The following is a 115343-nucleotide window of genomic DNA, read 5'->3' on the forward strand; positions in this document are numbered from 1 at the left end:
CTCCGCCCTCGTCGTCGTCGAGGACGCGGACATCGACGCCGCGGCGGATGCCGTGGTGCGGGGCGGCTACTACGCCTCCGGCCAGGCCTGCATCTCGGTGCAGCGCGTCGTCGTGGTCGAGCGGGTGCGCGACGCCTTCCTCGGCGCCTTGGGGCGGCGCCTCGCCGAGATCGTCGTGGGGGATCCCCGGTCTCCCGAGACCCGGGTCTCGGCGCTGATCGACGACCCGACGACAGCGCGGGTTCGTGGCTGGGTGGAGTCGGCCGTCTCGGCCGGCGCGACCCTCGTCCAGGGCGGTGAGGTGCGCGACGGGGTGCTGCAGCCGACCGTGCTGCTCGACGTCCCGGTGGGCGAGCCGGCGTGGGCCGAGGAGGTGTTCGGGCCCGTGGTCGCGGTGCGGTCGGTGCCGTCGGTGGACGACGCCCTCGACCTCGTCAACGAGTCGCGCTACGGGCTGCACGCGAGCGTCTTCACCACGTCTCTCGAGACCGCCTTCCGGGCCATCGAGCGAATCGAGACCGGGGGCGTCGTCGTCAACGAGGTCCCGGGCTTCCGGTCCGACGTCATGCCCTACGGCGGAGTCAAGGACTCGGGAGCGGGCCGGGAGGGCCCGCGCTTCGCCATCGAGGAGCTGACGGTGACCCGGATGGCGATCATCCGCCCGAGCACGCGGACCCGGCCATGAGCATGCCGCCGTCGTCCGAGGTCCCGGTGGGCACGGACTACAGCCGCCTCTTCCGGCTCGACGGGAGACGGGCGGTCGTCGTCGGCGCGGGCAGCGGGATCGGACGCGAGAGCGCCCTCGCGCTGGCGGCGTACGGTGCGCGCGTCGTCTGCGCCGACCGCGATCTGGAGGCCGCCGAGGCGACGGCCCGGCTCGGTCCCGACCTCTCGGCCTACCGCCTGGACGTCCTCGACGGTGACGCCGTCCGCCGCGCGTCGGCCGAGCTCGGCGTCGTGGACGTCCTCGTGGACTCCGCAGCAACGAACGTCCGCAAGCACCTCCTCGACTACTCGGACGACGACTTCGACCGGGTCGTCAACCTCAACCTGAGGGCGGCGTTCCAACTGCTCCGGGCCTTCGGGTCGGGCATGGCCGCTCGCGGGCGGGGCAGCATCATCGCCTTCAGCTCCATCCGCGCGGTCACCGTCGAGCCCGGCCAGGGTGTCTACGCCGCGACGAAGGCCGGACTCGTCCAGCTGTTGCGCGCCGCCGCGGCCGAGCTCGGGCCCCGCGGCGTGCGCGTCAACGCGATCGCCCCCGGGGTGGTGGCGACGCCGCTCACGGCCCCGATCCGGGCCGTGCCGGAATGGGCGGAGGCCTACGCGGCCAAGAGCGCCCTCGGTCGGTGGTCCCGCCCGGACGAGCTCGCCGGCGCGGTCGTCTACCTCGCGTCGGACGCGTCGTCGTTCGTCACCGGCACCCAGCTGTTCGTCGACGGCGGCTGGACCGCCATCGACGGTCGGTACACCCCCCCGACGTGAGCTCCACCCGCGGTCACTCGAGCCGGTCGTGGGGGTGGCTGTGCCTCTGGTGACGCGCGAGGTGAGTGGTAGGTGAGGCGCGAGGCGATGGGCACACGATGCTGACCTGCTGGCCGCCGACCCAGACCCCACCGAGATCGGCAGGAGTCGTGAGCGTCAGGGCCCGGCCCAGGGCATCCTCAGCCGAGGCCGCGTGCCGCAACCCGACGTCCAATGGATCGCCGCGTCGCGGCCGGACCCAGACCGCGTCGAACTGCTTGCCCACGCTGAGGTCTCCGACCTCGTCGCCCAGCCCCAGGGCCTCGGCGCCGGACCGGGTCGCGAGATGGAGCAGGTCCGGGGCGGTCAGGGGCAGCCCCTCGGTGCCGAGGAGGCGTTGGGTGAGGTATGCCTGCAAAGCCTCCTTGAACAGGGAGAAGCCCGTGCCTGCGCCGACGTCCGACCCGAGAGCCACGCGGACACCGTGCTCGACATGGCGCCGGAGCGGGAAGAGGCCGCTGCCGAGGGCGGCGTTGCTCGAGGGGCAGTGGGCCACGGCCGACCCCCGGGCGGACAGGAGCGTCAGCTCCGGAGTGGTGGTGTGGACGTTGTGCGCCAGTACGGTGTGTGGGCCGACGAGGCCGTGCCGGTCATAGGTGTCGACGTAGTTGTCGGCTGTCCTGAAGAGCGCGGCGACCGCGGCAACCTCGGCGTTGCTCTCGTTGACATGGGACGTGAACAAGGCCCCGTCGACGTCGGTGAGCACCGACGAGCACGCGGCGAGCAGGGCGTCGCTGGCCGAGTAGGAGAAACGCGGGGTGACGGCGTACCGGGCCAGTCCGGTGCGGTGCCAGCGGCGGGCGAGGTGGAGGGACTCCTCGTAGTACCGGTCCGGGGTGGTCAGCAGCGCCCGGGGGAGGGCACGGTCACTGGCCACCAGCCCGGCTGCGACGCGCACGCCTGCCCTCGCGGCCGCCTCGAAGAAGGCGTCCACCGCGCCCGCGAAGTGCGACCCGAAGACGAGAGCCGTCGTCGTTCCCGCAGCGACGAGCCCGTGGACGAACTCGGCGGCGACGCCACGGGCGTAGTCGACCGACTCGAGTCGGGCCTCCTCCGGCAGGGCGCACTCCTCGAGCCACTGGAGGAGCGGCATGCCGAGTGCCCCGAGCACCCGGACCTGCGGGTAGTGGACATGGGCGTCGACCAGCCCCGGAAGCACCAGTCCCTCGCGGAGGTCCACCACCTCGTGGTGCCCACCCGAGGGAAGCCCGCCCACGACGTCCGCGAAGGCGCCGCGTGCAGTCACCATGCCGCCCTCGACGAGCAGAGCGGCATCCGGCTGCGCGCGAAGCCGGACCGTGCCGACGACCTCGTCGCCGGGAGTGTCGAGGACGGTCCCTCGGAAGATGGTCACTGCGGCTCTCTCGTCGTGCGCCGCGATCGCGCGGCCACGGCGTCCTCCTCGAAGGTGCGCACGAGCCCCGTGGCGACCCCGATGGCCACGGTGGCCGGGTCCTTGCCGCGGAGCTCGGGCAGGCCGATGGGCGAACGGATGCGTGCGACCGTGCTGGGGGAGTGGCCCTCGCGGGCGAGCATCGCCTGGAAGCGACGCCACTTCGACGCAGAGCCGATGAGGCCGATCGACCCGAGGTGGCCGCACCGGAGCGCGGCGTCGCAGAGCGCCGCGTCCTCGGCGTGGTCGTGCGTCATGACGAGCACATGGGTGCCGCGGGGCACCTCGCCGAGGACGAGCTCGGGCACCGGCGCGGGGTGGAGCTGGACGGACGCCACTGCGTCGTCGAGCGGCTGGAGCCGGCCCGGCTGGAGGAGGCCGGGGCGCGAGTCGACGAGATGGAGATCGATGTCGTGACGCGCGAGGATGCGGGCCAGCTCCAGCCCGACGTTGCCCATCCCGAAGATCACCACTGATGGCACGACGTCGAGCGGCTCCAGCAGCACCGAGACCTCGCCGCCGCAGCACTGCAGACCGTGCTCGCTGGGGGCCTTGTCGCTCAGCGAGACCGCCAGGGTCTCCGGGGAGCGGCTTCCCGCGCCGATCAGCGCGCGCGCCCGGGCGACGGCAGTGGCCTCGAGGTTGCCCCCGCCGATGGTGTCCCAGACGTCGTCCTCGGCCACGACCATCTTGGCGCCCGCCTCGCGAGGAGCGTGGCCCCGCACTGCGCTCACCGTGACGAGCACGCCGGGGCGGCGGGTTGCTCGCAGGTGCTCGACGGCCCGGAGCCAGTTCATGTCCGGACCCGGCCCGTTCCGGCCGGAACTGCCGGGGGAGCCGGCGAGCCGTCGTCGGGAGGGAGCCCAGCGGCATCCGGCATGGGGGACGTCGGGACGACCCCGCGCGGCCCACTTCGCGCGAGCTCGACGGCCCAGTAGACGGCCTCCGGCGTGGCAGGGGAGGCCAGGTCGACGGCGACCCCGGGGCGGCCGAACGCCGCCGCGGCCTGTCGCAGCGCCTCGCGGACCGAGAAGGCGAGCATGAGTGGCGGCTCACCGACGGCCTTGGAGCCGTACACGACGCCGTCCTCGTGGGCGTCGCTGAGGAGCGTGACGTTGAAGACGTCCGGCATCTCCGAGAAGGACGGGAGCTTGTACGTGCTGGCCGCCTGGGTCGTGATGCGGCCGCGCGTCGGGCCGTCACCTTCGTCCCAGCGCAGGTCCTCGAGGGTGAGCCACCCGACGCCCTGGACGAACGCGCCCTCGACCTGGCCGAGGTCGACGACCGGGTTGAGGCTGTCGCCGACGTCGTGGACGATGTCGACCCGGCGGGTCCGGTAGGTGCCGGTGAAGCCGTCGACCTCGACCTCCGCCGCCGCGGCGCCGTAGGCGAAGTACTTGAACGGGGAGCCGTGCACCGTCGAGGCGTCCCACGCCAGGCCCTCGGTCCGGTAGTAGCCGGCCGCCCACAGCTGCACCCGCGCGAGGTAGGCCTTGGCCACGAGCTCCTCCCACGGGAGCTCCTGGCCACCCGCGACCAGAGCGAGGCGCGCCCGGATCTGCTCACAGGCGTCCTTGACCGCGCCGCCGTTGAGGTCAGCGCCAGAGCTCGCGGCGGTCGCCGACGTGTTGGGGACCTTGTCCGTGCGGGTCGGGGCCAGGCGCACCCGGGAGAGGGGAACGCCGAGAGCCGTCGCGGCCACCTGGATCATCTTGGTGTGCAGGCCCTGCCCCATCTCCGTCCCACCGTGGTTGATGAGCACCGAGCCGTCCTTGTAGACATGGACGAGGGCCCCGGCCTGGTTGAGCGGGGTGAAGTTGAACGAGATCCCGAACTTGACCGGCGTCACCGCCAACGCGCGCTTGCTGGTGGCGTGGGCCGCGTTGAACGTCGCGACCTCCGCCCGGCGACGGTCGAGCTCGGCGCTCGCACCGAGCGTGTCCCAGACGCGGACGAGGCGATCTGGGTGACGGACCTCCTGCCCGTACGGGGTCGTCTGGCCCGCCGTGTAGAAGTTCCGACGGCGCAGCTCGTGCGGCTCGACCCCCAGCTGCGGGGCGCAGCGACCGAGGATGTCCTCGATGATCAGCATGCCCTGCGGGCCGCCGAAACCACGAAATGCCGTCTGGGACGTCTTGTGGGTCAAGGCGATCCGGCCGTGGACGCTGACGTTCGGGATGAAGTAGGCGTTGTCGACGTGGCAGAGGGCCCGGGCCAGGACGGCCTCCGACAGGTCGAGGCTCCACCCGCCGTCCGCCGTCAGGATCGCGGCCAGTGCGGTCAGGTGGCCCTCCTCGTCGAACCCGACGCGCCAGGCGGCGTGGAAGCCGTGGCGCTTGCCCGTCATCGTCACGTCCTGGGGTCGGGTGAGCCGGACCCGGACCGGACGGCCGGTGAGGGTGGCGCCGAGCGCTGCCACGGCGGCGAAGCCGTGCGACTGCACCTCCTTGCCCCCGAAGGCACCGCCCATCCGAAGGCACTGCACCGTGACCGCGTGGTCGGGCAGGCCGAGGACGTGGGCCACGATCCCCTGCGTCTCACTCGGGTGCTGGGTGCTGCTGTGGACGAGGACCTGCCCTGCCTCGTCGACGACGGCGATCGAGGCGTGTGTCTCGAGGTAGAAGTGCTCCTGGCCGGCGACCTCGATCTCTCCGCTGAAGATGTGGGCTGCGTGCTCGAGGGCCGCGTCGACGTCGCCGCGGTGGAGGTGCCGAGCGGCGCCCTGGAAGGACCCGGCGGCGATGGCCTCGCCCAGGGTGACGATCGCCGGAAGCGGGTCGTAGTCCACGCCGTCAGCGGCGATGGCTGCAGCACCGAGCCGGGCGGCCTCGAGCGTCTCGCCCAGCACCCAGCAGACGGCGTGACCGTGGTGCATCACCTCGATGGGGAAGAGCGGCTGGTCCCCCGTGACGCCGGAGTCGTTGCGGCCGGGCATGTCCTCGGCCGTGAGCACGCGAGCGACGCCGGGCACGGCCAGGGCCACGCTGGGGTCGAGGCGCGTGACGAGGGCATGGGCGTGCGGTGCCTGGACCGGGTGGGCGTGCAGGACCCCGGGAAAGCGTCCGACCAGGTCGTCCGTGTAGAGGGCGGCCCCCGTGACGTGGAGTGCGGCCGACTCGTGCGGCACCGGGAGGCCGACCGACGCGTCGCGGGGTCGCTCCGACGGCGAGCTCATCGGGTCACCTCCGCGGCGGCGGGCTGCCCGGGGTGGGGGTGGTCGGCGTGGAGCCGCAGCAGGGACGTGCCGAGCATCGCGGTCCGGTAGGCGGCACTGGCCCGGTGGTCGTCCAGCGGAGTCCCCTCGGCACGCAGGACGGTCGCGGCGACGGCCACGGTGTCCCGCTCCCAGGGCTGCCCCTCGAGGGCGGCCTCCGTCGAGCGAGCCCGGATGCAGGTCTCGGCCACGCCGCCCAGTCCGATGCGGGCCCTGGTCACCACCCCGTCCTCGACCTCGACGGCCGCGGCGACAGCGACGCTGGAGATGTCGTCGAATCGGCGTTTGGCGATCTTCTGGAAGCCGGTGACGGTGCTGAGCGGCACCGGGATGCGGACGGCCCGGATGAGCTCACCGGGCCGCTTTGCCGTCTGTCGGTAGCCGGTGAAGAACTCGGCGAGTGGCAGCTCACGCTCGGACTCGCGGGAGATGAGGACGACCGACGCCTCGAGAGCGAGGAGCACGGGGGCGGCGTCGCCGACGGGGGAGGCCGTGGCCAGGTTTCCGCCGAGCGTCGCACTGTTGCGGATCAGTCGCGACGCGAACTGCGGGACGAGGTCCGCGAGAAGTGGCACCCGACCCGCGAGAGCGGCCTCGATCTCCGAGAACGTGAGGCCCGCTCCGAGCTCGATCATCTCGGCGCCGACCCGGAGGGTCCGCAGCTCGGGCACGCGGTCGATCCCGATGACGACGCTGGGGCGCGCCGCCCGCAGGTTGACCTCGACCCCCCAGTCGGTCCCGCCGGCGACGACCACCGCATCCTCGTGGGCCTCCAGGAGCTCCAGCGCCTCGGCGACGCTGGTCGCCCGGGCGTACGCGCCGCCCCGGCTGCCGGTGCGGGTGCGGCGGAGGGCTGGGGCCGGGCGGTCTCGCCGAGCGGCCCAGACGTCCTGCTCGGAGGGTTCGCCCAGCGCGAACGCCGCGTCGCGGATGGCGCGGTACCCCGTGCATCGGCAGAGGTTGCCCGCCAGGGCCTCCAGGTCGAAGCCGTCGGTGCTCCCCCGGTAGTACTCCGCAGCCATGCTGCACACGAAACCGGGGGTGCAGTAGCCGCACTGGGAGGCTCCCCCAAGGGCCATCACGCGCTGGACGGGATGAAGGGCGTCGGGCGTCCCGAGCCCCTCGCTCGTGAGGATCTCCTGGCCGTCCAGGGAGGCCGCCGGGACGAGGCAGGAGGTGACGGCCGTCCATTGCGAGCGGCCAGGGGCAGTGGGGTCGTTCGCAGGGAGGTCGTTGGGAGGGAGGTCGTTGGGAGGGAGGTCGTTCGCAGGGAGGTCCTTGGGAGGGAGGTCGTTCGCAGGGAGGAACTCATCGGCACGGACCAGGTCAGGCACGGGCCGGAGAACGAGCACCGCGCAGGCGCCGCACTCACCCTCGGCGCAGCCCTCCTTCGCCCCGGTCAACCCCTGCTCGCGGAGCCAGTCCAGGGCGGAGGTGTGCGCCGTCGTCCCCTCGAGCGAGACGGTCCGACCGTTCACGGTCACGGCGGCGGTCGTCGCGGTCCTCGTGGGGGTCACGGGGGTCACGGGGGTCACGGGGGTCACGGGGGTCACGGGGGTCACGGGGGTCACGGGGGTCACGGGGGTCGTGGTGTGGGCACCGACGCCCGCGGGGAGGGCCTCGTCCACGGATCCCATCGTCCCCTCCTCCAAGCGCCGCGCGCGCCGCAACCGGTCCCGGCCATGACGGTCGGCCTGTCGGCATGGTTGCGGTTGGCTCCGAACCCGCTGGTCATCCATGCAGAACCGCGGCTCGGGGTGTCTTCGATCGTACGTCGCAGAGCCGCGCTCGGAAGCGGTTTCCGGGCGCTCTGGCCCGGCCCCGCCTCGTGGTGGGTCGAGGGGCTGTGGACAAGTCGCACGCGGCTGGGTGCGGGCGGGCCATGCTGCCGTCCATGACGACAGGGGAGCCGACCGAACAGACCGCACCCAGGCGAGGGCGCCAGGCCTTCCAGAGCCTGCCGGGCGACTGGGCGCGCCGTCCGATGACCGACCCCGACCTGTTCGAGGGGGTGGTCGACCTGGCGGTGCTCGAGGCCTTCCGTGCCGTCGGTGGTCTCGCGCTGCTCCTCTGCCATGGCGACGGACGACTCATGCAGCCACTCACCCTGGAGAGCGTCAACGCGGCCTCACCTCCAGCTCGGGCCGAGTCCATCCTGCGCGAGGTCCTCCTCGACGTGGCCCGCGGCGGCGCACCGGCTGTCGTCATCGTCATCGCCCGACCGGGCTCCGCGACGCCGACCGAGCACGACCTCGCCCTGCGGCAGGCCTTCGTCGGGGCCTGTGGCGCGAGTGGGCTGGCGCTGCTCGGGGTGGCGGTCGCCGTCCCCGGGTCCGTCTCGACGCTGCCCTGCCCGTCCGAGACCGAGGCTGCCTGACCACCCACGGCGGGCAGGCCGGTACGGTCGGGTCCGACCGGGCCACGGCCCGTCGAGAGAGCTGAGGAGAACCGAATGTCCCGTCCCGCCGACCACGGCCGCCGTGTGGACCGCGACCGGACGGCAACCCGTCTCTCGACCGAGATGGGATGGGCTTGGTGGCTTGGCCTTGTGCTCGTACCACTCCTGCTGAGCGTGCTCGGCCGCGGCGCGTCGGGTGGCGTGCCCAGCGTCTTCTTCTGGGCCGTGGCGGCGTACGTGGCCGGCTCGCTGGTCGCGTTCCCCGCTGCCGACCGGGTCGGTGTCCGTGAGCCGGTGCGGCGGGCGGTTCCCGGGCCCGCGTGGCGGGCGGTGCCCCCAGCCGCGGCAGTACCGGGGGAGGCCTCACCATGCGACCCGTCGGCTCCGTCGCTTCCCGGCGACAGCCCGGCTGCGACGACCCCGGTGACCGGGCTCTCGTGAAGGCGCTCCTGCCCGCCGGTGCTGCGTTCGCTGGTTTCCTCATCACGTGGGTCACGTCGATGCGGGTCGTCCACCGGAGGGGTCCGGAGGACGCTCGCGGCCCCGCCGAGGCAGCAGTGGACGGGTCTCCTGACCGCGAATGGGTCGTCACCGTGCCCGTCCCCGCAGCGCCGGACCGAGACCTCGAGGACCCAGCCGCAAGCGGACCCCGCCGATCATGAGCGGCCAGCCCAGCGGCATACTCGATGAATTGTCCCGAAGGCCGCACCGGTGCCTCGTCACCGGTCCTGCCCACGGGCAAAGCGGGATGTTTCTTCGTTTCCTCCGTACAGCACCGGCAGGTAACCTAGCCCGCGGTCCTGCACGTACCTCCACGTGTGCAGCAGCAAGAACGTCCCGGCCCCCGGGGCGTACGAGGGAGCACCATGACACGTACTGACAGCGTCGACGTCAAGCGTTGGCGCGCGAAGTACGCGCTCATCGAGCGAGCAGCCGAGGCCGACCAGGACGCCAAGGCCCTGTTCGCCGAGATGGACGCGGAGCGCACAGCGCGCAACGACGAGCTGCGAGAGATCCTCGCGGACCTCGTCGCCTCAGGCGACCTGATGGCGTTCAAGGAGTCCCTCGGCCACTGGGCGCGCAAGGACGGCCCCTACGTCGGCTTCAGCGCAGTGGGCGGGCCGTGGGTGGCCGCCCTGGTGCGACGCAGCGAGGACGAGCACGCTGAGGTGATCGAGCTGCTCGCGAACGCTCTGCAGACGCCCGCCTCGCCCCAGGACGCGGCGGACAAGCTCCATGCCGTCGATGCCTTCCTCGCCCGCTCCGGCTCACGCGGTCAGCGCAGCCCGAGCCCGGCCCACACCGCCTACGTGCTCTCCCTCTTCTGGTCGACCGACGACGGCGGCGAGTGGCCCGTCATGTGGGAGAACGCTCCGCACATGCTCCAGCGGCTCGGCTGGCTCGAACGCGGCCTGTCCCACGCCGAGCGTTACGTCGCCTTCGCCGCCCTCTGCGCGGCGCTCCGTCCGGATGACCCCCGCTACGCATCGCGGATCCTCTGGTGGTTCAAGGAGGCACAGGCCTTCGTCGGTATCGCGCCGAAGGCCATCGACGTGTGTGTCGAGGCCGCCGAGCTGGCCGCCGAGTACCGCCCCGCCACCGGCTACGCCAGCGAGCGGCACGAGGAGCGCGCCGCCGACCTCGCCCGGCAGCTGCGCGGGGAGGCCGACCACCTCTCCGACAGCCTCATCGAGCGGCTGTCGGCGGAGACCGGGCTCTACCTCGAGGCGCCGACGCTCGCGTTGCAGCAGCACGCGGTCGACGACTCGCCCTACCGCGCCGACCTCTACGCCTCGTGGATCCTCGTCGGAGGGGCCGGCGCGCCCGGCTTCCGGCTCTGGGTCACCCCCGCGGGGGTCGGCTTCGGCCTGCACGGCGGCTGGGAGGGCGAGGGCGACGACCAGCACCGCGAGGTCGGAGCGCTGCTCCAGGGGCACCTGCCGCGCGGCATCAGCTTCCTGCGGGTCCACGACGACGGACGTGCGGCTGCCGAGGGCCTGATCGAGCCAGTCGGACGGGACTACCCCGGGGGCGAGACCTTCGTCGGGAAGTGGTGGAAGGACGGCGCCGCCCTCGGCCGCGCCGACTTCGCCGACGACATCGCTGCGACGGCTCGTGCGCTCACCCCGCTCCTGCGGTTCATCTCGTCCAGCCAGCGCGGCGGGGGCGACGACCCGAGCGTCGAGCTGACGGTGATGGCCGACCTCGAGTCCGAGGTCGAGATCTTCAAGACCGAGCGGCCCTATCCGAACGAGCGTGATGCCTGGCACCAGGAGCAGCGGCGTGTCTTCTCCACCGCCCTGTCCCGCGAAGGGCTCGAGACCTTCGACCTCCCGACGTTCAAGCGGATCGTGTCGACCCGTGGCTACGGGGACATCGGCGCCCAGTCCGTGCTGATCAGCTCGATCAACGCGCTCGACGCCGCCGGAATCGACGAGCTGCGCCTCATGGTTCGTGAGCTGCTCTGGGCTGACGGCCGGGACGAGGAGCGGATCAACTCGGTCCTCGGTACCGACGACCTGCCGGTCCAGGGGTTCAGCGAGAGCGTCGTCATGAAGCTCTTCGCCATCGCGCACCCCGAGCACTGGCTGCCGCTCTTCACCCTGGCCGGCGAGTCGGGCAAGATCGCCATGCTCGCCCGCCTCGGGGGCCCCGCCCGCTGGACCGAGGGCAAGTCCCGGGGCCGCATGCACGTGGAGACCAACGCGCTCCTCCGGCAGGTGCTCGACCCGCTGTTGGCCGACGACCCGTGGGGCCAGGCCCAGCTCGCCTACTGGCTCATGCGCCGGTCGGACAAGGCGCTCATGCCGGACCACGACGCGCTCGGCGAGGCGGCCAAGGAGCTGCTCATCGACGAGGCGTTCCTGCGTGAGATCCGCTCCCTGCTGGAGGAGAAGAAGCAGGTCATCTTCTACGGCCCGCCCGGGACGGGAAAGACCTACCTCGCCCAGCGCCTGGCGCTGGCCCTCCAGCCCGACCCCGCCAAGCGCGACATCGTCCAGTTCCACCCGAGCAGCTCCTACGAGGACTTCTTCGAGGGCTTCCGACCGCAGATCGACCACCAGGGGCAGATGGTGTACGAGCTGCGCAAGGGTCCGCTCGCCCTGCTCGCGGAAGCCGCCGAGGCCGACCCGCTCACGCCGCACATCATGATCATCGACGAGATCAACCGCGCGAACCTGCCGCGCGTGTTCGGCGAGCTGCTCTTCCTGCTGGAGTACCGGTCGCACTCCGTCAAGACGTCCTACCGCCCTGACGAGGGCTTCGAGCTGCCCCCCAACCTCTACTTCATCGGCACGATGAACACGGCTGACCGCTCGATCGCCCTCGTCGACGCCGCGCTGCGTCGCCGGTTCGACTTCGTTCCGTTCATGCCGCACGACGGGCCGATGGAGGGCCTGCTGCGTCGCTGGCTCGAGGCCCACGACGGACCGGTGTGGGTCGCGGACCTCGTCGACCGGGTCAACGAGGACCTGCGGCGCGCGCTGCGTGGCCCGCACCTGCAGATCGGCCACTCGTACTTCATGCGGCCGGGTCTCGATGGAGACGAGGCCACGCTCCGCCGGATCTGGGACTACAACGTCTACCCCTTCATCGAGGACCAGCTCTACGGCCGGGAGCACGAGCTGGCCCAGTTCCGCTGGGAGAACGTCCGGGCTCGCTACGGTCAGTTCGACCTCGCCATCCCGTCCGGCCCCCACGCGACCCCGACATCGTGACGATCGAGCTCCCCCCCATCGCGGAGCACGGTCGGTCCGGACCCGTCCGTCTCGACCGTCAGACCCGGGCCGCCCTCGTGGCGGCCGCGGGGGAACGGCTCGTCATCCACGCCACGGCCGATCCGGACGTCGTGACGATCGGCGCGACGAGCTGGGTCGGCGCGCTGGCGGTGCCCGGTCTCGTGGTGCGGGTCATGCCGCGTGTCTCGGTGTCCAACTTCTTCGCCATGTTGAGTGCCGGGGTCTCCCCGGAGCAGTTCGAGCACGAGCAGGTCACGTGGTCCGACACCGACGAGCTCGTCGACGGAGTGGCCTACTTTGCGATCCGGCTCATCGATGCAGCCACCATGCGCGGGCTGGTGCACGGCTACGTCGGGCGTGAGGAGCAGCTGCGGACGATCCGAGGGCGCCTGCTCGTGGAGGAGTTCGCCCGCCGGCCGTGGGCGGCGGCGGAGCCACGGTGCCGCTTTGACGACTTCACGGCTGACATCGCGGAGAACCAGCTGTTCCGCTGCACCCTGATGGCGATGTTGTCGTGGCCCCAGCTGGCCCCTGACGTGCGGCGCGAGGCGCTACGAGTGCTCGGCCGCTTCGACGGGGTCTGCGACACCCCGGCGACGAAGCACGCGGTCCCCGTACCGATCACCCGGCTGAACGAGCACTACGCCGACGCCATGCGGCTCTCTCGCCTCGTGCTGCAGGCCATGTCCCTGAGCCACGAGGCCGGCGACCAGCTGGCGCACAGCCTCATGGTCGACATGGACGACCTGTTCCGGCGGTGGATCGTCCAGGAGCTCGACCATCGGCTCGCCCCCGAGCTGCGGATCGACGCGGACGAGGACGTGTGGCTGGACGAGGGGCGTGCTCTGACGATGGCGCCCGACCTCATCGTCCGGCGTGGGGGACAGGTGGTGATCGTCGGGGACGCCTCCTACTCGATGGGCGCCGACGGCTACCTCGCTTCGCGCGACTACCTCAACCTCGTCGCATACACCGCGGCGATGGGCCTGCCGACCGGCCTGCTCGTGCACTGCAACACGGAGCGCGTGCCGGAGAACGAGATCGTCATCCGCAACGCGGGCACGCGCATCCTCTGCCGTCCGATCCGCCTCGACGGTTCGTACAGCGCGGTGTCGAGGTCGATGGACGCACTCGCCGATCTGGTCCGCGAGCTGGCGGAGTTCCCGGGAGAGCTCGAGGTCCCACGAATGCTTCGCACCGGCGTCCGCTGAGCGGTCTCCGCCCGGCCGGTCGCGGTCATCTCCAGCGCACCGGCCGGCAACTGACTCCTAGATCACACTGTCCGGTATTTGGGGGGTTTGAGCGCCCACTACTACACTGTGTAGTACCGACAGCAAAGGCCCTGCCGGATCACCTACACCGCGGGAGATGAGATCCATGGCCACCATCCACCACAACGAAGTCAGTCGAGTTCACGACGTCGACACCAAGCACCCAGCCGACGGCATCGTCACCTTCCAGGAGGAGATCGTCCGCTCGGCCTGGGCCCGTCGCTTCCTCGCGGTCCTCCGCCTCGTCATGGGCTGGACGTTCATCTGGGCGTTCGTCGACAAGCTCTTCGGACTCGGCTTCGCCACCCCGTCGGAGCGTTCCTGGCTCAACGGTGGCACGCCGGCCCAAGGCTTCATGAAGGGTGGCGCCGAGGGCGACAACCCATTCGGTCAGTTCTTCGCGAACATCGCCGGGCCCTGGTCCGACTGGCTGTTCATGCTCGGACTGCTCGGCATCGGTGTCGCACTCCTGGCGGGTGCCGGCCTCAAGATCGCCGCCTGGTCCGGCTCCCTCCTCCTCCTCTTCATGTACCTGGCCCAGCTGCCCTTCTACCAGGAGCGGGCCACCAACCCCATCACGGACTCCCACTGGGTCGAGGCCGTGGCCCTGATGGTCGTCGCCGCCACCTACGCGGGCGACACGTGGGGGCTCGGCAAGTGGTGGGGCCGCAAGGTCGGCAACGGCATCCTGCGGTAATCGACAGGACGTGGCCGACGGGCCAGCGCACAGCGACCGCCCTTCTCCCTGGGGGCGGTCGCTGGTTTCCATCTCCGGGACCGACCGCGGGACCGACCTCGGGACCGACCGCGGGACCGACCGCGTGACCCGGCCGGGGCCATCACCACCGACTCGAGCCACGGCGTCCGGCCTCTGTCATCGCCGAACGGCATACTCGCAGCCATGCAGCGCATCGACGGCAGACTGGTCCTCAGCCCGACGGACCTCACGAAGCACGTCGCCTGCCCCCACATCACCACGCTGGACCTGGGCGCAGTGGCTGGGCAGCATTCGGCGGCGGTGGCCGCCGACGACTCCCTCCACCTCGTCTTCACCAAGGGTCTGCAGCACGAGTATGCCTACGTGGAGCGACTCCTCGCTGAGGGTCGGACCGTCGAGGACATCGCCGCCCTGGGTCTGCGCGGGCCCGCGGCCGAGGCTGCCACGGTCGACGCGATGCGACGCGGCGTCGACGTCGTCTACCAGGCGACCTTTGACGACGGGCACTGGGTCGGCATGGCGGACTTCCTCCATCGCGTCGACCTGCCGGAGGGCCAGCAGAGCGCCCTCGGACCATGGCGGTACGACATCGCAGACACGAAGCTGGCGCGCCGGCTCAAGGTGCCCGCCTTGCTCCAGATGGCGACCTACGCGGCGCGGCTCGAGGTGCTGCAAGGGATGCCACCGCGGTGGCTGACCGTCGTGACCGGAGACTCGGCCGAGCACCACTGGCGACTCGTGGATGTCGCACCCTATGCCCGGCGGCGCCGAGAGGAGCTGCTCGATGCCGTCGAGAACCCCCGGGACACCGCGTCCGTCCGCGTCCAGCACTGTGGCCAGTGCCGCTGGAAGGAGCGTTGCGCCGCTGAGTGGCTCGAGCGCGACGACCTGAACCAGGTGGCGGGAATGCGCACCGCGCAGCGTGCGGCTCTCCTCGCGGTTGGCATCTCGACGCTCGCCGCCCTCGCGGGAGCCGACGACGAGGTCCTTTCTGGAGCGCTGTCCCGCGTGGCGCGAGCCCGACTGCGGGCCCAGGCGCGGCTCCAGCTCGCCGAGCGCGAGTCCGGCTCGGCACAGTTCGAGCTCATCGAGCCGCCGTACTCGGTGCAGGGCGACGCGGCAGGCAGCGAGCGGCGGGTCCCGCGGGGGCTCGCGCTGCTGCCCGCGCCTGACCTGGACGGCGACGTGTACCTCGACTTCGAGGGTGACCCCTGGGCAGCGGAGGGAGCCGGCCGCGAGTACCTCGCCGGTGTCTGGACGCGCCAAGGGGAGTTCGTCGAGTTCTGGGCCCACGACTTCGAGCAGGAGGGCCAGCTCACCACCGCGCTCATCGACTGGCTCTCGGCCCGCTGGGCGCAGTATCCAGCGATGCACATCTACCACTACGCCCCCTACGAGACGACCGCCCTCAAGCGGCTGGCGAGCCAGCACGCAACCCGGGAGCACGAGCTCGACCAGCTGCTGCGGGCCGAGCGGTTCGTCGACCTCTACACGGTCGTCCGCCAAGGCGTGCGGATCAGCAAGGACTCCTACTCCATCAAGAAGCTCGAGAGCTTCTACTGGGGGCAGGCGCGTTCGGCGGAAGGGCAGGTGTCCGACGGCCTGTCGTCCGTCGTCGAGTACGAGCGCTGGCTGTCCCTGGCCGAGGACGCCGCTCCCGAGGCATCAGAGGTCGACGCGTCGACCGGCCTGCACCCGATCCTCGCGGAAATCCGCAGCTACAACATCGACGATGTCCGGTCCACGCTCGCCCTGCACGAGTGGTTGGAGCAGCTCCGGGCCCAGCTCGCGAGCAGGGGGCACCGCCTCGCTCGCCCGACCAGTGACCCAGCCGAGGAGATCGGGGAGGCGGAGGCGGCCGAGATCGACCTGGCTGACCGGCTCGTGGAGCTGGGCACTCCACAGGCCGTGCTGCTCGCGGGCTGCGTCGGCTGGCACCGCCGCGAGGACCGACCTGAGTGGTGGGAGTTCTTCCGGTACGCGCGACTCGAGCAGGAGGAGCTGATCGAGTCGGGTAGCGCCATCGGTGGTCTCATGGCGCCCCTCGCCGTGGGCCAGGTCAAGCAGTCGACCATCTGGCGCTACGCCTTTCCGCCCCAGGACTCCGACCTTTCGGTGGGCGAGCGAGCCCACGACGTCGACACCCACTCGGGCGTCGGTGAGGTGGTGGGGATCGACGCCGTCGAAGGATGGGTCGACCTCAAGATCGGCAGGCGCTCCGGCGTGCCGTCGCCGCGCGGGTTGCACCCGCCCGGCCCCCTGAACAACCAAGTGATGCGAGAGAGCCTCCGGCGCACGGGCGAGGCCCTGCTGTCGGGCGACGCCCCGTTGGGGGTGCGGCTGCTGTCGAGTGTCGTCCCCAGCTCGGAGCGACTGGCCGCTCGGCCGGGCGAGAGCCCGACGGAGGTCGTGGTCCGCGTCGGCAGCACGCTCCGCGGCGAGGTTCTCGCGGTGCAGGGCCCGCCCGGGTCAGGAAAGACCTTCGCCGGGGCTGCCCTGATCCGTGGGCTCCTGGACCGGGGCCTGCGGGTGGGCGTCACCGCGCTCTCGCATGCGGTGATCCGCAACCTGCTCGACGCTGTCGGCCGCCTTGCACTTCACCGGGGCGGCGACGACCCCGACCCGCGTGTCGCGCTCACCACCGGGGAGCATGGCGGGTCCACAGCGCTCCCGCTGGTCCGACCGGCCACGAACGACCAGGTCGTCGCCGGGCTCACCTCCGGTGCGGCCAACCTCGTCGGCGGCACCGCCTGGTTGTGGTCGCGGGAGGAGCTGGCTGGGGCGGTCGACGTGCTCGTCATCGACGAGGCCGGCCAGTTCTCCCTCGCGAACGCGGTCGCAGTGGCCCAGTCGGCGGGCTCGCTCGTCCTGCTGGGTGACCCGCAGCAGCTGCAGCAGCCGACCAAGGCGGCGCATCCCTACGGGTCCGGGGCGTCGGTGCTCGAGCACCTCATCGGCGAGCACGACGTCATCCCCGCCGACCGAGGCGTCTTCCTCGACCGCACCTACCGCATGCACCAGGACGTCACGCGGTTCATCAGTGAGCTGGCTTACGAGGGGCGGCTGGTGTCCTCGCCCCGCCGTGACGGGCACGACCTCGCGAGGGTTCAGGTCCAGGCTGCGGGGAGGGTCTCCGGGACCGGGATCCGGTGGGTCCCGGTCGACCACGAGGTGCCCAGCGAGCAGACGAACGACGCCGAGGCGGCGGTGGTGCGCGGCATCGTCGACGACCTCCTGCGCGGATCGTGGACGTCGGCCCAGGGCGTGACCTCCCGTCTGCAGATCGAGGACGTGGTCGTGGTGGCACCGTACAACGCGCATGTGGCGACCCTGAGGCGAGCGTTGCCGGACGGTGCGCGAGTCGGCACCGTCGACCGCTTCCAGGGCCAGGAGGGCGTCGTCGTCATCTACGCGATGGGCAGCACCAGCGCGACCCTCGCCCCGCGCGGCGTGCAGTTCCTCTACGACGTGCACCGCCTCAACGTCGCCATTTCGAGGGCCCGGGCGCTGGCGCTCGTCGTGGCGTCGCCGATCCTCCTCGACGCGCCGGTCCACACCCCGGAGGAGCTGCGCGCGGTCAACGCGCTGTGCCGCTTCGTGGAGGAGGCTGCCCCGGTCTGACCTGGCGTCACGCGCCGTGGGCGGCGACTTCCCAGAGTCGACCCTCGGCCCGGATCCCCGGCATGGCCTGGCGGATCGACCGCTCGGCGAGCTCGGGGGCCACGCCGAGGTCGACCGCGTAGCGCAGCGCGACTGCCGGGGTTCGCCGTGTCGCGTCCCGGCAGTGGACGAGGACCCGTTTCCCCTCGGCTCGGAACTGCCGCAGCGCTGACGACACGTCGTCGAGGACGAAGTCGAGGTGCGGGTTCGAGTCGTCGGTGTCGTCCTCGTCGAGCCAGGCCTCGAGGTGGTCGCGGGACGGGATGCCCTCGGCGGGAATGTCCTCGAGCCCAACCGGACAGAGCGACACGACGGCCTGGACGCCGAGCTCTCGAGTGCGCGAGAGGTCGCTGATGGTGCCGAGGACGATGTCCGGGTCGATCGGGTGAGGCAGCCCCAGGGTGGCGATGGCGGGGTCGGCCATCGTCGCGACGGACGGCCAGGTCCCGGGAGTGCGTCCTCCCGACCACGTCGACACGGCGATCTCCACGAGGTCGTGGGCTCGGTAACCCGGCCATCCGTGGACCATGCGCCGCCACTGGGTGGGCACCCCTGAGGCCCCGTAGCGGGCGCCGAGCAGCGAGCCGGCGATCGCCGCCACGGTGTCGGTGTCGTGCCCCGCTCGGACGGCCGCCTGGAGCCCGCGCTGGAGGTGTATCGGAGACCGGTCGCCGCGGTCGGTCGTCGTGATGGCTGCCCACGCCGCCTGCAGGGCCGTGACGGTGTACCCGTTGTTGACGAAGCGCCCCGGGTCCTCACCCGTCGCCTCCTCGACCCACGAGGACCAGTCGTCCTGGTGTTCCGGGCTGACCAGGTCGAGGCCCGAGGCCAGGTCGAGGCGGCCGGCTGTCACCGCCACGCGGATGGCCTCGGACCACAGAACGGACGAGTCAGCGGCGAGCGGGTCCGCGTGGGTCAGCCTCGCAATCGACCGTGCGGCCCGAGCGGTGGCCTCCCGGTCGCCGACATTCCAGATGCCGACCACCGACGTTCGCATCAGCGCACCGTTGCCCGCCGTGAGCCCGGTCCGGTCGTGCAGGGACAGGCTCGCGGCCGTCAGCCGTTCGTGCGGTCGCCCCTCCAGCCGGGCGGCGTCCGTGAGCACGGTGCGGGTCTGGGCGCCGACGTCGGTCGCGCCGCCCACCAGCCAGCCGGTGAAGGCTTCGGCGACGGCGTCGAGGGCGTCGGCGTCGGTGAGGTCCATCCCTCGAGCGGCGACATCTGCGACGCAGAGTGTCATCTGCGTGTCGTCGCTCCACTCGCCCGGGTCGTAGGGGCCGAGGCCGCCCCCCTTCATGACGGCCTCCCCGACCGGAGGTGCCGCCATCTCGTAGGGCACCCCGAGGGCGTCGCCGCAGGCCCCGCCGAGCAGGACACCGGCGGCACGGTCGAGGGCGATCGGGCGCTGGGCGACCACGGGGCGACCTTTCGTCGAGGGACCGGACAGGCGAAAATCTACGGCGCGGCGCACGGGTTCGTGAGGTCGGGTGCCAACCCGTAGGATTCCGGCGTGCTCGCGCCCCTCACTGTGTCGCTCCTGATCGCCTCCGGGGTGCTCGGCCTGGTCGCCGTGCACCACCTGGCGCGGCGCCGCCTCGTGGACGACCCGTTGGTTCTCGTCGGCGCCGTGATCGAGCTCGGCCTCCTCGTCCAGCTCGCCTACGGGCTGTCCCAGTCCGGTGCCATCGCGGACGGTTCGGAGCGCGCCACCTTCCTCGCCTACCTCTTCACCGTCCCCGCCATCCTGCCGGTCGCGATCTTCATCGCGATCAAGGAGAAGACCCAGTGGGCCATGGCCGTCGTGCTCGGCGGGGCGGTCGTCGTGGCCATCCTGCTCGCGCGGATCCAGCAGATCTGGGGCCTCAGTGCCTGAGACGCGCTCAGTCCAGCACACCGGCCGTGGCCCGGGACGCCTCATCGTGGCGCTGTACGGCCTCCTCGCCCTGGCTGCGACCGGCCGCAGCGTCCTCCAGATCGTCGAGTACTTCGACCGGGCCCCGGTCCCGTACCTCCTGTCAGCCCTCGCCGCGCTCATCTACATCGTCGCCACGGTCGGCCTGGCCCGCGGTGACCGGGTCTGGGTGCGCATCGCCTCCGTGGCCATCGTGATCGAGCTCGTCGGCGTCCTCGTCGTGGGGGCGGTCTCCTACGCCGCGCCCGACCGTTTCCCGGACAAGACGGTGTGGTCGCACTTCGGACAGGGATACGGCTACGTCCCGTTGGTGCTGCCCGTGCTCGGCCTGCTCTGGATCCGGCGGAACCGGCAGCGCCGCACGGCCTCGGTAGGGTGACCGCCATGGACGAGGCACGCACCGCAACCAGCAACCCCGGGACGCCGTCCGGGCTCCCCGAGCCGACCGAGCCCGCTGACGCGAGCCGGCCGGCCGGCCCCTTCACGGTCCGTGCCATCACGGCGGACGAGGCACGGGCCACGGTGCTCGAGCTGGCGGGGAGCTTCCTGCAGACCCCGGCCTGGGCGCGCACCAAGCCCGATTGGACCACGGTGCACCTCGGCTGGTTCGACGCGACGGGGGCGCGTGTCGGGGCCGGGCTCGTCCTCTCGCGGAGCCTGCCCCGGGTGCGACGCTCGTTCGCCTACCTTCCTGAGGGTCCGGCTCTGCCGTGGACCGCCGTCGCGGAGGACCCGGGGGCGTGGCTGGACCCGCTGGTGGCCTGGGCCCGCACCTCCGGCGCCTTCGCGCTCCGCCTGGGGTTTCCCGTGGTGTCGAGGTCATGGCAGCCGGACGTCGTCAAGAAGCAGATCAGCGAGGGCGGGCTGATGTCCTTCACTACCCTCCCGCCCGCGGTGGACAACCCGGTTGCCCGGCGCGTGGAGACCTGGCTCGACCGTACCGGCTGGCGACCGATCGGGTGGGGGAGCACCGCGGCGGTGGGGCAGCCGCGCTACCTCTGTGTCATCGACCTCGAGGGCCGTGACACCCAGGCTGCGCTCAGGTCGATGAACCAGCAGTGGCGCCGCAACATCAAGAAGGCCGACAAGGCGGGCGTCCACGTCCGGTCGGTCGGGGTCGAGGGAGTCGAGCGGTTCCACCAGCTCTACGTCGAGACCGCCGAGCGGGACCACTTCGTGCCGAGGGCGAAGTCGTACTTCGAGCAGATGGTGCGGGCCTTCTCCGACGGCGGTGACGAGGTCACCGGTCGCATCTACGAGGCCCATGTCGACGGTGACGTGCTGGCGTCGGCCCTCATGGTCCGGGTCGGCGACACCTTCTCGTACCTCTACGGCGGCTCGACGAGCCGCAACCGCGACGCCCGCGCGAGCAATGCGCTCCAGTGGCAGGCGATCCAGGACGCGATCGACCTGGGCTGCACGTCCTACGACCTGCGGGGCTTCAACACCTCACTCGGCGCCACGTCGCCGCTCATCGGCCTGCTGCTCTTCAAGCTCGGCGCGGGCGCGGACGTCGTCGAGATGGTGGGTGAACGAGAGCTCGTGCTCAGCAGGTTCTGGCACACGGCGTTCGAGAAGGCGATGGCCCTGCGGGTTGCGATCAACAACCGTCGTGCCGGCTCCGAGGCCACCCCCGACACCGACGTGTGACGCCTGGCCGTATGCCGCTGGGCTGACACCCACCTGAGCGTGGCCGTCGGCGCTCGGCCGGGAGGTCTGCGGTCACGAGGTCTCCGGGCGCGAGGGGGGTAGCGCGCAGTCGGCCTGGCCGGGCCCCGTGGCGATGGCGACGAGCTCCTCACCGACGTAGACCCGGCACTGGATCTCGTCCTCGAGGTGCACGCCCAGGACCTGGACGAACTCGAGGCTGTCCGGCTCGTGGGTGCTCACATCGATGACGAGCGGGAGGACCGACTCGGGGATCTCGGCGTCTCCGTGGCCGCCGATGAGGTGGAGTGTGGCCGCGGGCTCACTGCCGACCACCTCGACCCGGTACGTCGTCGTTCCGGATGGGGGTTGGTGGGTGGGAAGGTCGGCCGACTGCACGCCTGCGATGTCGGCGCTGGTGGACACCGTCGTCACGGGCGGTGGGACAGCGGGCGACCCGTCTCCCCACGGCTCGACCGGACCCCATTCCACGTGGGTGTCGTTCATCGGCTCCGGCCCGAGGCTGAAGGCCACGTCACCCAGGACGGCCACGGCGAACAGGGCTCCCACCAGCCACCCTCCGGCGTGTCTGGCCCTTCGCCCGGGCCACCCGGCTGATGGGGCTGGCGGCGGCAGGGGCGGGGTCGAGGGGGGCGGCAGCCGGCGCAGGTCCCGCGCGGGCGCCCAGGCCGACGGCGGCAGGGTCGAGGTCGGCGGAGGACTGGACGTCGCCTGACCGGTCCCTGCCCCGTCCGGAAAGGCCACGTGCCGGTCGTGCTGCGGGTCCGGCGCCATGGGCCTCGTGTCCATCCCTGCCCCTCTCACAGCGCGGTTCGTGCAGCTCGGACCTCGCGCGGAGCCCGACGGTTCCATCGGAAACGAGTTCGGACCCTCGGCTCCGGACGCCTATCCTGTCGCCCATGCCCGAGGACCGTTCAGCCGCGCCGACCGCGCGCAGCGGAAGCGGTCGGCGTCGGGCCGGAGCCCCGACGGGTCAGCGCAGATCCTCGGGGGCCAGAGCTCGTGGCCGTATGCCGCTCAGCTCGGACGCGCTCGCGGCGCGCCGTGCCGCTCGGGCTGGGCTGGTCCCCGCCATCTCGTACCCGGAGCATCTTCCGGTGGTCGAGCGCCGCGACGACATCGCAGCCGCCATCCGGGACCACCAGGTCGTCGTCATCGCCGGTGAGACGGGGTCCGGCAAGACGACGCAGATCCCGAAGATCTGCCTCGAGCTCGGCCGCGGGCTGGACGGGCTCATCGGCCACACCCAGCCACGCCGCATCGCCGCCCGGGCGGTCGCGGAGCGGCTCTCCGAGGAGCTCGAGGTGGAGCTGGGCAGCACCATCGGCTACCAGGTGCGGTTCACCGACCAGTCGACCCGCCACACGCTCGTCAAGGTGATGACGGACGGCATCCTCCTCGCGGAGCTCCAGCGCGACCGGGAGCTGCGTCGCTACGACACGATCATCATCGACGAGGCGCACGAGCGCAGCCTCAACATCGACTTCATCCTGGGCTACCTCAAGCAGCTCCTGCCGCGGCGCCCCGACCTCAAGGTCATCATCACGTCGGCGACGATCGACCCCGAGCGGTTCGCCCGGCACTTCGCGGCCAGCGACGGCACCCCGGCACCGGTCATCGAGGTCTCCGGTCGGACCTACCCGGTCGAGGTTCGTTATCGGCCCCTCATCGACCCGGACCGGCCGGACGACGACGAGCGCGACATGATCACCGGCATCTGCGAGGCGGTCGAGGAGCTCTGGACCGAGCGCCACGCCGGTCCGAGCAGCGACATCCTCGTGTTCCTCTCCGGGGAGCGCGAGATCCGCGACGCGGCCGACGCGCTGAACGGGCTGCAGCTTCCCGTCACGGAGGTCGTGCCGCTCTATGCCCGACTCTCCGCAGCCGAACAGCACCGGGTCTTCCAGCCCCACACCGGACGCCGCATCATCCTCGCGACGAACGTCGCCGAGACCTCGCTCACGGTCCCGGGGATCCGCTACGTCATCGACACCGGCACGGCCCGGATCTCCCGCTACAGCCAGCGGACCAAGGTCCAGCGCCTGCCGATCGAGCCGGTCAGCCAGGCGTCGGCCAACCAGCGCTCCGGGCGGTGCGGCCGCGTCTCGGAGGGCATCGCGATCCGCCTCTACTCCGAGGACGACTACCGCTCGCGCCCGGAGTTCACCGACCCGGAGATCCTGCGGACCAACCTCGCGTCGGTCATCCTCCAGATGACCTCGCTCGGGCTCGGTGACATCGCCCGCTTCCCGTTCCTCGACCCCCCGGACAGCAGACAGATCACCGACGGCATCCGGCTCCTCGAGGAGCTGCAGGCCTTCGCCCCCGAGGAGGAGACCCAGCCGACCCCCAAGGGGCGGCGACGTCCGGGACGCAGGCTCACGGCATACGGCCGGACCATCGCCACGCTGCCGATCGACCCGCGGCACGCGCGGATGGTCATCGAGGCGGATCGCCGGGGCGTGCTCCGGGAGGTCTTGGTCATCGTCGCCGCACTGTCGATCCAGGACCCGCGCGAGCGGCCCCAGGACAAGCAGGAGCTCGCCAACGCCGCGCACAAGCGCTTCGCGGACGAGTCGAGTGACTTCCTCTCGTGGCTGAAGCTGTGGGCCCACCTCAAGGAGCAGCAGCGAGCCCTCAGCTCGAGTGCCTTCCGGCGGATGTGCAAGGCGGAGTTCCTCCACTATCTGCGGGTCCGGGAGTGGCAGGACCTCCACGCTCAGCTGAAGCAGGCCGCGAAACAGGTCGGTCTGGACGTGACCCGTGGGAGGGTGCGGACCGGGGAGGGCGAGGTGGACGCCGATGCCGTCCACCAGTCGCTCCTCGCCGGACTGCTCTCCCACGTCGGCGTGCGCGACGAACAACGACGCGAGTACCTCGGCGCCCGCGGCGCCCGCTTCGGCATCAGTCCGGGCTCTGCCCTCTTCCGCAAGCAGCCGCAGTTCGTCATGGCGGAGGAGCTCGTGGAGACGACCCGCCTGTGGGCCCGGATGAACGCGCGCATCGACCCGGTCTGGGCCGAGGAGCTGGGTGACCACATGGTCAAGCGGCAGTACTCCGAGCCACGGTGGTCGGGCCGCCGCGGCTCGGCCGTGGCCACCGAGCGGGTGACCCTCTATGGCGTGCCGCTCGTCGTCGGGCGCACCACCGGTCTCTCGAAGGTCGATCCCGAGCTGGCCCGTGACCTTTTCATCCGACATGCCCTGGTCGAGGGCGACTGGCCATCGGAGCACCGCTTCCTCCGGGAGAACGCCGCGCTGCTCGAACGGGTCGGCGAGCTCGAGGCCCGGGCGCGGCGGCGTGACATCTCGGTCGATGACAGCGTGCTGGTCGCCTTCTACGACCAGCGCGTTCCCGGTGATGTCGTGTCCGGCCGGCACTTCGATACGTGGTGGAAGCGGGCCCGGCGCGAGACGCCGGACCTGCTCACCTTCACCGAGGACCTCCTGCTGCGAGGCGGCTCGACACACCTCGAGGTGGAGGACCACCCCACGACCTGGCGACAGGGGGAGCTGGAGCTGGAGGTCACCTACCAGTTCGACCCGGGCTCGGAGCTCGACGGGGCGACGGTGCACGTCCCGGTCGAGCGCCTCAACCAAGTCAGGGCGGACGGCTTCGACTGGCAGGTCCGCGGTTTCCGCGAGGAGCTCGTCACGGCGCTCATCAGGTCCCTCCCGAAGACGACGCGTCGGCACCTCGTCCCCACCCCCGACCATGCTCGAGCCGTGCTGCCGGAGCTCGACCCCGCAGAGGGTCGCCTCGTCGACGCGCTGGCGGCTGCGCTCCGCCGCCGCGCGGGCGTCGCGGTGAGCCCGGACGACTTCGACTGGGACCGGGTGCCGGGTCATCTCAGGGTGACGTTCAGCGTCGATGCGCCGGACGGCGAGCGGGTGGCTGTCGGCAAGGACCTGGAGGCGGTCCGTGAGTCGGCGACGCCTCAGCTGCGTCGCCGGGTCCGCGCAGCCAGCGCCGGGATCGAGCGCCGCGGCCTCACCTCCTGGGACCTCGACCGGGTGCCCGAGACCTTCGAGAGCGCGGCCGGCATCCAGGGCTACCCGGCCCTTGTCGACACCGGAGCAGCGGTCGACCTGCGGGTGCTGCCGACCCGCGCCGAGGCGGACGCCGAGCACCGGCTCGGGGTCCGGAGGCTCCTGCTGCTCGGCATCTCGCCGCCCTGGAAGCAGATCCTCGCCCGGCTGACCAACGTCCAGAAGCTCGCCCTGGGTCACAACCCCCACGGCAGCGTGCCGGCCCTCCTCGCCGACTGCCTGGCAGCAGCCGTCGACTCGATCAGCGCCGAGGTCGTTGCCGGCGGTGCGCGCCCCGCGGGGCCGGTGCCCGCGGGTTCGCGTCCGAGCTCGCCCGGCGGCATCCGGACGCGTGAGGACTTCGAGTGGGCGCTGTCGGCAGTGCGGACCCACACGAGCGCCAGGGTTGTCCAGGTGGTCGGCCTCGTCGAGCCCGTCCTGGCCCGGCACCTGTCGATCACCAACCGCCTGGCCGAGCTCGACCGGTCCTCGAGCCCGGCGATCCGACCGATGCTGGCCGATGTCCGGGCCCAGGTCAGCGAGCTGATCCGGCCGGGGTTCGTGGCCGCCACCGGACTCGGCCGGCTGCGAGACCTCGACCGCTACCTGCGCGCGGTGGAGCATCGACTCGACAAGGGCCCGGCCGACCCCGCGCGGGACGCCCAGGCGCTCGACCAGGTCGACCTCGTCGAAGGTCGCTACGCGGACCTCCTCGAGGCCCTCCGCCCGAGCCAGCAGGAGTCGGCCGAGGTCCTCGAGGTCGCCTGGATGATCGAGGAGCTCCGGGTCTCGCTCTTCGCGCAGGCCCTCGGGACTGCCTACAGCGTGTCGCCGCAGCGCGTCCTCAAGGCCATCGCCCGGCTCGCCCCGTGACCCGAGCGGACGGGTGGCCGGGAATCATGGCGACTCCGGCCACGTTTGACCCTGTGTACCGCCGTGACGAAAGGGCTTCCCGTGCAAGACCCCACCGAGCTCTTCCAGTTCGAGACCGACTCCTCCCTGTCTCCGGATGACACCCACGCATCGGTGCTCGTCCTCGCACTGGGCGGCTTCGTCGACGCCGGCCACACCCAGCGGGTGCTGACCGAGCACCTCCTCGAGAACCACGAGTCCCGCGTCATCGCCTCGTTCGACGTGGACCAGCTGCTGGACTACCGCGGTCGGCGCCCGGCAATGGTCTTCGACCGGGACCACTGGGAGAGCTACGCCGATCCCAGCCTGCTGCTGCACCGGGTCGTCGACCGTGAGGGGGTGCCTTTCCTCCTCCTTGCCGGGCCCGAGCCGGACTACCAGTGGGCCCGGATGGTGGAGGCCGTGATGATCCTCATCCGCGCTCTTGACGTGGACCTGACGGTCAACGTCCACGGGATCCCGATGGCTGTCCCGCACACCCGCCCCCTCGGTTTCACGTCGCACGGCACGAACCAGAACCTCCTGCTCTCCGGCAACGAGACCCCGTTCGGCACGGTGCAGGTCCCCGGGAGCTTCGCATCGCTCCTCGAGCTGCGTCTCGGCGAGGCGGGTCGGGATGCGCTCGGCTTCGCCGTGCACGTCCCGCACTATCTGGGCCAGAGCGAGTTCGCCGATGCCGCCCTCCTCGGCCTCCAGCGGGTCATCGCCGTGACCGGGCTCGACCTCGACGCGACGGGCCTGGCCGCAGCTGCGGGTCGGGACCGGGCTGAGATCGCTCGCCAGATGGAGCAGTCCGAGGAGATCTCCGCCGTCGTCCGGGCCCTCGAGCAGCAGTACGACACCTACCTCGAGGGTCGCCAGCACCGCAGCCTCCTGGCCACGGACCTGTCCGACCTGCCGACGGCCGACGAGATCGGCGCGGAGTTCGAGGCGTTCCTCAAGGACGTCGCTGACGATGCCGGGGACGGGCCGAGCGCCTGACCCCGACGGCCCGCGCCGTCAGCCCTTCGCTTCGCTCCAGCGGGTGATGACGCCTGTGTCGGCGACGAAGCGCACGTGCTCGGTTCCGGCCCACGTGCGGGAGGCCAGGGTGAGGGCGCCCTCCACGGCCCGCCGCGCCTCCTCTGCCCGTGACCGGGGGACGTGGACGAGGATCTCGTCGTGCAGGCAGAGCACGATCTGACCGCCGAGTGGGCGGACTGCGTGGCGCACGGTCGCGGCCCACGCCTTGAACAGCTCGGCCGCCGACCCCTGGATGATCGCATTCCGCGCGAAGCGACCACGAGCGGCGTCCGCTGCTCCCCGGTCCCCATCGAGCCGTATGCCGCTGGGCTCGCCCTCCTGGTCCGCGTGACCCTCTGCGCGGGTCGGGTCCGCCGCGTCGCCAGCGCTGCCGAAGCGGATGAGTCGCCCGCCGAAGGTGCGCAGCGGACGCCGGGCCACGCCGTCGGCATAGGCGCGGTCCAGCACCCCCATCGCCACGGGGTAGGCGGCTTCGAGGTCCTTGAGGGCCTCGCCGGCGGCGCCGGACCGCTGACCGTACATCGCGGCGAGGACCGCGACCTTGGCGACGGAACGGTCGACCCCGAGCTTGTCGGCGACGGGTGCGTAGAGGTCGTCGCTCCGGGTGGCCTCGGCGAAGGCACGGTCCTCGCTCACGACGGCGAGCACGCGCGGCTCGACCTGCCCGAGATCCGCTCGGACGAAGACGTGCTGTGGCTCGGCACGGATCGCGGGGCGGAGTGGGGCCGGGAGGTTGTGCAGGCCGTTCTGGGCGGTCATCCGGCCGGCAGCGCCGTCGCAGGCGGTCCACGCGCCGCGGAGACGGTCGTCCCCACCCACGTGCTCGTCCAGCCAGCGGTAGCCGTACGTCGTGGCGATCCGCTCGTCCTTGCGCCACGACAGCAGCGCATCGACGAGTGGATGGGTGTGTCGGTAGGGCTCGAGGACCCAGGCCCGGGTGTTGGGCACGTCGACCCCGACCGACTGGAGCATGGCGCGCACGTGTGCCGGGTTGCGCAGGTCGGTTCGGTCCCCACCCCGGGCGTGTCGGAGGACGACCTGGTCCCGCAGGGCCCGGATGCGGGCGGCGTCGGCGTCGTCCCGGGGGCGAGGGCCCGCCGCGGCCGAGATGAGGTCCTCCGCGGCCAGGCGGTCGACCGGCAGGCCGTCGCGCTCGAGCTCGAGGCACAGCACCGCGGCCGCGGACTCGGACCACACGGTGCGGATGAGGCGCTCCGCCCGGCCGCCGGCGCGTTCGCGAAGCGACGCCTCCTGAACCCGTTGGATTTCCAGCGCCAGGTGCGCCAACCGCGCCAGCCGTTCCGTGGTGGTGGCCCAGCTGCCCAGGGCGTCGGCACGGAGATGGCCTGAGTCCGTGAGCACCTCGTCCACCGACCGTTCGGCGTGGTCGAACAGGTCGCCGTCGAATGCTGCATGTCGACCCGCCCGCAGTCGCGGCACCTCTGCCTGCGGCAGGCCCCGACAGCCGGCCCAGACGTGGCCCGGGGTGGCCGACCAACCGCCGTGGATCAACCGGTGCGCCTCGGCGAGATCCCAGGTCCGGGGGACCTCGACGCGTGCGGTGACGACGCCGCGGAGGGCGGCGTCGGCCGACCAGACAACCCAGCGAGGGTGGTCCGACTCGACGCGTCGAGCGACCCGGGAGGACACCTCAGCGAGCGGCCACGCCTCATCGAGACCGGGCCCAGCGGCATACGCCGCTCGAGGTCCGACGACGAGCGCGACCAACGGTGTGCCGGAAGGGTGGTCAGCCAAGGGACTCGGCCATCCGGTCAACCGCCTCGCGGAGGATCCCGGGGGACGTCGCGAAGTTGAGTCGGGCAAAGCCCGCGCCCCCGGCGCCGAAGGACGGGCCGTCGCTGAGCGCCACCCGCGCCTTCTCCCGGAAGTGAGCGGAGGGATCGTCACCCAGACCGAGGGCACGGCAGTCGAGCCAGCCGAGGTAGGTCGCCTCGGGCAGCCGGAGCCGCACGCCGGGCAGCCGGCTGCTCACGAGCTCGGCGAGGAGGCGGCGGTTCTCGTCGAGCTCCGCGACGAGGCGCGAGACCCAGTCGACCCCCTCGGTCCACGCCGCCGTGTGGGCGATCACCCCGAGGTGGCTCGCCCCGAAACCGACGAACGGGTGGAGCCGACCGACCAGCGTCCGGGCCTCGGACCCCGGGATGAGGAGGCCGGCCTTGAGGCCGGCGAGGTTCCACGCCTTCGACGCCGAGGTCACCGTGATGCCCCGCTCGCTGCCCGCGACGGTGAGGTAGGGGGTGAAGGACCCCGGCTCGTAGACGAGGGCCGCATGGATCTCGTCGGAGATGACCGTGACGTCGTGCTCGGCGGCGAGTCTGGCCAGCATCTCGAGCTCGCCTCGCGTGTGGACCACGCCGGTGGGGTTGTGCGGGTTGGCGAGCAGGTAGACGGCACTGCGGCCACCCGAGGTCACCTCCTCGAACGCCGCCGCGAGCGTGTCGGGGTCCAGACGACCCTCCCTCGTGAGCGGAGCGTCCACCGCCCCCCGGCCGACCGCGTCGATGACCGTGAAGAAGGCGTTGTAGACAGGGGAGCTGACGACCACCGACGGCCCGGGACCGGTGAGCACCTCGAGGAGCCGGGCGATCCCCGTGAGGACGTCAGCGACGACGTGCGCACTCCCGGCGTCGACCTCCCAACCCCACTGGCCGGCGGCGAACCCGGCGAAGGCGTCGGCGTAGTCGCGGGCCCAGGGATAGCCCGTGTCACCTCTGCGGACGGCCCCCGTCACGGCGGTGAGGACCGCCGGGCACGGCGCGCAGTCCATCTCCGCGACCCAGAGCGGCAGGACGTCTGAGGGGTGGAGTCGCCACTTGAGGCTGGTCCGTGACCGTCTCAGGTCCTCGACGGAGGCGGACAGGATGCGGTCGGTCATGGCCCGAGCCTAGGAGAGGACACCGACGAGACGGGGTAAGGGACCCGCGGAGGGCCACCGGCCCTCTCTGGAGCCGGGATCGCGTAACGTCAGCGACGCCCGGACAGTCTCAGGAGAGGAACCACGTGGGCATCTTCGGATGGGGTAAGGACGAGACCGCAGCGGCCGCTGACCGGACGGCCGGTCGGGTGCAGGAGGCAGCCCGGAGCGGCAACGCCGCCAGCGCGCTGGAACGCGCGAGGGCAGTGGATGAGGGCGGTCTCAGCGGAGCGGCCACCCGGCTCCTCGAGCGCCTGCTCGACGTCGGGATCGACGGCAGGGGGCCGTTCGCCTCGGCCCGAGCGGTGGCGGACCGTGCGCTTGCGGACGCCGGCGGCGACCCCGAGGAGGCGATTCGCAGCGTCCAGCGCGCCCACCGCCGGCTCGGCGCCGCCGGGGGATTCGTCACCGGGCTGGGCGGGTTCTTCACCATGCCGGTGGCCCTGCCCGCCAACGTGCTGGAGTTCTACCTGCTGGGCACCCGGATGACGGCAGCGACGGCGCGGCTCAGGGGCTACGACATCGACCAGCCGCAGGTCCGGTCCGCCGTCCTCCTGACCCTCGCCGGCGCCGACAGCGACGATCTGCTCAAGAAGGCAGGAGTCTTCGCAGCCGGTGGGCGACTCACGTCGGTGGCGCTCGAACGGCTTCCCGCGCCCGCTCTCATGGTCCTCAACAAGGCCATCGCCTTCCGCCTGCTCGGTCGGCTCGGGTCCGGCGTCATCGCCAAGCTCGGTCGGGCGGTCCCCGTGGTGGGCGGACTCGTCGGCGGCGGCGTCGACGTCTACCTGCTGGGCCGGATCGCCACGCAGGCGGTCGAGGAGTTCCCGCGCCGGACCCCGACCGACCGCGGGGGGATGGGCGGCCCCTCCGGTGCCCCTGACGTGACCGGAGGGGCGGCGGCCGGTGGCCGGTAGGGGGACGAGCGGCGCGTCGCGCCTCAAGCTCCTCGCGACGACGGCCTCCGTCGTGCGGGCCTCGACGAGACCGGGCGCGCCGAGCCTGTCCAGCCGCGTCCAAGCGGTCCCGCGCCTGGTCCGGGCGACCATCGGAGGTGAGTATGCCGGCACCACACGGGGGCGCTTGGGGATGCTCGCCGCAGCCGCGGCCTACATCGTCTCGCCCGTGGACCTCGTCCCCGAAGCCCTGCTCCCAGTCGTGGGCGCAGCTGACGACGCCGTGGTCATCGCCTGGGCGATCAGGGCCCTGCTCGAGGAGACCGACCGCTTCCTGGCCTGGGAGGCGGGGCAGGGCCGCCGCCGGGCGTCCGAGACCGTCTCGGGTGACGTCGTGGGCGCTGACGCGAGTACGTCCCACCCCCGTCGGGAGGTGGCGGCCACCGGCGCCGGGCCTCGCCTGACCGGTCAGGCCCGTGACGCGGCCACCGCGTACATCATGGAGACCGTGCGCCGCCGGCTGGAACGCTGACCACGGTCGTCCACATCCCCTGGGCCCGGCGGGTGGTCATCCACAGGCTGGCGGCGAGGGGGGACGAACGGACGGAGCCTCGACCAGTCTCGGGGCATGCAGAAGATCTCGGTCTCCGGACCCGCCGAACTCGTCACCATCGTCCCGTACCACCTCGGGTTCCAGCCCGAGCGCAGCGTCGTCATCATCTGCTTGCACGCCAAGGCCGTTGGCCTGGTCGCCCGGGTGGATGTCGTCGGCAGGAAGGACGCGGCCCTGGCCGCCTCCCAGCTGCGCGAGCCGATCCTCCGGGAGGCGCCCTCTTCTGTCGTCCTCGTGAGCTTCGAGGACCGGGCCGGCGAGTCGCGCCCCCTGGCTGACGCGCTGGGTGCGGCGCTGGGGCTGGACGGCATCCCGGTGGACGAGGACGTCGTGGTCCGGGACGGGCGGTGGTACTGCACGAGGGACGACGGCTGCGCGGAGGATGGCGAGGCACTGCCGGTTCCCTCGGACGTGCCGGCGGTCGCCGGGTACGTTGCTCAGGGCAGGTCGGTGCTCGCCGACCGTCGTGCGGTCGAGTCGCTCGTCGCGCCGCGGGCCGAGGCCCACGACGAGCAGATGGCGCTGGCCGTCGAGGAGTGGCGACGCACGTACCGAAGGGCGCGGCAGGCGACGGTCCTCGGCGCGGCCGGAGGCGGGACCGGCGGTCCTACCGGCCAGGGCCTGTGGGACTCGCTGACCGACGAGTGTCTCGACGCGTGGGGCGTGGTGCTGCGTGGGGCGACACCTGCAGGAGGACTCGCCGCTCTGGTTCCTGCCCTCGTGGGTCCGCTCGAGGACCTGGACCTGCGCGACGCCCTCGTGGCGTGGCTCTGCCCCGGCTGGCTGCCGCTCGACGCGGTCGACGGTCGTCTGCTCACCCGGCTCACCACGAAGGTCGGGCCTCTGGATCCGCCCCGTGACGAGGCCCAGCACGCGGACGTCGTCTGCCACGGCCGGACCGTCCAGGACGCCCTCCTGACGTTGTGTCGGGTGACGCCCGTCCGGTTCGCCGCGCCGGTCCTCACCATCGCGGCTGCCTACTCCTGGTCCCAGGGCGACGGCACGCGGGCTGGGATGTGTGTCGACCGGGCCCTGGAGATCGACCCGGGACACCGGCTGGCAGGTCTGATCCGGCTGGGTCTCGAGCACGGCGTTCGCATGCCGGCAGCGTGACGGCGCCCCCTTGCGGTGGACACCGCGATGGATGGCTACGGCCTGCGTGGCCAGCGGCCCAGACGATGCCCGAAGTCGGGGCGGAGTCGGGGGAGCGACAGGGGAGCGTCGGGGCAGCGTTGGAGCACGCGTTCCACCCCGTGGACGACGGGGCTGTGCCCGCGCCGGGGGTGACGTAGAGTTGCACCAGGTCATGAGCACCAGCGACAAGCCCCGGCTCGCTGGTCGGCAACCCTCCTTCGCGGTGGGGTGCCCCGGGTGAGGACCAGGCCGCGCCCCAACCGGTGTCGGCAAGCGCGAGTACCGGGAGTCGATCTTGACGATGACAGAGAGCCATCACACCTCGACGCGACGGGTCCGCCCCGGGCGTGAGACCGTGCGCAACGGCTTCCCCGCCGCACCGGTCCGGCGGACCGTCGTCGGGGCCTGGCGCGTGGGTGATCCCGTCGGCTCGCGCAGGTTCGCCGAGATCGGGGATGTCCACCTGGAACGCGGAGGCAGGATCCCGGACGTCACGGTGGCCTACGAGACGTGGGGCACCCTCAACTCGGCCGGCGACAACGTCGTGCTCATCGAGCACGCCCTGACCGGCGACAGCCACGTCGAGGGCGAGGCCGGTGACGGTCACGCGTCGCCCGGCTGGTGGCCCGGCCTCGTCGGGCCGGGACGTCCGATCGACACGGACGTCTGGTTCGTCGTCGCGGCCAACGTCCTCGGCGGCTGCCAGGGCACCACCGGGCCCTCGAGCGCCGCACCGGATGGACGAGAGTGGGGTAGCCGCTTCCCCTACATCACCATTCGTGATCAGGTCGAGGTCGAGGCCCGGCTCCTGGATCAGCTCGGCGCGACCCGGGTGGCGGCCGTCGTCGGAGGGTCGATGGGGGGCATGCGGGCCATCGAGTGGGCGGTGTCGCATCCCGAGCGGGTCGACCGCAGCATCGTGCTCGCGAGCACCGCCTACGCGACCGCCGACCAGATCGCGTGGTGCCAGCCGCAGCTCCTCGCGATTCGCCAGGACCCGCACTTCGCCGGCGGGGACTACTACGGGCGCGGCCGGTCGCCCGAAGCCGGGCTCGGGCTCGCGCGACGGATCGCGCACATCACCTACCGCACCGGCGTCGAGCTCGACGACCGCTTCGGCCGCGCGTCCCAGCTGGGCGAGGACCCGCTCCGGTCGGGCGAGCGGGGACGTTTCGCCGTGGAGAGCTACCTGGACCACCACGCGGGCAAGCTGGCCCGGCGCTTCGACGCCAACTCGTACCTCGTCCTGACCGACGCCATGAACTCCCACGACGTCGGGCGCGGGCGCGGTGGCATCGCTGCGGCCCTGGCTCGCGTCACCGCGGAGTGCACCATCGTCTCGGTCGACTCGGATCGGCTCTACCCGCCCAGTCTGTCCGACGAGATGCACGAGCTGCTGCCGCGGTCCGTGCGGGCCCGGATCACCTCCCGCTATGGTCACGACGGCTTCCTCATCGAGGCTGAGCAGGTCGGGCGAATCATCCGCTCCGCCCTGGCCTGACAGTTCGCCGAGACGCTCAGTCGGTCGGTGTGTGCGACGCACCACGACGGACGGCTCCCGCGCCGCAGTTTTTCGGGTAGCGTCCGACCACAGACATTTCCGTCCCAAGGAGGTCCGGGCACAGTGGCCATTGTCGTTGGATACGTCGCGACCAAGGAAGGCCGCGCCGCACTGAAGCGAGCGGCAGAGGAGTGCGTGCTGCGAGGCACGAAGCTCGTCGTGATCAGCTCGCACCGAGGGGGCAAGGACTTCGACGCGGACGAGTCCGCCCGGTTCGAGAGTGAGCTCGAGCGCGTCAAGGGGGTCCTGGAGGAGCGGGGCCTCGACCACGAGGTGCGACAGCTGGTGCGTGGGAACGACCCGGCCGAGGACCTCATCTCCGTGGCGGAGCAGGAGAACGCCGACTTCATCGTCATCGGCCTGCGTCGCCGCAGCCCGGTCGGAAAGCTGATTCTCGGCTCGAACGCCCAACGGATCCTGCTCGACGCGAGCTGCCCGGTCCTCGCCGTCAAGGCCGACTGACTGTCGCCTCAGAATCCTGGCCGACCGGGCTCGCCCGGTCGGCCAGGAGGTCGGACTTCAGCGGCACAGGCCCCGCCGCGCGTCCGCCGCGCGCCTTTCAGCGATGCGGAGGGCTCTGACAAAGGCATCATCATGCGCTGGTGCGCGCTCGACCACGTCGGTCGGCGGGGAGGACGTTCGCCCGCTGGCCCACTGGCGTTTTATAATGTCCTGAGAGCCGGATCGCACGAGGCGCACCGAGAGATCGACGGAGGGGTCGACTCCACCATGCCAAGCATTTCCGGAGCGAATCCCCATTCTCGTTCGTTGATGATGCATGCCCGCCGAGGGTCCTGTGAACGACGAGCCCGTGCGACCGAAAGGCGACATCCTCCGTGCCGAAGGCAACTCCAGCTGCAACCCCGACTGCCCTTCCCAAGGTGTTCCAGCACGACGCCATCATGCAGCTGCTCGTCAGGGGACGGACGACCGGCACGATCACTGGTTCCGAGATCGCCCGGGCGCAGGTGGAGGCCCAGCTCGACCCCAAGCAGATGAAACCCGTCCTCACGACCCTCGAAGCGCACGACGTCGAGATCGTCGTCGACGCCGCGGCATCCAACACCCAGACTCGTAGAGGCAACAAGGGAGGCACTGTGGCAACCGCTCGCAAGACGACCGCCGCGGCCGCAAAGACCGCAACCCGGACGACCACCAGCAGGACGACCACGACCAGCAGGACGACCAAGGCTGCGGCCAAGAGCGGCTCTGCCGCGCCGGGTGCCTCGGGTGCGTCGAAGAAGACCCCGGCCCCGAGCGGTGCGGCCGAGGCGAGCCCGGCAGAGCCGAGCAAGGCGGCGGAGCCCGCCAAGAAGGCGAGCCGGACGAGCAAGGCGGCTCCGACGGCTCCGGCGAAGAAGGCGACGACCAACGCCGCCGTGGCCAAGGCAGCCGCGCCTCCGGTCAAGAAGGCCGCCACCAAGAGGGCGGTGAAGTCCGCTACGGCCAAGGGGACGACGGGTCGCAGTGCTGCCAAGGGCGCCGCCACTGACGCCACGGAGACCGTGGACGTCGAACCGGTGGATGCCGACGAGAGCGAGCTCGAGGAGGTCGAGGTCACCGACGTCGTCGTCGCCGTCGATGTCCCCGCTGAGGACGTGGCCGAGTCGGCGGACGGGGACGACGACGCGGCGCCGGTGACCGACAAGGCGGCCGAGGCCGAGGACGAGTCCGGGTTCGTCATTCGGGACGACGACGAGGACGACGCACCGGCCCAGCAGGTCGTCACGGCCGGGGCCACCGCCGACCCGGTGAAGGACTACCTCAAGCAGATCGGAAAGGTGGCCCTCCTCAACGCGGAGCAGGAGGTCGAGCTCGCCAAGCGGATCGAGGCGGGGCTCTTCGCCGAGGAGAAGCTCAACTCCGGCGAGAAGATCGACATGAAGCTCAAGCGGGAGCTGTGGTGGATCGCCCAGGACGGCAAGAAGGCCAAGAACCACCTTCTGGAGGCCAACCTGCGCCTGGTCGTGTCTCTGGCGAAGCGCTACACCGGTCGCGGAATGCTCTTCCTCGACCTGATCCAGGAGGGCAATCTCGGACTGATCCGAGCGGTCGAGAAGTTCGACTACACGAAGGGCTACAAGTTCTCGACCTACGCCACGTGGTGGATCCGCCAGGCGATCACCCGGGCCATGGCCGACCAGGCCCGGACCATCCGCATCCCGGTCCACATGGTGGAGGTCATCAACAAGCTCGCCCGAGTCCAGCGGCAGATGCTTCAGGATCTGGGCCGTGAGCCCACGCCGGAGGAGCTCGCCAAGGAGCTCGACATGACGCCGGAGAAGGTCGTGGAGGTGCAGAAGTACGGTCGGGAGCCGATCTCGCTGCACACCCCGCTCGGCGAGGACGGGGACTCCGAGTTCGGTGACCTCATCGAGGACTCCGAGGCGGTCGTGCCGGCGGACGCCGTCAGCTTCACGCTGTTGCAGGAGCAGCTGCACTCCGTGCTCGACACGCTCTCGGAGCGCGAGGCCGGCGTGGTCTCGATGCGCTTCGGGCTCACCGACGGTCAGCCCAAGACGTTGGACGAGATCGGCAAGGTCTACGGCGTCACGCGGGAGCGCATCCGTCAGATCGAGTCCAAGACGATGAGCAAGCTGCGCCACCCGAGCCGGAGCCAGGTCCTCCGGGACTACCTCGACTGACCTGCCGTCACGCCATGCATCGCTGAGGGGATGGTGGGGGCATCTACGCTGAGCGGGTGTCCCCGCCCGCCGTGAGCACTCCGCCGCTGCGGGTGGTGTTCGTGTGCACCGCGAACATCGCCCGCTCGCCCTACGCGGAGCGGCGGACGGCCCAGCTGCTCGCAGCCCACCCCAACGGCCGCCTCGTCGTCCCGCTCAGCGCCGGCATGCCCGGATACCCCGGTCGGCCGATGGACCCCCAGATGGGCAAACAGCTCCGAGCCCACGGTCTCGACCCGGCCGATCACGTCAGCAGGTCTCTCAGCGGGGCTCTCGTGGACGAGGCAGACCTCCTGCTCACCTTGGACTTCGCGGTCCGGATGCGGATCTTCGACGCTTGGCCGGGGCACGTCCAGAAGGTGCTCGGCCTCCATCAGTTCGCCGATGCGGTCGGCCGGCTGCTCCCCGGGCCGTTGGGCGCCTCGCTGGTGGATGCGGCCCAGCGAGTGAGCCGACCCGACTCGATGACCTGGGACGTCAGTGACCCCCACGGGCGCGGCGGCAGGGCGGCTCGTCGCTGCGCCGAGGAGATCGACGCGGTCCTGCCTCGCATCGTCGCAGCCTTGGCCGGTCCGGTGCCCGGCTGACTTGTCGGCCCGGGGGGACTGCCGTCACCCGATGCCCGCGGCCCTGAGGCTCAGGAGCGCGCGCCTGGCTGGCGCTTGCCGCGGGCGCGGCCGCGCAGACCGCGCCAGAAGGACACGGCCTCGGTGGGCCACAGGAACGACTTCAGCCGGGTCGTCCACGCGCGTGTCTGGGACACCTGCCGCCTGATCGAGCGGATGTCCCGTTGGAGCTCCTCGGTCTGCGCCGAGGTCGTTCGTTCGGGTCGGTCATAGCGAGCTCGCTCCAAGGTGCTGGTGACGCGGCGCATCGCCGTGGCGTGTTCACCGGCGAGATGGCCGTCCGCGATGTAGCGCTCGCGGGCGGTTCGGAGGGTCGCACCCGGCGGCGCAGTGAGGCCGAGGTCGCCGAAGTGGCTCGTCAGCGACGCCCACTCGATCTCGACGAGATCCTGTCGGGTCGCTGCGCGGCGTCGGCGCAGGCTCCGGGCCAGCCAAGCGGTGAGTGGCATGAGGAAGGTGGCGAGCGCGACGACGGCGACCGAGATGAGGATCACCAGGTTGGTGCCGGTCAGCCATTCCTGCCACCAGGAGGTCCGTGTGGCGGATCCCAGCTCCTGCCCTTCGTCGATGGGACGCCGTTGGGTGGTGGGACCAGCGGTGTTCGTCGACTGCGTGCTGTCCGTCGTCTCGCCTGGGTTCGGCGGGTCGACCCCGGCCAACGAGTATCCCGGGGGACCGTTGCGCGAGGGCGTCGGCTCGAACCGCAGCCAGCCGGAGCCTTGGAAGTAGAGCTCCGGCCAGGCGTGCGCGTCCGACGCCTTGACGACGTTGGAGCTGCCCTCACGGGTCCCCGGGATGAACCCGATGGCCATTCGGGCCGGGATGCCCTGGGCCCGGGCCATCATGATCATGGCGGTGGCGAACTGGGTGCAGTAGCCGAGGCGCGTCTGGTGGAAGGCCGTGATCGGGTCGAGACGGCGGCCGTCCTCATCCCGTGGGGGAGTGCCGAGGTCGAGGCTGTAGGTGTAGCGGGTCGCGTCACGCAGGTGCGCCTGGATGGCCACGGCCTTGTCGTAGTCGTTGTCCGCGCCTCGCGTGACCTCGTCGGACCAGTCGCGGAGCAGGTCGGCTGCCACCTCGGGCACGGCGAGGTCGTCCTCGAGGATGTCGGGCGACGACGGTGCTCCCGCCTCGCGCAGCTTGGACGGGGCGGGGTTCACGTCGGCATAGGTCACCTGGTACGTGTCCACGGTGCGCTCGACCCTGATGTCCCGAGTCACCGGGTCGATCGTGAAGGGAGTTCCCTCGATCGTCGGTGTCACCACGGGGTAGGGAGCGGCCAGCCGAGGCGCCTTGAGGACGTTGCTGCTCACGGTCATGATGTACTCGCGGCGGTCGGACTGCGGTGGCAGGGGAACGGGCCGGTCCGGCCCTTGCCCTGCCCGACCGGCGACCCGCCATTCGCCGTTCGAGTAGTAGGACGTCGCCAGGACCCGCAGCGGTAGGTTCGCCGTGCCGGTCGTGGTGTAGCGCAGGATCGGCGTCTGGTCGCTGCTGACCAGCTTGTTGCGCAGGTCGATGGTGTCGTTGAACCCCACGGTGCCGACCCCGCCGGAGCCGGTGGACCGGCCCAGCCCGTCGGTGAGGTATCGGGGTGGGAAGTGGTAGATGACCGACGGCAGGACCAGCGCGGCGAGGAGGGCAAGGGCACCGAGCCGGGCCGCGCCCCCGGTCAGGGCGCGGAGGGCCGAGGCGTCGTCCGAGGTCGGTCCGCTGACGTCGGTGGCACTCGTCGTGCTCCACCGCACGAAGTTCGCCCGCGCGGTGGTGTGCAGCATGACGAGCCAGAGGACGACCGGCACGACGAAGTAGCGAACCGCTGACGTCGAATCGCCGTTCGCGGCCGTGATGAGGTAGGCGGTCAGCAGGGGGAGGCCCGCGGCGGCGGGTGCGCGCCATGTCGCTGCCATGGCATCGACGAGGACGGCGATCAGGGCCACGGCGCCGACGAGGTAGACGGTGACTCCCTCGGTGAGTGGCGCAGGGGCAGAGTTGCGCTGGACCGTGTCGAGGGCCTCGAGGCCGAGGGAGTTGAGTCGCTGGACCGTCTCCGGGGTGGGCAGGCCCCACCAGAACGTCTCCCGGGTGAAGCGCGCGAGCACGACGTAGAGGACCAGCACCAGCTGGACGAGCACGGTGAGCAGCCGGGATGGGGTGAGCCCGCGCAGCAGCAGCCCTACCGCCGCGGTGAGCGCGATCGCCAGCATGGCGTCCTGCAGCCAGGCGCCGCTGACGAAGAGACTGGTGATGGGGTAGACGGCTGCCAGGGTCGCCAAGGCGGCCAGTACCGTGATTCGCCAGCGTCGACGTGTCATCGGGTCCCTCCGACGGTCCCTGCGGTGAGCACGGCCCACGCGTGCGGAACGGTGTGGTCGCGGTTGACCGCGATCGCCCGCCAGCCGGCCAGACGGAGCGCTTCGACGTGCTGGCCCACCTCGTCCGGCCCGAGGGCCCCTCCGCCGGCCCCGTCCTGAGTCTGGCCGAAGGAGCGTGAGTCGAGCACCAGCGCCAGACCACTCGTGCCCGGCTGTCGGAGGCTGGCGAGCCTTCCGGTGACCTCGTGTCCACGTGGCCCGACGACCGCGACGACGAAACCACCCGCGGCGGCGAGCCCTTGGGCTTCGCGCAGCATGAGGTCGTCGGTCGCCTGGGGCCGGGGCTGGGTCACGGCGAGCACGTCGAGGATCTCGTGGATCTGGAGGGCGGCCGTCACCCGTCCGGTCTCGACGGTCTCCGGACACACGAGGTGCACGGCGTAGCCGGTCTCGCACAGGTGCGCCGCGATGGAGGCACACGCGGACACGGCCCATTCATACGATCCGGTGGCGCCGCTGCCTCCGTGGGCCGCTGGCCGGGGGTCGAGCAGGACGACGGCGCGGCGTTGGGCCGGACGGTCCTCCTGGCGCACCATGAGGTCGCCGGTGCGGGCCGTGGCGGGCCAGTGGATACGCCGCAGGTCGTCACCGTCCCGGTACTCCCGGATGGTGACGTCGTCCTCCCCGTGCAGCGCGATGAGGTGCGCCAGCTCGCCTTCCGACCCCACGCCGGCGCTGGGCTGGCGGCTCGCTGAGAGCGGGTGGACCCAGGGGAGGATGACGAGGTCCGCGGTTCCTTCGAGCACCGCGTTGCGCGTGGCGAGGCCGAACGGGTCCTGGACCTGCACCCCGAGCGGGCCGAGATGGTGGCGACCGCGCAGGTGGGATCGGACGGTGTAGTCGATGATGCGGATGCGCCCCGGGGGGATGCGCCCGACGACGAAACGCGGCCGGTCGCCGAGGACGTAGTCGAGGCGCTCCTCGGCGAGGAAGACCGGAGTCGTCGTCGTCGAGACGTTCTCGAAGGCGAGGGCGACGTGGGCATCCTGCCCCACGGTGATCCGGTCCGGCGAGATCTGCCTCTCGATCCGTAGCCTGGTCTGGCGGGTGCGGACCAGGAGGGCGCTGATGTAGGGAAGCGCGACGAGCAGGACGCCGAAGCGGGTCAGGTCCCGGAAGCCGAAGGTGACTCCGGCAACGGCGAGGGTGAGACCAGCCCCGACAAACGCGCGACCCCGCGTCGTCAGCAGTCCTCGGAGGGAGCGCACGGCGGCCTCGGCTCAGCGGGTCCCGGACGGGACTGGCACCTGGCGCAGCAGGTCGGTGACGACCTCCGCCGTCGTCCGACGAGCGAGCTGGGTCTCGCTGGAGGGCATGAGCCGGTGGGCGAGCACAGCGACGGCGAGTGACTGGACGTCATCGGGGATGACGTGGTCGCGTCCGTCCAGAGCGGCCTGCGCCCGAGCGGCCCGTAGCAGGTGCAGACCTGCGCGGGGGGAGGCACCGAGGCGCAGGGCGGTGGTCGAGCGGGAGCGGGTCACCAGGTCGACGATGTACTGCCGCACCGCCACGCTGGCATGGACCTGGGTGACTGCCTCGACGACGCTGTTGATGGTGGCCGCATCCGTGACCGCGGTGAGGGTGTCGAGGGGCGAGCGGGCGCTGTGGTTGTCGAGCAACGTCAGTTCGGCGCGGGAGGACGGGTAGCCGATCGAGATCCGCGCCATGAAGCGGTCCCGCTGCGCCTCGGGCAGCGGGTAGGTCCCCTCCATCTCGATGGGGTTCTGGGTAGCCATGACGATGAAGGGTGCTTGGAGCGGGTAGGTCGTGCCGTCGACCGTGACCTGCCGCTCCTCCATCGACTCGAGCAGTGCCGACTGGGTCTTGGGTGAGGCGCGGTTGATCTCGTCGCCGACGACGACGTTGGCGAAGATCGCACCGGGACGGAACTCGAACCGTCGGGCGTCCTGGTTGAAGATGCTGACCCCGGTGATGTCGCTGGGCAGCAGGTCAGGGGTGAACTGCACCCGGCGCACTGACGCGTCGATCGACCGGGCGAGGGCCTTCGCCAGCATGGTCTTGCCGACCCCCGGCACGTCCTCGATGAGGAGGTGGCCGCCGGCGAAGAGGACGGTGATGGTCGTGCGTACGACGTCCGGTTTGCCTTCGATGACTCGGGTGATGGCGGCGAAGAGCCGGTCGGCGACCTTTCGCACCAGCTCGAGGTCACCCGTCGTCCCCACTCCCGTGGTGTCGGTCGTCACCCTGTCCTCCGTCCGTCCCTGGTCCGAGCCGTCACGCAACGGCTCCCGTCTCATCCGCACTGCCCCGTCGACCAGAGGTGCCTGACGTCGGTGGCGCGAACCTGGAGGTGATCCTCTCCCATGAGGTGCGCACCTCCAAAGCGCGAAGACAGTCGTGACCAGATGGAGATGTCCCCCTTCGCTGGGCGGCATCCACCACTTTGCTCCACCAGTGTCGCCTCCGCGCCCGCCGGCGTCACGCAAACAGCGCCCTTGCGCACGGAAGACGCTCTGTCGTATGCCGCTGGGTGCACTGGGCAGGGCGGCCACCGTTCGCGCGGGGTCAGCTCAGTGGCCTCCGACTCCACTTCGCTCCACCCCGTTTGACGTGCGGAAACGTCGCAGGCAAGTGGCCCTTCGGCCGCTGATGTCGTTGACGGTGGAGGAAAGTGGAGTATGGTGGAGCACCAAGGAAGGCAGTGGGGACGCCGACGGGTCGAGGTAGGGGAGGTGGCGGACCGTGTTTCTCGGTACGCACACGCCGCGTCTCGACGACAAGGGGCGGATCTTCCTCCCGGCGAAGTACCGCGACCGGATGGCGGGTGGCCTCGTCGTGACCCGCGGCCAGGAGCACTGCCTCTTCCTCTACCCGATGGACGAGTTCGTCAAGGTGGCCGAGCAGATGCGCCAGGCGCCGACGACGAGCAAGGCGGCGCGGGACTACATGCGCGTCTTCCTCTCCGGCGCCTCTGACGAAGTGCCGGACAAGCAGGGCCGCTTCACGATCCCCGCCAACCTGCGCCACTACGCGGGGCTGGACCGTGAGGTGACCGTGATCGGAGCGGGGGCTCGCCTCGAGGTCTGGGACAGCGGCGCCTGGAACGCCTACCTCGAGGCGACGGAGCAGAGCTTCGCCGACACGGTGGAGGAGGTGATCCCAGGACTCTTCTGAGTGAGCCACCGACCGGCGACCCACGTCCACCTCCGACACACACCTCCGACGCACACCTGAGTTCTGGCCTCCAGCCGCACCGCTCCCGGGACGACTTCCCCCGTCCCGGGCGGGGACGCGGATGGGGACCAGCTCCCAGGTCACCAACCGAGGTGACGGGCCCCCTCCCTCCACCCGAGCCCACCGGTCGAACCCCACCACCAACCACCGCACGGCAACAGCACGCAGATCAGCACGACACCAGGGACACGCAGGGACACCCACGGCGCGGGACGCCGGGGACGGGAGGAGGCGAGATGACGAACCGCGGACCGGCGCACGAGCGTCACGTCCCGATCATGCGGGACCGCATCCTCGACCTGCTGGCCCCGGCCCTCTCGACGCCCGGCGCCGTCCACGTCGACGGCACCCTCGGGATGGGAGGGCACGCCGAGGGTGTGCTGTCGCGGTTCCCCGGCTGTCGGGTCATCGGCGTCGACCGCGACCGGGAGGCCCTGACTCTCGCCGGTGAGCGGCTGGCCGGGTTCGGAGATCGTTTCCTCCCGGTCCACGCCACCAACGACGAACTCGCCCGGGTGCTTCTGGATTCCGGTCTCCAGCACGTCGACGGCATCGTCTTCGACCTCGGGGTGAGCTCGCTCCAGCTGGACGAGGAGGACCGTGGGTTCGCCTACCGGGTCGATGCGCCGCTCGACATGCGGATGGACCAGACCCGGGGCCAGACGGCAGCGGACGTCCTCAACACGTATTCCGTCGAGGACGTGACCCGGATCCTGCGCGAGTACGGCGAGGAGCGCTTCGCCCGCAAGATCGCCGTGGCGATCGTCCGGGAGCGCGAGGACGAGCCGTTCGCCACGTCGGGCCGACTCGTCGAGCTCCTCCGACGGGTGATCCCGGTCGCCTCCCAGCGGCAGAGCGGGCACCCGGCCAAGCGGACCTTCCAGGCCCTGCGCATCGAGGTCAACGACGAGCTGGGCGGCTGGGAGCGTGCGGTCGCGGCCGCGATCGATGTGCTCGCGGTCGGCGGCCGGATGGCGGTGCTCAGCTTCCACTCCCTGGAGGACCGGCTCACCAAACGGGCCTTCGCGCTGGGCGCCACCTCGAGCGCGCCGCGCGGCCTCCCGGTCGAGCTGCCGCACCACGCGCCGTACCTCCGGGCGCTGACGCGCGGCGCCGAGGAGCCGGACGACGCAGAGGTGCTCGCCAACCCACGGGCCGCGTCTGCCAAGCTCCGCGCGGTCGAGCGGGTCCGCGACACCGGGGCGTCGGCCAGCACGTCGGTGCAGAAGTCGACAGACGAGACGGCTCACCGCGCCCGCGCGGAGCGACCCCGACGCACCTCCCAGAGCCAGTCCTCGCGCGCCCAGGCCGTCAGCAGCCGGCGTTCCAGCCGGAAGGGAAGCCCCCGATGAGTCAGGCGACCGCCACCGCCAGGCCGCTCCGCTCTCCGGCACGTGCCCCGCGGCGCGGGCCGACACCGATGCCGCTTCGCGTCATCCCGGCTCGCATCACGACCACCGGCCACGGTGCCTTCGCGTCGATCTGCGTGGTCCTGCTGACGACGGGGCTCGTGGCGCTGCTCCTGCTCAACACGGCCCTGGCGCACGGCTCGCTCGAGCTCGGCCAGCTCACGCGTGAGTCCGCTGTGCTCAGCGAGACCGCCGGCAACCTCCAGGAGGAGATCGACCGGGCCTCGGCCAGCGGGGCTCTCGCCCAGCAGGCGAGCCGACTCGGGCTCGTCCGCGCCAACGAGCGGGCCCACATCGACCTCGTCAACGGCAAGGTGACGGGTACGGCCTACCCGGCCACCAGAGCCTTGGCCCTCACCGTCGTGACGAGCCCGACACCAGTCGCCAAACCAAGGCCGACGCCGGCTGCGAAGCCGGCAGGAAAGCCGGCCGCGACGCCGACAGGTACGCCGACGGCGACCGCGGGCGCCACGCCGAGGACGCCGAACGCCACTGCTTCGGCCCCCACCACGGGGACACTGGGGTCGAGCCCGATCGCGACCCCGACCTCCGACTCGAGTGCTCCTGAGCCGACACCCAACCAGACGCCGACCCAGATGACCACGAGGTGAACCGTGACCAACTCCCGCAGGTCTGCGGCCGGTCGTCCCGGGGTCCCGGTCCGATCTGAGGGCCGGAGCCAGTCTGGACCATCCGGAGACTCCGGCCGGTCCGGGAGCCCCCGCCGGGCGCCCGGTCCCCGTGGCGCGGGATCGAGCGCGCGCTCCGGGGCCCCCGAGCGCGGACGGGTGGAGCGAGCGGCCTCCTCGGGCCGCGGAGCCACCCCCGGTCGAGGGGGAGCCACGGGGCGCGGGCCGGTGCGAGCGGCCATCCAGGGACGTCAGCCGACCACCGCGAAAGGTGCGCCGAAGGCGGCCTCCGTCGGCACGAAAGGGCGTGCTTCAGGGCGTACGCGGGGGCGCACGTCCGCGCGACGCCCGGAGCCGCCTCGGACGAGCCGCCGGCCCGCACCCGAGGGGTCGACGCAGCGACCGCGGTCGTCGTCGCTGGCGGCAGCCGGCCGGGGACCGGCTCCCAAGCGAGGTGCCGGGCCGAGGGGCCCGCGCCGACCTCGCCGCCTGCGGGTCTCGGCGGCCAACCCGCGCGGTCGGGCCCGGGCGATGTTCATCGCGGTCCTTTTCGTGTTCAGCCTCTTCGCGGCGCAGCTGCTGCGGATCCAGGCTTTCGACGCGTCCGCCACCCAAGCAGCTGCCCTGTCGAAGCGTTCGATCAAGATGCACACGCCGGCCATGCGCGGCCAGATCCTCGACACCAACGGCCAGGTGCTCGCCGACAGCGTCGAGCGCTTCACCGTCTCGGCGGACCCGGTGGCGATCCAGTGCTACGTCAAGGTCAAGGGTGAGTGCGGTTGGCAGGGCGTCTACCAGGCAGCGGCCGACCTGTCGCCGAGGCTCGGGCTCGACGTCGCCCGGCTCACCACGCTGTTCACCACCCCCGACACGCGATACGTCATCGTCGCGAAGGACGTGACCCCGGGTGAATGGCGTCAGATCCAGGCTCTCGGGGTTCCCGGGATCGCCGCCGAGCGGACGAGCAAGCGGCTCTACCCGACCTCCATGGCCCTCGGCCAGCTCGTCGGCTTCGTCAACCAGACCGACCAGACCGCTGCCGGCGGCATCGAGCTGATGCTGGACGGAACGCTCGCCGGCAAGGCCGGTACGACCGTGGCCGAGCGTGCACAGAACGGCGCCGTCATCCCCGGCTCCCAGCGAGTCGACCAGCCCGCACTCGACGGCCGCAACGTCAAGCTCACCATCGACTCCGACATCCAGTGGTACACGCAGAACGCGCTCGCCAAGCAGGTGACCGCGGTGAAGGCGGAGACCGGGACGGCCGTCGTGCTCGAGGTGGCGACGGGCAAGATCCGCGCAGCAGCGAGCTACCCCACGTTCGACCCGAACGACCTGTCCAAGGCCACGAAGGAGAGTCTCCGGAACCACGCCTTCCAGGACGCCTTCGAGCCCGGCTCGACCGGGAAGCTCATGACGATGGCCGCGGCGCTCGAGCACGGGGTCGTCACTCCCGACACGGGCGTGATCGTGCCCAACCGGCTGCCCCGGGCCGGAATGAAGTTCAAGGACCACGAGGACCACGAGACCGAGTACCTGACGGCAACCGGGGTGATCGCCAAGTCGTCCAACATCGGCACGATCCTGGTCGGCGAGCGGGTGCCGCCCGCCCAGATGGAGAAGACGTACCGCAGCTTCGGCGTCGGCCAGCGGACGGAGGTCGGCTTCGCCGGTGAGTCCAAGGGCGCGCTCGAGAAGTCGAGCAGCTGGAACGACCCCCAGCGCTACACCGTGCTGTTCGGCCAGGGCTACGCCGTGACCGCGGTCCAGGCGGCCAGCGTGTTCGCGACCGTGGCGAACGGCGGGATCCGGATGCCGCTCTCGCTCATCGAGGGCACCTACAACGACAGCGGCACGTTGGTCCCCGCGCCGGCGGGGGCGGGGTCCCGCGTGATCTCGGTTCCGACCGCCACCCAGCTGAGCCGCATGCTCGAAGAGGTCACCGGCCAGGACGGGACGGCGAGCGATGCGCGGATCGAGGGCTACCGCGTCGCCGGCAAGACGGGAACGGCCGACCGCTACGACGAGCGGCTCCAGCGGTACAACGGGTTCACGGCGTCCTTCATCGGCTACGCCCCGGCGGAGAAGCCCAAGTATGTTGTGGCCGTGTTCATCCACAAGCCTCAGGCGGGGATGTTCGGCGGCGCGCTCGCCGGGCCGGTCTTCAACCAGGTGATGACCTACCTGCTCGAACGGGAGAACACCCCGCCGAGCAGGCCGTCTGCCCTGGACTACCACGTGTGGGCCGACAAGCGTCTCTCGACCGATGATCCCGACGTGCTGAGCGACGCCCGAGCGCGTCGCGACGGCCTGTAAGTTGGGGTGACGTGCCACCTGACCTGATCCGGCCCTCGACGTCCGGCGTGTCCCTGCGTGCCCTCGCCGAGCTGAGCGGGGCCGCGGGCCCCGTTCCGGACCTGCGCGTCACCGGCGCGTCACTGGACAGCCGGACCGTTCTGCCGGGCGACCTCTATGCAGCCCTGCCGGGCTTCAACGTGCACGGTGCGCAGTTCAGCGCGGACGCGGTCCGCCTCGGCGCCGTCGCCGTCCTCACCGACGCTGCCGGCGCCGCGGTCATCCGCGGCCAGGCCGGTTCAGCGGACTCGGCCGGCGCCCCGCACGCCGCGCACTCCGCGCACTCCGCGCACTCCGCGGCTCCGCCGGGGACCGAGGTGCCGCTGCTCGTCGTCGACGACCCGAGAGCGCGCCTGGGGCAGCTGGCCGCAGCGATCTACGGGGACCCCGGGGCGGACCTCACGATGGTCGGGATCACCGGCACCAACGGCAAGACGACCACCGCCTACCTGCTCGAGTCGGCCCTGCGTGCGCTCGGCTGCAGCACCGGGCTGATCGGCACCATCGAGACCCGGGTCGGCAAGGAGCGCCTCGACTCGTCCCACACGACCCCCGAGGCGACCGACGTGCACGCACTTCTCGCGGTCATGCGCGAGCGGGGTGCGGACACCTGCGTCATGGAGGTGTCGAGCCACGCCCTCGACCAGCACCGGGTCGACGGTGTGGTCTACGACGTGGCGCTGTTCACCAACCTGTCCCAGGACCACCTCGACTACCACGGGTCGATGGAGGACTACTTCGCCGCAAAGGCCCGCCTGTTCACCCCGGAACGCTCGCTCTCCGGCGTCGTGTGCGTCGACGACGAATGGGGTCGTCGCCTCATCGACCGGGCCACCGTGCCGGTGACGACCCTGACGACCCTGCCGACCCCGACGAGCGAGCCCACTCCGACGAGCACCGGGGCGGAGGTCGACTGGTCGGTCGTCCCGCGCCGCGGCGCCGCCGTCGACGGGGCCAGTGGCCAGCCTTTCCACCTCGTCCACCGATCCGGTGACCGATCGCTCTCGCTGGCATCTCACCTCCCCGGCGACTTCAACGTCGCCAACACCGCCATCGCCGCGGTGGCTCTGCTGTCCCTCGGCCACGAACCGGCACGGGTCGAGGCCGCGCTGGCGGTGCCTCCGTCAGTGCCGGGACGCATGGAGGTCGTCGCTCCCGGTGGCACCACCGACCCCCGTTGCATCGTCGACTTCGCGCACACGCCGGACGCGATCGACGTCGCGCTGGCGGCCCTCCGGCCGTCCACCCGTGGTCGCCTCATCGCCGTGCTCGGGGCGGGCGGTGACCGCGACCGCGGCAAGCGCGAGGCGATGGGCCGGGCTGCCGCGCGGCACGCAGACATCGTCGTGGTGACCGATGACAACCCACGCTCGGAGGACCCGGCCGAGATCCGGCGCACCGTGCTGGCCGGAGCCCGCAGCGCCGTCACGGACGGGTCTGCCGTGGCTCGCGAGATCATTGACGGAGGAGCGAGGTCCCGAGCGATCAGCTCGGCCATCGCGATGGCCCTCCGCGGGAGCTCCGGCTCGGACGGGGCCGATACCGTCGTCGTGCTCGGCAAGGGCCACGAGAAGGGACAGGAGGTCAACGGGGTGAAGCACCCGTTCGACGACCGGGAGGCCGTCCGGACGGCCCTGCGCGCCGCGGAAAGGACGATCCGTTGATTCCCCTCGCACTCACCGAGATCCGCGACCTGACGCACGGCGAGGTCCACGGGTGTGACGACCCGGGGTCCGTCGTCGTCGACGGAGTGGTCACCACCGACTCACGCGACTGTGTCCCGGGCAGCCTCTACGTGGCGCGCCTCGGAGAGTTTGCCGACGGGCACGACTACGCACCCGCAGCGGTCGCCGCGGGAGCCGTGGCCGTGCTCGGCTCCCGCCCCGTCGAGGGGGTGGCGACGGTCGTCGTGGACGACGTGCAGACGGCCTTCGGGCAGGTCGCCCGAGGTGTGGTGGACCGCGCGCCCGAGCTGCGCATCGTGGGCATCACCGGATCGTCCGGCAAGACGAGCACCAAGGACCTGCTTGCCGCGGTGCTGTCGACCGCCGGCGAGACGGTGGCCCCGGTCAACTCGCTCAACGGCGAGATCGGCGTCCCGCTGACCGTGTGCCGGGTCACCCCCACGACGCGCTTCCTCGTGGCCGAGATGGGGGCCCGGGGGATCGGCCACATCGACTACCTCACCCGGATCGCGCCGCCCGACGTGGCCATCGTCCTCAACGTCGGGACGGCGCACGTCGGCGAGTTCGGGTCCCGGGCCAACATCGCCGCAGCGAAGTCCGAGCTCCCTCGCGCAGTCCGTCCGGGCGGACTGTCCATCCTCAACGCCGACGACCCGCTCGTCGCCGCCATGGCTGGGGGGCTCGCCTCACGGGTGCAGCTCGTCGGGCAATCGCCTGAGGCGGAGGTCCGCGCGGAGGCCACGATCCTCGATGAGCTGGGCAGAGCGGCATACGACCTCGTGACTCCGCGCGGGCGCGCGCGAGTGTCCCTGCGGCTCAGCGGAGCCCACCACGTCGGCAACTCCTTGGCCGTCGCCGCGGCGGCGCTGGAGCTCGGCCTGCCGCTCGCCCAGGTGGCCGCGGCGCTGTCCGGGGCGGTCCCGGCGAGCCGTTGGCGGATGGAGATCACCGAACGCCCGGACGGCGTCGTCATCGTCAACGACGCCTACAACGCCAACCCCGACTCCATGCGGGCGGCCCTCGACGCGCTCGCCGCCATCGCCACGACGGGGGAGCGGTGGGCCGTCCTCGGCGAGATGCTCGAGCTGGGCTCGGACCGGGAGCGGGAGCACGCCGCCATCGGGTCGTATGCCGCTGGGCTGGGTATCGACCACGTCGTGGCCGTGGGCGACGGGGCTCGGGTCTACGACGCCCCCGACTGGGTGCCGGACGTCGACGCCGCCCACGACCACCTCGCGTCGCGCCTGCGGCCCGGGGACGTGGTTCTGCTGAAGTCGAGCCGAGACAGCGGGCTACGGTGGCTCGGTGACCGGCTCGCCGGCACCGGAGACTGGGCGACGCCCGACGACGATCCGCACGCACGACAGGAAGGGACGGTGGAGGAGTGAAGGGTGTCCTCGCGGCCGCCGCGTTCTCGCTGCTCTTCTCCCTCCTCGGAACTCCCCTCTTCATCAAGTTCCTGGTTCGGCGCAGCTACGGCCAGTTCGTCCGTGACGACGGCCCGACGACCCACCACACCAAGCGTGGTACGCCGACGATGGGCGGTGCGGTCATCCTCGCCTCGACGCTCGGGGCCTACGCCGTGGCGCACCTGGTCACGCTGACGCCGGTCACGGCGAGCGGGGTGCTCGTCCTCTTCCTCATGGCGGGGCTGGGCCTCGTGGGCTTCCTCGACGACTTCATCAAGATCTCCAAGCAACGCAGTCTGGGGCTCCGCTCGCGCGAGAAGCTCTTCGGGCAGACGCTCGTCGGGGTCATCTTCGCCGTCCTCGTGCTGCAGTTCCCCAACGACCAGTACCGGACCCCCGCGTCACCGTTCATCTCCTTCGTCCGCGACACGAACCTCAACCTGGCCTTCGCCGGGACGCTCGTGGGGATGCTCCTCTTCGTCATCTGGGCCAACCTCATGATCGCCGGGACCTCCAACGGGGTGAACCTCACCGACGGCCTCGACGGCCTGGCGACCGGGGTCTCCACAATGGTCTTCGGCGCCTACGTCCTCATCAGCCTCTGGACCTTCAACCAGAACTGCCAGATCAACCCCGGCATCAAGTGCTACGAGGTCCGCGACTCCCACGACCTCGCCCTCGTCGCCGCGGCGGGGATGGGCGCCTGCTTCGGGTTCCTCTGGTGGAACGCGACCCCGGCGAAGATCTTCATGGGCGACACCGGGTCGCTGGCCCTCGGGGGCGCCCTCGCAGGCCTGGCCATCACGACCCGCACCCAGCTGCTCATCGTCATCCTCGGGGGCCTCTTCGTCCTCGAGACCCTTTCGGTGATGGCCCAGGTGATCTCCTTCAAGACCACCGGCAAACGTGTCCTGCGGATGGCCCCGCTCCACCATCACTTCGAGATGGTCGGCTGGCACGAGGTGACCGTCGTCGTTCGGTTCTGGATCATCGCAGGGCTCTTCGTGGCCTTCGGTCTCGGCATCTTCTACGCGGAGTGGGTGGTGGGCACGCAATGACCTTCGATCCTGCCTACGAGCCACGTCCGGGGCTGACGCACCGGGACGCGGACTGGTCCGGGCTCCGGGTGCTCGTCGTCGGCCTCGGCATCTCGGGGTTCGCGGCGGCCGACGCGCTCGCCGAACGTGGCGCCACGGTCACCGCCGTGTCGAGGGACGTCACCGACGTGATCACCGAGCGGGCCACGATCCTCGACATCCTGGGCGTCGACGTCCGACTCGGCGCGGAGCACGTCCACGAGCCGCCCGACGACGTCGAGCTGATCATCACCTCGCCCGGGGTGCCGCCCCATGACCCGCTCATGCTGGCCGCCGCGACCCGAGGTCTGCCCGTCTGGGGTGAAGTCGAGCTCGCCTGGCGGATGCGGCCGCTCGAGGGCGCGGCCCCCTGGCTGACCGTGACCGGTACCAACGGCAAGACGACGACCGTCAACATGCTCGCGTCGATCCTGCGCGCCTCCGGCCTGCGTGCCACCTCTGCCGGCAATGTCGGCACCCCGATTCTCGAGGCCGTCCTGCACCCCGAGCCCTACGACGTGCTGGCCGTCGAGCTCTCCAGCTTCCAGCTGCACTGGCAGCGCTCGATCTCGGCGGTGGCCTCCGCGGTGCTCAACGTGGCCCCGGACCACCTCGACTGGCACGGCTCCTACGCCGAGTACCTGCGAGCCAAGGGCAAGATCTACGACAACACCCACCTGGCCTGCGTCTACAACGTGGCGGACATCCAGACCGAGCAGCTGGTGATGGAGGCTGAGGTGGTCGAGGGGTGCCGCGCGGTCGGCTTCACGACCGGAATCCCCGCCCCCTCGATGATCGGCGTCGTCGACGACGTGCTCGCCGACCGCGCCTTCGTGGAGCAGCGCCAACGGTCGGCGGCGGAGCTCTGCACGCTCGACGACCTCCGTGGCGATGCGCCCTCGGTCGCCCCGCACTACCTTGCGAACGCACTGGCGGCTGCTGCCCTCGCCCGCGCCTACGGCGTCGGCCCGCTCGCCGTTCGCGACGGCCTACGCGCCTTCCGACCCGACCGGCATCGGATCGCAGAGGTGGCCACCGTGCGCGGTGTGCGCTGGGTCAACGACTCCAAGGCCACCAACACCCACGCGGCCGCGGCGGCTCTCACCTCCTTCGACAGTGTCGTGTGGATCGCCGGTGGGTTGCTCAAGGGCGCAGACGTGGACAGCCTCGTAGAGGAGGTGGCATCGCGGCTTCGTGGCGTCGTGCTCATCGGGGCAGACCGGGCCCGCATCGCGGAGGCGCTGGCCCGACACGCGCCCGATGTTCCGGTCATCGACCTCCCCGACACCGACACTGGGGTCATGGACCTCGTCGTCACCCATGCTGCGCGCCTGGCGCACCCAGGGGACGTCGTCCTGCTTGCGCCGGCTGCCGCTTCGATGGACATGTTCACCAACTACGGCGCGCGCGGCGACGCCTTCGAGGATGCGGTGCGGCGCCACCTGGAGGCGAGCGGGGGAGACCTGTGAGCTCCGTCTCGGCTCGGCAGCGTGGGACTTCCGATCCCAAGCCGCCCGCAGGGTCGCGGGCCAGCTCCACGGCCCCACCCCGCGCCCGACGGGCTCGCGTGCGCGCGTCGTCCGCCGACTCCTCCGGTGGCCCTCCGATCCTTCACTTCGGCAAGCTCGAGTCGCCGCTGACGACGTACTACCTGCTCCTCGGCGTGACGACGACCCTGGTCGTCTTCGGCCTGATCATGGTCTTCTCCGCGTCCAGCGTGGAATCCCTGCTCGCCAAGGAGGCCTCCTACACCGTCTTCGCCAAGCAGCTCCTCTTCGCCGTCATCGGGGCGGTCGTGGCTACCTGGGCTACCCGGTGGCCCGTCCGGTGGTGGCGTCGCATCGCCTGGTCGGCCCTGATCGGGGCAGTGGCCCTCCAGGCGGCCGTGTTCGTACCGGGTCTCGGAGTCGCGAAGGGGGGCAACCTCAACTGGCTCGCGATCGGGCCGGTCCAGGTCCAGCCGTCCGAGTTCGCCAAGCTCGCCCTCGTCCTGACCGGGGGCGCCATCTTCGCGAACAAGGGAAGTCTGGTCGGCCACTGGTTGCACGCCGTCCTGCCCTTCGTCCTGCCGATCTCTGCGGTGGTGCTCGCGCTCGTCCTCGCCGGGCAGGACCTCGGGACGGGACTCGTCATGGGTCTCATCGTCACCGGAGTGCTGTTCGTCGCAGGCGCGCCCAAACGGCTCTTCATCGTCGGCAGCCTGGCCGTCGTCGCCGGCATCGCCTATCTCGTCGCCACGAGCAGCAACCGCATGAGCCGGATCAGCAACTGGCTCGACCCCGCGTGCCAGTCGGATCCCGACAGCTGGTGCGGCCAGTCTGTCCATGGGATGTACGCGCTCGCCGACGGCGGCTGGTGGGGTGTGGGCCTGGGCGGGTCCAAGGAGAAGTGGAAGTGGTTGTCCGAAGCACACAACGACTTCATCTTCGCCATCATCGGCGAGGAGCTCGGGTTGCCCGGGACGCTCCTCGTCCTCGTCCTCTTCGGCCTGTTGGCCTGGGCCTGCTATCGTCTCGTCACCCGCACCCAGGACCGCTTCGTCCGGGTCGCCTCCGCTGGAGTGATGGTGTGGCTGATCGGTCAGGCGACGATCAACATCGGTTCGGTCATCGGCCTGCTGCCCGTCGTCGGCGTACCGCTGCCCTTGGTCTCGGCCGGGGGCTCCTCGCTCGTCACGACGCTTCTCGCACTCGGGATGATGCTGTCCTTCGCCCGGAACGAGCCGGGTTGCCGAGCCCTTCTCGATGCGCGTCCGAGCGTGATCAAGCGCACGCTCAGTGTCCTGCCCTCGCGTCTCCCGTCTCGTCCTGCCCGTTTGAGAAGTCGGTGATCCTCGTGCCCTCGCCCACCTCCGTCCTGCTCGCCGGGGGAGGCAGTGCCGGCCATGTGTCGCCGCTGCTCGCCCTCGCTGATGCCCTGGTCCGGCGCCACCCGGACCTCGTCGTGACGGCCCTGGGCACCCGGGTCGGGCTCGAGGCCCGCCTGGTGCCCGCCCGAGGGTTGGACCTGAGATTCGTTCCCAAGGTCCCCCTGCCACGCCGGCCCAGTGCCGACCTGCTCAGGCTGCCGGGCCGGCTCCGGGAGGCGGTCGACGCTGCCGGGAAGGCCATCGACGACACCGCTGCTGAGGTCGTCGTCGGCTTCGGCGGCTACGTGAGCACTCCGGCCTACCTCGCTGCCCGGCGGCGTCACGTTCCGATCGTGATCCACGAGCAGAACGTCCGTCCGGGACTCGCCAACCGGCTGGGCTCACACTGGACCCCGTTCGTCGCGACGACCTTCCCCGCCACCCGGCTTCGGGGCGCCCGGCGGCTCGGCATGCCGCTGCGACGCGAGATCACCCAGCTCGACCGCGCGGCGAGCCGGCTGGGCGCGCGCGAGCACTTCGGGCTCGAGCCGGACCGCGCCACGGTCCTCGTGACCGGTGGCTCGCTCGGCGCCAAGCGGCTCAACGACGCCTTCGCCGCCTCCTCGACGGCGCTCAGCCGAGCCGGCGTCCAGGTGCTCCATGTCACGGGGCTCGACAAGGACTTCACCCCTGAGACCCCCCCGGCAGGGGCCCCCTACGTCGTCGTGCCCTACGCCGACCGCATGGAGCTTGCCTACGCCGCAGCTGATCTCGTCGTGGCCCGCGCCGGCGCCAACACGGTGACGGAGCTCACCGCGGTGGGTCTTCCCGCCGTCTACGTACCTCTGCCCATCGGGAACGGTGAGCAGCGCCGCAACGCCGCCGACGTCGTGGCGGCCGGTGGGGGGATCCTCGTCGACGATGCGCAGCTGACGTCCGTGTGGGTGCAGACGCAACTCATCCCCCTGGCTCACGACAGCGAGCGGCTGGCGGGTATGGCCCGGGCGGCGGCCGGCCTCGGTGAGCGGGCAGCCGACGAGGCCCTGGCCGACCTCGTCGACGAAGCATGGAGGTCGCGCCGATGAGCCAGGAACCCTCGGTCGAGCACCCTTTCGCCCGAGCACGATTCGACTTCGCCGCTCCGGTCCCACGAGCCGAGGACCTGGGGTCGGTGCACTTCCTCGGCATCGGCGGCGCGGGCATGTCCGGGGTGGCCCGGATCATGCTGGCTCGTGGGGTTCCCGTCTCGGGCAGCGATGCCAAGGACGTCCCCGTCCTCAAGGCCCTCGCCAGTGAAGGGGCCCGGGTCTGGGTCGGATTCGACGAGTTGCACCAGGAGGCCGCCCAGACGATCGTCATGTCGTCGTCGATCCGGGACGACAACGTCGAACTGCGTGCTGCTCGAGCCCGGGGTGCCAAGGTCCTTCACCGTTCCCAGGGCCTGGGCAGCCTGATGCACGGGCAGCGTCCCGTGGCCGTGGCCGGAGCCAACGGCAAGACGACGACGACCTCGCTCCTGACGGTCGCCCTCCAGGGATGTGGCCTGGACCCCTCGTTCGCCGTGGGCGGGGAGCTCGCCCGTCACGGCACCAATGCCCACCGAGGTGCCGACGACATCTTCGTCGTCGAAGCAGACGAGAGCGATGGCTCGTTCATCGTCTACCGTCCCGAGGTCGCGATCGTGACGAACGTGCAGCCCGACCACCTGGACTTCTACGGCAGCTTCGCTGTGGTTCAGGCGGCCTACGAGGCTCTCGTCGCGACGATCCAGCCCGGTGGGCTGCTCGTGACGTGCGCTGATGATGCCGGGTCACGGGCTCTCGCGGAGCGTGCCACCGCACGGGGAACCCGCGTCCTGACCTATGGCTTCAGGCCCGATGCCGACGTGGCTCTCGGCGACTATCGGCAGGATGGGCTGACCAGCGGGGCAACGGTGCTCGACGAGGGGGTGCGTCGGCTGCTGACCTTGGGCATTCCGGGTCGACACAACGCCCTCAACGCCGTGGCGGCCTACACCGCTGCGGTCCACGGACTGGGCCAGCAGCCCGACCGTGTGCTGGCCGGGCTCGCGTCCTTCACCGGCACGCGCCGCCGCTTCGAACCGAAGGGTGAGGCTGCCGGCGTCGTTGTCGTCGACGACTACGCCCACAACGCCGGCAAGGTCGCAGCGGTGGTCGAGACCGCGAGCCAGCTGGTCGTGCGACCCGGTCGACTCATCGTCGTCTTCCAGCCGCACCTCTACAGCCGGACGCGCGACTTCGCAGTGGAGCTCGGTCGGGGTCTCGCGCCTGCGGACGTCGTCATCGTCATGGACGTGTACGCGGCGCGCGAGGACCCAGTCCCGGGCGTGTCGGGCGAGCTCGTCGCCGACGCGGTGCGGAGGACCGGTCGAGGCTCCGACGTCCACTACGTGCCGTCCTGGTCCGAGGTGCCCAGCGTCGTCGCCCAGGTTGCGCGCGCGGGCGACCTGGTCCTCACGGTGGGTGCGGGCGACGTCACCATGATCGGTCCGGAGGTCCTTCGGCTCCTGAGCGCGGAGCCCCGATGAGGCTGCTCACCCGGGCCCGGGCGACGGACGAGGCGGGCACGGGCCTGTCGTCTGCCCGGGCCCGCTTCGAGCGGCGCGCCGCTCGTGCACGCCGGCGCCCGTGGCTCCTGGCTCTGCTGGTGACGTCGGCGCTGGCGGCCCTCGGCGTGGTTGTCTGGCTGGGCTGGTTCAGCTCGCTTCTGCTTGCCGAGCGGGTCGAGGTCCGGGGTGTCTCTGCGGCGCAGGCCAAGATGGTCCGGCAGGTCGCCGCGCTGCCCCTGGACGTACCTCTCCTGAGCGTGGACACCACCGCGGCGGAGGGAAGGCTGGAGCGGGACCGCCGGTGGGTGCGTGTCTCGGTCTCCCGCCGCCTGCCCCACACTCTCGTCGTCGAGGTCACTCCTCGCGTCGCGGTGCTCGGCGTTCGCCTCGGCGCCGGACAGGTGGAGCTCTACGACCTCGAGGGAGTGGCCTTCCGGACCGTCGACCGGCCGCCTGCCTCAGTCCCGGTTGTCTCCGCGTCGGGAGGGGGAGCGAGCGTGGACGGCATCAGGGCGGTGGTCCAGGCGCTCTCGGCCCTCGACCATCGCCTCCGGAAGGGCGTCCTCGACGTCTCGCTCTCCGGCGGAGATCGCGTCACCTTCCGGGTCGAGGTGGCCGGCGGCGTCCGGACGGTGCTGTGGGGTGGGCCGGGTGACGCCGCCACCAAGGCCAAACTGGTCGCCATCCTCGTCAAGGAGCCCGGTCAGACGATTGACGTCACCGTTCCGGACGCGCCCGTGACCCGGTGACGTCGTCGGGCAGCGTGAGACGGTGACGGGGCAGCGGGCGGAACCGTGGCAGTCGCCGTGGTGGAATCGCCCGGTGACATCGGCTCGCGAGAAATGGCGCGTGACAATCGCCCGGCGACACGCCGGGGCGTGGGTTGAACCACCTTCGCCCACGGCATACCGTCGGGGCACAGGCTCGTGACCAAACCGTAACCTTTAGGTCGACGTTTAAGGTTTCCCGGATGCGGGCACGCCCGTCCAGACCACAGCCCAGCACAGGCAGCACCCTGCAACACCACCAGGAAGGCCCACTCTCGTGGCATCAGCACCGCAGAACTACTTGGCCGTCATCAAGGTCGTCGGCATCGGCGGCGGTGGGGTCAATGCCATCAACCGCATGATCGAGGTCGGCCTCAAGGGTGTCGAGTTCATCGCCATCAACACCGATGCGCAGGCGTTGCTCATGAGTGACGCCGATGTCAAGCTCGACGTCGGGCGCGAGCTGACGCGCGGCCTCGGGGCGGGCGCCGACCCTGAGGTGGGCAAGAAGGCCGCCGAGGACCACGCCGAAGAGATCGAGGAAGTCCTCAAGGGCGCCGACATGGTGTTCGTCACCGCCGGCGAGGGCGGTGGCACCGGCACCGGCGGCGCCCCGGTCGTGGCCCGGATCGCCCGTGGGCTGGGGGCCCTGACGATCGGCGTCGTGACCCGCCCCTTCACCTTCGAGGGCCGTCGGCGGGCGAACCAGGCCGAGGCCGGGATCGGGTCACTCCGCGAGGACGTGGACACCCTGATCGTCATTCCCAACGACCGTCTCCTGTCCATCAGCGACCGGAGCGTGTCGATGATGGACGCCTTCCGATCCGCGGATCAGGTGCTGCTGTCCGGCGTGCAGGGGATCACCGACCTCATCACGACCCCTGGCCTGATCAATCTCGACTTCGCCGACGTGAAGTCGGTCATGCAGGGTGCCGGCTCGGCCCTGATGGGCATCGGCTCGGCTCGCGGTGAGGACCGAGCGGTCCAGGCGGCCGAGCTCGCCATCAGCTCCCCGCTTCTCGAAGCCTCCATCGACGGTGCTCACGGCGTGCTGCTCTCGGTCCAGGGCGGCAGCGACCTCGGCCTCTTCGAGATCAACGAGGCAGCCCGCCTGGTCCAGGAGGCGGCCCACCCGGAAGCCAACATCATCTTCGGCGCTGTCATCGACGACGCACTCGGCGACGAGGTGCGCGTCACGGTGATCGCGGCTGGCTTCGACAGCGGCGGCCCGACGAAGCGTCAGGACGACCGTGCCCTCGGGCACATCGTCGGCCAGCGCGCGGGCGCGGCACCGGTGCAGAACAACCACGTCCCGGCCGTCGCGCACGCGGCCCCGTCGCATTCGCTCCAGGCACCAGCGCAGTCGGCACCGACGGGGGGCCAGGCTCCTGCGCACGCCACGGCGGCAGCTGCAGGGCACGGAACGAGCCAGGGGCAGGCTCACCCTCAGGCTCAGGTTACGGCTCCGCAGGGTGGTCCGTCGGCCAGCCATGCGCCGTCCGAGCCCTCGCCGTCCGGACCGCCGTCGCAGCAGCTCCCCACCCAGCAGCCCTCCCGTCCCGCTCAGCCACCGCGCCAGGTGACGTTCGAGGAGAACGACGACCTGGACGTCCCTGACTTCCTCAAGTGACCTCCGCGCGGCCCTGACCCAGGTCTGGTTCCGCACCCGTCGGTGGCCACCTTCTGCCATCCGGCCCTGTCCGTGGCGCAACGTGGTAGCAACGGCCCAGCGGGATAGGTTGGGGCGGTGTTCTACTGGCGATCCACCATTCCCGCCGCTGACGCACGCCGCTGGGTCGACGTCGCCTTCACTGGGCGGTCAGCCGGGCGGGGAGAGGGGCCCTACGCCGGGCTGAACCTCGGCGGCCAGGTCGGTGACGACGTTGCTGCCGTGGAGCGGAACCGCGCGGCTCTGGCCGCCTCCCTGGACCTCACGCGGGAGCGGCTCGTGTTCCTGAACCAAGTCCACGGCACGGACGTCGTCGCGGCCCACGGTCCGTGGCAAGGTCCGCCTCCGGAGGCCGACGCGGTCGTCTCGAGCGCTCCCGGACTGGCCCTCGTGGTGCTGGTCGCCGACTGTGTCCCCGTTCTGCTCCATGACGTGCAGGCCGGCGTGGTGGGGGCGGTGCATGCAGGGCGGCCCGGGATGCTGGCTGGCATCGTTGCCCGAGCTGTCGAAGCCATGCGGACCCTGGGCGCGGACCGGGTCACCGCGGTGGTGGGTCCCTCGGTGTGCGGGCGGTGCTATGAGGTTCCCGGTGACATGGTGCACCAGGCCGCGTCAGTGGCGCCCAGCTCCGTCACCACGTCGTGGTCGGGGACTCCTGCCATCGACGTGGCTGCCGGGGTGGTCGAGCAGCTCACCCGACTCGACGTCACGGTCGAGCGGGTGGATGGCTGTACGCGCGAGTCCGAGGAGCTGTACTCCTACCGTCGGGACCACACGACCGGCCGGTTCGCGGGCGTCGTCGTCCTACGAGACCAGGCGGATCGGTGAGCGCGGGGACTGTGCCGGACCGTCGGCTCGAGCTGGCCGGCCGCCTCGAGGCCGTTCGCGAGCGCATCAACGCGGCATGTGCCGACGCTGGTCGGGACCCGGGGGAAGTCACCCTCGTCGTCGTGACGAAGTTCTTTCCCGCGAGCGATGTCCTCCTGCTCCATGACCTCGGTGTCCGGGCCATCGGCGAGAACAAGGACCAGGAGGCTGGCCCCAAGGTGGCGCAGGTCCGGGAGGCACTGCCGCCTGGCTCCGACCTCGAGGTTCACTTCGTGGGGCGGCTCCAGTCCAACAAGGCCCGGCACGTGGCCGGTTATGCCGACGTGGTCCACTCCCTCGACCGGAGGAAGCTCCTGGACGGGCTCGATGCCGGGGCATTCGACCGCGGCCGGCCCCTGGGCCTGCTCATCCAGGTCAGCCTCGACGGGGACACCTCGCGCGGGGGTGCCCTCCCGGAGGAGGTCCCCGATCTGGGAGCTGCCGTCGCGCAACGTGCGGGGCTCGTCCTCAAAGGGGTCATGGCGGTTGCCCCCCTCGGAGCCGACCCGGACGTCGCCTTCGCCTCGCTGAGGAGGGTGGCGACAGACCTCCAAGCGGTGCACCCAACGGCCGACTGGGTGTCCGCGGGGATGAGTGGTGATCTCGAGGCCGCGGTTCGTCACGGAGCGACACACCTGCGTGTCGGAACCGCAATCCTCGGATCCCGCCCGTCACTTCTGTAACGTCAACGGCAACCGCATCCGAACGTTTGGGAGTTGGCATGGCAGGGGCACTGCGCAAGACGATGGTGTACCTGGGACTCAGCGAAGAGGACCCGCGTCACGATCGCTATGAAGACTACGACGCCTACGACGACCCCGACCGCTTCGAGGCGGAGTCGGAGCACACCGCTGCGGTGACCCCGTTACCGACGAAGCGACCTGTCGCTGCGGTCGTCCGGGACGTGGAGGTGCCTACCCTCAACCGGATCACGACGATCCACCCTCGGACCTACAACGAGGCGAAGAACATCGGTGAGTGGTTCCGCGACCAGGTGCCCGTGATCATGAACCTCAGTGACATGGACGACGCAGACGCGAAGCGGCTCGTCGACTTCGCCGCCGGTCTCGTCTTCGGCCTCCACGGCACCATCGAGCGAGTGACGTCCAAGGTCTTCCTGCTGTCTCCGGCACACGTCGAGATCTCCGCGGACGAGCCCGACGCGGCGACCTCGCCGGCCACTCGCGGCTTCTTCAACCAGAGCTGAGCCGCCCCATCCGTGAGCGCATCCAGGTCGGTCCCTGTCGGCAGCGGCAGGGCCGATTTCTGGCGTGGCACCCTCATCAGGGACACTGACCACCATGGACGTGATCTGGACCATCTATGGAGTGGTGGTCTTCACCTTCTTCATCGCTCTCATCGCCCGCTTCGTGCTCGAGTGGGTGCAGGTGCTGTCGCGCTCGTGGCGACCGAGTGGTCTCGTCCTCGTTCTCGCGGAGGGGGTCTACACGGTGACCGACCCGCCGTTGAGGGCGCTGCGCAAGGTCATTCCGTCACCGACGCTCGGTGGGGTTCGGCTCGACCTGAGCTTCCTGGTGCTGATGCTCTTGACCTCGTTCGCCCTCAATCTGCCCGCCTTCTTCTGACCCGGGTTCTGACGCGTGGCGAGGAGCGCGACGGGGGTGCAGAGGGTCGGTCGCGGGCCCGATCCGGCCCCCGTGGTGCCGCGGGGATGACCACCTGCAGCGCGGACCCCCCTGTGGGTGGCATCATGTGCCTTTGGGCCGTGACCTGTTCGTTAGATAAGTTGGGCCCTGACCATTACGTCTGTATCGAGGTGACACATGGCGCTTACGCCGGAGCAGGTGCTGAACAAGCATTTCCAAACCACGCAGTTCCGACGTGGTTATGAGGAGCGGGACGTCGATGACTTCCTCGACGAGATCGTTGCGGAGATGCGTTCTCTCATCGAGCAGCGTGACGACTACCTGAAGCAGCTCAACGACTGCCGAGCGAGCAAGAACCAGCCGGCCGTCCGGAGCGACGGTCCCACCCAGGCGATGCCGCCGGTGGCCCGGCCGGGCGACGACGCGAAGCTCGGTGCGCTGACCGCGAAGATCCAGGACGCAGAGCGGGCCTTCAAGGCCGCCTCCGACCGGGCCGCCAAGGCCAAGGCTGAGGCTGACGCTGCTGAGCGTGCCGCGCGGGAGCGCATCGAGCGGGCGAAGGCTGACGCCGAGCGCGCCGAGGCGGCTGCGCGCGCCGCCGTCGACGAGAAGGGCCTGAACGACGCGCAGGCCAAGCTCAACACCCTGACCTCGCAGGTTGCCGAGGCCGAGTCGAAGCTGGCCAAGGCGCGCGAGCACACGCGCGTTGCGGAGGAGGCGGCGCGCGCGGCGGAGCAGCGGGCCACCAGCGTGCGGAGCGAGGCTCAGAGCGCGCCGGCCAACACCGCCGGCGCCGATGCGGCTGGTGTCATCGCGCTCGCGCAGCGCCTGCACGACGAGCACGTGGCAGCCGGTGAGGCTCGCCGCACCCAGCTCGTCAGTGAGGCCGAGGCCCGTCATCGGGAGCTGCTGAGCACCGGTCAGAGCAAGTACGACGAGCTCGTCTCCACCGGCCAGGCCAAGCACGAGGAGGCGGCCCGCAAGGCCGCGGAGATGACGGCGACGGCGACGGCCCAGCGTGACCGGCTGCTGGCGGAGGCCACCGCCCAGCGCGACCAGATGCTGGCTGAGGCGACAGCCAAGCGGGACGACATGCTCACGGAGGCCCGTGAGCGGTCGACCGGCATGGTCGCCGAGGCCCAGCAGGAGAAGGCCGCGGTGCTCGAGGACCTCGAGCGTCAGAAGAGCCTGCTGGACCGGAAGATCGACGAGCTCCGCGGCTTCGAGCGCAACTACCGCACCAACCTCAAGTCGTACATCGAGGGACAGCTCCACGACCTGGACGGGAGCGTCCAGGACGCGGCCAAGAGCGCCAGCGCCCCAGGCTGATCCGGGGCACACTCCACCTCCACCTCGACTCCACGACGGCCGTCCGGTTCGCCCGGGCGGCCGTTCGTGCGCCTTGGGGGGCGCCAGTCGTCTCGTGGGACGGACCGCTCGCCTTTCTTGGGCGTTTCGCGTTTGTCTGGGGGCGCTTTGACGCCTATTGTCAGCGGCACTTGTCAAGGTGGACGGCCCCAGGGACGGAGGACTCCATGGCAGCACCCAAGGCGGCGTCAGCAAGGACCCGGGCGGCGACGACCCCTGGGACGATGGCGGCTCCTGCTCGAAAGGCGGCTGTGGTGAACGCACCGGGCAAGAAGGCGACGTCGGTGACACCGACGAAGTCCGCAGCCACGACGGGCAAGGCCCCGTCCAAGCAGGCCCCGGCGACCAAGACCGCCAGCAAGGCCGCGACCAGCAAGACCGCGCCGACCAAAGCGGCGACGACCAAAGCGGCGACGACCAAAGCGGCGACGACCAAAGCGGCGACGACCAAAGCGGCGACGACCAAGGCGGCGACGACCAAGGCGGCGACGACCAAGGCCGCGACGGTGAAGAGCTCCCGTTCGGAAACAGCGGCGTCCAGACCGTCCACACCAACGAAGAAGGCAGCATCCGTGAAGAGCAGCACCAGGGCCGGGGCGACGTCCGCGGCGAAGTCGTCCTCCGCCTCGCGGTCGGGCAAGCTCGCCGAGCGCTTGCGCGTCAAGGACGACGAGAGCCCGTGGAGCGACGCCGAGATCAAGGAGGTCCGGGCCATCCTCCTCGAGGAGATCGAGGTGCACCGTCAGGAGGTGCAGGTCGCGGAGCAGGAGCTCGACGACCTCCTGCGAGCCTCGACGGACGGCGCCGGGGACGACCAGGCCGACGCGGGGTCGAAGACCGCCGAGCGGGTCCACGAGATCGCCCTGGCCGCCAACTCCCGAGCGGGCTTGGCCCAGGCCGAGCACGCCCTCGAGCAGCTCGAGGCGGGGACCTACGGAATCTGCGAGAACTGCGGCAACCCGATCGGCAAACTTCGACTCCAGGCCCGTCCTCGTGCGACCCTGTGCATGACATGCCAGGAGAAGCAGGACCGCCACTGACCCCCAGCGAGACACCGTCGACGCCCCCAGCGGGCGTCGATGCCGTGTCCGAGCCCCGACCTCCGACCCGCCCGCTGCCAACCGAGCCAGGAGCGACGCCAACGACCGTGGAGCACGACGAGCGACGTGAGCGTCCGCCCGCCGGCCGCCGAAGACGGCTGTTCGCCCTCCTCGTCGTCGTGGCCGCGCTCGCCTACGCGAGTGACCAGCTGACCAAGCTCGTGGCCTTGGCGACGCTCGCCGACGGCCGGCCGCGTCCCTTCCTCGGTGACGTCATCCAGCTCAGGCTGATCGGCAACCCGGGTGCGGCGCTGTCGCTGGGGGCGGGCAACACGTGGGTGATGACCCTCATCGCGGCGGTTGTCCTCGTCGCGATCGCGTATGTCGCCAAGGACCTCGGCTCGAGGGCCTGGGCGCTGTCACTGGGCCTGCTGCTCGGCAGTGCGCTGGGCAACCTCACCGACCGGTTCGTCCGCCCTCCCGGCGGGGGTGAGGGCCACGTCGTCGACTTCCTCGACTACAACGGCTGGTTCATCGGGAATGTCGCTGACATCTGGATCGTCGGGGCCGCCGGCTTGATCGTCGTCCTGGCGCTGCTCGGGATCGGTGTGGACGGCCGCCGGGAGACGAAGCACCGCAGAGCGATGCACGAGGACGAGGACCTGACCGATGACTGAGCTCCGTACCGTTCTCGTTCCCGACGGCTTGGCGGGAGAACGGGTGGACGCCGGCGTCGCCCGCCTCTTCGGGCTCTCGCGCACGCGCGCCGCCGACCTCGCGGGGGAGGGGCTCGTGGTCGTGGACGGCAAGGTCGTCGGCAAGTCGGACCGGCTCGCACCCGGCTCCATGCTCGAGGTGTCGCTCCCCGGGGCGGCCCAGGGTCCGGCCGTGCGCGTCGTGGCGGAGCCGGTTCCGGGGATGCGGATCATCCATGACGACGAGGACATCGTCGTCGTCGACAAGCCGGTCGGGGTCGCAGCGCACCCGAGTGTGGGCTGGAGCGGCCCCGACGTCGTCGGCGGGCTCGCCGCCGCTGGTTACCGGATCTCGACGTCGGGCGCACCGGAGCGGCAGGGGATCGTCAGCCGGCTCGACGTCGGGACGAGCGGGCTGATGGTCGTGGCCAAGAGCGAGTACGCCTACTCACGGCTCAAGCAGGCCTTCCGGACCCGGGCGGTGGACAAGAACTACCACGCGCTCGTCCAGGGACTGCCGGACCCGCTCGTGGGGACGGTCGATGCCCCGATCGGCCGTCACCCCGGTCACGACTTCAAGTTCGCCGTGATGCGCAACGGAAAGCCGTCCGTGACCCACTACGAGGTGATCGAGGCGTTCCGGCACGCGAGCCTGCTCGACATCCACCTGGAGACCGGTCGCACCCACCAGATCCGGGTGCACATGGCGGCGATCAAGCACCCGTGCTGTGGTGACCCGCTCTATGGGGCCGACCCGACGCTGGCCAGGAAGCTCGGTCTGGACCGGCAGTGGCTGCACGCGGTCGGCCTGGGGTTCGAGCACCCGGGCACGGGTGCCTACGTCCACTTCGAGAGCGAGTACCCGGAGGACCTGCAGCGGGCGCTGGACGTCGTCGCCACCTTCTGATTCTTCACCCTCAGCCTGAGGGTGAAGGTTGTGTTGCCCGCCGCCGTCAGCCCGTATGCCGCTGGGCTCGCACCCGCTGGCGCGCTGGCTTCGCGACGGGGCGGGGTCGGCCACGTGCAAGAGAACCGAGCCCAGCGGCATACGGACTGTTGGAAGCGCGGCAGGGCACCTGACGACACGGCTCGCGACACGCCGAGGAGTGTCACCCGGGAGCCATAGACTCGACCCCGATGTCGACCGACCCAGCCCCGCGACCTGACCAGAACTTCGTGCACCTGCACGTGCACACGGAGTACTCGATGCTCGATGGTGCGGCCCGGATCGGCGACCTGTTCACCGAGGCCGCACGGATGGGGATGCCGGCGCTGGCCACGACGGACCACGGCTACGTCTTCGGCGCCTACGAGTTCTGGAAGAAGGCCAAGGGCACCGGCGTCAAGCCGATCATCGGGGTGGAGGCCTACATCACCCCGGGCACCCACCGCGCCGACCGGACCAAGGTCAGCTGGGGCGACGGTGGTCGCGACGACGTCTCGGGCAGTGGCGCCTACACCCACATGACGATGCTTGCCGAGAACAACGACGGCATGCACAACCTCTTCCGGATGAGCTCCATCGCCAGCCTGGACCAGGTGTACACGAAGTGGCCCCGCATCGACCGGGAGCTCCTCAGCTCCTACGGCAAGGGCCTCATCGTCACGACCGGGTGCCCCTCGAGCGAGATCCAGACCAAGCTGCGCTTCGGGATGTACGACGCGGCCCGCGAGGTCGCCGGGGAGCTGCGCGACATCTTCGGCCGGGACAACGTGTTCGTCGAGCTGATGGACCACGGCCTCGACATCGAGCGACGCACGCAGCGCGAGCTGATCCGCCTCGCGCGGGATCTCGACCTGCCCCTCCTGGCGACGAACGACCTGCACTACACCCGGGCCGAGGACGCCAAGGCTCACGCCGCCCTCCTGTGCGTCCAGTCCGGTTCGACCCTGATGGACCCCAACCGCTTCAAGTTCGACGCCGAGGACTTCTACCTCAAGTCGGCGCAGGAGATGCGCCACCTGTGGCGCGAGCTGCCCGAGGCGTGTGACAACACCCTGCTCGTCGCCGAGCGGTGCGAGGTCTCCTTCACGGAGGGGGAGGGGCGCTTCATGCCGCGCTTCCCCGTGCCCGAGGGCGAGGACGAGACGTCGTGGTTCATCAAGGAGGTCGAGACCGGGCTCCAGCGCCGGTTCCCCGAGGGCGTCCCGGACTACGCGCGCAAGCAGGCGGCCTTCGAGGAGGACGTCATCGTCTCGAAGGGCTATTCGGGCTACTTCCTCGTCGTCGCGGACTTCATCAACTGGGCGAAGCGCAACGGGATCCGGGTCGGGCCGGGCCGTGGTTCGGGTGCCGGGTCCATGTGTGCCTACGCGATGGGCATCACCGACCTCGACCCGATCCCGCACGGCCTGATCTTCGAGCGGTTCCTCAACCCCGAGCGCATGTCGATGCCCGACTTCGACGTCGACTTCGACGAGCGCCGACGCGGCGAGGTGATCAAGTACGTCACCGAGAAGTACGGCTCGGAGCGGGTTGCCCAGATCGTCACCTACGGCACGATCAAGGCCAAGCAGGCGGTCAAGGACGCGGCGCGGGTGATGGGCCACCCGTTCAGCGTGGGGGAGCAGCTGACCAAGGCGATGCCGCCGGACGTCATGGGCAAGGGGGTGCCCCTCGCCGAGATCTACAACCCCGAGCACAAGCGATACAACGAGGGCTCCGAGTTCCGCGCCCTGGTCCAGACCGAGCGGCACTTCGAGGAGGTCGTCGACGCGGCCAAGGGCCTCGAGGGCCTCAAGCGCCAGTGGGGCGTGCACGCGGCCGGCGTCATCATGTCGAGCGAGCCGCTGATCGACGTCATCCCGATCATGAAGCGCCTGCAGGACGGCCAGGTCATCACCCAGTTCGACTATCCGAGCTGCGAGGCGCTCGGCCTGGTCAAGATGGACTTCCTCGGCCTGCGCAACCTGACGATCCTCGACGACGCTATCGAGAACATCAAGGCCAACCGCGACCTGGACATCGACCTCGACGCGCTGTCCAAGGACATGACCGACCGCGCGACCTACGACCTGCTGGGCCGTGGCGACACCCTCGGCGTCTTCCAGCTCGACGGTGGCGGCATGCGGGCCCTGCTGCGGCTCATGCAGCCCGACAACTTCGAGGACATCTCGGCTGCCCTCGCGCTCTACCGCCCCGGGCCGATGGGGGTCAACGCCCACACGAACTTCGCCCTGCGCAAGAACGGCAAGCAGGCGCTGACCCCGCTCGACCCCAAGCTGGAGGGCAAGCTCCAACCCGAGATGGTGGCCGCCCTCGAGCCGATCCTCGGCACGACCTATGGCCTGGTCATCTACCAGGAGCAGGTCATGGAGATCGCCCAGAAGCTCGCCGGCTACACCCTCGGCAACGCCGACCTGCTGCGCCGGGCCATGGGCAAGAAGAAGAAGGAGGTTCTCGACGCCGAGTACGTCCCCTTCTCCGACGGCATGAAGCAGAAGGGCTTCAACGAGGCCTCCGTCAAGGCGCTCTGGGAAGTCCTCGTCCCGTTCTCCGACTACGCCTTCAACAAGGCGCACACCGCCGCCTATGGCCTCGTGTCCTACTGGACCGGCTACCTCAAGGCCAACTACCCGGCTGAGTACATGGCCGCCCTGCTCACGAGCGTGCGCGACGACAAGGACAAGTCGGCGCTCTACCTCAACGAGTGTCGGCACATGGGCATCAAGGTGCTGCCGCCCGACGTCAACGAGTCGGTCGCCAACTTCGCCGCGGTGGGCACCGACATCCGGTTCGGGATGGCGGCGATCCGCAACGTCGGCGTCCCGGTGGTGGAGGCCGTCATCAAGGCGCGCGAGGAGAAGGGCGCCTTCGCCTCGTTCAAGGACTTCCTCTCCAAGGTGCCCGCTGTCGTGTGCAACAAGCGGACCATCGAGTCGCTCATCAAGGCCGGCGCCTTCGACTCCCTCGGCGAGAGCCGACGCGGCATGGTCGAGGTCCATGAGCGATACGTCGACGCCCTGGTCGAGGTGAAGAAGCAGGAGGCCATCGGCCAGGACAGCCTCTTCGGAGCCTTCGACATGGGCGACCAGTCGGGCAGCACCGGCGGCGCCGGTGCTTTCGACGGGCTCCCGGGGGTGCCGTCCCTCGAGTGGGACAAGGCGACCCTGTTGTCGTTCGAGCGGGAGATGCTCGGGCTCTACGTGTCCGACCACCCGCTCTTCGGCATCGAGCACATCCTCCAGAGCCACGCCGACACGTCGATCGCGTCGCTCACCGGCGACGACCCCAAACCCGACGGCACTCCGGTCACGGTCGCCGGGCTCATCACGAGCCTCCAGCTCAAACGGACCAAGAAGGGCGACCTGTGGGCCATCGCCACGGTCGAGGACCTCGACGGCGCCATCGAGTGCCTCTTCTTCCCGTCCGCCTACCTCACCTACTCCACGATGCTCGCCCAGGACACGGTGTGCGCGGTCAAGGGCCGGATCAGTGCGCGCGACGACGCGATCTCGATCTTCGCCCAGGAGCTGACCATCCCCGACATCAAGGAGGGGCCGCGGGGTCCGGTCGTGCTCACCCTGCCGCTCGGCCAGGTGACGGCGGCCCGGGCCGAGCGACTCCGCGAGATCCTCCGGGAGCACCCGGGGGCGACGGAGGTGCAGGTGAAGCTGACCCAGCCGGGACGGTCGGTACTGATGACGCTCGACGACTCCCTACGCGTCACCGCGACGTCCGCGCTCTTCGGAGACCTCAAGGCGCAGTTCGGGGCGGCGGTCCTGGGGTGAGAGCCGGACGTATGCCGCTGGGCTCGGTGTCGTGGTGAAGGTGGCGGACCGGCGACGGCTGCGTCGTGCTCGAATGGCCGCGCTGGGCCTCGCGCCCGCCCTCGGCACGGCGGCGGCACCGGCGACTGCGCTCGCGGTCGCCCGGGAGCTCGGGGCCCTCCAGGCCCAGGACTACGCGAGCGGCGCATGGTCCCTGGGAGTCCGATCCGGTCTCACGCTGGCGGAGATCGAGCAGGCCGTCACCGACCGCCAGATCGTCCGGACCTGGCCGATGCGGGGCACGATCCACTGGGTGCCGGCGGAGGACGCCAGGTGGATGTGCGATCTGCTCGCACCGCGGGTGTTCTCCTCGGTCCGGACCCGTCATCGACAGCTGGGCCTGGAGGAGCAGGACGTGCAGTTGGCCCGGGACCTCTTCGAGCGGCACCTCGCCGAGCCGGTGAGCCGCCCCGACGTGGTCGCCCTGCTGGCGCAGGCTGGGGTCGACCCGGGCGAGCAGCGGGCCTATCACCTCGTGGGCTACCACTGCATGACCGGACTGCTCTGCCAGGGCCCGCTCATCGGCAAGCAGCCGAGCTTCGTGCTCATCGACTCCTGGGTTCCCTTCTCCCGCCGACCCTCTCGTGAGGAGGCGATGGCGACGGTTGCCGAGCGCTACGTCCGCAGTCACGGTCCGGTGACGGAGCGGGACCTGGCCGGCTGGGTGGCCGCTCCACTCGGCTTCGCCCGCGAAGCTCTCGCTCTGGTGGGCGACCACATCCTGCATGAGGAGGTCGACGGCCGGACCTGGCTCACCCATGTCGATGCCAGCCCCGCCCTGGGCAGACCGGCGGGCGTGCACCTGCTTCCGCAGTGGGACGAGTTCCTGCTCGGCTACAAGTCACGCGATGTCACGCTCCCGGATGAGCACGTGACGCGCGTGGTTCCCGGCCGCAACATGGTCTTCAAGCCGACCCTCGTGGTGGACGGAGCGGTGTCCGGAATCTGGCGGAGGCGGGCAGCCAAGGACTCGGTGGTCGTCGAGGTGACGAGCTTCACCACGTTGACCGCCCGGACCCGGCGTGCCCTGGAAGCCAGCACAGCGGCATACGGCCGGTTCCTGGGCCACCAGGCCGAGCTGCGGCTCGTGGAGGGCTGAATGGCGCGGGGAGCCATCCCGCCTTCCCCGCTCCCACCCCGGCACGGCGTCGACGCCCAGCGGATCAGGATGCCCCAGGACGGGCCGTGGGAGACGCTGCGCGACCACCTCGTCGAGCGACTCCGCGGGCTCGGCGCTGCGGACATCGACCGCAAGCTGGCGGCGGGCGACTTCGTGGACGCCACGGGCCGACCGGTGCCGGAGGACGCGCCCTTCGTGCCGCGGTCGGTGTGCTGGACGCACCGCGACCTGCCCGACGAGGTGGAGGTGCCCTTCGAGATCGACGTGCTCCACCGGGACGAGCGCCTCGTCGTCATCGACAAACCGCACTTCCTCTCGACGATGCCGCGCGGCCGACACGTCGTCCAGTCCGCCCTCGCCCGGACCCGTGTCCTCACCGGGCTCGACCGGCTGACGCCCGCGCACCGGCTCGACCGGCCGACCGCAGGCGTCCTGATGTTCACCACGGAGCAGCGCTGGCGCGGGGCCTACCAGCGGGTCTTCGCCGAGGGACGCGTGCACAAGGAGTACCTCGCCGTCGCCCCCGTGCGCGATGGACTCGGCCTGCCGCTCGTGCGGCGCACCCACCTCGTGAAGGAGCACGGCTCCCACCAGGCCCGCGAGGTCCACGGGCGGGAGCCGAACGCCGAGACCCTGGTCGAGCTGGAGGTGGAGTCCGGTGGAGTCGGGGGCTACCGGCTGACCCCGCGGACCGGCAGGACGCACCAGCTGCGCTGTCAGCTCTGCGGTCTCGGCATTCCCATCATCGGCGACCCGCTCTACCCGGTCGAACGCGAGGTGGCGGACGACGACTTCTCCGAGCCGCTCCAGCTGCTCGCCGCCGTCCTGGAGCTCGACGACCCGATCGACGGTTCGCGGCGTCGGTTCGAGACCCGTCGCTCGCTGTCCCGGTGGCCGGTGGACCCGTCCGTCGCTTCTCCCGGCGGCCACGCCGACGGCCCCTGAAGTTTCCCCCACCTTCGCCGCTGCGTGGTGGGGTTCCAGGACTAGGGTCGCTGGAGTCCGGGCAGTTGGCTGCCCGTCGAGAGGGGAAGAAATGCAGCTCACAGGTCATCTCCGACGTCGAGTCGCAGCGGGATCCGCGGTCGTTCTGGGGGTCGGGCTGATGCCGTTCGTCGGCGTACCGAGCGCGCAGGCCGCGCCGGGCGAACTGTTCATCAGCGAGTACATCGAGGGGTCGAGCAACAACAAGGCGCTCGAGATCTTCAACGGCACGGGCGTCCCCGTCAACCTGGCAGCAGGCGGCTACAACGTCCAAATGTTCTTCAACGGCGCGGCGTCGGCCGGGCTGACGATCAACCTCATCGGCACGCTGAACGACGGCGACGTCTTCGTTCTGACCCACTCCTCAGCGGACCCAGTGATCCTCGCCCAGGCGGACCAGACCAACGGCTCCGACTGGTTCAACGGCGACGACGCCGTCGTGCTGCGCAAGGGCACGGCCACCGTTGACAGGGTCGGCCAGGTCGGCGTCGACCCCGGCACCGAGTGGGGCAGCGCCCTCACCTCGACCGCTGACAACACGCTGCGTCGAAAGGACACCGTCGAGGCCGGCGACCCGAACCCCGCCGACGTGTTCGACCCATCAGCGGAGTGGGACGGCTTTGCCACCAACACCTTTGACGGTATCGGCGTCCACCCCGGCGTCCAGCCCCCCCCACCGCGACCGCCAGGGACCTCGCCGGTCTGTGGCGAGGACTTCACGGCGATCCCGGAGATCCAGGGCAGCGGTGCGACCGCGGCGGTGACCGGCCTCGTGGCGACGGAGGGTGTCGTCGTCAGTGACGGCGAGGGGCCCACGCCGGCGCTGCGCGGCTTCTACCTGCAGGACCCGACCGGCGACGACGACGAGACGACCTCGGACGGGATCTTCGTCTTCAACGGCACCGACGACGACGTCGACCTGGGCGACCACGTGCGAGTCGTGGGCACGGCCGGGGAGCTCCAGGGCCAGACCCAGATCTCGGGGACCAGCTCGATCGAGGTCTGTGCGACCGGCGCCACGGTCACGCCGACGGCGATCAGCTTCCCGGTGTCGAGCCCCACCTTCCTCGAGCGCCATGAGGGCATGCTCGTGACCATCCCTGAGCCGATGACCGTGACCGAGCACTTCCAGCTCGGCCGGTTCGGCCAGGTCGTCGTCTCGTCCGAGGGCCGGCTCCAGCAACCGACCAACGTCGTGACCCCCGGTGACGAGGCTCTGGTCCTCCAGGCGGCGAACACCAACCGCAGGCTCATCATCGACGACTCCTCACAGTTCCAGAACCCGGATCCGATCGTCTGGGGACGGGGTGGGCAGCCGCTCTCGGCGGAGAACACCCTGCGCGGCGGCGACACCGTCACCGGCGCGGTGGGCGTCATGACGTACACGTGGGCCGGCAACGGCGCGAGTGGCAACGCCTACCGCCTGCGTCCGGTCAACGCGCTCGGCGGAGTGGCCCGGTTCGACCCCGTCAACGAGCGCCCGGTCGCAGTGCCCGAGGTCGGCGGCCGGATCCGGGTCGCGGGAATGAACGTGCTCAACTACTTCAACACGTGGGACGGCCGCCCGGACCGGGTGAACAACTGCACCGGCGGAGTGGGCGGCGCATCGATGGACTGCCGCGGGGCCGACGACGCGTTCGAGTTCGAGCGCCAGGCCGCCAAGACGGTCGAGGCCATCCTCGGAATGGACGCAGCGGTCGTCGGGGTGATCGAGATCGAGAACGACGGCTACGGCCCGGACAGTGCGCTGGCCGACCTCGTCAACCGCCTCAACGCCGAAGCCGGGGCCGGCACGTGGGCCTACGTCGACGTCGACGAGCGGACCGCGCAGCTCAACGCGCTCGGCACCGACGCGATCAAGGTGGGTGCGATCTACCAACGCGACCTCGTCGTCCCGATGGGAGACACGGCGGTGCTCAACACCGAGGCGTTCGTCACCGGCGGGGACAGTGAGGAGCGCAACCGGCCGGCCCTCGCCCAGGCGTTCGTCGAGAAGAGCACTGGGGGCAGCTTCGTCGCGGTCGTCAACCACCTCAAGTCCAAGGGCAGCGCGTGCGACTCGCCGGCTGAGAACGACGGTCAGGGCAACTGCAACGACGTCCGCGTCAGGGCGGCCGGGCTGCTCACTGACTGGCTCGCCGCCGACCCGACGGGGACGAGCGAGAAGGACGTCCTCATCCTCGGGGACCTCAACTCCTACGCGATGGAGGACCCGATCACCACCCTTCGCGAGGCGGGCTACACGAACCTCGTCCGAAAGTATGGTGGCGAGGCTGCGTATTCGTACGTCTTCGACGGCCAGTGGGGCTATCTCGACCACGCCCTGGCCACGGCCAGCTTGGCGCCGCAGGTCACGGGGGTCGCCGAGTGGCACGTCAACGCGGACGAACCGTCGGTGCTCGACTACAACACGGACTTCAAGTCCGCCGCCCAGATCGGCTATCTCTACGCGCCGGACCAGTTCCGCAACTCCGACCACGACCCGGTCGTCGTCGGGCTGGACCTGACTCCGGGCCAGAAGGGCAAGGGTCGGCGCTGACAGCACCGACTGTTTCGCGACTGACGGGCCGGGCCCCGGGACCGAACAGTCCCGGGGCCCTGCCGTGCGCTGCGCAGCCGCTCAGGCCGGTCCCGCAGCGGCCGCGAGCGCTGCGAGGGCGCTGGCGACGACCTGGTCGGGCGCCGCCTCGACGGAGATGACGACCCCCGACTCGTCCTCCTCCAGGGGCTCGAGCGTGTCGAACTGCGACTGGAGCAGCGACGGCGGCATGAAGTGCTGTCGTCGCCCCATCCGCTCGAGCAAGGTCTCGTAGCGGGCGTCGAGGAGGAGGAAGAACAGCTCGGGGTACCCCTCGCGGAGCCAGTCCCGGTAGCGGCGCCGCAGCGCCGAGCAGGCCATCACGGACTGCTGCCCGGAGCTCTCGAGGCGGGCCACCTCAGCGGCCAGCGCGGCGAGCCACGGCCTGCGGTCCGTGTCGTCCAGCGCCACCCCGGAGCTCATCTTGGCGATGTTCTCCGGGGGGTGGAAGGCGTCACCCTCGATGAAGACCCGACCGAGCTCCGCTGCGAGCAGGGTGCCCGTCGTGCTTTTGCCGTTCCCGGACACGCCCATCAGCACGACGTGGCGGGGGGCAGCCACCTAGACCACCAGCCAGAGCAACGCGGCGATGGCGAAGATGGCGAGCCCGAGCGTGGTCTCCGTGACCGTCCACGTCGTCAGAGTCGTCTTCTCGTCCATCCCGAAGAACCGGCTGACCAGCCAGAAGCCGGAGTCGTTGAGGTGCGACAGCACCGTCGCGCCGGCGGCGGTCGCGAACACCAGCACCGCGATCTGCACATCGGTCAGCCCCTCTGCGGCCACCTGGGCGGAGATCAGGCCCGCGGTGGTGGTGAGGGCCACCGTCGCCGAGCCCTGGGCGACGCGCAGCGCGGTGGCGATGAGGAAGGCCTGGACGCTGGGCGAGAGGCCGAGGTCGGAGAGTGAGTCCGTGAGGGCCTGACCGACCCGCCGTTCAGCTCCCCGAAGAGAAGGGTGGGCGCCTCGACGATGAAGCGCCGGCCCATGCGCTGGCTGACGAGGTAGGCGCCGACGAACCACGAGACGAGGGCGACGGGAATCCCGAGGAGCAAGGTCACCCCGATGTCGCCACCCATGAGGTCGGCCGCGGCCACCGGTGCGCGGGTGGGGAGGCACGATGCGTTCATCGCGGCGAACGCTCCGGCGGTGGGCAGGCCGTAGAACAGGATCGACCCGCCGAACCGTCGCGCGACGGTGAAGATGATGGGCGCGAAGACGACGAGGCCCGCGTCGAAGAAGATCGGGAAGCCGAAGGCCAGCGCAGCAACACCGAGCGCGAAGGGGCCGGTCTCTCTCCGAACCGCGAGATGAGGGTGTCGGCCAGGACCTGGGCGCCACCGGTGATCTGGAGGAGCCGTCCGAGCACTCGATCGGGTCCATCCGGACTCCTTCGCACGGCGGTGTGTGATGTGCCTCACCGTACCCCGACACTCGGGGCAACACCGGACGACGCGGACGAATCGGGCACCGACCCCCGCGCTCGGCTCAGCGCCTACGATGCGCCCATGCAGCAGCCACCGACTCCGCGCCGCGCCGCAGTGGTCCGGGAGCACCACGGGGACCGGTTCGAGGACGCCTTCGCCTGGATGGCGGACCGGGACGACCCGGGCCTCCTCGAGTACCTCACCGCCGAGAACGCGTACGCCGCCGCCATGACGGCTCACCTGGCCCCGGTGGCCGACACGATCTACGAGGAGTTCCGGTCGAGAGTCCACGAGACCGACCTGTCGGTTCCCGTCCGGCACGACCGGTGGTGGTACTACTCGCGCACGGTCGAGGGGGAGCAGTACCCCGTGGACGGGCGAGTCCTCGTCGGTGCGGTGCCCGAGCGTCCGGCGCTCGATGGGGACGCCGTGCAGACCGGTGAGGAGCTGCTCCTCGACCACAACGCGGAGGCGCATGGTCACGACTTCTTCGCCGTGGGCGCCAGCGAGGTGTCGCCCGCAGGGGACCTGATCGCCTACGGCGCCGACGTCACGGGCGACGAGCGCTACGACCTGCGGGTGCGTCGGATCGGCGCGGGCGAGGTGCTCGACGACGCCGTCCGCCAGACCGGTGGTTCGCTCGCCTGGTCGCTCGACGGCCGGCACCTCTTCTACACGCGCGTCGACGACGCGTGGCGGCCGCACCAGGTCTGGCGGCACGAGGTGGGCAGCCCGGCCGAGGCCGACGTCCTCGTCCACGACGAGCCCGACGAGCGCTTCTTCGTCGGGGTGAGTGCCTCCCGGGACGACCGCGTCATCGTCATCGGGATCGGCTCGAAGACGACGAACGAGTACCTCCTGCTCGACGCAGCGGACCCCCTCGGCACCCCTCGCGTCGTCGCGGCGCGACGGCAGGGCGTCGAGTACGACGTCGAGCCCGTCGGCGACCAGCTGCTCATCGTCCACAACGAGCGGCGGACCAACTTCGAGGTCGCCGTGGCCCCGTTGACGTGCACGAGCCACGAGGAGTGGCGCCCGCTGGAGGTGACGACCGACGACGAGTACGTCACCGGTGTCGACGCCTTCGACGGCTTCATCGCGGTCTCGCTGCGGCGTCAGGGAGGCACCGCGGTGCGGATCGTCCTCCGCGATCCCGCGAGCGAGACGGGGTTCGGCGGGTCCCACGACGTGGAGGTGGGCGAGGCGCTGGCCACGATCCGGGTCGGCGCCAACCCGGAGACCTCGACGACGACGCTCCAGCTCGTCTGGGAGTCGCTCGTCACCCCCAGGACGGTCATCGACTACGACGTCATGGCGCGCTCGGTGACGGTGCTCAAGCAGCAGGAGGTCCGCGGGGGGCACGACCCGGCGGACTACGTGCAGGCCCGGGAGTGGGCGACCGCACCCGACGGGACGCAGGTTCCCATCTCGGTGGTCCGCCACCGGGACACCCCGCTCGACGGCACGGCACCGGGCCTGCTCCACGGCTACGGCGCCTACGGCATCCCCAGCGACCCGTGGTTCTCGGTGCTCCGGCTGTCGCTGCTCCAGCGGGGCTGGGTCTTCGCGATCGCCCATGTGCGGGGGGGCTCGGAGATGGGGCGGACCTGGTACGACGACGGCAAGCTGGGCCGCAAGCGAAACACCTTCACCGACTTCGTCGCGTGCGCCGACCTGCTTCGGGGGTCCGGGATCGTCCACCCGGACCACCTTGCGGCGGAGGGCGGTTCGGCTGGCGGTCTACTCATGGGGGCGGTCGCCAACGAGGCCGCGGACCGGTTCAGCTTCATCCACGCCTCGGTGCCGTTCGTCGACGCGCTGACGACGGTCCTCGACCCCTCCCTCCCGCTCACGGTGATCGAGTGGGAGGAGTGGGGCAACCCGCTCGAGGACCCGGACGCCTACGCCCTGATGCGTTCCTACTCTCCCTACGAGAACGTCCGGCCCCAGCGCTACCCCGCCCTGCTCGTCACGACGTCCCTCAACGACACGAGGGTGTACGTCACCGAGCCCGCCAAGTGGGTGGCCGCGCTCCGGGAGGCCACCGCCGACGTCGCGGCGGCGCGGCCGGTCATCTTTCGCACCGAGATGGCCGCCGGGCACGGCGGCCAGTCCGGCCGCTACGACACGTGGCGGCAGTGGGCCTGGGAGACCGCGGTGCTGCTCGACCTCACGTGAGCGGTGGGTGCCGTCCGTGCGCGACTGCGCCCAGCGGCATACGCCGGCCGTATGCCGCTGAGCCGGCCCTCGCGCGAAGGTCGGCCCCCAGCGTGGCTCCGGTCGCCGGCCCACCACGAGCGGCGGTCGCTGCCTGAGACGCGGCATCCCGACCCATGGACGCCTCCTAGACTTGGCACCATGATGTCCACCCTCGACCTGCGCGGTCGCACGCTCGACGTGCGTTTCCTGCGCGGGGCCCTGCCCCGAGCCGAGTTCGACGTCACGGCTGCCCTCGAGCAGGTGCGGCCGATCTGCGGGGACGTCGAGCATCGGGGCGCCGACGCGCTGCGCGACCTCGGGGAGCGGTTCGACGGGGTGCGCCCGGCCCGCCTGCGAGTGCCGGGCGAGGTGCTCGCCGCGGCTCTCGACCAGCTCGCGCCGGACCTGCGCTCCGCGCTCGAGGAGTCCATCCGTCGAGCTCGGGTCGTGCACGCCGACCAGCGCCGCGTCGACACGACGACGACCGTGGTCCCGGGCGGGACCGTGACGGAGCGCTGGGTCCCCGTCGACCGCGTGGGGCTGTACGTTCCCGGCGGCCTCGCCGTGTACCCGAGCAGCGTCGTCATGAATGTCGTCCCGGCGCAGCTCGCCGGGGTCGGCTCCGTCGCCGTGACCTCGCCGCCGCAGCGAGAGAACACCGGTGTCTTCGCCGACTACCCCAACCCCACGATCCTGGCCACGTGTGCCCTGCTGGGTGTCGACGAGGTCTATGCCGTCGGCGGCGCCCAGGCCGTCGCCATGTTCGCCTACGGCTTCGTCGACGAGTCGGACGTCCGGGCGGGGGGACCCGTTCGGTGCGAGCCGGTGTCGATGGTGACCGGGCCGGGCAACATCTGGGTCGTCGCCGCCAAGCGCCTCCTCAAGGGCCTCATCGGGATCGACGCGGAGGCGGGGCCGACGGAGATTGCCGTCCTGGCCGACGACACGGCCGACGCCGAGCACGTCGCTGCCGACCTCATCAGCCAGGCGGAGCACGACCCGCTAGCCGCCTCCGTGCTGGTCACCGACAGTGACTCGCTCGCCGCGGCCGTCGCCGAGGCCCTGGCCCGCCGGGTGCCGGCGACCAAGCACGCCGAGCGGGTCGTCACCGCGCTCGGCGGCCGCCAGTCACGGATCGTGCTCGTCGACGACCTCACGGCCGGCCTGGCGGTCGTCAACGCCTACGCCGCCGAGCACCTCGAGATCCACACCCGAGACGCGGCGGCCGTCGCGGCGCGCGTCCGCAACGCCGGCGCGATCTTCGTCGGCCCCTGGGCCCCGGTGAGCCTCGGGGACTACGCCGCCGGGTCGAACCACGTGCTGCCGACCGCGGGCTGCGCCACCCACTCGAGCGGCCTGTCGGTCCAGTCGTTCCTCCGGGGCATCCACGTCGTCGAGTACGACGAAGCGGCCCTGCGCGAGGTGGCCGGACACGTCGTCACGCTGGCGCAGGCGGAGGACCTGCCCGCCCACGGGCAAGCGGTGACCGCGCGCTTCGGCGACGAGGTGCCCCGATGAGCGAGGTCGAGCGGCTGCTGCGCCCGGACCTGCGTGGCCGCACCGCGTACGGCGCCCCGCAGCTCGACGTGCCCGTGTGCCTCAACACGAACGAGAGCTCGTACCCTGTCCCGGAGGTCGTGGTCCGGGCCGTCCTCGATGCCCTGGCGGCCGATCTCACCGGGCTCAACCGCTACCCGGACCGTGAGTTCACCGATCTGCGCAAGGCGCTCTCGGCGTACCTCGAGAGGCAGGCCGGGGTCTCGGTCACACCCGAGCAGGTCTGGGCGGGCAACGGCTCCAACGAGGTCCTCTCGCACGTCGTCCAGGCCTTCGGGGGCCCGGGTCGCACGGCCCTCGGTTTCACCCCGAGCTACTCGATGCACCCGATCATCGCCGAGACTCTCGGCACCACGTGGGTCGACGGGCTTCGAGAGGCTGAGACGTTCGAGCTGACGGCCGGCACTGCGGCTGCTCAGGCACGGGAGCACGACCCGTCGGTCGTCTTCCTCTGCTCGCCGAACAACCCCACGGGCACCGCGCTGCCGTTCGAGGTCATCGGTGCGGTGCTCGACGCGGCGCCGAACGCCGTCGTCGTCGTCGACGAGGCCTACGCCGAGTTCGCGCGGCCCGGCACCCCCAGCGCCCTGACACTGCTTCCGACCCACCCACGGCTCGTGGTGACCCGCACCATGAGCAAGGCGTTCGCGTTCGCCGGAGGGCGCCTCGGCTATCTCGTCGCATCCCCCGCGCTCGTCGACGCCCTCCGCCTCGTCCGGCTGCCCTACCACCTGTCCACGCCGACCCAGACGATCGCCACGGTCGCCCTCGAGCACGCCGAGCTGATGCTGTCGACCGTCGAGGCGGTCAAGGTGCAGCGTGATCGCCTCGTCCACGACCTGGGGGCACTGGGGGCGACGCCGGTGCAGAGCGACGCCAACTTCGTCCTGTTCGGTGGCCTGGTCGACGAGAAGTCCACCTGGCAGGCGCTCCTGGAGCGCGGGATCCTCGTGCGTGACGTGGGGATCCGCCATCACCTCCGGGTCACCGCTGGGACCCCGGCCGAGACCACGCGTTTCCTCGAGGCGATGACGCAGCTCGCGCCCGCTCATGTCGGTCCGCTGACGACCCCGAGCGCCGTGGACCACCCCGACTTCGAGACCGCTGAGGACGACGCATGACCCCGACCCCGAGGACCGCCGTGAACCGGACCGCCAGCATCAGCCGGACCACCAAGGAGTCGTCGATCGAGCTGAGCCTCGACCTCGACGGGACCGGGGAGTCGGACGTGTCGACCGGCGTCCCGTTCTACGACCACATGCTGGCCTCGCTGGCCAGGCACTCCCTCATCGACCTCACCGTCAAGGCCGCCGGCGACATCGAGGTCGACGTGCACCACACCGTCGAGGACACGGCGATCGTCCTCGGGCAGGCGCTCCGGGAGGCGCTCGGCGACAAGGCCGGCATCTCCCGCTTCGGCGACGCCACGGTCCCGCTCGACGAAGCGCTGGTCCACGCCGTCGTCGACGTGGCCGGGCGGCCGTACGTCGTCCACGAGGGCGAGCCGGAGGGCCAGCAGTACGTGCTGATCGGCGGGCACTTCACCGGATCCATGACGCGGCACGTCTTCGAGTCGCTCGCCCACAACGCCGGCCTCTGCCTCCACGTGCGGGTCCTCGCCGGACGCGACCCCCACCACATCGTCGAGGCCCAGTTCAAGGCGGTCGCGCGCGCGCTCCGCGCCGCGGTCGCCCGCGACGAGCGGGTCCTCGGCATCCCGAGCGCCAAGGGGGCGCTCTGACCATGGCGACGGCACCCCGCGTCGTCGTCCTTGACTACGGCAGCGGCAACGTCCGGTCTGCCGTGCGCGCCCTCGAGCGGGTCGGCGCGTCGGTCGAGCTGACGGCTGACCCCAGAGCGGCCCTGGAGTGCGACGGCCTCTTCGTGCCGGGAGTGGGCAACTTCCATGCCTGCATGGCGGGCCTGCGCGCCGCCCACGGCCCCCGGGTCATCGGGCGGCGGCTCAGTGGTGGTCGCCCGGTCCTCGGCGTCTGTGTCGGCATGCAGGTCCTGTTCGACGGGTCCGCCGAGGCCTCCGACCGGCCCGAGCCCGGCCTCTCCGAGTGGCCGGGGACGGTGGAGCGGCTTCCCGCAGCGATCGTCCCGCACATGGGCTGGTCGGAGGTCGAGGTGGGGGAGCGGTCCCGTCTCTTCGCCGGTGTCGAGCACGAGCGGTTCTACTTCGTCCACTCCTACGCCGTCCAGCAGTGGACGCTCGAGGCGACGGGGGCCTTTGCCGCAGTCGCCCCCGTCGTCAGCTGGGCCGTGCACGGTGCGAAGTTCGTCGCAGCCGTCGAGAACGGCCCGCTCAGCGCCACCCAGTTCCACCCCGAGAAGTCCGGGCAGGCCGGCCTCCACCTGCTCGAGAACTGGGTCCGGTCGCTGTGAGCGCGGCGACCCGCAGGACTTCCCGCCGAAGCGCGAGCTCCCGAGCCACGAGGGCCACCGGGCCGGCAACCCGAGGGACCAGTCGCACCGCCACCGGCCGAAGGACCACCAGACGACGGTCCACGCGTCGTCCGAGCGGCGCACCCCGGACGAGGCGGCGCCGGCCGACCCTGGCAGCCACGCTCGGCACGGCTCTGGGAGCGCTGCTCGTCACCGTCGTCCTCGACGCCACCTGGCCGGTCCGGGCCGGCGTCGTGGCCCTCGTCCTCGTCGTCGGCCTGGGGTGGCTGCTCTGGCGGTCCCACCAGTCCGCCACTGCCCAGGGTGACCCGGCCGAGCCGGAAGGTCCACTACCCCGAGAGGCCGGCCCAGCGGCATACGACCCCGATCCCGCCTCACGCCAAGGAGACTCGACCGATGACTGACCTTGCCCGACTGGAGCTCCTCCCGGCCGTCGACATCGCGGGCGGCCAGGCCGTGCAGCTCGTGCAGGGGATCGCGGGCAGCGGCGGGCAGTTCGGGGACCCGTGGGAGGCCGCCCGGGCCTGGCAGGACGAGGGCGCCGAATGGATCCACCTCGTCGACCTCGACGCGGCCTTCGGACGAGGCAGCAACCGCGAGCTGATCGACTCGATCGTCGGCCGGCTCGACATCGCCGTCGAGCTGTCCGGTGGCATCCGGGACGGTGCGTCCCTGGATGCGGCACTCGCCACCGGGTGCCGTCGGGTCAACATCGGCACGGCTGCGCTCGAAGACCCCGAGTGGACCGCCCGGATCATCGGCGACCACGGCGACCGCGTCGCCATCGGCCTGGACGTCCGTGGGACGACCCTGGCGGCCCGCGGGTGGACCCGGGAGGGCGGCGACCTCTGGGAGACGCTCGAGCGACTGGACCGCGAGGGGTGCGCCCGCTACGTCGTCACCGACGTCAACAAGGACGGGATGCTCCAAGGGCCCAACGTCGACCTGCTCCGGCAGGTGTGCGAGCGCACCGAGCGGCCCGTCGTCGCGTCGGGTGGCGTGTCGACGCTCGAGGACATCAGGGTCATCCGCGAGCTCGTGCCCGAGGGCGTCGAGGGCGCGATCATCGGCTCGGCGTTGTACCGGGGGGCGTTCACGCTGCCGGAGGCGCTTGACGTGGCAGGACGGCCCGGACGGTGACCACCCCCGGGGACGGCGGCCAGCAGGTCCAGCGGGGGTCGCGTCCCGGCTACGTCAACGAGGACGGCCGGCCCTCCGACTCGGTGGGCCAGGCCTGGTCCGGCAAGACGATCCCGACGCACGGGTTCTCGGAGGACCGCGGCGACGCCGATCCCGAGCTGCTCGCCGCGCTCGTCGCCTGCGCTGCCGGCGCGGCGGTGGGGGAGACGGAGCTGATGGCGCGAATCGCGGCCGCCCGTTGGCTCGTCCCCGTCGTCGCCGTGCCGACCGAGCTCGACGCGAACGGCGGTCTCGTGACCGACACGCGCAGCGAGATGGCCGCCGTCACCCTGACCGCGGCAGACGGCCGTCGCGCGCTGCCGATGTTCAGCTCGCTCGAGGCTCTCGCCGCGTGGGACCCCGAGGCCCGGCCGGTTCCGGTGCCCGCAGCCTCGGCTGCACAGTCCGCCATCACCGAGTCCTGCGATGCCCTGGTCGTGGACCTGGCCTCCCCGCACGCCGCAGTGCTGCGGCCGAGCATGCTGTGGGCCCTGGCCCAGGAGCGGGCCTGGGCGCCGGCGCACCTGGACGACCACGTGGCCCGGGCCGTCTCGGCCGCCGTCGACGCCGAGCCACTCGTCAGCGCCCACCGCATCGAGGCGGGCGAGCCTGCTGGGGCGGGCGTGCTCCGTGTCGTCCTCCTTCTCCCGCCCGGACTCGACCAGGACACCGTGAGCGAGGTCGCGACACGCATCGGGGAGCGCATCGCGACGGACGGCGAGACGCGTGCGAGGATCGATGCCCTGACGTTCGCCCTCGAGGCCGCCCCCTGACGCGCGGCCCGACCCTCGCGAGGAGGCCACTGTGAGCGGGACTCTCGGCTTCGTCGTCGACCCGGTCCTCGACGCCCAGCGGCGCCGCGACCTGCGCCAGATGCGGCTCGTCGCAACGGGGCTCCTCGTCCTCGCCGCGGTCGTCTACGTCCTCACGCGGGGCCACGACGACGGGCTGCTCGGCTTCGTCAACGCCGGAGCCGAGGCCTCGATGGTCGGGGCGTGCGCCGACTGGTTCGCGGTCACTGCGCTGTTCCGCCACCCGCTCGGGCTGCCCATCCCGCACACGGCGCTCATCCCACGCAAGAAGGAGATGATCGGCCGGAGTCTCGAGGAGTTCGTCGGCGAGAACTTCCTCCACGAGGAGATCATCCGGGAGCGGGTGCTCGACGCTGAGCCGACCCGTCGCGCCGCGGAGTGGGTGCTCACCGACCAGCACGCCGAGCGCCTCGTCAACGAGGTGGCCACCGTGAGCGCCCATGCGCTGCATCGCATCCCGGACAGCGATGTGCAGACCGTCATCGAGCAGGCCGTGCTCCCGAGACTCATGCAGGAGCCGATCAGCTCGCTCGCCGGCGGCCTGCTCGAGCAGGTCGTGCGCGACGACTCCCACGCCGGGCTGGTGGATCTCGCGCTCGACGAGAGCTCGGCCTGGCTCGTCACCAACGAAGGCCTCTTCGAGTCGCTCATCGTGCAGCGAGCCCCGTCCTGGATGCCGGACGCGCTGAACGACCTCGTCGCGCGCCGCGTGCACACCGAGGCGCTGAAGTGGCTGGCCGACATCCGCCGTGACCCGAGGCACGACGTGCGGGTCGCCCTCGACAAGCTCTTGACCGACCTGGCCGACAACCTCCAGCACGACCCAGTGACCCAGGAGCGTGCCGAGCGACTCAAGGAGCGGTGGCTGGCCCATCCCCAGGTGTCGGTGACGGCGATGTCCCTCTGGCGATCGTTCCGCGGCGTCGCGATCGCGGCCCTGGAGGACGTCGACGGCCCCGTCCGCGCCCGGGGGATCGAAGAGGTCAGCCGCCTCGGCCGACGGCTTCTCGACGACCGCGAGCTCCGGGATCGCATCGATGCCCGGGTCTCCGACGCGGTGGTCTACGCCGTCCAGCGCTACGGCACCGAGCTGACCCGCGTCATCAGCCACACCGTCGACCGCTGGGACGGCCGTGAGACGGCCGAGCGGGTCGAGCTGCAGGTCGGCCGGGACCTCCAGTTCATCCGCATCAACGGCACGCTGGTGGGCGGGCTCATCGGCGTGCTGATCCACGCGCTTTCCCTCGTCATCCCGTGAGGTACTGACCGCGGGACGAGCCGCCACCGCCCCCAGCCCGAAGGCGGTCCCCACCGCGGCTCATCGAGAGAGCAGTTTGTCCTGCACGCGCCGCCGAACCGGGCGGGCGGGTGCGGGACAAACTGCTCTCTCGATGACGCGGCTCAGGCCTTGAGCAGCTCCTTGGCCTTGTCCGGGGGAATGAGGTCGTGACGCACCGGCTCGCGGACGAAGGACCCGGTGCCGTGCGACACCGACCGGAGGTCGATGGCATACCGGGACAGCTCCGAGGCCGGGACCTCGGCGTGGACCACCGTCCAGCCGGACTCCTCCGCCGGCTCCGTTCCGACCACCTGGCCGCGGCGACCGCGCAGGTCGGCCATGACGGCCCCCAGGTATTCGTCCGCGATGGTGATGTCCACCTTGTCGATGGGCTCGAGCAGGGCCACGGTGGTTTCGTTCGCGGCCTCTTTGAGGGCCAGGGCGGCCGCCGTCTGGAAGGCGACGTCGGAGGAGTCCACCGAATGGGCCTTGCCGTCGACGAGGGTCACCCGGACGTCGACCACGGGGTGGCCGGTGAGCAAGCCCTTCTCCAGCTGGGCTCGAGCCCCCTTCTCCACCGAGGGGATGAACTGCCGTGGGACGGAACCGCCCACGACCTTGTCGACGAACTCGAAGCCCGAACCGCGGGGGAGCGGCTCGATCTCGATCTGGCACACGGCGTACTGCCCATGCCCGCCGGACTGCTTGACGTGGCGGCCCTGGACCGCGACCTTGCGGATGAAGGTCTCGCGCAGCGCCGTGCGGTACGGCTCGGCCTGGACACTCACCCCGTACCGCTCGGACAGCTGGGAGATGAGGTCGTCCACGTGGGCTTGGCCCATCGTCCAGAGCACGACCTGGTCGGTCTCGCTCGCGTGCTCCATGCGCACTGTCACGTCCTCGGCCACGAGTCGTTGCAGCGCGCTGGCCAGCTTGTCCTCGTCGGACTTGGTCACGGCTCGGATCGCGACCGGCAGCTGCGGCTCGGGGAGGATCCACGGGGCGACGACGGCCCGCCGGTCCAGCGAGGACAGTGTGTCCGACGTCTCGGCTCGGGTCAGCTTCGAGACGAGGACCAGGTCGCCGGCGATCGCCTCCCCCCGGGGGCGGTGCGAGTCGAGGAAGGGCGCTGCGAGGGGGCCCACCCGTTCGTCGTCGTCGTGCGAGGGATGGCCGGAGACCTCTCGGCCGACGAAGTCACCCATGTGGCCCGAGACGTGGACGGTGTCGTCGACGCTAAGCGTGCCGGAGAAGACCCGGACGAGGGAGAGGCGACCGACATAGGCGTCGGTCGTCGTGCGGACCACCTCGGCGACGAGCGGGGCCTCGGGGTCGCAGCGGACGTCGGTGATCGCCGCACCGGCCGGGCTGGTGATGGCTGGGAGCGGGTGCACGGTCGGGTCGGGGAAGGCCTGTTCGATCAGGCTGAGGAGCTCGTCGACGCCCGCGCCGGTCATCGGGGAGACGGGCAGGATCGGGAAGAAGGTGCCCCGAATGATGGCGGTGCGCAGGTCCTCGAGGATCGCGGCCGGTTCGATGGACTCACCCTCGAGGTACCGGTCCAGGAGCGTCGCGTCCTCCGACTCCTCGATGACCGACTCGATGAGCGCATGACGGGCGTCCTGGTGCTCGTCGGTCGACAGGTCGTCGTCGGAGCCCGTGATGAGGCCCACGACCGAGGTGAGCTCACCGCCTTCAAGCACCGGCCAGTGCGTGGCGCGGGCGTCGCCGAAGGTCCGTTGACACGTCTCCACGGTGGTGCCGAAGTCGGCGCGGGGCTGGTCGAGGTGGGTCACGACCACAGCCCGCGGCATGCCCACGGCGGCACACTCGCGCCAGAGCAGGGAGACCGGCCGATCGATCTCGTCGGCCCCGGAGACGACGAAGATGGCGGCGTCTGCGGCCCGCAGGCCGGCTCGGAGCTCACCGACGAAGTCGGGGTACCCGGGGGTGTCGAGGAGGTTCAGGGTCGTGCCGTTCGAGTCGAACGAGGCGGCCGTGAGGGTCGAGGTGCGCACGTGCCCGTTCGTCGAGAGACGCTGTGCTGGAACACGGGCGGCTACGAGGGCCTCGAAGAGAGCCGTCTTGCCGGCCCCGCCGGGTCCGACCAGTACGACGTTGCGGATGTCCTGCGGCGAGGCGGGGTTGGGAGCCGCAGGGAGGTCTGATCTGCCGGTTTGTCTCGCCATGACCCCACCCAACTCCTGTTCCCTGCCGCTCACAAGACCTTCGCTGATCATCGGCTGTGATCTAGAAGTCACCCGTGTGTCAGCGCCGGTCAGCGGCCGACCTTCGACATCGAAATTCGGCTGCGCGAGGTCGGTGCAGGTGCTTGGCTGGGGTCATGAACATCGGCGGCTACCGGGACGTGCTCGCGGTTGGGGACACCCGGCGCGTGCTCATCCTCGGCTTCTTCGTCCGCGTGCCGATGTTCGCCGGCATGGTGCTCCTCACCCTCCACGTGGTCACCTCGCTGGGCCGAAGCTACGGTCAGGCGGGCCTCGTGACGGCGGCCTCGACCGTCGCCGTCGCGGTCTCGGGACCCTGGCGGGGCCGCCTCCTCGACCGGGTCGGTCTGCGCCGCACGGTCGGCCCCTCGATCCTGGTGCAGGTGGCCTGCTGGTCCGTCGCGCCCTGGGTGGGCTACGCCCCCCTCATCGCCCTGGCCGCAACAGCCGGGCTCTTCGTCGTGCCCACTTTCTCGATCCTTCGTCAGGTGATCCTGCGCTCGACCCCGCCCGAGCAGCGGCGCACCGCCCTGTCGCTCGACTCCGCCGCCACCGAGCTGTCCTTCATGGCCGGGCCGGCGCTCGGTGTGTGGCTCGCGACGTCGTGGAGCACGGGGTGGGCCCTCTTCCTCTGCCAGATGGCTGCCGCGGCGGCAGGCTTCGCGCTCTGGGTGGTCAACCCGCCCTTGACGTCTGGGGCGGTGTCCGGTGCAGCCGGTGACCGGGCGGAGGGCAGTGACGCATCAGGGCGCCCAGCCAGACGGGCCGTGCGCGGCTTCATCACCGTCCCGGTCGCGATGGTCTACCTGGCCGCGGCCGCGACGACGATCGTGCTGACCGGAACCGACGTCGGAGTCGTCGCTGCCCTGCGTGAGTTCAACCGGCCGGAGTCGATCGGCTGGGTGCTGGCCCTCTGGGGTGCCGGTTCGTTGCTCGGTGGGCTCGCCTACGGCGCGTGGCACCGGTCCTTCTCCGTCTTCTGGCTCCTGGGGGGCCTCGCGGTGAGCACCGCCCCGGTGGCGTTGGCCGCAGGCGTGCCCAGCTTCGCGGTCCTCATCACCATCTGCGGGATCCTCTGCGCGCCGACCATCACCGCGACGGTGGAGCACCTGAGCCGCCTCGTTCCCGAAGGCTCGCGCGGCGAGATGATGGGGTGGCACGGCTCTGCGATGACGGCGGGCTCGGCTCTCGGGGCGCCGGTCGCCGGGTTTGCGATCGACCATGGTGGGTGGCAGTCGGGTTTCCTGGCGGTGTCCGCCGTCGGCGTGGTCGTTGCCGTCTGCGGCGGGCTGACCTCCTCGCACCAGACCCGGAGCGTCCCACCTTCGGCGCTGGGCGGGCCTGCCGATTCGGTCGGCGCCTCGCCGGCTGCTATTCTCGATCACTGACCAGTCGTCCTCCCGTGCAAGCGGGTGGGCGACGTGCAAGAGAAGCTCGCTTCCACCCGCGTCGACCACCAGGTCGCCGGGTCCAGGTCCGCGCGGTTCGAGTTCTCACTGGGAGGGCAGTCCCGCGCCGTATGTCGCCCGGAACATTCAGCGGCATCCGACACCTTGGGCTCCTCGTGCACTCGCGGGGAGCCTTTTTCTTTGCGGCAGGTCGGTCAGCCAGTCAACCAACCTTAGGAGCACCACATCAGCGAGCCTCGCATCAACGAGCGCATCCGGGTCCCGGAAGTGCGCTTGGTTGGCCCCAATGGTGAGCAGGTCGGCATCGTGCGCGTCGAGGACGCGCTCCGTCTGGCCGAGGAGGCGAACCTCGACCTCGTCGAGGTGGCCCCGATGGCCAAGCCGCCGGTCGCCAAGCTCATGGACTTCGGCAAGTTCAAGTACGAAGCCGCCATGAAGGCACGGGAAGCGCGCAAGAACCAGGTCAACACGGTCATCAAGGAGATCAAGCTCCGCCCGAAGATCGACCCGCACGACTACGGCACGAAGAAGGGCCATGTCGAGCGGTTCCTCAAGGCCGGGGACAAGGTCAAGGTGACGATCATGTTCCGGGGGCGCGAGCAGTCCCGACCCGAGCTCGGCCGCCGCCTGCTCGAGCGCCTGGCGGACGACATCGCCGAGCTCGGCTACGTGGAGTCCGCCCCGAAGCAGGACGGCCGAAACATGATCATGGTGATCGGTCCGACGAAGAAGAAGGCCGAGGCCAAGGCCGAGCAGCGCCGGGCCCGCGACCGCAGTTCGGTCGAGGGTGCCCAGGACGCTACCGAGGCGCCGGCGGACGCGGTGGAGGAGTCGACGGCTCCTGCCGTCGAGTGACCGGAGCCCCATACAGACGTTCCACCCCCGGTGGCCCGCCCACGCGGTGCCACCCCAGAGAGTCCACGTACGCCCTCGTACGCGGGGCACGAAACGAAGGAGACCGGCGATCATGCCGAAGATGAAGACGCACAGCGGTGCGAAGAAGCGCTTCCGCATCACGGGGACCGGCAAGGTCATGCGCGAGCAGGCCGGTGGCCGCCACCTGCTCGAGCACAAGTCGAGCAAGAAGATGCGTTCCATCGCGAACGACCTCGTGGTCGCCCCTGAGGACGCCAAGAAGGTCAAGAAGCTCCTCGGCAAGTGAGCCGGGACGCCACCCCACCAGCATCGCGCTGAGCGGTCGGACCCGGTGGGTCCCGGCACGGCCAGCAGCACCGAAGTGTGTTCGAATAACGAAGGAGTACTCACGTGGCACGCGTGAAGCGGGCGGTCAACGCCCAGAAGAAGCGTCGCGTCGTCCTTGAGCGGGCGAGCGGCTACCGCGGTCAGCGGTCCCGGCTCTACCGCAAGGCGAAGGAGCAGGTCACCCACTCGCTCGGCTACGCCTACCGGGACCGGCGCGCCAAGAAGGGCGACTTCCGTCGTCTGTGGATCCAGCGGATCAACGCCGCTGCCCGCGCCAACGGGATGACGTACAACCGGTTCATGCAGGGTCTGAAGGCGGCTGGCGTCGAGGTCGACCGCAAGATCCTGGCCGACCTCGCCGTCAACGACGCACCGGCGTTCGCCGCCCTCGTCGAGATCTCCCGCGTGAACGTCCCGGTGGTCGAGAAGGCCGCCGAGGGCGCTGCCTGACCGGCACCGACGCTCGAGCGCCGGGACACCCGTGCTGACCAACCCGCGATCGGATCGCGTCAAGTCGGTGCGGGCGCTGTCCCGGCGCTCCGTGCGTTCACGGACGGGACAGTTCCTCGCTGAGGGCCCTCAGGCCGTCCGGGAGGCCGTGCGCTGCGCGCCGGAGCAGGTCCGTGACATCTACGTCACTGCCGAAGGAGCCGACCGACACCCGGAGATCGTCGACGCCGCCCTGGCAGCGCACCTGTTCGTCCACGAGGCGTCTCCCGAGGTCCTCCACGAGATGTGCGACGCGGAGCATCCTCAAGGGATCGTTGCCGTATGCCGCTGGGCTGAGCCCACCTTGTCCGCCGCCCTGGGTGCCCTCCCGCGGGACGCCGTCGTCTGCGTCCTGACCAACGTCCGTGATCCGGGCAATGCGGGCACGGTCATCCGCGGCGCCGACGCGGCCGGGGCGGACCTCGTCGTCGTGAGTGACTCCAGCGTCGACGTGAGCAGCCCGAAGGTCGTCCGGTCGACGGTCGGCTCGCTCTGGCACCTTCCGATCGTGACGGGAGTGCCCGTTCCCGTCATCCTCGACGCACTGCGGGCCCGCGGGGTCCGCCTGCTCGCCGCAGACGGATCGGGTTCGACTCTTCTTCCTGAGGCCGACCTGACGGGCCCGCACGCGTGGGTCATGGGCAACGAGGCGTGGGGCCTCGATGCCGAGGTGCGCGACGCGTGCGACGAGGTCGTGCGGGTGCCGATCCACGGCCGAGCAGAGTCACTGAACCTCGCGATGGCCGCGATGCTGTGCTTGTACGCCTCCGCCGAGTCACGGGTGCAGCGCCACTGAGACGGAGCGGCCGGACTCGCGGGGTGGGCTCATCTCCCCAACGGCGCCGCGGGCGCGGTTATCCTTCGCAGCATGGGCTCACGTGACGACAGTCAGGTGCCGGCCCTGCCTGACTCCCCGGCAGCCCCTGCAACCCCGACCTCGCTCGGCGAGCTGCTCCCTGACGGCCTGGTGGTGGTGGGCGGCGACGGACTGATCCGCTTCGTCAACCGGGAGGCCTGCCGCATTCTCCGGTGCGAGGTCGACCACCTGCTCGGACACCCGGCCGTGCAGGCTTTGCCGCTCGCCGACAAGTTCGGCAGTGACTGGTGGCAGCAGACCGACCCATGGACGCCACCGAGCGGGCGGACGCGGCGTCGGGAGAAGCTGCTCGTCGGGCCGGACGGCCGGGATGTGCTCGTGACAGCCCGCTACGTCCGGACTGCGGAGGGCCGGGTCGAGCGGGTCCTCGTGGGTCTGCGCGACGCGGAGGCCCGGCTGCGGGCCGAACGGGACCAGGCCACGGTGCTGTCCACGGTCGCGCATGAGCTACGTGCCCCGCTGACCTCGGTGACGGGGTTCACCAGCAGTCTGCTGCGACGCTGGGACCGTTTCACCGATGAGCAGAAGCGCCTCATGATCGAGACGATCGAGGCGGACGCGAGCCGGCTCACCAGACTGATCACCGAGCTGCTCGACATCTCACGACTCGACTCCCACAACCTCAGCCTGCGGCTGGCGCCGCTCAACCTCGAGGAGCTTCTCTCCGCGCATGTGAGCCGGCACGAGCTGAGCCGTACGGCTGGACAGGTCGTGCTGAGCCTCGGGCCGATGGCGCAGGAGCGAGGGCTGCCCGAGGTCTGGGCGGATGCCGACCGCCTTCAGCAGGTGTTCTTCAACCTCATCGAGAACGCCCTGAGGCACGGCGAGCCGCCCGTCACGGTGACTCTCGACGTGGACGGGCCGGGGCACGAGTGGATCCTCGTTCGCGTCGATGACGAGGGGAACGGCGTCCCTGAGGGAGACCGCGAGAAGGTCTTCGGGCGGTTCTGGCGTGGCTCGGACGGATCGACCACTGGGCTGGGCCTCTACGTCGTCCGGGGTCTGGTCGAGGCGCACGGCGGGACCGTGACCGTGGAGACGGCTCCCGCGGGCGGAGCCCGGTTCGCGGTGCGACTGCCCGGCGGCGTCCCGGACGCGGTCGCGTTGCGCTGACCAGCGCCGTGGCCCAGCCCTCGCCGCCCCTAGACTGGACCCCGCCGCCAGCCCATGGTTCGGGCTGACGGCCACCGATGCCCACAGCAGCACCGACGAGAGCAGCGAACGCCGACCCATGTCCGGACCCAACACGAACTACGACCCTGTCGAGGTGTCCGCCCTCGCCCCGGAGAACGTCGAGGCGGCGGTCGAGGACGCTCTATCGGCCATCGCGGCCGCTGCGACCCTGGACGACCTCAAGGCCACTCGGATCGCGCACCAGGGCGAGAAGAGTGCCCTGGCGCTGGCCAACCGCGAGATCGGCGCCCTTCCGCCCAGTGCCAAGGCCGAGGCCGGCCAACGGGTCGGCCAGGCGAGGGGACGGGTCTCCGCCGCGCTGACCGCCCGGCAGGCCGAGCTCGAGGCCGAGCGCGACGCGCGGATCCTCGTCGAGGAGCGGGTCGACGTGACCCTCCCGGTCGTCCGCCGACCCTTCGGCGCACGACACCCGATCGAGCTCGTGTCGCAGCGCCTCGTGGACGCCTTCGTCGGGATGGGCTGGGAAGTGGCGGAGGGGCCCGAGCTCGAGGCGGAGTGGCTCAACTTCGACGCGCTGAACCTCGGGCCGGACCATCCGGCCCGGCAGATGCAGGACACCTTCTTCCTCGACCCGGTCGACTCCGGTCTCGTTCTTCGCACCCACACCTCGCCCGTCCAGGTCCGGACCATGCTGCGGCAGGAGCCACCCATCTACATCGTCGCGCCGGGGAAGGTCTACCGCACAGATGACCTCGATGCGACACACACCCCGGTCTTCCACCAGATCGAGTGTCTGGCCGTCGACAAGGGGCTGACGATGGCGCACCTGCGCGGCGCCATCGACGCCTTCGTGAAGATCATGTTCGGCGAGGGGACTCAGACTAGGGTCCGAGCCTCCTACTTCCCGTTCACGGAGCCGTCGATGGAGACCGACTTCGTCTGCTTCGCCTGCCACGGCTCGCCCGGGCCGGAGGGCTGCCGGACCTGCGGCGGGTCCGGATGGATCGAGCTGGGCGGCTCCGGCATGGTCAACCGGAAGGTGCTGCGTGCCTGCGGCATCGACCCGGACGTCTACTCAGGTTTCGCCTTCGGGCTCGGTATCGAAAGGGCACTGATGCTCCGCCACGGCGTCCAGGGCATGCACGAGATGGTCGAGGGCGACGTTCGCTTCTCCCGCCAGTTCGGGATGGAGGTCTGACATGCGCGCCCCCCTGACCTGGCTCGCCGAGTACACCGACCTCGCCCCGGGCGCGACCGGGGTCGACGTCGCCGCCTCGCTCGTCTCCGTCGGCCTCGAGGAGGAGGATCTCCACGGCGGCGACATCACCGGCCCGCTCGTCGTCGGCCGGGTCCTCGAGTTCGAGGAGACGATCCAGAAGAACGGCAAGCCGATCCGGTTCTGCGTCGTCGACGTCGGCCACCACGGCCAGATGGTCACGGAGGGCAAGCACCAGGAGATCGTCTGCGGAGCCACCAACTTCGAGGTCGGTGACCTCGTCGTCGTGGTCCTGCCCGGAGCGGTCCTCCCCGGCGGCTTCCAGATCTCGGCCCGCAAGACCTATGGGCGGATCTCCAACGGGATGATCTGTGCCGAGGACGAGATCGGCCTCGGACACGACCACGCCGGCATCATCGTTCTCCCAAGGCTCCTCGGCGAGGAGCACGTGGCCGGGGTCCAGCCGGGCGACGACGCCATCGCCCTCCTGGGTCTGGGGGAGGAGACCATCGAGGCCAACGTCACGCCCGATCGTGGCTACTGCTTCTCGGTCCGGGGGCTCGCTCGCGAATACTGGCACAGCCAGGGCAGCCCGGCGGGTGGTTTCCGGGACCCCGCACACATCGAGACGCCGATGGGCAACGACACGGGCTTTCCGGTCGTCCTCACGGACGAGGCCCCCCTGGGCGGGGTCGACGGTTGCGACCGGTTCGTGGCCAGGGTGGTGCGCGGTGTCGACGCCTCGGCACCCTCCCCTGCCTGGATGCAGAAGCGGATCGCGCAGATGGGGATGCGTCCCATCTCGCTGGCTGTCGACGTGACGAACTACGTGATGATGGCCCTCGGGCAGCCGCTGCACGCCTACGACCTCGACACGTTGACGGGCCCGATCGTCGTCCGGCGCGCGCGGCCGGGCGAGACGCTGACGACCCTCGATGACGTCGAGCGCAGCCTCGACCCTGAGGACCTGCTGATCACCGACGCGGGGGACGGCGAAGCCGACACGGTCCTCGGCCTGGCCGGCGTCATGGGTGGCGCGTCCTCCGAGGTCCGCGACTCGACGACGAACGTCCTCATCGAGGCCGCTCACTTCGACCCCACATCCGTGGCCCGGACCTCCCGTCGTCATCGGCTCGTGAGCGAGGCGTCCAAGCGCTTCGAGCGAGGGGTGGATCCTGCCGTTCCCGCGGCTGCTGCCGAGATGGCCGCCCGGCTGCTGGTCGAGCACGGTGGCGGGCGGATCGACCCCGGTGTGACCGATCTCGACCAGACCACGCGTCCGGCTCCCTACCGCCTCGAGGTCGACGAGACGTCTCGGATCGTCGGTGTCGAGTACCCCCGCGAGCGCGTCATCCAGATCCTGAGAGACCTGGGCGCTGAGGTCGCCGAGAGCCCTGAGGAGGGCTTCGTCGACGTCCGGCCCCCGTCGTGGCGTCCCGACCTCGTCAACGACTCACCGGCCCCGGACTACGCCGAGGAGGTCGCCCGGATCGACGGCTACAACAACATCCCGTCGGTCACTCCGACTCCGAGCGAGGGTCGCGGTCTCACGCACGGGCAGAAGGTCCGCCGCGTCGTGGCCGACGCGCTGGCCGGTGCCGGTTTCACCGAGGTGCTGAGCTACCCCTTCGTCGCGGACGACCTCGCGGATCGGATGATGCTTCCGCCCGGGGACGACCGGCGGCTCGCCGTCCGTCTCGCGAACCCGCTGTCGGAGGAGCGCCCGCTGATGCGCACCTCCGTGCTCGCCAGCCTCGTGGACGTCCTCCGTCGCAACGTCTCGCGTGGACACAAGGACGTCGCGCTCTTCGAGATGGGCCTGGTCTTCCGTCCGGGTGGACCCCTCCGCCGTGCGCCGATCCCCAGTGTGTCGGGCAGGCCGTCAGGCCCGGACCTCGAGCAGCTCTACGCCGCGGTTCCGGCCCAGCCACGCAGGGTCGGTGTCCTCGCGACAGGCTCGGCCGAGCAGGCCGGCTGGTGGGGCGCCGGGCGGCCGGTCGAGTGGAGCGACATGGTCGCCGCGGTCGAGGCGGTGGCTGCCGCCCTCGTCGTGCCGGTCGTGGTGACCGCTGACGCCGACCACGCACCGTGGCACCCCGGCCGCTGCGCGCGCATCGCTCTCGCGGACGGCACGGTGGTGGGGCATGCCGGCGAGCTGCACCCCAAGGTGCTCACCGCGCTCGACCTGCCCCCGAGGACGGTCGGGGCGGAGATCGACGTTGACGTGCTCACGGTTGCCAGTGACCGTGCGGTGCAGGCCGTGTCGTTCTCCACCTTCCCGGCTGCCCTCACCGACATCGCCCTGCTCGTGCGGACCGACGTGCCCGCGGGTGACGTCGAGGCAGCGCTGCGGCGGGGGGCAGGGGAAGCGCTCGAGGGGGTCAGCCTCTTCGACGTCTACGAGGGCGAGCGGATCGAGGCGGGACACCGGTCCCTCGCCTATCGGCTGACCTTCCGCGCGGCCGACCGCACGTTGACGACCGAGGAGGTCAACGGCTTCCGGGATGCGGCAGTGGCGGCGGCGACACAGTCGGTGGGAGCCGTCCAGCGCTGACCCACCGTCGAGAGAGCAGTTCGCGACACCAGCGCAAATCGAGAGAGCAGTACGCGCGACGCCAGCGCCAATCGAGAGAGCAGTTCGCCTCCAGGGGAGCGTGGCGAACTGCTCTCTCGATGAGATTCTGCACAACTATGCATAGTTGTGTATAGTCATGCATTGTGATCAGGGCAGCAGTTGCAGGGGCGAGCGGGTACGCCGGAGGGGAGATCCTCCGGCTCCTGCTCGCCCACCCCGACATCGAGGTCGGCGCGATGACAGCCGGCGGCAACGCGGGTGAGCGCCTCGGCTCGGTCCACCCGCATCTCACGCCTCTCGCGGGGCGACGGCTCGAGGAGACCACGGTTGACGTCCTTGCCGGGCACGACGTCGTCTTCCTCGCGCTGCCGCACGGGCACTCCGCGGACCTCGCCGCACAGCTCCCGGCCGATGTCGTCGTCATCGACTGCGGCGCCGACTTCCGGCTCGAGTCCGCGGAGGCGTGGACCGAGTTCTACGACACCCATCACGCCGGGGCGTGGCCGTACGGCATGCCGGAGCTGATGACAGCGGTCGGCCGGGAGACCGGCAAGCAGCGGAGCGTGCTCGCCGGCGCACGCCGCATCGCCGTCCCCGGCTGCTACCCGACGGCGGTGTCGTTGGCGCTCGCACCCGGCCTGGCGGCCGGCGTGCTCACGCCCGAGGACGTCGTCGTCGTCGCAGCTTCGGGGACCTCCGGGGCCGGCAAGGGACTCAAGCCACACCTGCTCGGCAGTGAGGTGATGGGCTCCATGTCGCCGTACGGCGTGGGCGGCGTGCACCGCCACACCCCGGAGATCGAGCAGAACCTGTCCCGTGCGGCGGGCTCCCCTGTGACCGTCTCCTTCACCCCGACCTTGGCCCCGATGCCTCGGGGCATCCTCGCCACGTGCACTGCACGGCTCGCCCCGGGGACTGCCGCGGCCGCCGTTCGCTCCGTCTGGGAGCAGGCCTACGCCGACGAACCCTTCGTCCACGTGCTGCCCGAGGGCCAGTGGCCCCGGACGGCAGACGTGGTGGGCAGCAACAACGTCCACATCCAGGTCACGGTCGACGAGCGGGTCGGTCGCGTCGTCGTCGTCGCTGCCGTCGACAACCTCACCAAGGGCACCGCCGGCGCGGCCATCCAGTGCGCGAACCTCGCTCTCGGACTCGACGAGACGACCGGACTGCCGCGCGCGGGAGTGGCACCGTGAGCACGCTCGAGGTGCGGCTGCCCCGAGGCTTCCGGGCCGCGGGTGTCACGGCCGGACTCAAGGCGAGCGGGCGCCCCGACGTCGCGCTCGTCGTCAACGACGGGCCTGACCACGTCGCCGCCGCGGTCTTCACGACCAACCGCGTGGAGGCGGCACCGGTGACCTGGTCGCGGCAGGTGGTCACCGACGGACGGGTCGACGCGGTCATCCTCAACTCCGGCGGGGCGAACGCCTGCACGGGGCCGCAGGGGTTCGCGGACACCCATCACACGGCGGAGCACGTCGCCGAGCTCCTCGGCATCTCGCCGGGCGACGTCGCGGTCTGCTCGACCGGCCTCATCGGCGAGCTGCTCCCGATGGACCGGCTCCTGCACGGCATCGACGCTGCAGCCGGCGCCCTGACGCCGGACGGGCTCGAGCGGGCTGCGGTGGCGATCATGACCACCGACACGGTGCACAAGGTCGCCGGCCACTCCGACGATGGCTGGTCGCTCGTCGGGATGGCCAAGGGGGCGGGCATGCTCGCCCCCGCGCTGGCGACGATGCTCGTCGTGCTGGCGACCGATGCCGTGGTCACCCCCGCCGATCTGGACGCGGCCCTCCGGGCGGCCACCGGTGTCTCCTTCGACCGGATCGACTCGGACGCCTGCATGTCGACCAACGACACCGTCCTCATCCTGGCCTCGGGCGCCTCCGGGGTGGCCGTTCCCCGAGAGGACCTCACCGCTGTCTTGAGCGCCGTGTGCTCGGACCTGGCGCGTCAGCTCATCGCCGACGCGGAGGGCGCGGCCCACGACATCGCCATCGAGGTGCGGGAAGCCACGTCGGTCGACGACGCGCTCGAGGTCGCACGCGCGGTGGCGAGGAACAACCTCTTCAAGTGCGCCATCTTCGGCAACGACCCCAACTGGGGGCGGGTGCTCGCCGCGGTGGGGACCACCAGAGCCAGCTTCAACCCGGCGCGGCTGGACGTGGCGATGAACGGCGTCCAGGTGTGCCGTGCGGGCGGCGTGGGGGACGATCGCGCCCTCGTCGACCTCGCTCCGAGGGAGGTCCATGTCCTTGTCGACCTCCACGCCGGTGAGGAGTCGGCGACGATCTGGACCAACGACCTGACCCACGACTACGTCCACGAGAACTCGGCCTACAGCACATGACACCGCAGCCGCACCAGAACCTCCGGGGCCTCATCGACGCCGCTGCGATCCGCGTCGCCGCAGGCAAGGCCACGACCCTCGTCGAGGCGCTGCCGTGGCTGGAGCGCTTTCGGGGTGCCCTCGTCGTCGTCAAGTACGGCGGGAACGCCATGGTCGACGACGGGCTGAAGAAGGCGTTCGCGCAGGACATTGCGTTCCTCCGCTACGCCGGCCTACGGCCGGTCGTCGTCCATGGAGGCGGTCCGCAGATCAAGGCGATGCTCGAGCGCCTCGGCATGCGCAGCGAGTTCAAGGGCGGACTTCGCGTCACGACGCCGGAGGTGATGGACGTCGTCCGGATGGTCCTGACCGGCCAGGTCGGTCGCGAGCTCGTCGGCCTGCTGAACCAGCACGGCCCCATCGCTGTCGGCCTCTCGGGAGAGGACGCGGGGCTCCTCGGCGCCCGTCGACGCGGGACCGAGATCGACGGGGAGCTGGTTGACCTCGGCCTCGTGGGGGACGTCGAGAGCGTCAACCCCTCGGCCGTGCTCGACATCCTCGCGGCGGGGCGGGTGCCCGTCGTGTCGACGGTCGCCCCGGACCTCGACGTCGAGGGACGGGTGCTCAACGTCAATGCCGACACGGCGGCCGCGGCCCTGGCCGTGGCCCTGAAGGCCGAGAAGCTCGTCGTGCTGACGGACGTCGAAGGGATCTACGCGGACTGGCCCGACCGTTCTTCCCTCCTGTCATCCATCGAGGCCTCGGCCGCCAGGGAACTGCTCGCCCGGGTCGACGAGGGCATGGTGCCCAAGCTGGAGGCGTGCATCCGGGCCGTGGAGGGGGGCGTTCCCCAGGCTCACGTCGTCGACGGTCGCCAGGCCCACTCGCTCCTCCTCGAGGTCTTCACCGACGAGGGCATCGGCACCATGGTCCTCCCGGACGGGGGGAGCGACTCGTGACCGTCGGCAGCGACCTCCTCCACCGGTACTCGGGGGCGATGGTCCAGGTCTTCGGCCCGCCCCAGCTCGTGCTCGCATCCGGCCATGGCTGCTGGGTGACCGACGTCGACGGCAAGCGCTATCTGGACCTGCTCTCCGGAATCGCGGTCAACGCCCTCGGCCATGGCCACCCGGCGCTGGTCCAAGCCGTGGCCAAGCAGGCCGAGCAGGCCATCCACATCAGCAACTTCTTCACCTCCGAGCCGGCCATCCTCCTCGCCGAGCGGCTCCTCACCCTGGCGAACGCACCGGCCGGCTCCGGCGTCTTCTTCGCCAACTCCGGTGCCGAGGCGATCGAGGCTGCCATCAAGCTCTCTCGCCGCACGGGAAGGAAGCGCATCGTCGCCCTGGAGGGTTCGTTCCACGGGCGCACGACCGGGGCGTTGGCGCTGACCCACAAGCCGGCCTACCGCGAGCCCTTCGAGCCCCTCATTCCGGAGGTGACCTTCGTCCCCCCTGGCGACGAGGAAGCCCTTCGCGAGGCGGTCGACGAGGCGACGGCTGCCCTCGTCATCGAGCCGATCCAGGGCGAGGCCGGGGTTCGTGAGCTCACCGCCGAGTACCTCCGACTGGCCCGGGAGCTCACCTCCCGGCACGGCGCCCTCCTGGTCCTCGACGAGATCCAGACCGGCATCGGTCGTACCGGGCACTGGTTCGCCCACCAGGCCGCGGGCATCATCCCCGACGCGATGACGCTGGCCAAGGGCCTGGGCGGCGGGGTCCCCATCGGGGCCCTGGTGACGTTCGGGGGTGAGGTCAGCACCCTGCTCGGCGCCGGGCAGCACGGCACCACGTTCGGCGGGAACCCCCTCGCCTGCGCGGCCGGCTTGGCCGTGCTCGACACCATTGAGCGAGAGGACCTGCTCGGCAACGCGCGCACAGTCGGGGCGATGCTCGACTCCTTGACCCTCGACGGGGTCTCAGCCACCCGCGGGCGGGGCCTCCTGCGCGCGATCGAGCTGAGCGGCATCCCGGCTCCCGCGGCGATGGCCGCCGCGCGGGAGGCCGGCTTCATCGTCAACGCCGTCACTCCGACGGCCCTCCGTCTCACCCCGCCACTGATCCTCACGGAGGCTGAGCTCCAAGGCTTCATCGACGCCCTGCCGGCCATCCTCGAGACGGCACGGTCGGCGTCGTGAGCCGCACCCAGCGCCAGGCGCGGATCCTCGAGCTCCTCGCGGAGCACGAGGTCAAGAGCCAGGGTGAGCTGTCGGACCTCCTCGTCTCCGAGGGGATCGAGGTGACCCAGGCGACGCTGTCGCGGGACCTCGTCGAGGTCGGCGCGGTCAAGGTGCGGCGTGGGCGCGCACTCGTCTATGCGGTCCCGGGTGACGGCAGTGAGGCAGCGGCGACGGGGACGATCGGCGACAGTGCCAGCGCCCGCCTGCGCCGGACCTGCGAGGAGCTCCTCGTCTCAGCCACGCCCGCGCAGAACCTCGTCGTCCTCCGCACGCCACCGGGCGCGGCCAACTACCTCGCCTCAGCGATCGACCAGACCCGCGACCCAGCCGTCATCGGCACGCTCGCCGGGGATGACACGATCATGCTCGTCGCGGCCTCTCCGTCGAAGGCGGCGGCGATCGCCACCCGGCTCCAGGGCCTCGTCGGCTCCCGTGACTGACCGCCCACGCACCGCAAGGAGATCCCGATGACTGCTGACGCGCCGCAGCCCGCCGAACGGCTCAGCCTGTGGGGTGGGCGCTTCGCGACCGGGCCCGACCAGGCTCTCGCGGCCCTGTCCAAGAGCACCCACTTCGACTGGCGGCTGGCTGCCCACGACATCGCAGGCTCCCGTGCCCACGCGCGAGTGCTGTATGCCGCTGGGCTCCTTTCCGACGGAGACCTCGCCGGGATGCTGGTGGGGTTGGACGACCTCGCGGCCGACGTGCGGTCCGGCGCCTTCGTGCCCGCTGTCGAGGACGAGGACGTCCACACGGCACTCGAGCGGGGCCTGATCGAGCGGGTCGGGCCCGAGCTCGGCGGCCGGCTCCGCGCCGGGCGCTCCCGCAACGACCAGGTCGCCACGCTGTTCCGGATGTACCTGCGCGAGCGCGCGCGTGTCGTCGGTGCCCTCGTGCTCGACGTCGTCGACGCTCTGGTCGCGCAGGCTGAGACACACCTCGGGGTCGCGATGCCCGGCCGGACCCACCTGCAGCATGCGCAGCCCGTGCTCCTCTCGCACCATCTGCTGGCGCATGCCTGGGCCCTGCTCCGCGACGTCGACCGGCTCCGGGACTGGGACGCGCGCACGGACGCCTCGCCCTACGGTTCCGGTGCGCTCGCCGGGTCCTCGCTCGGGCTCGACCCGGAGGTCGTGGCGAGGGAGCTCGGCTTCGCGCGCGCCGTCGAGAACTCCATCGACGGCACCGCCTCGCGGGATTTCGCCGCGGAGTTCGCGTTCGTCTGCGCCATGACCGCCGTCGACATCTCGAGGATCGCCGAGGAGGTCGTCCTCTGGGCCACGAAGGAGTTCTCATTCATCACGCTCGACGACGCCTACTCCACCGGCTCGAGCATCATGCCGCAGAAGAAGAACCCCGACGTCGCTGAGCTCGCACGCGGCAAGGCGGGCCGTCTCGTCGGCGACCTGACCGGTCTGCTGACCACCCTGAAGGCGTTGCCGCTCGCCTACAACCGAGATCTCCAGGAGGACAAGGAGCCGGTGTTCGACGCGATCGACACGCTCGAGGTCCTGCTGCCCGCCTTCTCCGGGATGCTCGCGACGATGACCGTGAACACAGAGCGGCTCCAGGCCCTCGCGCCACAGGGCTTCGCCCTCGCCACCGACATCGCCGAGTGGCTGGTACGCGCCGGTGTGCCGTTCCGCACGGCTCATGAAGTGGCCGGAGCCTGCGTCCGCGAGTGCGAGTCGCGGGGGATCGAGCTGTGGGACCTCAGCGACGAGGACTTCGCCCGGATCGACCCCCACCTCACGCCCACGGTGCGCGACGTGCTCTCCGTCGAGGGGTCGCTCGCCTCGCGCGACGCCGTGGGCGGGACGGCTCCAGTGCGCGTCGCCGAGCAGCTCGTCGCGGCTCGTGACCGCTCGGCAGGTGCCCGTGGCTGGGCAGAGCGGGTTACCGTCTAGCCGTGAGGCCACGGACCGACGCGTCACGACTTCCGCGCGACTTCTTCGACCGCGACGTCCACGCGGTCGCTCGCGACCTGCTCGGCGCCCACGTCTCCCACGCGGGGGTCACCGTGCGGATCACCGAGGTCGAGGCCTACGGAGGCGTCGGCGACCCGGGGGCCCATGCCTTCCGGGGGAGGACGCCACGCAACGCCGTGCTCTTCGAGCGTCCGGGTTCGCTCTACGTCTACTTCACCTACGGGATGCACTTCTGCTCCAACCTCGTGGCGGGCCCGCACGGCCAGGGAGCCGCAGTCCTGCTTCGGGGGGCAGAGGTCGTCGACGGGGAGGACCTGGCCCGCGTCCGTCGGGACGCACCGGGCAAGCCGCCGGTGCCGGCCCGCGACCTCGCCCGTGGCCCGGCCCGCCTCGCGGTCTCGCTCGGTCTCTCCCGCCCGCACAACGGTCTCGACACCGTGGCCCCGGACTGTCCTGTCCGCGTCACCGGCCGACATGCGGACCCGGACGTACCGGTGCGCACCGGTCCCCGCGTCGGCGTCACCGGACCGGGTGGAGAGGGGGACTCCTACCCGTGGCGGTACTGGCTCGAGGGTGAGCCAACCGTCTCGGCCTACCGCCCGGGTGTGCTGCGCGCCCGCCGTACCCAGCCCTGAGCGCCAGGTTCGGCCACCGCGCGAGCCGGCCCAGCGGCATACGACCGACCCGACGCCGTGATGTGGGACCGGGGCCCTGCCCATTGGCCCGCTCGGCACCCCGTAGGGCACTCTGTGACACGAGCGGGCAGGCTGTCCGCTCCCTGGACGAGAGGACACCGATACCCGTGACGGACATCTTCGACGAGCTGCAGTGGCGCGGCCTGGTGGCACAGTCCACCGACGAGGCGGCGCTGCGCGAGGCACTCGCTGAGGGCCCCCTCACGCTGTATTGCGGCTTCGACCCGACCGCTCCCTCCCTCCACTTCGGCAACCTCGTCCAGCTCGTGGTGCTCCGGCGGTTCCAGCGTGCGGGGCACCACGTGATCTGCCTCGTCGGTGGCTCGACCGGGCTGATCGGCGACCCGAGACCCACCTCGGAACGCGTGCTCAAGACCAAGGAGCAGACGGCCTCCAACGTCGCGCGCATCAAGGCCTTGGTGCAGCCGTTCCTCGACTTCGACGGGGCCAACGCCGCGATCCTGGTCGACAACCTGGACTGGACGGCGTCGCTGACGGCCCTCGACTTCCTACGTGACGTGGGGAAGCACTTCAGGGTCAACCAGATGGTCAAGAAGGAGGCCATCTCCGCGCGCCTCGAGAGCCAGGAAGGTATCTCGTACACCGAGTTCAGCTACCAGCTGCTCCAGGCGCTCGACTTCCGGCACCTCTACCGCACGTACGGGTGCACGCTCCAGACCGGCGGGAGTGACCAGTGGGGCAACCTCACGGCCGGCGTGGACCTCATCCACCGGTCGGAGGGCGCCTCCGTCCATTGCTTCACGACGCCCCTGCTCGTCGACTCCGGCGGAACCAAGTTCGGCAAGTCGGAGGGGAACGCCGTCTGGCTCTCGGCGGACATGACGAGTCCCTACTCCTTCTACCAGTACTTCCTCAACATCGAGGACGCGTCGGTCGTGTCGATGCTCAAGGTCTTCACCGACCTCGGCCAGGACGAGATCGCAGAGCTCGAACGGCAGGTCAAGGAGGAACCGTTCCGTCGTGCGGCTCAGAAGGCCCTGGCCGGCGACATCACGACACTCGTCCACGGAGCGGACGCGACGGCCGCGGTGCAGGCTGCGAGCGAGGCCCTCTTCGGCAAGGGGGAGCTCCACGGGCTCGACGCGAGCACGCTGACCGACGCCACTGCTGAGCTGCCGGGAGCCCGCATCGAGGTCGGGACCTCATTCGTCGACGCGCTGGTCGCCGCTGGCCTGGTCGACTCGCGCAACGCGGCGCGCCGCGCCATCGCCGACGGCGGTGCGTCGCTCAACAACGTGAAGGTGTCCGACCCGGACCGCATCCTGGGTGACGACGACTTCCTGCACGGCACGGTTGCCGTCCTGAAGCGGGGCCGGAAGAGCCTGGCCGCAGCACGCAAGGCTGACTGATCGTCCTGGTTGCGGGGGTGTCCCGGCGCTCGACACGGGTTGGGACACCGTCCTCGGCATGCTGGGAGGGGACGATTTTGCAATGCCCGGAAGGTCGGGTTAATGTTCTCTTCGTCAGCCCGACAGGGAGGAACGGACGCCACAGCGCGGCGAGTATCGCCCAGCGAAGTAGGCCGGTCCCGGGGCAGACATCCCGAAAGAGGCACCAGTTCTGGTGCGCTAGAGTAGGGGCACCGCGGATACCAAGCGGGTCAAGGTCGGTCGTCCTTCAGGGCGGGTCACGAGTTTGACTCCCAAGCTTGAGGCGGGTAAGTTAGTAGGGTTGCCCCGGTGGCTGGCTCGGTGAGCTGGTTGTTGGTGTGTGTCCGATTCTTGAGAACTCAACAGCGTGTCAAAAATCGATGCCAAGTTTTACCTCGTGGTGGGGTGTGGCTGGCTGCCGTTGTGGTGGTTGGTTGTGTCTCGCGACGATTTTTATCCTTTGGTTGAATGATGACTGCTTTTTATAGCTAGTTGTTTACTTCAGTCAGTGATTTTGCCCTTCGTGGGTGTTTTACTTCAACGGAGAGTTTGATCCTGGCTCAGGACGAACGCTGGCGGCGTGCTTAACACATGCAAGTCGAACGGTGATGATGGGGCTTGCCCTGTCTGATCAGTGGCGAACGGGTGAGTAACACGTGAGCAACCTGCCCCAGACTCTGGGATAACTCCGGGAAACCGGAGCTAATACCCGATATGACCCTCGTACGCATGTGCTGGGGGTGGAAAGTTTTTCGGTCTGGGATGGGCTCGCGGCCTATCAGCTTGTTGGTGAGGTAGTGGCTCACCAAGGCGACGACGGGTAGCCGGCCTGAGAGGGCGACCGGCCACACTGGGACTGAGACACGGCCCAGACTCCTACGGGAGGCAGCAGTGGGGAATATTGCACAATGGGCGGAAGCCTGATGCAGCGACGCCGCGTGAGGGATGACGGCCTTCGGGTTGTAAACCTCTTTCAGCAGGGAAGAAGCGAAAGTGACGGTACCTGCAGAAGAAGCACCGGCTAACTACGTGCCAGCAGCCGCGGTAATACGTAGGGTGCGAGCGTTGTCCGGAATTATTGGGCGTAAAGAGCTTGTAGGCGGTTTGTCGCGTCTGCTGTGAAAATCCGGGGCTCAACCCCGGACTTGCAGTGGGTACGGGCAGACTAGAGTGTGGTAGGGGAGACTGGAATTCCTGGTGTAGCGGTGGAATGCGCAGATATCAGGAGGAACACCGATGGCGAAGGCAGGTCTCTGGGCCACTACTGACGCTGAGAAGCGAAAGCATGGGGAGCGAACAGGATTAGATACCCTGGTAGTCCATGCCGTAAACGTTGGGCGCTAGGTGTGGGGCTCATTCCACGAGTTCCGTGCCGCAGCTAACGCATTAAGCGCCCCGCCTGGGGAGTACGGCCGCAAGGCTAAAACTCAAAGGAATTGACGGGGGCCCGCACAAGCGGCGGAGCATGCGGATTAATTCGATGCAACGCGAAGAACCTTACCAAGGCTTGACATACACCGGACACATCCAGAGATGGGTGCTTCTTCGGACTGGTGTACAGGTGGTGCATGGTTGTCGTCAGCTCGTGTCGTGAGATGTTGGGTTAAGTCCCGCAACGAGCGCAACCCTCGTTCTATGTTGCCAGCACGTGATGGTGGGGACTCATAGGAGACTGCCGGGGTCAACTCGGAGGAAGGTGGGGATGACGTCAAATCATCATGCCCCTTATGTCTTGGGCTTCACGCATGCTACAATGGCCGGTACAAAGGGTTGCGAAGCCGTGAGGTGGAGCGAATCCCAAAAAACCGGTCTCAGTTCGGATTGGGGTCTGCAACTCGACCCCATGAAGTCGGAGTCGCTAGTAATCGCAGATCAGCAACGCTGCGGTGAATACGTTCCCGGGCCTTGTACACACCGCCCGTCAAGTCACGAAAGTCGGTAACACCCGAAGCCGGTGGCCCAACCCTTGTGGGGGGAGCCGTCGAAGGTGGGACTGGCGATTGGGACTAAGTCGTAACAAGGTAGCCGTACCGGAAGGTGCGGCTGGATCACCTCCTTTCTAAGGAGCATCTTGGCTGGCCGGCTTTGTGCTGGTTGGTCCAGGCCTGGTCTGTCCCCGAGTGTGGGGCAGCGGGTGCTCGAGGGTGGAACATCGATTATTTGGCGCCGTCATGTTGCGGGTGCTGGCAAGTACTGGCCGTTTGGAGCCCTTGGGTGGGTGAGGTCGTGGAAAGCTGGTCCGTGGGGTGGGGGTGTCTGACACGTTGTTGGGTCCTGAGGGATCGGGCGAGCGCATAGCTTGTCGGGTGCTTCTGGTGTGGGCCTCGTGGATGGTTCGGTGGTTGCCGGGCCGGGTGCGGGGTGCCGGTTGTATGTTGAGAACTTCACAGTGGACGCGAGCATCTTTGTGGCCAAGTTTTTAAGGGCACACGGTGGATGCCTTGGCACCAGGAACCGAAGAAGGACGTAGGAATCTGCGATAAGCCTCGGGGAGTCGATAACCAGACTGTGATCCGAGGATTTCCGAATGGGGAAACCCGGCTGGAGGCAAGTCCAGTCACCCGCGCCTGAATATATAGGGCGTGTGGAGGGAACGTGGGGAAGTGAAACATCTCAGTACCCACAGGAAGAGAAAACAACAGTGATTCCGTGAGTAGTGGCGAGCGAAAGCGGAAGAGGCCAAACCGGGCGTGTGTGATAGCTGTCAGGCGTTGCACGTCCGGGGTAGTGGGACCTCTCGGTCGGGACTGACATCCCGGCATGGAGTAAGAAATCTGCGTCATAGTCGAAGAGCATTGAATGGCTCGGCATAGAGGGTGCGACCCCCGTAGACGAAATGGCGTGGACTCCAGAGGGGGATCCCAAGTAGCACGGGGCCCGAGAAATCCCGTGTGAATCTGGCAGGACCACCTGCTAAGCCTAAATATTCCCTGGTGACCGATAGCGGACAAGTACCGTGAGGGAAAGGTGAAAAGTACCCCGGGAGGGGAGTGAAATAGATCCTGAAACCGTGTGCCTACAATCCGTCGGAGCCTCCCCCCGTTGGGGGTGTGGGGTGACGGCGTGCCTTTTGAAGAATGAGCCTGCGAGTTAGTGCTCAGTGGCGAGGTTAACCCGTGTGGGGGAGCCGTAGCGAAAGCGAGTCCGAACAGGGCGCCCATAGTCGCTGGGTCTAGACCCGAAGCGGAGTGATCTACCCATGGCCAGGTTGAAGCGCAGGTAAGACTGCGTGGAGGACCGAACCCACTTAGGTTGAAAACTGAGGGGATGAGCTGTGGGTAGGGGTGAAAGGCCAATCAAACTCCGTGATAGCTGGTTCTCCCCGAAATGCATTTAGGTGCAGCGTCACGTGTTTCTTACCGGAGGTAGAGCTACTGGATAGCTAATGGGCCTCACCAGGTTACTGACGTTAGCCAAACTCCGAATGCCGGTAAGTGAGAGCGTGGCAGTGAGACTGCGGGGGATAAGCTCCGTAGTCGAGAGGGAAACAGCCCAGATCACCAGCTAAGGTCCCTAAGCGTGTGCTAAGTGGGAAAGGATGTGGAGTTGCTGTGACAACCAGGAGGTTGGCTTAGAAGCAGCCACCCTTTAAAGAGTGCGTAATAGCTCACTGGTCAAGTGATTCCGCGCCGACAATGTAGCGGGGCTCAAGCACACCACCGAAGCTGTGGCATTGACATACTGCTCGGCCGTGACACCTGAGGGTTCACGGTCCAGGCGTGTTGATGGGTAGGGGAGCGTCGTGTGGCCAGGGAAGCGGCGGAGTGATCCAGCCGTGGAGGCCACACGAGTGAGAATGCAGGCATGAGTAGCGAAAGACGGGCGAGAAACCCGTCCGCCGAATAACCAAGGGTTCCAGGGTCAAGCTAATCTGCCCTGGGTAAGTCGGGACCTAAGGCGAGGCCGACAGGCGTAGTCGATGGACATCCGGTTGATATTCCGGAACCGGCGAAGAACCGCCCCTGACGAGGCATGTGATGCTAAGTGCCTGAAGCGCGCCCACCGACCCTTCGGGGTCACCGGGTGCGTGGAGCGCACGAACCGAACTTGTAGTAGTCAAGCGATGGAGTGACGCAGGAAGGTAGCCGCCGCGTGGCGATGGTAGTCCACGTCCAAGGGTGTAGGGCGAGGTCCAGGCAAATCCGGACCTCATACAAGCCTGAGACCTGATAGTGACCGCGTATGCGGGAAGAGGGTGATCCTATGCTGCCGAGAAAAACTTCTAGCGAGGTTCGAGCCGCCCGTACCCCAAACCGACTCAGGTGGTTAGGTAGAGAATACCAAGGCGATCGAGTGAATCGTGGTTAAGGAATTCGGCAAAATACCCCCGTAACTTCGGGAGAAGGGGGGCCCTGATCGTGACGGAACTTGCTTCCCGAGCGTGATCGGCCGCAGAGACCAGGGAGAAGCGACTGTTTACTAAAAACACAGGTCCGTGCCAAGTCGCAAGACGATGTATACGGACTGACGCCTGCCCGGTGCTGGAACGTTAAGGGGACGGGTTAGCCGCAAGGCGAAGCTCAGAACTTAAGCGCCAGTAAACGGCGGTGGTAACTATAACCATCCTAAGGTAGCGAAATTCCTTGTCGGGTAAGTTCCGACCTGCACGAATGGCGTAACGACTTCTCCACTGTCTCAACCACGAACTCGGCGAAATTGCACTACGAGTAAAGATGCTCGTTACGCGCAGCAGGACGGAAAGACCCCGGGACCTTTACTACAGCTTGGTATTGGTGTTCGGTACGGCTTGTGTAGGATAGGTGGGAGACTGTGAAGCCGTCACGTCAGTGATGGTGGAGTCAACGTTGAAATACCACTCTGGTCGTTCTGGATATCTAACCTCGGTCCGTGATCCGGATCAGGGACAGTGCCTGGTGGGTAGTTTAACTGGGGCGGTTGCCTCCTAAAAGGTAACGGAGGCGCCCAAAGGTTCCCTCAGCCTGGTTGGCAATCAGGTTTTGAGTGTAAGTGCACAAGGGAGCTTGACTGTGAGACAGACATGTCGAGCAGGGACGAAAGTCGGGACTAGTGATCCGGCGGTGGCTTGTGGAAGCGCCGTCGCTCAACGGATAAAAGGTACCCCGGGGATAACAGGCTGATCTTGCCCAAGAGTCCATATCGACGGCATGGTTTGGCACCTCGATGTCGGCTCGTCGCATCCTGGGGCTGGAGTAGGTCCCAAGGGTTGGGCTGTTCGCCCATTAAAGCGGTACGCGAGCTGGGTTTAGAACGTCGTGAGACAGTTCGGTCCCTATCCGCTGTGCGCGCAGGAAACTTGAGAAAGGCTGTCCCTAGTACGAGAGGACCGGGATGGACGAACCACTGGTGTGTCAGTTGTTCCGCCAGGAGCACCGCTGATTAGCTACGTTCGGAAGTGATAACCGCTGAAAGCATCTAAGCGGGAAGCACGTTTCAAGATGAGGTTTCCACGGCCGCAAGGCCGAGAGGCTCCCAGCTAGACGACTGGGTTGATAGGCCGGATGTGGAAGCACAGCAATGTGTGGAGCTGACCGGTACTAATAAGCCGACAACTTGACCAACAAAGATGCTACGCGTCCACTGTGCGGTTCCCGAGATACAAACGGGGAACCCACCCACTGAATTGATATCTCCATAGAGTTACGGCTGCCATAGCGAAGGGGAAACGCCCGGCTCCATTCCGAACCCGGAAGCTAAGCCCTTCAGCGCCGATGGTACTGCACTGGTGACGGTGTGGGAGAGTAGGACGCAGCCGGACAACTTTTTGAGGTCCCGGACGAAACTTCACTGATTCGTCCGGGACCTCTTTTTTTATGGCTCTACTGACTGATCCGTGGGTCAGTTCCGGCCGGGCAGGACGGGGCGGTGACCGCCGAGGCTGAGCATGGCCAGGGCGATCAGGGACTCTGGCGAGCGGAACCCGAATGCGATGCGCGTGATCAGGCGGACTTTCGTGTTGACCGACTCGATACGACCGTTCGAGAGGCCGTGCTCGATCGCGGCGAGGATGGAGTCGCGGTGTTTGACGATGCGTCGCTGCAGGGTCACGAACGCCTCGATGCGGCACCGTCGGGCCCACGCGACCCACCGGTCGAGCGCTTCGGCAGCCTGCTGGTGGGGCAGCTGGAAGACGAGCCGCAGGCCCTCCTTCAGCAGGTATCCGCGGTAGAGCCGCGGGTCGGTCCTGGCCACCCACGCGAGCTTGGCCTGCTGCTTCTCGGTCAGGTTGCCCGGGTTCTTCCACAACGCGTACCGGGCCCCCTTGAGGTCCTTCGCGTGGCCGCTGGCCCGGCCCGCCCGGCGCCGGGTGACCGCGCCACGCGCCTGGTTCCACGCGTCCCGGCGCACCTCGTCGAGCGCGTCGGTGGCCCAGGAGACGACATGGAACGGGTCAGCGCAGCGGACCGCCTGCGGGCACCGCTGGGTGACGACCTTGGCGATCCAGTCCGCGCCGTCCGCGGACACGTGCGTGACTGCGGCGCAACGCTGCTCACCGAGGGCGTCGAAGAACGCGTGCAGGGTGGCCTTGTCCCGCCCGGGCGCGGCCCACACCAGTCGGCCGCTGTCGTGGTCGACCACGATGGTCAGGTACCGGTGACCGCGCTTGTAGCTGATCTCGTCGATCCCGATCCGTTTCAGACCGGCGAACCGGTCGAACTGCCTCTCGGTGTCGGCCCACACCCTCGTGATGATCGACCCGACCGTGCGCCAGGCGATCCGCATCAGCTGCGTCACGGTCGTCTTCGAGGCCTGCGTGGCCAGCCACGCGACCTGCTCGTCGAACGCGTACGTGTGCCCCGCCCCGTGCCGCGCCCACGGCACCGCCGCGACAACCACCCCGTGCTGACGGCACGAGACGCGAGGCGCGTCCGCCTCCAGCACCACCTGGACGGTGCCCAGATCCAACGCCCGCCACCGCCGCCTGCCCTCACCGCCGTCGTAGCCCGGACACGACCGTCCACACACCCCGCACCGGCTCCGAGCCCGACTCCGAGGACGCACCTGCGCGACCAGCAGCTGCTCGTCCTCGTCGAACTCGACCTGTTCGATGACCGTCTTGTCGACGCCCAACAGGGCACGCCATAGGCTGGCATCACGCACGCCGTTCTCCGCTCCAATGGTTCTGGACCTTTAGACAGCCCAAAACCTATGCGGGAACGGCGTGCCCCCGTTCAGCCAGCCCGAGAACCACCCACGGAAGGGTCAGAGGAGCCTTTTTTATGCGTTGCGCCGGCGGGATGGCGCGATGCCGTCCAGAGGCGGAAGGATGACCCCATGAGTGACGAGCGGGAGTCGAAGGACAGCGGTCCCACGCGAGGCGACGGCGGGGACCGTCCCCGCCGTGGGCCTCATGACGGCCGGCAGCGTGGTCGTCGCGACGACCGTCGTGACGAGCGGCCCGGGGCCCCGCGGACGGGGTCGGCGGATCGCGGTCGCTACCAGGGGGGCGACGACCGGCGGAGTGACCGTCGTGACGAGGACCGTCCCCGGTCCCAGAGCGGTTCACCGGTCCGCCGTGGTCCGGGTGGTCCAAGCGCCTCCAGGGACGCGGGGCGACCGCAGGGGGGACGCGGCGCCCAGGGGGCACGCGGGGGGCAGCGACGGGACGGCCAGGAGGGTTCGGGCCGCCCGGACCTCGAGCGTCGCGGCGGCCCTCGCCTCACGCCCAAGACGCCTCGAAAGCCGGAGCCCAGAATCCGTGAGGGCGTCACCGGCCACGAGGTGGACCGGGGCGTGAAGAACCAGCTGCGGACCCTGTCGAAGGAGAACGCCGAGGGTGTGGCCCAGCATCTCGTGATGGTCTCGGAGCTGCTCGACGTCGACCCTTCGGCCGCGTTGGCGCATGCCGAGACCGCGGTGCGGCGCGCCGGAAGGGTGCCCGCCGCGCGAGAGGCGCTCGGATTGGTTGCTTACCGGATGGGCGACTGGGCGCGAGCTCTGACCGAGTTCCGCACCGTGCGGCGCCTGTCCGGGTCGAGCCATCTCCTGCCGCTCATGGTCGACTGTGAACGCGCTCTGGGACGTCACGCGAAGGCTCTCGAGCTGGCGCAGAGCGATGAGGCCGCCAACCTGGCGATCGACGACCGCGTCGAGCTGGCCATCGTCACGTCGGGCTTGCGCAGGGACCTCGGCCAGCTCGATGCGGCGATCGCCGGACTGTCCGACCTGGTGCGTCGGTTGAGCCCCAACCGGCCGTCTGCCGCGCGGCTGTATTACGCGTACGCGGATGCCAAGCTGGCCGCCGGCGATGCAGCCGGGGCGCGGGAGTGGTTCGCTCGAGCTGCTGACGCGGATCACGAGCTGACCACTGACGCAGCTGAACGGCTCGACGAGCTCGATGGGGCGGAGGTGCTCGACCTCTCGCCCGAGCACGATGAGGACGAGGAGCTCGGCTCCGAGACACCTGAGCCGTGATCTGGCGAGCAGCCTCGTGACCGAGCTGGGCTCGCCCTCCCCGGACCGGGCCGCCGCGCCCGTCCCTTCGGCGCTGGCCCGCGGCAGGGCAGGCGCGCTCAGCGCTGCCTATTCCGGACTGGTGTGCGACCTCGACGGCGTGGTCTATCGAGGAGTGGACGCCGTGCCCGGGGCGCCGGAGGTCCTGCGGCGTCTCACGGCTCACGGAATGGCAATCGTCTACGCCACGAACAACGCGTCTCGGCTTCCGTCAGAGGTCGCGGAGCATCTCGTCTCGCTCGGGGTGCCGGCATCCGCCGCCGACGTCGTGACGAGCGCTCAAGCGGGAGCGGCCGAGCTGGCGGCATCATTCCCGCGCGGGTCGCGGGTCCTCGCGCTCGGCGGTCCAGGGGTTGCGGCCGCGCTGAGGGAGGTTGGGCTCACCGCAGTCCCGCCTGAGGCCGCGGATGCTGGTGCGCCAGTCGCGGCGGTCCTGCAGGGGCTGGGTCGCCAGCTCAGGGTGCGGGACTTCGAGACGGCCGCCAGGCACGTCACGGATGGAGCGGTGTGGGTGGCGACCAACACCGACGCCACGCTCCCGGTGGAGTGGGGGCACGCGCCCGGGAACGGGGCCTACGTCGCCCTGCTCGCGCAGGCGACAGGGCGCGAGCCGCTCGTTGTCGGCAAGCCGTACGCGCCGCTCTACCAGGCGTCCGTGGACCGGATCGGGACCCGCCCTGAGGCGACGCTGGCTGTGGGGGACCGGCTCGACACCGACATTGCCGGTGCGCTGTCGGCAGGGCTCGACGCAGCCTGGGTGCTCACCGGCGTCCACCGCCCCAGCGACCTCGTCCGTCAGCCCGAGCTGGGGCCGCCGACCTGGGTCATCGGGGCGCTGACCGAGCTGGAGCAGCCGTATGCCGCTGTGCTGGCGAGCGCTGACGGGTTCAGCTGCGGGGGTGGGTACGTGCAGGCGACGCAGTCCGGTCTGGAGGTGGCTGGGGGGTCGGCCACGCCAGTCGAGCTGGTCCGCGCCGGACTGGCCGCTCTCCTCGACCGCACCGCTCGCGGGCTGCTCGAGCCGGAGGACGCGGTACGTGTAGCCGGGGAGCTGGATGCCTGGTTGGACGGGTCGCCTCCGCAGTAACCGATACGGTGGCTGGCAGCGGCGTCTCCGGGCGAGAGGAGAACGCCGAGGAGAGCGCTCGGAGGCGAGATGGGCACACAGTTCACCGGTGAGGATCAGCACGGCGACGACTCGGTGGTCGGGTCTCGGCCCGGCCCGGCCAGCCCGACCAGCCCGACCGGGACTCCGGGGAGCCGTCGGCCAGAGGCGACCGCACCCCAGACCGGGGACGAGCCGATCGATGCGGCGCTGCAGGATCTCGCCCGGGCCCAGGCCGGATCACTCACCGAGCGCATCGACGCGGGTGAGCGGACCCAAGCCGCGCTTCGCTCCCGGCTGAGCGACCTGGGTGGCACGTGACTCGAGGTCGCCTCGATGCCGCCCTCGTCGCCCGTGGGCTCGCC

At 70.3% G+C, this 115343-nt stretch carries 89 protein-coding genes, 3 rRNA genes, 1 pseudogene and 1 riboswitch (2 of these 94 running past the window's edge); of the genes and pseudogenes, 76 read left to right on the forward strand and 17 right to left on the reverse strand.

Annotated elements, in window-relative coordinates; all coding sequences use genetic code 11:
* On the forward strand, window positions 1-685 hold the final stretch of the coding sequence (locus INTCA_RS07485; RefSeq protein ID WP_013492310.1) for an aldehyde dehydrogenase family protein. 785 nt of this gene lie to the left of the window's left edge; only the last 685 of its 1470 coding nucleotides appear in the window; its start codon lies beyond the left edge, outside the window; it ends in the stop codon at window positions 683-685.
* Window positions 682-1485 (forward strand): SDR family NAD(P)-dependent oxidoreductase, encoded by an 804-nt coding sequence (locus INTCA_RS07490; protein ID WP_013492311.1) that lies wholly within the window; start codon window positions 682-684, stop codon window positions 1483-1485. The genes INTCA_RS07485 and INTCA_RS07490 overlap by 4 nt, the downstream gene beginning before the upstream one ends.
* A 13-nt stretch (window positions 1486-1498) precedes the next feature.
* Here the strand turns inward: INTCA_RS07490 and INTCA_RS07495 are convergent, their stop codons facing one another.
* From INTCA_RS07495 to INTCA_RS07510, 4 genes are read right to left on the reverse strand one after another with little or no spacing between them, the layout of a single operon-like run.
* A complete protein-coding gene (locus INTCA_RS07495; RefSeq protein ID WP_013492312.1) occupies window positions 1499-2878 on the reverse strand; it encodes a guanine deaminase in 1380 nt (459 codons plus the stop codon).
* On the reverse strand, window positions 2875-3714 hold the full coding sequence (gene xdhC / locus INTCA_RS07500) for a xanthine dehydrogenase accessory protein XdhC (protein WP_013492313.1): 840 nt from the start codon (window positions 3712-3714) through the stop codon (window positions 2875-2877). The genes INTCA_RS07495 and xdhC overlap by 4 nt, the downstream gene beginning before the upstream one ends.
* Entirely contained in the window at window positions 3711-6092 is a 2382-nt protein-coding gene (locus tag INTCA_RS07505) for a xanthine dehydrogenase molybdopterin binding subunit (protein WP_013492314.1), read from the reverse strand. The genes xdhC and INTCA_RS07505 overlap by 4 nt, the downstream gene beginning before the upstream one ends.
* Window positions 6089-7768, reverse strand: coding sequence for a xanthine dehydrogenase small subunit (locus tag INTCA_RS07510; protein ID WP_013492315.1), 1680 nt, complete (start codon window positions 7766-7768; stop codon window positions 6089-6091). Before INTCA_RS07510 ends, INTCA_RS07505 begins: the two co-directional genes overlap by 4 nt.
* A 257-nt stretch (window positions 7769-8025) precedes the next feature.
* Here INTCA_RS07510 and INTCA_RS07515 point away from each other — a divergent pair, with 257 nt between their 5' ends.
* The 6 genes from INTCA_RS07515 to INTCA_RS07545 all read left to right on the forward strand — a co-directional run bounded on the left by INTCA_RS07515 (window position 8026) and on the right by INTCA_RS07545 (window position 17879).
* Complete coding sequence (locus tag INTCA_RS07515; RefSeq protein ID WP_148236525.1) at window positions 8026-8508, forward strand: hypothetical protein; 483 nt, start codon at window positions 8026-8028, stop codon at window positions 8506-8508.
* A 171-nt stretch (window positions 8509-8679) separates the two neighbouring features.
* A complete protein-coding gene (locus INTCA_RS07520) occupies window positions 8680-8970 on the forward strand; it encodes a hypothetical protein (RefSeq protein WP_148236527.1) in 291 nt (96 codons plus the stop codon).
* A gap of 425 nt (window positions 8971-9395) precedes the next feature.
* Window positions 9396-12248, forward strand: a complete 2853-nt coding sequence (locus INTCA_RS20115) for an AAA family ATPase (protein ID WP_013492318.1) — start codon at window positions 9396-9398, stop codon at window positions 12246-12248.
* Window positions 12245-13480, forward strand: a complete 1236-nt coding sequence (locus INTCA_RS07535; protein WP_013492319.1) for an McrC family protein — start codon at window positions 12245-12247, stop codon at window positions 13478-13480. The genes INTCA_RS20115 and INTCA_RS07535 overlap by 4 nt, the downstream gene beginning before the upstream one ends.
* Before the next feature lie 166 nt (window positions 13481-13646).
* On the forward strand, window positions 13647-14237 hold the full coding sequence (locus tag INTCA_RS07540; RefSeq protein ID WP_013492320.1) for a DoxX family protein: 591 nt from the start codon (window positions 13647-13649) through the stop codon (window positions 14235-14237).
* A 204-nt stretch (window positions 14238-14441) separates the two neighbouring features.
* The gene (locus tag INTCA_RS07545; protein ID WP_013492321.1) at window positions 14442-17879 is read left to right on the forward strand and encodes a TM0106 family RecB-like putative nuclease; all 3438 of its coding nucleotides are present in this window, start codon (window positions 14442-14444) and stop codon (window positions 17877-17879) included.
* Between the two features lie 7 nt (window positions 17880-17886).
* On the opposite strand, the gene INTCA_RS07550 is transcribed toward INTCA_RS07545, so the two are convergent.
* The gene (locus INTCA_RS07550; RefSeq protein ID WP_013492322.1) at window positions 17887-19335 is read right to left on the reverse strand and encodes an ADP-ribosylglycohydrolase family protein; all 1449 of its coding nucleotides are present in this window, start codon (window positions 19333-19335) and stop codon (window positions 17887-17889) included.
* 93 nt (window positions 19336-19428) lie between these two features.
* On the opposite strand from INTCA_RS07550, the gene INTCA_RS07555 reads away from it, so the two are divergent.
* From INTCA_RS07555 to INTCA_RS07565, 3 genes are read left to right on the forward strand one after another with little or no spacing between them, the layout of a single operon-like run.
* Window positions 19429-19791: a hypothetical protein gene (locus INTCA_RS07555; protein WP_013492323.1), complete on the forward strand. Its 363-nt coding sequence runs from the start codon at window positions 19429-19431 to the stop codon at window positions 19789-19791.
* Window positions 19784-20209 (forward strand): hypothetical protein, encoded by a 426-nt coding sequence (locus INTCA_RS07560; protein WP_041307418.1) that lies wholly within the window; start codon window positions 19784-19786, stop codon window positions 20207-20209. The genes INTCA_RS07555 and INTCA_RS07560 overlap by 8 nt, the downstream gene beginning before the upstream one ends.
* A 5-nt stretch (window positions 20210-20214) precedes the next feature.
* Window positions 20215-21480, forward strand: coding sequence for a lipid II:glycine glycyltransferase FemX (locus INTCA_RS07565; RefSeq protein ID WP_013492325.1), 1266 nt, complete (start codon window positions 20215-20217; stop codon window positions 21478-21480).
* A 72-nt stretch (window positions 21481-21552) separates the two neighbouring features.
* Here the strand turns inward: INTCA_RS07565 and INTCA_RS07570 are convergent, their stop codons facing one another.
* Complete coding sequence (locus INTCA_RS07570; protein WP_013492326.1) at window positions 21553-22047, reverse strand: hypothetical protein; 495 nt, start codon at window positions 22045-22047, stop codon at window positions 21553-21555.
* A 461-nt stretch (window positions 22048-22508) separates the two neighbouring features.
* Between INTCA_RS07570 and hrpA the strand changes: the two genes are divergently transcribed.
* Both hrpA and INTCA_RS07580 read left to right on the forward strand, forming a co-directional pair.
* Window positions 22509-26399 carry an ATP-dependent RNA helicase HrpA gene (hrpA, locus tag INTCA_RS07575; protein WP_244859883.1) on the forward strand — a complete coding sequence of 1297 codons (3891 nt, stop codon included), beginning with the start codon at window positions 22509-22511 and terminating at the stop codon, window positions 26397-26399.
* A gap of 81 nt (window positions 26400-26480) precedes the next feature.
* Window positions 26481-27419, forward strand: a complete 939-nt coding sequence (locus INTCA_RS07580; protein ID WP_013492328.1) for a PAC2 family protein — start codon at window positions 26481-26483, stop codon at window positions 27417-27419.
* A gap of 18 nt (window positions 27420-27437) precedes the next feature.
* Here INTCA_RS07580 and INTCA_RS07585 read toward each other — a convergent pair whose 3' ends face one another.
* Entirely contained in the window at window positions 27438-29216 is a 1779-nt protein-coding gene (locus INTCA_RS07585) for a DNA polymerase (protein ID WP_041307422.1), read from the reverse strand.
* Window positions 29209-30357, reverse strand: coding sequence for a MalY/PatB family protein (locus tag INTCA_RS07590; RefSeq protein ID WP_013492330.1), 1149 nt, complete (start codon window positions 30355-30357; stop codon window positions 29209-29211). The genes INTCA_RS07585 and INTCA_RS07590 overlap by 8 nt, the downstream gene beginning before the upstream one ends.
* 125 nt (window positions 30358-30482) lie before the next feature.
* Between INTCA_RS07590 and INTCA_RS07595 the strand changes: the two genes are divergently transcribed.
* The 7 genes from INTCA_RS07595 (at window position 30483) to INTCA_RS07625 (ending at window position 37871) form a co-directional block, all read left to right on the forward strand.
* Entirely contained in the window at window positions 30483-31313 is an 831-nt protein-coding gene (locus tag INTCA_RS07595) for an EcsC family protein (RefSeq protein WP_013492331.1), read from the forward strand.
* Window positions 31303-31824 (forward strand): YkvA family protein, encoded by a 522-nt coding sequence (locus tag INTCA_RS07600; protein WP_013492332.1) that lies wholly within the window; start codon window positions 31303-31305, stop codon window positions 31822-31824. The genes INTCA_RS07595 and INTCA_RS07600 overlap by 11 nt, the downstream gene beginning before the upstream one ends.
* Window positions 31825-31920: 96 nt before the next feature.
* Entirely contained in the window at window positions 31921-33018 is a 1098-nt protein-coding gene (locus INTCA_RS07605) for a DUF4192 domain-containing protein (protein WP_013492333.1), read from the forward strand.
* A gap of 189 nt (window positions 33019-33207) precedes the next feature.
* Window positions 33208-33321: riboswitch (SAM riboswitch) on the forward strand.
* Between the two features lie 19 nt (window positions 33322-33340).
* On the forward strand, window positions 33341-34540 hold the full coding sequence (gene metX, locus INTCA_RS07610; protein ID WP_013492334.1) for a homoserine O-acetyltransferase MetX: 1200 nt from the start codon (window positions 33341-33343) through the stop codon (window positions 34538-34540).
* A gap of 123 nt (window positions 34541-34663) precedes the next feature.
* Complete coding sequence (locus INTCA_RS07615; protein WP_013492335.1) at window positions 34664-35062, forward strand: universal stress protein; 399 nt, start codon at window positions 34664-34666, stop codon at window positions 35060-35062.
* Window positions 35063-35481: 419 nt separating this feature from the next.
* Window positions 35482-37245, forward strand: a complete 1764-nt coding sequence (locus INTCA_RS07620) for an RNA polymerase sigma factor (protein WP_013492336.1) — start codon at window positions 35482-35484, stop codon at window positions 37243-37245.
* Window positions 37246-37301: 56 nt separating this feature from the next.
* The gene (locus INTCA_RS07625) at window positions 37302-37871 is read left to right on the forward strand and encodes an arsenate-mycothiol transferase ArsC (protein WP_234423960.1); all 570 of its coding nucleotides are present in this window, start codon (window positions 37302-37304) and stop codon (window positions 37869-37871) included.
* Window positions 37872-37921: 50 nt separating this feature from the next.
* On the opposite strand, the gene INTCA_RS07630 is transcribed toward INTCA_RS07625, so the two are convergent.
* From INTCA_RS07630 to INTCA_RS07640, 3 genes are read right to left on the reverse strand one after another with little or no spacing between them, the layout of a single operon-like run.
* Window positions 37922-40225, reverse strand: a complete 2304-nt coding sequence (locus INTCA_RS07630; RefSeq protein ID WP_013492338.1) for a transglutaminase TgpA family protein — start codon at window positions 40223-40225, stop codon at window positions 37922-37924.
* A complete protein-coding gene (locus tag INTCA_RS07635; protein ID WP_013492339.1) occupies window positions 40222-41493 on the reverse strand; it encodes a DUF58 domain-containing protein in 1272 nt (423 codons plus the stop codon). The genes INTCA_RS07630 and INTCA_RS07635 overlap by 4 nt, the downstream gene beginning before the upstream one ends.
* Window positions 41494-41505: 12 nt before the next feature.
* Window positions 41506-42489: an AAA family ATPase gene (locus INTCA_RS07640; RefSeq protein ID WP_013492340.1), complete on the reverse strand. Its 984-nt coding sequence runs from the start codon at window positions 42487-42489 to the stop codon at window positions 41506-41508.
* 499 nt (window positions 42490-42988) lie between these two features.
* Between INTCA_RS07640 and mraZ the strand changes: the two genes are divergently transcribed.
* From mraZ to INTCA_RS07730, 18 genes are all read left to right on the forward strand, one after another.
* On the forward strand, window positions 42989-43420 hold the full coding sequence (mraZ, locus tag INTCA_RS07645) for a division/cell wall cluster transcriptional repressor MraZ (protein ID WP_013492341.1): 432 nt from the start codon (window positions 42989-42991) through the stop codon (window positions 43418-43420).
* A gap of 296 nt (window positions 43421-43716) precedes the next feature.
* Window positions 43717-44832, forward strand: a complete 1116-nt coding sequence (rsmH, locus tag INTCA_RS07650) for a 16S rRNA (cytosine(1402)-N(4))-methyltransferase RsmH (RefSeq protein ID WP_013492342.1) — start codon at window positions 43717-43719, stop codon at window positions 44830-44832.
* Window positions 44829-45500, forward strand: coding sequence for a cell division protein FtsL (ftsL, locus tag INTCA_RS18630; RefSeq protein WP_013492343.1), 672 nt, complete (start codon window positions 44829-44831; stop codon window positions 45498-45500). The genes rsmH and ftsL overlap by 4 nt, the downstream gene beginning before the upstream one ends.
* A gap of 549 nt (window positions 45501-46049) precedes the next feature.
* Window positions 46050-47834 carry a peptidoglycan D,D-transpeptidase FtsI family protein gene (locus tag INTCA_RS07660; RefSeq protein ID WP_052337987.1) on the forward strand — a complete coding sequence of 595 codons (1785 nt, stop codon included), beginning with the start codon at window positions 46050-46052 and terminating at the stop codon, window positions 47832-47834.
* An 11-nt stretch (window positions 47835-47845) separates the two neighbouring features.
* Window positions 47846-49537 (forward strand): UDP-N-acetylmuramoyl-L-alanyl-D-glutamate--2,6-diaminopimelate ligase, encoded by a 1692-nt coding sequence (locus tag INTCA_RS07665; protein WP_013492344.1) that lies wholly within the window; start codon window positions 47846-47848, stop codon window positions 49535-49537.
* On the forward strand, window positions 49534-50946 hold the full coding sequence (locus INTCA_RS07670; protein WP_013492345.1) for a UDP-N-acetylmuramoyl-tripeptide--D-alanyl-D-alanine ligase: 1413 nt from the start codon (window positions 49534-49536) through the stop codon (window positions 50944-50946). The genes INTCA_RS07665 and INTCA_RS07670 overlap by 4 nt, the downstream gene beginning before the upstream one ends.
* Window positions 50943-52025 (forward strand): phospho-N-acetylmuramoyl-pentapeptide-transferase, encoded by a 1083-nt coding sequence (gene mraY / locus INTCA_RS07675; protein ID WP_013492346.1) that lies wholly within the window; start codon window positions 50943-50945, stop codon window positions 52023-52025. The genes INTCA_RS07670 and mraY overlap by 4 nt, the downstream gene beginning before the upstream one ends.
* Window positions 52022-53512, forward strand: coding sequence for a UDP-N-acetylmuramoyl-L-alanine--D-glutamate ligase (gene murD, locus INTCA_RS07680; protein WP_013492347.1), 1491 nt, complete (start codon window positions 52022-52024; stop codon window positions 53510-53512). Before mraY ends, murD begins: the two co-directional genes overlap by 4 nt.
* A gap of 98 nt (window positions 53513-53610) precedes the next feature.
* Window positions 53611-54873, forward strand: a complete 1263-nt coding sequence (ftsW, locus tag INTCA_RS07685; RefSeq protein ID WP_013492348.1) for a putative lipid II flippase FtsW — start codon at window positions 53611-53613, stop codon at window positions 54871-54873.
* On the forward strand, window positions 54870-55976 hold the full coding sequence (murG, locus tag INTCA_RS07690; RefSeq protein WP_013492349.1) for an undecaprenyldiphospho-muramoylpentapeptide beta-N-acetylglucosaminyltransferase: 1107 nt from the start codon (window positions 54870-54872) through the stop codon (window positions 55974-55976). The genes ftsW and murG overlap by 4 nt, the downstream gene beginning before the upstream one ends.
* Window positions 55973-57439, forward strand: a complete 1467-nt coding sequence (gene murC / locus INTCA_RS07695) for a UDP-N-acetylmuramate--L-alanine ligase (protein WP_013492350.1) — start codon at window positions 55973-55975, stop codon at window positions 57437-57439. Before murG ends, murC begins: the two co-directional genes overlap by 4 nt.
* On the forward strand, window positions 57436-58209 hold the full coding sequence (locus INTCA_RS07700; protein ID WP_013492351.1) for a cell division protein FtsQ/DivIB: 774 nt from the start codon (window positions 57436-57438) through the stop codon (window positions 58207-58209). The genes murC and INTCA_RS07700 overlap by 4 nt, the downstream gene beginning before the upstream one ends.
* 295 nt (window positions 58210-58504) lie before the next feature.
* Window positions 58505-59857: a cell division protein FtsZ gene (ftsZ, locus tag INTCA_RS07705; protein WP_013492352.1), complete on the forward strand. Its 1353-nt coding sequence runs from the start codon at window positions 58505-58507 to the stop codon at window positions 59855-59857.
* 117 nt (window positions 59858-59974) lie between these two features.
* Window positions 59975-60724: a peptidoglycan editing factor PgeF gene (gene pgeF, locus INTCA_RS07710; RefSeq protein WP_013492353.1), complete on the forward strand. Its 750-nt coding sequence runs from the start codon at window positions 59975-59977 to the stop codon at window positions 60722-60724.
* Complete coding sequence (locus INTCA_RS07715; protein WP_013492354.1) at window positions 60721-61446, forward strand: YggS family pyridoxal phosphate-dependent enzyme; 726 nt, start codon at window positions 60721-60723, stop codon at window positions 61444-61446. Before pgeF ends, INTCA_RS07715 begins: the two co-directional genes overlap by 4 nt.
* Before the next feature lie 38 nt (window positions 61447-61484).
* Window positions 61485-61970, forward strand: a complete 486-nt coding sequence (locus INTCA_RS07720; RefSeq protein WP_013492355.1) for a cell division protein SepF — start codon at window positions 61485-61487, stop codon at window positions 61968-61970.
* A gap of 94 nt (window positions 61971-62064) precedes the next feature.
* Window positions 62065-62349, forward strand: coding sequence for a YggT family protein (locus INTCA_RS07725; protein WP_013492356.1), 285 nt, complete (start codon window positions 62065-62067; stop codon window positions 62347-62349).
* A gap of 198 nt (window positions 62350-62547) precedes the next feature.
* Window positions 62548-63699 carry a DivIVA domain-containing protein gene (locus tag INTCA_RS07730; protein WP_013492357.1) on the forward strand — a complete coding sequence of 384 codons (1152 nt, stop codon included), beginning with the start codon at window positions 62548-62550 and terminating at the stop codon, window positions 63697-63699.
* Window positions 63700-63859: 160 nt separating this feature from the next.
* Here INTCA_RS07730 and INTCA_RS20295 read toward each other — a convergent pair whose 3' ends face one another.
* On the reverse strand, window positions 63860-64324 hold the full coding sequence (locus INTCA_RS20295) for a hypothetical protein (protein WP_041307430.1): 465 nt from the start codon (window positions 64322-64324) through the stop codon (window positions 63860-63862).
* On the opposite strand from INTCA_RS20295, the gene INTCA_RS20300 reads away from it, so the two are divergent.
* The 7 genes from INTCA_RS20300 to INTCA_RS07770 all read left to right on the forward strand — a co-directional run bounded on the left by INTCA_RS20300 (window position 64311) and on the right by INTCA_RS07770 (window position 74886).
* The gene (locus INTCA_RS20300) at window positions 64311-64778 is read left to right on the forward strand and encodes a TraR/DksA family transcriptional regulator (protein WP_041307433.1); all 468 of its coding nucleotides are present in this window, start codon (window positions 64311-64313) and stop codon (window positions 64776-64778) included. The genes INTCA_RS20295 and INTCA_RS20300 overlap by 14 nt on opposite strands.
* A gap of 107 nt (window positions 64779-64885) precedes the next feature.
* Window positions 64886-65455, forward strand: coding sequence for a signal peptidase II (locus INTCA_RS07745; protein ID WP_013492359.1), 570 nt, complete (start codon window positions 64886-64888; stop codon window positions 65453-65455).
* The gene (locus INTCA_RS07750; RefSeq protein ID WP_013492360.1) at window positions 65448-66380 is read left to right on the forward strand and encodes an RluA family pseudouridine synthase; all 933 of its coding nucleotides are present in this window, start codon (window positions 65448-65450) and stop codon (window positions 66378-66380) included. The genes INTCA_RS07745 and INTCA_RS07750 overlap by 8 nt, the downstream gene beginning before the upstream one ends.
* Window positions 66381-66610: 230 nt before the next feature.
* A complete protein-coding gene (gene dnaE / locus INTCA_RS07755) occupies window positions 66611-70204 on the forward strand; it encodes a DNA polymerase III subunit alpha (protein ID WP_013492361.1) in 3594 nt (1197 codons plus the stop codon).
* Window positions 70205-70235: 31 nt separating this feature from the next.
* Window positions 70236-71342: a winged helix DNA-binding domain-containing protein gene (locus INTCA_RS07760; protein WP_234423963.1), complete on the forward strand. Its 1107-nt coding sequence runs from the start codon at window positions 70236-70238 to the stop codon at window positions 71340-71342.
* Entirely contained in the window at window positions 71343-72308 is a 966-nt protein-coding gene (locus INTCA_RS07765; RefSeq protein WP_013492363.1) for a pseudouridine synthase, read from the forward strand.
* Between the two features lie 91 nt (window positions 72309-72399).
* Entirely contained in the window at window positions 72400-74886 is a 2487-nt protein-coding gene (locus tag INTCA_RS07770; protein WP_148236531.1) for an ExeM/NucH family extracellular endonuclease, read from the forward strand.
* An 81-nt stretch (window positions 74887-74967) separates the two neighbouring features.
* On the opposite strand, the gene INTCA_RS07775 is transcribed toward INTCA_RS07770, so the two are convergent.
* The 3 genes and pseudogenes from INTCA_RS07775 to INTCA_RS20305 all read right to left on the reverse strand — a co-directional run.
* Complete coding sequence (locus tag INTCA_RS07775) at window positions 74968-75486, reverse strand: gluconokinase (RefSeq protein ID WP_013492365.1); 519 nt, start codon at window positions 75484-75486, stop codon at window positions 74968-74970.
* Entirely contained in the window at window positions 75487-76041 is a 555-nt protein-coding gene (locus tag INTCA_RS07780; RefSeq protein WP_234423965.1) for a GntT/GntP/DsdX family permease, read from the reverse strand.
* A pseudogene (locus INTCA_RS20305) lies at window positions 75960-76481 on the reverse strand (GntT/GntP/DsdX family permease); the annotation flags it as partial. The pseudogene INTCA_RS20305 and the gene INTCA_RS07780, both read right to left, overlap by 82 nt.
* Here INTCA_RS20305 and INTCA_RS07785 point away from each other — a divergent pair.
* The 8 genes from INTCA_RS07785 to INTCA_RS07820 all read left to right on the forward strand — a co-directional run bounded on the left by INTCA_RS07785 (window position 76431) and on the right by INTCA_RS07820 (window position 85763).
* Entirely contained in the window at window positions 76431-78527 is a 2097-nt protein-coding gene (locus tag INTCA_RS07785) for a S9 family peptidase (RefSeq protein ID WP_013492366.1), read from the forward strand. The pseudogene INTCA_RS20305 and the gene INTCA_RS07785 overlap by 51 nt on opposite strands.
* A 180-nt stretch (window positions 78528-78707) precedes the next feature.
* Window positions 78708-80066, forward strand: coding sequence for a histidinol dehydrogenase (gene hisD, locus INTCA_RS07790; protein WP_013492367.1), 1359 nt, complete (start codon window positions 78708-78710; stop codon window positions 80064-80066).
* Window positions 80063-81226 (forward strand): histidinol-phosphate transaminase, encoded by a 1164-nt coding sequence (locus INTCA_RS07795; RefSeq protein ID WP_013492368.1) that lies wholly within the window; start codon window positions 80063-80065, stop codon window positions 81224-81226. The genes hisD and INTCA_RS07795 overlap by 4 nt, the downstream gene beginning before the upstream one ends.
* Window positions 81223-81846, forward strand: coding sequence for an imidazoleglycerol-phosphate dehydratase HisB (hisB, locus tag INTCA_RS07800; RefSeq protein WP_013492369.1), 624 nt, complete (start codon window positions 81223-81225; stop codon window positions 81844-81846). The genes INTCA_RS07795 and hisB overlap by 4 nt, the downstream gene beginning before the upstream one ends.
* 2 nt (window positions 81847-81848) lie before the next feature.
* On the forward strand, window positions 81849-82493 hold the full coding sequence (gene hisH, locus INTCA_RS07805; RefSeq protein WP_013492370.1) for an imidazole glycerol phosphate synthase subunit HisH: 645 nt from the start codon (window positions 81849-81851) through the stop codon (window positions 82491-82493).
* A gap of 417 nt (window positions 82494-82910) precedes the next feature.
* A complete protein-coding gene (gene priA, locus INTCA_RS07810; protein WP_013492371.1) occupies window positions 82911-83654 on the forward strand; it encodes a bifunctional 1-(5-phosphoribosyl)-5-((5-phosphoribosylamino)methylideneamino)imidazole-4-carboxamide isomerase/phosphoribosylanthranilate isomerase PriA in 744 nt (247 codons plus the stop codon).
* Window positions 83651-84466: an SseB family protein gene (locus tag INTCA_RS07815; RefSeq protein ID WP_013492372.1), complete on the forward strand. Its 816-nt coding sequence runs from the start codon at window positions 83651-83653 to the stop codon at window positions 84464-84466. Before priA ends, INTCA_RS07815 begins: the two co-directional genes overlap by 4 nt.
* A gap of 31 nt (window positions 84467-84497) precedes the next feature.
* Window positions 84498-85763, forward strand: a complete 1266-nt coding sequence (locus INTCA_RS07820; RefSeq protein ID WP_013492373.1) for a DUF445 domain-containing protein — start codon at window positions 84498-84500, stop codon at window positions 85761-85763.
* 143 nt (window positions 85764-85906) lie between these two features.
* Here INTCA_RS07820 and INTCA_RS07825 read toward each other — a convergent pair whose 3' ends face one another.
* A complete protein-coding gene (locus INTCA_RS07825) occupies window positions 85907-87973 on the reverse strand; it encodes an elongation factor G-like protein EF-G2 (RefSeq protein WP_013492374.1) in 2067 nt (688 codons plus the stop codon).
* Between the two features lie 155 nt (window positions 87974-88128).
* Here INTCA_RS07825 and INTCA_RS07830 point away from each other — a divergent pair, with 155 nt between their 5' ends.
* The 19 genes from INTCA_RS07830 to rrf all read left to right on the forward strand — a co-directional run bounded on the left by INTCA_RS07830 (window position 88129) and on the right by rrf (window position 111177).
* The gene (locus INTCA_RS07830; protein WP_013492375.1) at window positions 88129-89400 is read left to right on the forward strand and encodes an MFS transporter; all 1272 of its coding nucleotides are present in this window, start codon (window positions 88129-88131) and stop codon (window positions 89398-89400) included.
* Between the two features lie 246 nt (window positions 89401-89646).
* The gene (gene infC, locus INTCA_RS07835; RefSeq protein WP_013492376.1) at window positions 89647-90276 is read left to right on the forward strand and encodes a translation initiation factor IF-3; all 630 of its coding nucleotides are present in this window, start codon (window positions 89647-89649) and stop codon (window positions 90274-90276) included.
* A 112-nt stretch (window positions 90277-90388) separates the two neighbouring features.
* On the forward strand, window positions 90389-90583 hold the full coding sequence (rpmI, locus tag INTCA_RS07840; RefSeq protein WP_013492377.1) for a 50S ribosomal protein L35: 195 nt from the start codon (window positions 90389-90391) through the stop codon (window positions 90581-90583).
* 104 nt (window positions 90584-90687) lie between these two features.
* On the forward strand, window positions 90688-91074 hold the full coding sequence (gene rplT, locus INTCA_RS07845) for a 50S ribosomal protein L20 (RefSeq protein WP_013492378.1): 387 nt from the start codon (window positions 90688-90690) through the stop codon (window positions 91072-91074).
* Window positions 91075-91105: 31 nt separating this feature from the next.
* Window positions 91106-91909: a TrmH family RNA methyltransferase gene (locus tag INTCA_RS07850; protein WP_013492379.1), complete on the forward strand. Its 804-nt coding sequence runs from the start codon at window positions 91106-91108 to the stop codon at window positions 91907-91909.
* A 72-nt stretch (window positions 91910-91981) separates the two neighbouring features.
* Entirely contained in the window at window positions 91982-93103 is a 1122-nt protein-coding gene (locus INTCA_RS07855; RefSeq protein ID WP_013492380.1) for a PAS domain-containing sensor histidine kinase, read from the forward strand.
* 118 nt (window positions 93104-93221) lie between these two features.
* Entirely contained in the window at window positions 93222-94322 is a 1101-nt protein-coding gene (pheS, locus tag INTCA_RS07860) for a phenylalanine--tRNA ligase subunit alpha (RefSeq protein ID WP_013492381.1), read from the forward strand.
* A 1-nt stretch (window position 94323) separates the two neighbouring features.
* Window positions 94324-96894 carry a phenylalanine--tRNA ligase subunit beta gene (gene pheT, locus INTCA_RS07865; RefSeq protein ID WP_013492382.1) on the forward strand — a complete coding sequence of 857 codons (2571 nt, stop codon included), beginning with the start codon at window positions 94324-94326 and terminating at the stop codon, window positions 96892-96894.
* 164 nt (window positions 96895-97058) lie between these two features.
* The gene (gene argC / locus INTCA_RS07870) at window positions 97059-98111 is read left to right on the forward strand and encodes an N-acetyl-gamma-glutamyl-phosphate reductase (RefSeq protein ID WP_013492383.1); all 1053 of its coding nucleotides are present in this window, start codon (window positions 97059-97061) and stop codon (window positions 98109-98111) included.
* Window positions 98108-99268 carry a bifunctional glutamate N-acetyltransferase/amino-acid acetyltransferase ArgJ gene (gene argJ / locus INTCA_RS07875; RefSeq protein WP_013492384.1) on the forward strand — a complete coding sequence of 387 codons (1161 nt, stop codon included), beginning with the start codon at window positions 98108-98110 and terminating at the stop codon, window positions 99266-99268. The genes argC and argJ overlap by 4 nt, the downstream gene beginning before the upstream one ends.
* A complete protein-coding gene (gene argB, locus INTCA_RS07880) occupies window positions 99265-100206 on the forward strand; it encodes an acetylglutamate kinase (protein ID WP_013492385.1) in 942 nt (313 codons plus the stop codon). The genes argJ and argB overlap by 4 nt, the downstream gene beginning before the upstream one ends.
* Window positions 100203-101384, forward strand: coding sequence for an acetylornithine transaminase (locus INTCA_RS07885; protein ID WP_013492386.1), 1182 nt, complete (start codon window positions 100203-100205; stop codon window positions 101382-101384). Before argB ends, INTCA_RS07885 begins: the two co-directional genes overlap by 4 nt.
* Complete coding sequence (gene argR / locus INTCA_RS07890) at window positions 101381-101866, forward strand: arginine repressor (protein WP_013492387.1); 486 nt, start codon at window positions 101381-101383, stop codon at window positions 101864-101866. The genes INTCA_RS07885 and argR overlap by 4 nt, the downstream gene beginning before the upstream one ends.
* Before the next feature lie 27 nt (window positions 101867-101893).
* On the forward strand, window positions 101894-103333 hold the full coding sequence (gene argH / locus INTCA_RS07895) for an argininosuccinate lyase (protein WP_013492388.1): 1440 nt from the start codon (window positions 101894-101896) through the stop codon (window positions 103331-103333).
* 2 nt (window positions 103334-103335) lie between these two features.
* Window positions 103336-103989, forward strand: a complete 654-nt coding sequence (locus INTCA_RS07900) for a DNA-3-methyladenine glycosylase (RefSeq protein WP_013492389.1) — start codon at window positions 103336-103338, stop codon at window positions 103987-103989.
* 167 nt (window positions 103990-104156) lie between these two features.
* Window positions 104157-105419 carry a tyrosine--tRNA ligase gene (tyrS, locus tag INTCA_RS07905; protein ID WP_013492390.1) on the forward strand — a complete coding sequence of 421 codons (1263 nt, stop codon included), beginning with the start codon at window positions 104157-104159 and terminating at the stop codon, window positions 105417-105419.
* 558 nt (window positions 105420-105977) lie between these two features.
* Window positions 105978-107499: ribosomal RNA gene (locus INTCA_RS07910) — 16S ribosomal RNA — on the forward strand.
* Between the two features lie 350 nt (window positions 107500-107849).
* Window positions 107850-110980: ribosomal RNA gene (locus tag INTCA_RS07915) — 23S ribosomal RNA — on the forward strand.
* Between the two features lie 80 nt (window positions 110981-111060).
* Window positions 111061-111177, forward strand: a 5S ribosomal RNA gene (gene rrf, locus INTCA_RS07920).
* Together the 16S, 23S and 5S rRNA genes form the textbook arrangement of a ribosomal RNA operon.
* Before the next feature lie 80 nt (window positions 111178-111257).
* Here the strand turns inward: rrf and INTCA_RS07925 are convergent.
* Window positions 111258-112520: an ISL3 family transposase gene (locus INTCA_RS07925; protein WP_013491425.1), complete on the reverse strand. Its 1263-nt coding sequence runs from the start codon at window positions 112518-112520 to the stop codon at window positions 111258-111260.
* Between the two features lie 633 nt (window positions 112521-113153).
* Between INTCA_RS07925 and INTCA_RS07930 the strand changes: the two genes are divergently transcribed.
* From INTCA_RS07930 to INTCA_RS07945, 4 genes are all read left to right on the forward strand, one after another.
* Window positions 113154-113834 carry a tetratricopeptide repeat protein gene (locus INTCA_RS07930; RefSeq protein ID WP_234423966.1) on the forward strand — a complete coding sequence of 227 codons (681 nt, stop codon included), beginning with the start codon at window positions 113154-113156 and terminating at the stop codon, window positions 113832-113834.
* Between the two features lie 16 nt (window positions 113835-113850).
* The gene (locus INTCA_RS07935; RefSeq protein ID WP_013492392.1) at window positions 113851-114960 is read left to right on the forward strand and encodes an HAD-IIA family hydrolase; all 1110 of its coding nucleotides are present in this window, start codon (window positions 113851-113853) and stop codon (window positions 114958-114960) included.
* Window positions 114961-115029: 69 nt separating this feature from the next.
* Window positions 115030-115299 carry a hypothetical protein gene (locus INTCA_RS07940; protein WP_013492393.1) on the forward strand — a complete coding sequence of 90 codons (270 nt, stop codon included), beginning with the start codon at window positions 115030-115032 and terminating at the stop codon, window positions 115297-115299.
* A protein-coding gene (locus tag INTCA_RS07945; RefSeq protein WP_013492394.1) for a TlyA family RNA methyltransferase crosses the window boundary here: on the forward strand, window positions 115296-115343 show its 5' portion. 756 nt of this gene lie beyond the right edge of the window; 48 of the gene's 804 nt are visible here — the first part of the coding sequence; it begins with the start codon at window positions 115296-115298; the stop codon falls past the right edge of the window. Before INTCA_RS07940 ends, INTCA_RS07945 begins: the two co-directional genes overlap by 4 nt.

It is taken from the genome of Intrasporangium calvum DSM 43043 (genome assembly GCF_000184685.1).
Taxonomy (GTDB): domain Bacteria; phylum Actinomycetota; class Actinomycetes; order Actinomycetales; family Dermatophilaceae; genus Intrasporangium; species Intrasporangium calvum.

What these genes read in the sequence shown, in the direction of transcription:
- INTCA_RS07770 (WP_148236531.1), top strand. Translation starts at nt 72,400, where the DNA reads ATGCAGCTCACAGGTCATCTCCGACGTCGAGTCGCAGCGGGATCCGCG.
- INTCA_RS07795 (WP_013492368.1), top strand. Translation starts at nt 80,063, where the DNA reads ATGAGCGAGGTCGAGCGGCTGCTGCGCCCGGACCTGCGTGGCCGCACC.
- hisH (WP_013492370.1), top strand. Translation starts at nt 81,849, where the DNA reads ATGGCGACGGCACCCCGCGTCGTCGTCCTTGACTACGGCAGCGGCAAC.
- INTCA_RS07700 (WP_013492351.1), top strand. Translation starts at nt 57,436, where the DNA reads ATGAGGCTGCTCACCCGGGCCCGGGCGACGGACGAGGCGGGCACGGGC.
- INTCA_RS07830 (WP_013492375.1), top strand. Translation starts at nt 88,129, where the DNA reads ATGAACATCGGCGGCTACCGGGACGTGCTCGCGGTTGGGGACACCCGG.
- INTCA_RS07540 (WP_013492320.1), top strand. Translation starts at nt 13,647, where the DNA reads ATGGCCACCATCCACCACAACGAAGTCAGTCGAGTTCACGACGTCGAC.
- INTCA_RS07510 (WP_013492315.1), bottom strand. Translation starts at nt 7,768, where the DNA reads ATGGGATCCGTGGACGAGGCCCTCCCCGCGGGCGTCGGTGCCCACACC.
- INTCA_RS07720 (WP_013492355.1), top strand. Translation starts at nt 61,485, where the DNA reads ATGGCAGGGGCACTGCGCAAGACGATGGTGTACCTGGGACTCAGCGAA.
- argH (WP_013492388.1), top strand. Translation starts at nt 101,894, where the DNA reads ATGACTGCTGACGCGCCGCAGCCCGCCGAACGGCTCAGCCTGTGGGGT.
- INTCA_RS07825 (WP_013492374.1), bottom strand. Translation starts at nt 87,973, where the DNA reads ATGGCGAGACAAACCGGCAGATCAGACCTCCCTGCGGCTCCCAACCCC.
- priA (WP_013492371.1), top strand. Translation starts at nt 82,911, where the DNA reads ATGACTGACCTTGCCCGACTGGAGCTCCTCCCGGCCGTCGACATCGCG.
- argB (WP_013492385.1), top strand. Translation starts at nt 99,265, where the DNA reads ATGACACCGCAGCCGCACCAGAACCTCCGGGGCCTCATCGACGCCGCT.
- murD (WP_013492347.1), top strand. Translation starts at nt 52,022, where the DNA reads ATGACCTTCGATCCTGCCTACGAGCCACGTCCGGGGCTGACGCACCGG.
- INTCA_RS07750 (WP_013492360.1), top strand. Translation starts at nt 65,448, where the DNA reads ATGACTGAGCTCCGTACCGTTCTCGTTCCCGACGGCTTGGCGGGAGAA.
- ftsL (WP_013492343.1), top strand. Translation starts at nt 44,829, where the DNA reads ATGAGTCAGGCGACCGCCACCGCCAGGCCGCTCCGCTCTCCGGCACGT.
- INTCA_RS07515 (WP_148236525.1), top strand. Translation starts at nt 8,026, where the DNA reads ATGACGACAGGGGAGCCGACCGAACAGACCGCACCCAGGCGAGGGCGC.
- INTCA_RS07660 (WP_052337987.1), top strand. Translation starts at nt 46,050, where the DNA reads ATGTTCATCGCGGTCCTTTTCGTGTTCAGCCTCTTCGCGGCGCAGCTG.
- dnaE (WP_013492361.1), top strand. Translation starts at nt 66,611, where the DNA reads ATGTCGACCGACCCAGCCCCGCGACCTGACCAGAACTTCGTGCACCTG.
- INTCA_RS07605 (WP_013492333.1), top strand. Translation starts at nt 31,921, where the DNA reads ATGCAGAAGATCTCGGTCTCCGGACCCGCCGAACTCGTCACCATCGTC.
- INTCA_RS07940 (WP_013492393.1), top strand. Translation starts at nt 115,030, where the DNA reads ATGGGCACACAGTTCACCGGTGAGGATCAGCACGGCGACGACTCGGTG.
- pheT (WP_013492382.1), top strand. Translation starts at nt 94,324, where the DNA reads ATGCGCGCCCCCCTGACCTGGCTCGCCGAGTACACCGACCTCGCCCCG.
- INTCA_RS07855 (WP_013492380.1), top strand. Translation starts at nt 91,982, where the DNA reads ATGGGCTCACGTGACGACAGTCAGGTGCCGGCCCTGCCTGACTCCCCG.
- hisB (WP_013492369.1), top strand. Translation starts at nt 81,223, where the DNA reads ATGACCCCGACCCCGAGGACCGCCGTGAACCGGACCGCCAGCATCAGC.
- xdhC (WP_013492313.1), bottom strand. Translation starts at nt 3,714, where the DNA reads ATGAACTGGCTCCGGGCCGTCGAGCACCTGCGAGCAACCCGCCGCCCC.
- INTCA_RS07765 (WP_013492363.1), top strand. Translation starts at nt 71,343, where the DNA reads ATGGCGCGGGGAGCCATCCCGCCTTCCCCGCTCCCACCCCGGCACGGC.
- INTCA_RS07565 (WP_013492325.1), top strand. Translation starts at nt 20,215, where the DNA reads ATGGACGAGGCACGCACCGCAACCAGCAACCCCGGGACGCCGTCCGGG.
- INTCA_RS07630 (WP_013492338.1), bottom strand. Translation starts at nt 40,225, where the DNA reads ATGACACGTCGACGCTGGCGAATCACGGTACTGGCCGCCTTGGCGACC.
- INTCA_RS20115 (WP_013492318.1), top strand. Translation starts at nt 9,396, where the DNA reads ATGACACGTACTGACAGCGTCGACGTCAAGCGTTGGCGCGCGAAGTAC.
- hisD (WP_013492367.1), top strand. Translation starts at nt 78,708, where the DNA reads ATGATGTCCACCCTCGACCTGCGCGGTCGCACGCTCGACGTGCGTTTC.
- INTCA_RS07590 (WP_013492330.1), bottom strand. Translation starts at nt 30,357, where the DNA reads ATGACCGACCGCATCCTGTCCGCCTCCGTCGAGGACCTGAGACGGTCA.
- rsmH (WP_013492342.1), top strand. Translation starts at nt 43,717, where the DNA reads ATGACGAACCGCGGACCGGCGCACGAGCGTCACGTCCCGATCATGCGG.
- INTCA_RS07490 (WP_013492311.1), top strand. Translation starts at nt 682, where the DNA reads ATGAGCATGCCGCCGTCGTCCGAGGTCCCGGTGGGCACGGACTACAGC.
- INTCA_RS07545 (WP_013492321.1), top strand. Translation starts at nt 14,442, where the DNA reads ATGCAGCGCATCGACGGCAGACTGGTCCTCAGCCCGACGGACCTCACG.
- pheS (WP_013492381.1), top strand. Translation starts at nt 93,222, where the DNA reads ATGTCCGGACCCAACACGAACTACGACCCTGTCGAGGTGTCCGCCCTC.
- murC (WP_013492350.1), top strand. Translation starts at nt 55,973, where the DNA reads ATGAGCCAGGAACCCTCGGTCGAGCACCCTTTCGCCCGAGCACGATTC.
- INTCA_RS07730 (WP_013492357.1), top strand. Translation starts at nt 62,548, where the DNA reads ATGGCGCTTACGCCGGAGCAGGTGCTGAACAAGCATTTCCAAACCACG.
- INTCA_RS07505 (WP_013492314.1), bottom strand. Translation starts at nt 6,092, where the DNA reads ATGAGCTCGCCGTCGGAGCGACCCCGCGACGCGTCGGTCGGCCTCCCG.
- INTCA_RS07725 (WP_013492356.1), top strand. Translation starts at nt 62,065, where the DNA reads ATGGACGTGATCTGGACCATCTATGGAGTGGTGGTCTTCACCTTCTTC.
- metX (WP_013492334.1), top strand. Translation starts at nt 33,341, where the DNA reads ATGACAGAGAGCCATCACACCTCGACGCGACGGGTCCGCCCCGGGCGT.
- rpmI (WP_013492377.1), top strand. Translation starts at nt 90,389, where the DNA reads ATGCCGAAGATGAAGACGCACAGCGGTGCGAAGAAGCGCTTCCGCATC.
- hrpA (WP_244859883.1), top strand. Translation starts at nt 22,509, where the DNA reads ATGCCGCTCAGCTCGGACGCGCTCGCGGCGCGCCGTGCCGCTCGGGCT.
- INTCA_RS07785 (WP_013492366.1), top strand. Translation starts at nt 76,431, where the DNA reads ATGCAGCAGCCACCGACTCCGCGCCGCGCCGCAGTGGTCCGGGAGCAC.